This is a genomic window from Enterococcus sp. AZ109 (genome assembly GCF_051714625.1).
GTDB lineage: Bacteria > Bacillota > Bacilli > Lactobacillales > Enterococcaceae > Enterococcus_A.
The window spans coordinates 2836160-2951502 of sequence record NZ_JBIOSF010000001.1 but is presented as its reverse complement, the minus strand read 5'-3'; the positions used below and the strand labels follow the sequence as shown (position 1 = coordinate 2951502).

116 protein-coding genes, 1 tRNA gene and 1 riboswitch (2 of these 118 running past the window's edge) are annotated in these 115343 nt (G+C 40.5%); of the genes, 37 read left to right on the top strand and 80 right to left on the bottom strand.

From position 1 onward, the window contains the following. Positions 1-809, bottom strand: the 5' portion of a protein-coding gene (locus IGI42_RS14530; RefSeq protein ID WP_438716582.1) for a PucR family transcriptional regulator. It extends 754 nt beyond the left edge of the window; the window shows 809 of its 1563 coding nt (coding positions 1-809); the start codon lies at positions 807-809; its stop codon lies off the left edge, out of view. A 320-nt stretch (positions 810-1129) separates the two neighbouring features. On the opposite strand from IGI42_RS14530, the gene IGI42_RS14525 reads away from it, so the two are divergent. From IGI42_RS14525 to IGI42_RS14510, 4 genes are all read left to right on the top strand, one after another. Further along, on the top strand, positions 1130-2554 hold the full coding sequence (locus IGI42_RS14525; RefSeq protein WP_438716581.1) for an amino acid permease: 1425 nt from the start codon (positions 1130-1132) through the stop codon (positions 2552-2554). A 212-nt stretch (positions 2555-2766) separates the two neighbouring features. Next, positions 2767-3885, top strand: a complete 1119-nt coding sequence (locus IGI42_RS14520; RefSeq protein WP_438716580.1) for an RNA-guided endonuclease TnpB family protein — start codon at positions 2767-2769, stop codon at positions 3883-3885. Between the two features lie 279 nt (positions 3886-4164). Then, a complete protein-coding gene (locus tag IGI42_RS14515; protein WP_438717054.1) occupies positions 4165-4866 on the top strand; it encodes a DUF554 domain-containing protein in 702 nt (233 codons plus the stop codon). Between the two features lie 146 nt (positions 4867-5012). After that, the gene (locus IGI42_RS14510) at positions 5013-5648 is read left to right on the top strand and encodes a lysostaphin resistance A-like protein (protein WP_438716579.1); all 636 of its coding nucleotides are present in this window, start codon (positions 5013-5015) and stop codon (positions 5646-5648) included. Between the two features lie 88 nt (positions 5649-5736). Here IGI42_RS14510 and IGI42_RS14505 read toward each other — a convergent pair whose 3' ends face one another. The 9 genes from IGI42_RS14505 to IGI42_RS14465 all read right to left on the bottom strand — a co-directional run bounded on the left by IGI42_RS14505 (position 5737) and on the right by IGI42_RS14465 (position 13505). Continuing rightward, positions 5737-6102 (bottom strand): ACT domain-containing protein, encoded by a 366-nt coding sequence (locus IGI42_RS14505; protein ID WP_438716578.1) that lies wholly within the window; start codon positions 6100-6102, stop codon positions 5737-5739. Continuing rightward, a complete protein-coding gene (locus IGI42_RS14500) occupies positions 6103-6525 on the bottom strand; it encodes a GNAT family N-acetyltransferase (protein ID WP_438716577.1) in 423 nt (140 codons plus the stop codon). A gap of 182 nt (positions 6526-6707) precedes the next feature. Next, on the bottom strand, positions 6708-6974 hold the full coding sequence (locus IGI42_RS14495; protein ID WP_438716576.1) for a hypothetical protein: 267 nt from the start codon (positions 6972-6974) through the stop codon (positions 6708-6710). Between the two features lie 63 nt (positions 6975-7037). Continuing rightward, positions 7038-7616 (bottom strand): TetR/AcrR family transcriptional regulator, encoded by a 579-nt coding sequence (locus IGI42_RS14490; protein WP_438716575.1) that lies wholly within the window; start codon positions 7614-7616, stop codon positions 7038-7040. Positions 7617-7779: 163 nt separating this feature from the next. After that, a complete protein-coding gene (locus IGI42_RS14485; RefSeq protein WP_438716574.1) occupies positions 7780-8157 on the bottom strand; it encodes a hypothetical protein in 378 nt (125 codons plus the stop codon). Between the two features lie 4 nt (positions 8158-8161). Next, positions 8162-8593 (bottom strand): MarR family winged helix-turn-helix transcriptional regulator, encoded by a 432-nt coding sequence (locus IGI42_RS14480; RefSeq protein WP_438716573.1) that lies wholly within the window; start codon positions 8591-8593, stop codon positions 8162-8164. Positions 8594-8740: 147 nt separating this feature from the next. Next, positions 8741-10504: an ABC transporter ATP-binding protein gene (locus IGI42_RS14475; protein WP_438716572.1), complete on the bottom strand. Its 1764-nt coding sequence runs from the start codon at positions 10502-10504 to the stop codon at positions 8741-8743. Further along, positions 10497-12227 (bottom strand): ABC transporter ATP-binding protein, encoded by a 1731-nt coding sequence (locus IGI42_RS14470; protein ID WP_438716571.1) that lies wholly within the window; start codon positions 12225-12227, stop codon positions 10497-10499. The genes IGI42_RS14475 and IGI42_RS14470 overlap by 8 nt, the downstream gene beginning before the upstream one ends. Before the next feature lie 165 nt (positions 12228-12392). Continuing rightward, entirely contained in the window at positions 12393-13505 is a 1113-nt protein-coding gene (locus tag IGI42_RS14465) for an SLC13 family permease (RefSeq protein ID WP_438716570.1), read from the bottom strand. Positions 13506-13671: 166 nt separating this feature from the next. On the opposite strand from IGI42_RS14465, the gene IGI42_RS14460 reads away from it, so the two are divergent. Further along, positions 13672-14004, top strand: a complete 333-nt coding sequence (locus tag IGI42_RS14460) for a hypothetical protein (RefSeq protein WP_438716569.1) — start codon at positions 13672-13674, stop codon at positions 14002-14004. A gap of 57 nt (positions 14005-14061) precedes the next feature. On the opposite strand, the gene IGI42_RS14455 is transcribed toward IGI42_RS14460, so the two are convergent. Then, positions 14062-14445, bottom strand: a complete 384-nt coding sequence (locus IGI42_RS14455) for a VOC family protein (protein ID WP_438717053.1) — start codon at positions 14443-14445, stop codon at positions 14062-14064. A gap of 68 nt (positions 14446-14513) precedes the next feature. Between IGI42_RS14455 and IGI42_RS14450 the strand changes: the two genes are divergently transcribed. After that, on the top strand, positions 14514-15296 hold the full coding sequence (locus IGI42_RS14450; protein WP_438716568.1) for a class I SAM-dependent methyltransferase: 783 nt from the start codon (positions 14514-14516) through the stop codon (positions 15294-15296). A gap of 119 nt (positions 15297-15415) precedes the next feature. On the opposite strand, the gene IGI42_RS14445 is transcribed toward IGI42_RS14450, so the two are convergent. The 3 genes from IGI42_RS14445 to IGI42_RS14435 are packed head-to-tail and all read right to left on the bottom strand — an operon-like array spanning position 15416 to position 17774. Continuing rightward, positions 15416-16096: a Pr6Pr family membrane protein gene (locus IGI42_RS14445; protein WP_438716567.1), complete on the bottom strand. Its 681-nt coding sequence runs from the start codon at positions 16094-16096 to the stop codon at positions 15416-15418. A gap of 20 nt (positions 16097-16116) precedes the next feature. Continuing rightward, complete coding sequence (locus tag IGI42_RS14440; RefSeq protein ID WP_438716566.1) at positions 16117-16968, bottom strand: GRP family sugar transporter; 852 nt, start codon at positions 16966-16968, stop codon at positions 16117-16119. Positions 16969-16988: 20 nt separating this feature from the next. Beyond that, positions 16989-17774 carry a glucose-1-dehydrogenase gene (locus IGI42_RS14435; RefSeq protein WP_438716565.1) on the bottom strand — a complete coding sequence of 262 codons (786 nt, stop codon included), beginning with the start codon at positions 17772-17774 and terminating at the stop codon, positions 16989-16991. A gap of 165 nt (positions 17775-17939) precedes the next feature. On the opposite strand from IGI42_RS14435, the gene pepA reads away from it, so the two are divergent. Both pepA and IGI42_RS14425 read left to right on the top strand, forming a co-directional pair. Next, positions 17940-19010 carry a glutamyl aminopeptidase gene (gene pepA, locus IGI42_RS14430; protein ID WP_438716564.1) on the top strand — a complete coding sequence of 357 codons (1071 nt, stop codon included), beginning with the start codon at positions 17940-17942 and terminating at the stop codon, positions 19008-19010. 24 nt (positions 19011-19034) lie between these two features. Then, positions 19035-19544, top strand: coding sequence for a hypothetical protein (locus IGI42_RS14425; protein WP_438716563.1), 510 nt, complete (start codon positions 19035-19037; stop codon positions 19542-19544). A 17-nt stretch (positions 19545-19561) separates the two neighbouring features. On the opposite strand, the gene IGI42_RS14420 is transcribed toward IGI42_RS14425, so the two are convergent. Next, positions 19562-21904 (bottom strand): ABC transporter ATP-binding protein/permease, encoded by a 2343-nt coding sequence (locus IGI42_RS14420; protein ID WP_438716562.1) that lies wholly within the window; start codon positions 21902-21904, stop codon positions 19562-19564. Between the two features lie 128 nt (positions 21905-22032). Here IGI42_RS14420 and IGI42_RS14415 point away from each other — a divergent pair, with 128 nt between their 5' ends. From IGI42_RS14415 to IGI42_RS14405, 3 genes are all read left to right on the top strand, one after another. Beyond that, complete coding sequence (locus IGI42_RS14415; protein ID WP_438716561.1) at positions 22033-22707, top strand: response regulator transcription factor; 675 nt, start codon at positions 22033-22035, stop codon at positions 22705-22707. Further along, on the top strand, positions 22704-23756 hold the full coding sequence (locus IGI42_RS14410; RefSeq protein WP_438716560.1) for a HAMP domain-containing sensor histidine kinase: 1053 nt from the start codon (positions 22704-22706) through the stop codon (positions 23754-23756). Before IGI42_RS14415 ends, IGI42_RS14410 begins: the two co-directional genes overlap by 4 nt. 69 nt (positions 23757-23825) lie before the next feature. Continuing rightward, positions 23826-24125 carry a hypothetical protein gene (locus IGI42_RS14405; RefSeq protein WP_438716558.1) on the top strand — a complete coding sequence of 100 codons (300 nt, stop codon included), beginning with the start codon at positions 23826-23828 and terminating at the stop codon, positions 24123-24125. 70 nt (positions 24126-24195) lie between these two features. Here the strand turns inward: IGI42_RS14405 and IGI42_RS14400 are convergent, their stop codons facing one another. Together IGI42_RS14400 and IGI42_RS14395 are read right to left on the bottom strand one after the other, a co-directional pair. Beyond that, positions 24196-24513: an AzlD domain-containing protein gene (locus tag IGI42_RS14400; protein ID WP_438716557.1), complete on the bottom strand. Its 318-nt coding sequence runs from the start codon at positions 24511-24513 to the stop codon at positions 24196-24198. Next, positions 24506-25261 carry an AzlC family ABC transporter permease gene (locus tag IGI42_RS14395; protein WP_438716556.1) on the bottom strand — a complete coding sequence of 252 codons (756 nt, stop codon included), beginning with the start codon at positions 25259-25261 and terminating at the stop codon, positions 24506-24508. The genes IGI42_RS14400 and IGI42_RS14395 overlap by 8 nt, the downstream gene beginning before the upstream one ends. A gap of 155 nt (positions 25262-25416) precedes the next feature. On the opposite strand from IGI42_RS14395, the gene IGI42_RS14390 reads away from it, so the two are divergent. Then, positions 25417-26100 (top strand): YoaK family protein, encoded by a 684-nt coding sequence (locus tag IGI42_RS14390; protein ID WP_438716555.1) that lies wholly within the window; start codon positions 25417-25419, stop codon positions 26098-26100. Positions 26101-26223: 123 nt separating this feature from the next. Here IGI42_RS14390 and IGI42_RS14385 read toward each other — a convergent pair whose 3' ends face one another. Both IGI42_RS14385 and IGI42_RS14380 read right to left on the bottom strand, forming a co-directional pair. Next, on the bottom strand, positions 26224-27432 hold the full coding sequence (locus tag IGI42_RS14385; protein ID WP_438716554.1) for an immunoglobulin-like domain-containing protein: 1209 nt from the start codon (positions 27430-27432) through the stop codon (positions 26224-26226). 157 nt (positions 27433-27589) lie between these two features. Next, positions 27590-27856 carry a CD3324 family protein gene (locus IGI42_RS14380; RefSeq protein WP_438716553.1) on the bottom strand — a complete coding sequence of 89 codons (267 nt, stop codon included), beginning with the start codon at positions 27854-27856 and terminating at the stop codon, positions 27590-27592. Positions 27857-28156: 300 nt separating this feature from the next. On the opposite strand from IGI42_RS14380, the gene IGI42_RS14375 reads away from it, so the two are divergent. Continuing rightward, a complete protein-coding gene (locus IGI42_RS14375; RefSeq protein WP_438716552.1) occupies positions 28157-29491 on the top strand; it encodes a hypothetical protein in 1335 nt (444 codons plus the stop codon). 43 nt (positions 29492-29534) lie between these two features. Here the strand turns inward: IGI42_RS14375 and IGI42_RS14370 are convergent, their stop codons facing one another. From IGI42_RS14370 to IGI42_RS14360, 3 genes are all read right to left on the bottom strand, one after another. Continuing rightward, positions 29535-30353, bottom strand: coding sequence for a DUF4097 family beta strand repeat-containing protein (locus IGI42_RS14370; RefSeq protein WP_438716551.1), 819 nt, complete (start codon positions 30351-30353; stop codon positions 29535-29537). 93 nt (positions 30354-30446) lie between these two features. After that, the gene (locus IGI42_RS14365) at positions 30447-31403 is read right to left on the bottom strand and encodes an aromatic acid exporter family protein (RefSeq protein ID WP_438716550.1); all 957 of its coding nucleotides are present in this window, start codon (positions 31401-31403) and stop codon (positions 30447-30449) included. A 68-nt stretch (positions 31404-31471) separates the two neighbouring features. Then, a complete protein-coding gene (locus tag IGI42_RS14360) occupies positions 31472-32833 on the bottom strand; it encodes an FAD-dependent oxidoreductase (protein ID WP_438716549.1) in 1362 nt (453 codons plus the stop codon). A 179-nt stretch (positions 32834-33012) separates the two neighbouring features. Here IGI42_RS14360 and IGI42_RS14355 point away from each other — a divergent pair, with 179 nt between their 5' ends. Further along, positions 33013-33474, top strand: a complete 462-nt coding sequence (locus IGI42_RS14355; RefSeq protein ID WP_438716548.1) for a DUF441 domain-containing protein — start codon at positions 33013-33015, stop codon at positions 33472-33474. A gap of 38 nt (positions 33475-33512) precedes the next feature. On the opposite strand, the gene IGI42_RS14350 is transcribed toward IGI42_RS14355, so the two are convergent. Further along, positions 33513-34034 carry a signal peptidase II gene (locus tag IGI42_RS14350; RefSeq protein ID WP_438716547.1) on the bottom strand — a complete coding sequence of 174 codons (522 nt, stop codon included), beginning with the start codon at positions 34032-34034 and terminating at the stop codon, positions 33513-33515. A gap of 175 nt (positions 34035-34209) precedes the next feature. On the opposite strand from IGI42_RS14350, the gene IGI42_RS14345 reads away from it, so the two are divergent. From IGI42_RS14345 to IGI42_RS14315, 7 genes are all read left to right on the top strand, one after another. Continuing rightward, the gene (locus IGI42_RS14345) at positions 34210-35952 is read left to right on the top strand and encodes an ABC1 kinase family protein (protein ID WP_438716546.1); all 1743 of its coding nucleotides are present in this window, start codon (positions 34210-34212) and stop codon (positions 35950-35952) included. A gap of 126 nt (positions 35953-36078) precedes the next feature. Continuing rightward, positions 36079-36972 carry an SDR family oxidoreductase gene (locus IGI42_RS14340; protein ID WP_438716545.1) on the top strand — a complete coding sequence of 298 codons (894 nt, stop codon included), beginning with the start codon at positions 36079-36081 and terminating at the stop codon, positions 36970-36972. A 189-nt stretch (positions 36973-37161) separates the two neighbouring features. After that, positions 37162-37740: an alkaline shock response membrane anchor protein AmaP gene (gene amaP, locus IGI42_RS14335; protein ID WP_438716544.1), complete on the top strand. Its 579-nt coding sequence runs from the start codon at positions 37162-37164 to the stop codon at positions 37738-37740. A gap of 12 nt (positions 37741-37752) precedes the next feature. Continuing rightward, positions 37753-37941, top strand: coding sequence for a DUF2273 domain-containing protein (locus tag IGI42_RS14330; protein ID WP_438716542.1), 189 nt, complete (start codon positions 37753-37755; stop codon positions 37939-37941). Between the two features lie 12 nt (positions 37942-37953). Then, a complete protein-coding gene (locus IGI42_RS14325) occupies positions 37954-38469 on the top strand; it encodes an Asp23/Gls24 family envelope stress response protein (RefSeq protein ID WP_438716541.1) in 516 nt (171 codons plus the stop codon). Positions 38470-39048: 579 nt separating this feature from the next. Further along, complete coding sequence (locus IGI42_RS14320) at positions 39049-39864, top strand: hypothetical protein (protein WP_438716540.1); 816 nt, start codon at positions 39049-39051, stop codon at positions 39862-39864. After that, positions 39824-40351 carry a hypothetical protein gene (locus IGI42_RS14315; protein ID WP_438716539.1) on the top strand — a complete coding sequence of 176 codons (528 nt, stop codon included), beginning with the start codon at positions 39824-39826 and terminating at the stop codon, positions 40349-40351. Before IGI42_RS14320 ends, IGI42_RS14315 begins: the two co-directional genes overlap by 41 nt. A gap of 304 nt (positions 40352-40655) precedes the next feature. On the opposite strand, the gene IGI42_RS14310 is transcribed toward IGI42_RS14315, so the two are convergent. Further along, on the bottom strand, positions 40656-41639 hold the full coding sequence (locus tag IGI42_RS14310) for a P1 family peptidase (protein ID WP_438716538.1): 984 nt from the start codon (positions 41637-41639) through the stop codon (positions 40656-40658). 199 nt (positions 41640-41838) lie between these two features. Between IGI42_RS14310 and IGI42_RS14305 the strand changes: the two genes are divergently transcribed. Next, on the top strand, positions 41839-42531 hold the full coding sequence (locus tag IGI42_RS14305; RefSeq protein ID WP_438716537.1) for an N-acetylmannosamine-6-phosphate 2-epimerase: 693 nt from the start codon (positions 41839-41841) through the stop codon (positions 42529-42531). A 261-nt stretch (positions 42532-42792) separates the two neighbouring features. On the opposite strand, the gene IGI42_RS14300 is transcribed toward IGI42_RS14305, so the two are convergent. The 3 genes from IGI42_RS14300 to IGI42_RS14290 all read right to left on the bottom strand — a co-directional run bounded on the left by IGI42_RS14300 (position 42793) and on the right by IGI42_RS14290 (position 45455). Next, positions 42793-43344: a helix-turn-helix domain-containing protein gene (locus tag IGI42_RS14300; protein WP_438716536.1), complete on the bottom strand. Its 552-nt coding sequence runs from the start codon at positions 43342-43344 to the stop codon at positions 42793-42795. 81 nt (positions 43345-43425) lie between these two features. Then, positions 43426-44376: a PLP-dependent cysteine synthase family protein gene (locus IGI42_RS14295; protein WP_438716535.1), complete on the bottom strand. Its 951-nt coding sequence runs from the start codon at positions 44374-44376 to the stop codon at positions 43426-43428. A gap of 191 nt (positions 44377-44567) precedes the next feature. Then, complete coding sequence (locus tag IGI42_RS14290; RefSeq protein ID WP_438716534.1) at positions 44568-45455, bottom strand: hypothetical protein; 888 nt, start codon at positions 45453-45455, stop codon at positions 44568-44570. A 979-nt stretch (positions 45456-46434) separates the two neighbouring features. Between IGI42_RS14290 and IGI42_RS14285 the strand changes: the two genes are divergently transcribed. The 3 genes from IGI42_RS14285 (at position 46435) to IGI42_RS14275 (ending at position 48269) form a co-directional block, all read left to right on the top strand. After that, the gene (locus IGI42_RS14285) at positions 46435-46689 is read left to right on the top strand and encodes a hypothetical protein (RefSeq protein WP_438716533.1); all 255 of its coding nucleotides are present in this window, start codon (positions 46435-46437) and stop codon (positions 46687-46689) included. Between the two features lie 601 nt (positions 46690-47290). Then, entirely contained in the window at positions 47291-47674 is a 384-nt protein-coding gene (locus IGI42_RS14280) for a hypothetical protein (RefSeq protein ID WP_438716532.1), read from the top strand. A gap of 52 nt (positions 47675-47726) precedes the next feature. Next, on the top strand, positions 47727-48269 hold the full coding sequence (locus tag IGI42_RS14275; protein WP_438716531.1) for a DUF2922 domain-containing protein: 543 nt from the start codon (positions 47727-47729) through the stop codon (positions 48267-48269). Positions 48270-48408: 139 nt separating this feature from the next. On the opposite strand, the gene IGI42_RS14270 is transcribed toward IGI42_RS14275, so the two are convergent. The 6 genes from IGI42_RS14270 to IGI42_RS14245 all read right to left on the bottom strand — a co-directional run bounded on the left by IGI42_RS14270 (position 48409) and on the right by IGI42_RS14245 (position 55578). Then, positions 48409-49176, bottom strand: coding sequence for an acyl-CoA dehydratase activase (locus IGI42_RS14270; RefSeq protein WP_438716530.1), 768 nt, complete (start codon positions 49174-49176; stop codon positions 48409-48411). Next, positions 49164-50342, bottom strand: coding sequence for a double-cubane-cluster-containing anaerobic reductase (locus IGI42_RS14265; RefSeq protein ID WP_438716529.1), 1179 nt, complete (start codon positions 50340-50342; stop codon positions 49164-49166). Before IGI42_RS14265 ends, IGI42_RS14270 begins: the two co-directional genes overlap by 13 nt. Positions 50343-50360: 18 nt before the next feature. Further along, positions 50361-51731 (bottom strand): cation:dicarboxylate symporter family transporter, encoded by a 1371-nt coding sequence (locus tag IGI42_RS14260; RefSeq protein WP_438716528.1) that lies wholly within the window; start codon positions 51729-51731, stop codon positions 50361-50363. A gap of 1006 nt (positions 51732-52737) precedes the next feature. Then, positions 52738-53742 (bottom strand): nucleoid-associated protein, encoded by a 1005-nt coding sequence (locus IGI42_RS14255; RefSeq protein WP_438716527.1) that lies wholly within the window; start codon positions 53740-53742, stop codon positions 52738-52740. 65 nt (positions 53743-53807) lie between these two features. Continuing rightward, the gene (locus IGI42_RS14250; protein WP_438716526.1) at positions 53808-54482 is read right to left on the bottom strand and encodes an ABC transporter ATP-binding protein; all 675 of its coding nucleotides are present in this window, start codon (positions 54480-54482) and stop codon (positions 53808-53810) included. 1 nt (position 54483) lies between these two features. Continuing rightward, a complete protein-coding gene (locus IGI42_RS14245; RefSeq protein WP_438716525.1) occupies positions 54484-55578 on the bottom strand; it encodes an ABC transporter permease in 1095 nt (364 codons plus the stop codon). A 166-nt stretch (positions 55579-55744) separates the two neighbouring features. Here IGI42_RS14245 and IGI42_RS14240 point away from each other — a divergent pair, with 166 nt between their 5' ends. Next, positions 55745-56338 (top strand): TetR/AcrR family transcriptional regulator, encoded by a 594-nt coding sequence (locus tag IGI42_RS14240; protein WP_438716524.1) that lies wholly within the window; start codon positions 55745-55747, stop codon positions 56336-56338. Positions 56339-56407: 69 nt separating this feature from the next. Here IGI42_RS14240 and IGI42_RS14235 read toward each other — a convergent pair whose 3' ends face one another. The 7 genes from IGI42_RS14235 to IGI42_RS14205 form a co-directional block, all read right to left on the bottom strand. Then, complete coding sequence (locus tag IGI42_RS14235) at positions 56408-57124, bottom strand: MIP/aquaporin family protein (protein ID WP_438716523.1); 717 nt, start codon at positions 57122-57124, stop codon at positions 56408-56410. Then, the gene (glpO, locus tag IGI42_RS14230; RefSeq protein WP_438716522.1) at positions 57124-58956 is read right to left on the bottom strand and encodes a type 1 glycerol-3-phosphate oxidase; all 1833 of its coding nucleotides are present in this window, start codon (positions 58954-58956) and stop codon (positions 57124-57126) included. Before glpO ends, IGI42_RS14235 begins: the two co-directional genes overlap by 1 nt. Positions 58957-58974: 18 nt before the next feature. Continuing rightward, the gene (gene glpK / locus IGI42_RS14225) at positions 58975-60471 is read right to left on the bottom strand and encodes a glycerol kinase GlpK (RefSeq protein ID WP_438716521.1); all 1497 of its coding nucleotides are present in this window, start codon (positions 60469-60471) and stop codon (positions 58975-58977) included. 150 nt (positions 60472-60621) lie between these two features. Beyond that, on the bottom strand, positions 60622-62088 hold the full coding sequence (locus tag IGI42_RS14220; protein WP_438716520.1) for a helix-turn-helix domain-containing protein: 1467 nt from the start codon (positions 62086-62088) through the stop codon (positions 60622-60624). Beyond that, the gene (locus tag IGI42_RS14215; protein WP_438716519.1) at positions 62078-63391 is read right to left on the bottom strand and encodes an FAD-dependent oxidoreductase; all 1314 of its coding nucleotides are present in this window, start codon (positions 63389-63391) and stop codon (positions 62078-62080) included. Before IGI42_RS14215 ends, IGI42_RS14220 begins: the two co-directional genes overlap by 11 nt. Positions 63392-63620: 229 nt before the next feature. Beyond that, the gene (locus IGI42_RS14210; RefSeq protein ID WP_438716518.1) at positions 63621-66287 is read right to left on the bottom strand and encodes an ABC transporter permease; all 2667 of its coding nucleotides are present in this window, start codon (positions 66285-66287) and stop codon (positions 63621-63623) included. A 10-nt stretch (positions 66288-66297) separates the two neighbouring features. Further along, on the bottom strand, positions 66298-66999 hold the full coding sequence (locus tag IGI42_RS14205) for an ABC transporter ATP-binding protein (protein WP_438716517.1): 702 nt from the start codon (positions 66997-66999) through the stop codon (positions 66298-66300). Positions 67000-67149: 150 nt separating this feature from the next. Here IGI42_RS14205 and IGI42_RS14200 point away from each other — a divergent pair, with 150 nt between their 5' ends. After that, complete coding sequence (locus IGI42_RS14200; protein WP_438716516.1) at positions 67150-67698, top strand: TetR/AcrR family transcriptional regulator; 549 nt, start codon at positions 67150-67152, stop codon at positions 67696-67698. Between the two features lie 184 nt (positions 67699-67882). Here IGI42_RS14200 and IGI42_RS14195 read toward each other — a convergent pair whose 3' ends face one another. The 3 genes from IGI42_RS14195 to IGI42_RS14185 form a co-directional block, all read right to left on the bottom strand. Further along, positions 67883-68908: a hypothetical protein gene (locus tag IGI42_RS14195; protein WP_438716514.1), complete on the bottom strand. Its 1026-nt coding sequence runs from the start codon at positions 68906-68908 to the stop codon at positions 67883-67885. Between the two features lie 210 nt (positions 68909-69118). Further along, on the bottom strand, positions 69119-70462 hold the full coding sequence (locus IGI42_RS14190) for a PFL family protein (RefSeq protein WP_438716513.1): 1344 nt from the start codon (positions 70460-70462) through the stop codon (positions 69119-69121). A 35-nt stretch (positions 70463-70497) separates the two neighbouring features. Next, a complete protein-coding gene (locus tag IGI42_RS14185) occupies positions 70498-70767 on the bottom strand; it encodes an ACT domain-containing protein (protein ID WP_438716512.1) in 270 nt (89 codons plus the stop codon). Between the two features lie 180 nt (positions 70768-70947). Here IGI42_RS14185 and nfsA point away from each other — a divergent pair, with 180 nt between their 5' ends. Next, positions 70948-71679: an oxygen-insensitive NADPH nitroreductase gene (gene nfsA / locus IGI42_RS14180; protein WP_438716511.1), complete on the top strand. Its 732-nt coding sequence runs from the start codon at positions 70948-70950 to the stop codon at positions 71677-71679. Positions 71680-71756: 77 nt separating this feature from the next. Here nfsA and IGI42_RS14175 read toward each other — a convergent pair whose 3' ends face one another. The 4 genes from IGI42_RS14175 to IGI42_RS14160 form a co-directional block, all read right to left on the bottom strand. Next, positions 71757-72497, bottom strand: coding sequence for a cyclase family protein (locus IGI42_RS14175; RefSeq protein WP_438716510.1), 741 nt, complete (start codon positions 72495-72497; stop codon positions 71757-71759). Positions 72498-72675: 178 nt separating this feature from the next. After that, positions 72676-73635 carry an NADP-dependent oxidoreductase gene (locus IGI42_RS14170; RefSeq protein WP_438716509.1) on the bottom strand — a complete coding sequence of 320 codons (960 nt, stop codon included), beginning with the start codon at positions 73633-73635 and terminating at the stop codon, positions 72676-72678. 51 nt (positions 73636-73686) lie between these two features. After that, positions 73687-74076 carry a DUF1722 domain-containing protein gene (locus tag IGI42_RS14165; RefSeq protein ID WP_438716508.1) on the bottom strand — a complete coding sequence of 130 codons (390 nt, stop codon included), beginning with the start codon at positions 74074-74076 and terminating at the stop codon, positions 73687-73689. Continuing rightward, on the bottom strand, positions 74073-75032 hold the full coding sequence (locus IGI42_RS14160) for an alpha/beta hydrolase (protein ID WP_438716507.1): 960 nt from the start codon (positions 75030-75032) through the stop codon (positions 74073-74075). Before IGI42_RS14160 ends, IGI42_RS14165 begins: the two co-directional genes overlap by 4 nt. A 169-nt stretch (positions 75033-75201) precedes the next feature. Continuing rightward, positions 75202-75299: riboswitch (THF riboswitch) on the top strand. A 35-nt stretch (positions 75300-75334) separates the two neighbouring features. Between IGI42_RS14160 and IGI42_RS14155 the strand changes: the two genes are divergently transcribed. Beyond that, complete coding sequence (locus IGI42_RS14155; protein WP_438716506.1) at positions 75335-75862, top strand: folate family ECF transporter S component; 528 nt, start codon at positions 75335-75337, stop codon at positions 75860-75862. 65 nt (positions 75863-75927) lie between these two features. Here IGI42_RS14155 and efp read toward each other — a convergent pair whose 3' ends face one another. After that, complete coding sequence (efp, locus tag IGI42_RS14150) at positions 75928-76491, bottom strand: elongation factor P (protein ID WP_438716505.1); 564 nt, start codon at positions 76489-76491, stop codon at positions 75928-75930. A gap of 249 nt (positions 76492-76740) precedes the next feature. On the opposite strand from efp, the gene IGI42_RS14145 reads away from it, so the two are divergent. Further along, positions 76741-79068 (top strand): cation-translocating P-type ATPase, encoded by a 2328-nt coding sequence (locus IGI42_RS14145; RefSeq protein WP_438716504.1) that lies wholly within the window; start codon positions 76741-76743, stop codon positions 79066-79068. Positions 79069-79077: 9 nt separating this feature from the next. Here IGI42_RS14145 and IGI42_RS14140 read toward each other — a convergent pair whose 3' ends face one another. The 3 genes from IGI42_RS14140 to IGI42_RS14130 all read right to left on the bottom strand — a co-directional run bounded on the left by IGI42_RS14140 (position 79078) and on the right by IGI42_RS14130 (position 81331). Beyond that, positions 79078-79707: a YczE/YyaS/YitT family protein gene (locus IGI42_RS14140; RefSeq protein WP_438716503.1), complete on the bottom strand. Its 630-nt coding sequence runs from the start codon at positions 79705-79707 to the stop codon at positions 79078-79080. A gap of 240 nt (positions 79708-79947) precedes the next feature. Next, positions 79948-80439 carry an HD domain-containing protein gene (locus tag IGI42_RS14135; protein ID WP_438716502.1) on the bottom strand — a complete coding sequence of 164 codons (492 nt, stop codon included), beginning with the start codon at positions 80437-80439 and terminating at the stop codon, positions 79948-79950. 127 nt (positions 80440-80566) lie between these two features. Further along, the gene (locus IGI42_RS14130; protein WP_438716501.1) at positions 80567-81331 is read right to left on the bottom strand and encodes a TrmH family RNA methyltransferase; all 765 of its coding nucleotides are present in this window, start codon (positions 81329-81331) and stop codon (positions 80567-80569) included. Between the two features lie 88 nt (positions 81332-81419). Here IGI42_RS14130 and IGI42_RS14125 point away from each other — a divergent pair, with 88 nt between their 5' ends. Together IGI42_RS14125 and yidC are read left to right on the top strand one after the other, a co-directional pair. Further along, positions 81420-81692: an acylphosphatase gene (locus tag IGI42_RS14125; protein ID WP_438716500.1), complete on the top strand. Its 273-nt coding sequence runs from the start codon at positions 81420-81422 to the stop codon at positions 81690-81692. Between the two features lie 105 nt (positions 81693-81797). Continuing rightward, the gene (gene yidC / locus IGI42_RS14120) at positions 81798-82721 is read left to right on the top strand and encodes a membrane protein insertase YidC (RefSeq protein WP_438716499.1); all 924 of its coding nucleotides are present in this window, start codon (positions 81798-81800) and stop codon (positions 82719-82721) included. Positions 82722-82965: 244 nt separating this feature from the next. On the opposite strand, the gene IGI42_RS14115 is transcribed toward yidC, so the two are convergent. From IGI42_RS14115 to IGI42_RS14105, 3 genes are all read right to left on the bottom strand, one after another. Continuing rightward, positions 82966-83388 carry a DUF2000 domain-containing protein gene (locus IGI42_RS14115; RefSeq protein WP_438716498.1) on the bottom strand — a complete coding sequence of 141 codons (423 nt, stop codon included), beginning with the start codon at positions 83386-83388 and terminating at the stop codon, positions 82966-82968. Next, positions 83378-84220 (bottom strand): AraC family transcriptional regulator, encoded by an 843-nt coding sequence (locus IGI42_RS14110; RefSeq protein WP_438716497.1) that lies wholly within the window; start codon positions 84218-84220, stop codon positions 83378-83380. The genes IGI42_RS14115 and IGI42_RS14110 overlap by 11 nt, the downstream gene beginning before the upstream one ends. 137 nt (positions 84221-84357) lie before the next feature. After that, a tRNA-Glu gene (locus IGI42_RS14105) sits at positions 84358-84429 on the bottom strand. A gap of 163 nt (positions 84430-84592) precedes the next feature. Here IGI42_RS14105 and IGI42_RS14100 point away from each other — a divergent pair. The 4 genes from IGI42_RS14100 (at position 84593) to IGI42_RS14085 (ending at position 89012) form a co-directional block, all read left to right on the top strand. Beyond that, positions 84593-85222, top strand: coding sequence for a helix-turn-helix transcriptional regulator (locus tag IGI42_RS14100; RefSeq protein WP_438716496.1), 630 nt, complete (start codon positions 84593-84595; stop codon positions 85220-85222). Between the two features lie 14 nt (positions 85223-85236). Then, positions 85237-86055, top strand: coding sequence for a pyruvate, water dikinase regulatory protein (locus IGI42_RS14095; RefSeq protein WP_438716495.1), 819 nt, complete (start codon positions 85237-85239; stop codon positions 86053-86055). 12 nt (positions 86056-86067) lie between these two features. Then, complete coding sequence (locus IGI42_RS14090; RefSeq protein ID WP_438716494.1) at positions 86068-87993, top strand: fructose-1,6-bisphosphatase; 1926 nt, start codon at positions 86068-86070, stop codon at positions 87991-87993. Between the two features lie 77 nt (positions 87994-88070). Further along, entirely contained in the window at positions 88071-89012 is a 942-nt protein-coding gene (locus IGI42_RS14085; protein ID WP_438716493.1) for an AEC family transporter, read from the top strand. Between the two features lie 47 nt (positions 89013-89059). Here IGI42_RS14085 and glyS read toward each other — a convergent pair whose 3' ends face one another. The 25 genes from glyS to IGI42_RS13960 form a co-directional block, all read right to left on the bottom strand. Next, complete coding sequence (glyS, locus tag IGI42_RS14080) at positions 89060-91138, bottom strand: glycine--tRNA ligase subunit beta (protein WP_438716492.1); 2079 nt, start codon at positions 91136-91138, stop codon at positions 89060-89062. Between the two features lies 1 nt (position 91139). Then, entirely contained in the window at positions 91140-92030 is an 891-nt protein-coding gene (glyQ, locus tag IGI42_RS14075; RefSeq protein ID WP_438716491.1) for a glycine--tRNA ligase subunit alpha, read from the bottom strand. A 280-nt stretch (positions 92031-92310) separates the two neighbouring features. Next, complete coding sequence (locus IGI42_RS14070; RefSeq protein WP_438716490.1) at positions 92311-93135, bottom strand: histidinol-phosphatase HisJ family protein; 825 nt, start codon at positions 93133-93135, stop codon at positions 92311-92313. A gap of 11 nt (positions 93136-93146) precedes the next feature. Continuing rightward, on the bottom strand, positions 93147-93782 hold the full coding sequence (gene hisIE / locus IGI42_RS14065; RefSeq protein WP_438716489.1) for a bifunctional phosphoribosyl-AMP cyclohydrolase/phosphoribosyl-ATP diphosphatase HisIE: 636 nt from the start codon (positions 93780-93782) through the stop codon (positions 93147-93149). A gap of 12 nt (positions 93783-93794) precedes the next feature. Then, positions 93795-94553: an imidazole glycerol phosphate synthase subunit HisF gene (gene hisF, locus IGI42_RS14060; RefSeq protein ID WP_438716488.1), complete on the bottom strand. Its 759-nt coding sequence runs from the start codon at positions 94551-94553 to the stop codon at positions 93795-93797. Then, the gene (gene hisA / locus IGI42_RS14055) at positions 94553-95272 is read right to left on the bottom strand and encodes a 1-(5-phosphoribosyl)-5-[(5-phosphoribosylamino)methylideneamino]imidazole-4-carboxamide isomerase (protein WP_438716487.1); all 720 of its coding nucleotides are present in this window, start codon (positions 95270-95272) and stop codon (positions 94553-94555) included. Before hisA ends, hisF begins: the two co-directional genes overlap by 1 nt. Then, positions 95269-95895, bottom strand: coding sequence for an imidazole glycerol phosphate synthase subunit HisH (gene hisH / locus IGI42_RS14050; RefSeq protein ID WP_438716486.1), 627 nt, complete (start codon positions 95893-95895; stop codon positions 95269-95271). Before hisH ends, hisA begins: the two co-directional genes overlap by 4 nt. Positions 95896-95909: 14 nt before the next feature. Beyond that, complete coding sequence (gene hisB, locus IGI42_RS14045) at positions 95910-96503, bottom strand: imidazoleglycerol-phosphate dehydratase HisB (protein ID WP_438716485.1); 594 nt, start codon at positions 96501-96503, stop codon at positions 95910-95912. A gap of 3 nt (positions 96504-96506) precedes the next feature. Beyond that, positions 96507-97559: a histidinol-phosphate transaminase gene (hisC, locus tag IGI42_RS14040; protein WP_438716484.1), complete on the bottom strand. Its 1053-nt coding sequence runs from the start codon at positions 97557-97559 to the stop codon at positions 96507-96509. Beyond that, positions 97556-98839 (bottom strand): histidinol dehydrogenase, encoded by a 1284-nt coding sequence (hisD, locus tag IGI42_RS14035; RefSeq protein ID WP_438716483.1) that lies wholly within the window; start codon positions 98837-98839, stop codon positions 97556-97558. The genes hisC and hisD overlap by 4 nt, the downstream gene beginning before the upstream one ends. Next, positions 98836-100392: an ATP phosphoribosyltransferase gene (hisG, locus tag IGI42_RS14030; RefSeq protein WP_438716482.1), complete on the bottom strand. Its 1557-nt coding sequence runs from the start codon at positions 100390-100392 to the stop codon at positions 98836-98838. The genes hisD and hisG overlap by 4 nt, the downstream gene beginning before the upstream one ends. A gap of 209 nt (positions 100393-100601) precedes the next feature. Beyond that, positions 100602-101393 carry a DNA repair protein RecO gene (gene recO / locus IGI42_RS14025; RefSeq protein WP_438716481.1) on the bottom strand — a complete coding sequence of 264 codons (792 nt, stop codon included), beginning with the start codon at positions 101391-101393 and terminating at the stop codon, positions 100602-100604. 84 nt (positions 101394-101477) lie between these two features. Continuing rightward, the gene (gene era / locus IGI42_RS14020; RefSeq protein WP_438716480.1) at positions 101478-102377 is read right to left on the bottom strand and encodes a GTPase Era; all 900 of its coding nucleotides are present in this window, start codon (positions 102375-102377) and stop codon (positions 101478-101480) included. Positions 102378-102452: 75 nt separating this feature from the next. Next, positions 102453-102917 carry a diacylglycerol kinase family protein gene (locus IGI42_RS14015; protein WP_438716479.1) on the bottom strand — a complete coding sequence of 155 codons (465 nt, stop codon included), beginning with the start codon at positions 102915-102917 and terminating at the stop codon, positions 102453-102455. Next, entirely contained in the window at positions 102895-103368 is a 474-nt protein-coding gene (gene ybeY / locus IGI42_RS14010; RefSeq protein WP_438716478.1) for an rRNA maturation RNase YbeY, read from the bottom strand. The genes IGI42_RS14015 and ybeY overlap by 23 nt, the downstream gene beginning before the upstream one ends. Continuing rightward, positions 103368-105569 (bottom strand): HD family phosphohydrolase, encoded by a 2202-nt coding sequence (locus IGI42_RS14005; RefSeq protein ID WP_438716477.1) that lies wholly within the window; start codon positions 105567-105569, stop codon positions 103368-103370. Before IGI42_RS14005 ends, ybeY begins: the two co-directional genes overlap by 1 nt. 15 nt (positions 105570-105584) lie before the next feature. Further along, entirely contained in the window at positions 105585-106505 is a 921-nt protein-coding gene (locus tag IGI42_RS14000; RefSeq protein WP_438717052.1) for a PhoH family protein, read from the bottom strand. A gap of 211 nt (positions 106506-106716) precedes the next feature. Next, positions 106717-108576: a BglG family transcription antiterminator gene (locus IGI42_RS13995; protein WP_438716476.1), complete on the bottom strand. Its 1860-nt coding sequence runs from the start codon at positions 108574-108576 to the stop codon at positions 106717-106719. 206 nt (positions 108577-108782) lie between these two features. Then, a complete protein-coding gene (locus IGI42_RS13990; RefSeq protein ID WP_438716475.1) occupies positions 108783-110138 on the bottom strand; it encodes a PTS sugar transporter subunit IIC in 1356 nt (451 codons plus the stop codon). A 6-nt stretch (positions 110139-110144) separates the two neighbouring features. Continuing rightward, positions 110145-110435 (bottom strand): PTS sugar transporter subunit IIB, encoded by a 291-nt coding sequence (locus IGI42_RS13985; RefSeq protein WP_438716474.1) that lies wholly within the window; start codon positions 110433-110435, stop codon positions 110145-110147. Positions 110436-110520: 85 nt separating this feature from the next. Continuing rightward, complete coding sequence (locus IGI42_RS13980; protein ID WP_438716473.1) at positions 110521-111915, bottom strand: glycoside hydrolase family 1 protein; 1395 nt, start codon at positions 111913-111915, stop codon at positions 110521-110523. After that, positions 111908-112243: a PTS lactose/cellobiose transporter subunit IIA gene (locus IGI42_RS13975; RefSeq protein WP_438716472.1), complete on the bottom strand. Its 336-nt coding sequence runs from the start codon at positions 112241-112243 to the stop codon at positions 111908-111910. The genes IGI42_RS13980 and IGI42_RS13975 overlap by 8 nt, the downstream gene beginning before the upstream one ends. Positions 112244-112416: 173 nt before the next feature. Next, entirely contained in the window at positions 112417-112860 is a 444-nt protein-coding gene (locus tag IGI42_RS13970) for a GatB/YqeY domain-containing protein (RefSeq protein WP_438716471.1), read from the bottom strand. A gap of 18 nt (positions 112861-112878) precedes the next feature. Then, entirely contained in the window at positions 112879-113055 is a 177-nt protein-coding gene (gene rpsU, locus IGI42_RS13965; protein WP_002356740.1) for a 30S ribosomal protein S21, read from the bottom strand. Positions 113056-113198: 143 nt separating this feature from the next. Continuing rightward, the gene (locus tag IGI42_RS13960; protein ID WP_438716470.1) at positions 113199-113633 is read right to left on the bottom strand and encodes a Fur family transcriptional regulator; all 435 of its coding nucleotides are present in this window, start codon (positions 113631-113633) and stop codon (positions 113199-113201) included. An 85-nt stretch (positions 113634-113718) separates the two neighbouring features. Between IGI42_RS13960 and IGI42_RS13955 the strand changes: the two genes are divergently transcribed. Beyond that, positions 113719-114579: a pyruvate, water dikinase regulatory protein gene (locus IGI42_RS13955; RefSeq protein WP_438716469.1), complete on the top strand. Its 861-nt coding sequence runs from the start codon at positions 113719-113721 to the stop codon at positions 114577-114579. A gap of 94 nt (positions 114580-114673) precedes the next feature. Here IGI42_RS13955 and IGI42_RS13950 read toward each other — a convergent pair whose 3' ends face one another. After that, on the bottom strand, positions 114674-115343 hold the 3' portion of the coding sequence (locus IGI42_RS13950; protein ID WP_438716468.1) for a homoserine O-succinyltransferase. 248 nt of this gene lie beyond the right edge of the window; 670 of the gene's 918 nt are visible here — the last part of the coding sequence; its start codon lies beyond the right edge, outside the window; the stop codon is at positions 114674-114676.

Sequence of the window (115343 nt, the reverse complement as noted above, 5' to 3'; positions counted from 1 at the left end):
CCCCAAAGATTCAAAGATACTCGTACCAATTCCACCGCTTGTTCACATTCCAATTGGGTTAATAGATTATGCTCACGGATCAAATAAAGATTCAATACGCCATTATCCTTATGATAAATCTCTTTATAATAGAAGGAAAATTCATCTATTTGCTGCTGAAGACCGTCTTCAATCTGATTTTGCTGCACAAAACGCGCCACATCCATCGTAGAATTACGAGGCCATTTGATCTGATTGATGACCTCCCCATCTGCATTGGTCAAAATAATATTGGTCCGCAAAATATCTGATAAAATCTTCAACGTCATCTCAACACTGCGCAAATGCTCCGGCAGCAATGAAGCCTTCTCTAGTACTTCGTTAACAATATTATCAGCAGATTTTTGCTTCAAAATTTCCGACATAATTTCTACGATCGCTTCGTTGTAACGTAGTGATACATTGTTCTTAGGCATTTGAATAATCACAAAGTCCAATTCATCTGCTACCTTGATAACTTCTTGAGATAGCTTGGGAATCACAATCCCTACATAATACAAGATCATACCGATCTCACCGATACTATGAAGATAACGAATCGTATCACACTGCTTCTTCGCATCGTTACGAATACTAAAAAGCGAGGTAATTACTAGCTCCCCTGCGTAATACTCATTTTCCATCGCAATTTTATGATCAAAGAAATCCATATCTGAAACCTCTAAAAAAGAAAGAGAGGTTACTGTGCTGGTTAAACTATTATGACCGGCGATCACTTCCGCTTCTCGCAGTGATGGCAACTGCAATAAATCTTTCAATTTTATTCCCATATTTTTTCACTTCCTCATTAAAAAAAGGGGGGGTAAATTCATTTAGCTTTGGTAGATTAAGACTCTGGCTAAACCATTTTTTAAGTTTCTCCAAAATTCCCCTTTATATCGACAAGGTTACGATAGCAAATTCCGGTTTGCTTGTCTATGGTCCTAGAAAACTATTTCAGCATAATGGTTGACGGAAACTAGGCTTTTATGGCAAGATAAACCGTATTTTAGATTGGAAAGGAAGTTTCTTCAATGCTGAAAGATCAGCGAAATAAGCCGCCATGTAAATACCTGCCAACTTACAGCTAATCATTTGGGAGGTTCTTTTAATGGAAGAAAAGAAAAAATTTATTTCCTGGCCGGTGCTGGCCTTGATGTCATTCGTGACCGTGATCGGTTTTGACGACATTATTTACAATTTTGCCAACCAAGGGATGGGTGTCATTACCTCTTGGATTATTTTACTACTTTTATACGTAATTCCTTATTCTTTGATGGTAGGACAATTAGGTTCGGTCTTTAATCATGAAGGCGGCGGGCTGAGCTCGTGGGTGCGAGGCACTAGCGGTGATCGGCTAGGCTACTTTACCGCCTGGACCTATTGGGCGGCTTCAATTCCTTATGTGGTGGATACTGCCAATGCTGTCGTGGTGGGCGGCGGTTGGCTGATCAACGGCAATGATTCCATGGAGGACACCATGTCCAATTCCATGTTTGCCTTGCTAACCTTTGTCATCTTCTTAGCTTTTATTTTCCTGCAGCGGCATTTTAAAAAATCATTGGAAGTGTTAAGTACCCTTGGCGGCGGTGCAATGTTTGTGCTAGCGGTATTGTTTGTCATCATGACCTTCACTTCGCTGTTTATGCCAAATGGGCATATTGAAACCCAGCCAATGAACTGGCGAACCCTGCTGCCGAAGTTCGATTTACATTATTTAACCACGATCGGTCTGTTGATCTATGCTATCAATGGCGCTGAGCTGGTAGCACCCTTCGTGACTCGTATGAAGAAACCAAACCGGGATTTCCCGCGGGCGATGGTGATGCTGACGGTGATGACGATTTTCTTAACGGTCTTTGGTTCCTTTTCACTTGGCGTCTTCTTCGATGCTCACAACCTGCCGAACAACCTGAAAATGAATGGTTCTTATTATGCTTTTCAACGGTTGGGGGAATTCTATCATTTGGGTAACACCTTGATGTACATTTTTGCGGTAACTCAGATTATTTACATGTGCGCCCTCTTGGCGGTCCTGCTGGATGCCATGACTCGCATGCTGATCTCAGATACCGGCAAGCAGTTTTTACCGAAGAAGCTGACTAAGCTGAATGCCGATGGCTTGCCGATTAACGGTTATATCCTGACGACTGGCTTGAGTGCCTTCATTTTACTGCTGGGAGTTTTCCTGCCGGATATGAACGATATTTTCAACTGGCTGTTGAATCTAAACGGCATCATTTCGCCAGGAGTCACCTGCTGGATCTTTTATGCCTTTATTCGCATTCGCATGGACAGTCGCAAGTTCCAATCAGATTATGTCTTTATCAAAAATGACCGGATGGCGATTTTTGTCGGCTGGTGGTGTCTGATTATTACCGCACTGGCAACTATTTTTGGAATTCTGCCACAGGATGCCGCTTACGGCTCTTCTTTGTTCTGGCACGAATTGATTTTGAATATTGTGGGGATTGTCGTTTTGATCGGGCTGGGCTTTGTGATGCCGGCTTTAGCTAAACAAGAACAGCCAAGCTAAGAGTGGAAATCTTTCCACTCTTTTTTCATAATACCTTTGTTTTCGGATACCCGTGACTTCAGTCAGAGGAGGAGAAAACAATCGACTTGGCCGAAAGTCCCCCCTTTTTCCGAATCCTCCTTTTCTTAAAATTACACAGAACAAATGTTCGTGTTTTTGTGTGCTTTTTCCTCTCATTGTTTTATAATTAAAGGTAAGAGGTGGTGAAATAATTGAATGTACTCACAGCGAAAATCCAACTTTACGTACCCGATGAAAAGGATCAATCAAACTTAATGCAAACTATGACTGCCTATCAGAATGCGTGCAACTGGTTATCCAAACAGGTTTTTCAATCGAAAGTGTTAAAACATTTCCATTTGGACGAACTTTATTATCGAGAATTGCGTGAGCGCTTTTGTTTGAAGGCTCAGATGGCCCAATCCGTCACGAAGACGGTTGTTGCTAGATATAAAACATGTAAATCAAACGGACATGATTGGACTCAAATTGAATTTAAGCAGCCGCAATATGACTTAGTTTGGAACCGAGATTATTCACTGAAAGAATCGTGTTTTTCTGTGAATACCCTAACTGGTCGATTGAAGCTCCGCTTTGAAAAGAAAGGCATGCGCCACTTTTTTGACGGTACTTGGAAATTCGGTACGGCAAAGCTGGTGTACAAGTTCAATAAATGGTTCTTGCATATTTCTATGTCGAAAAAAGACGAATTGCCAGACTTGACTGCTACCACTCAAGTCGTTGGTATAGATCTTGGCATTAACTTCTTAGCCACTACTTATGACGGTGATGGCAAGACGATCTTTTTCAATGGCCGTGAAATCAAGCATCATCGGGGAAAAGCCAAAGCTCTCCGCAAACAATTACAGCAACGGAAAACGCCTAGCAGTCGCAAGAAGATTAAGACCATCGGCTCACGAGAAAACCGTTATGTTACAGATATGAATCATCAAGTAACGAAGGCACTCGTAGAGAATTATCCGAAAGGCACTCTTTTTGTTCTTGAAGACTTATCTAGCGTGAGACAAGCAACTGAAAAAGTTCGTGTGAAACATCATTACGTGACAGTAAGCTGGGCTTTTTACCGATTTCGGAAATTTCTGGAATACAAAGCTGCTTTGAATGGACAACGAGTAGTTGTTGTATCACCGAAGTACACTTCTCAGACCTGCCCAAAATGTGAACACGTTGAAAAAGCAAACCGTGATAAGAAGCATCACCATTTCTGCTGCAAAAAATGCCAGTACCAAAGCAACGATGATCGCATCGGTGCTATGAATCTGTTCCGAAAAGGACTTGATATGATCGAAACAGATGTTCAAGGGGCATGACCTCTTGAACAGGGGCGAAGTCAACCGTCCTGATATTCCATCACTTTAAGGTAGGAGTATTGAGGTAATCAGTATGTTTTCACTACCGGATAGGAATAAGTCTAAAAGGTGTTTAGAGAACTAAACACACTCACTTTTAGTGAGAGACAAGCTCGTGACTTTAGTCGTGAGTTGTTGACGTATTTGTTCCAAAATCTGCCAAGTCATGGTAGTATGATGATTAAAGATTTTAATACGATTCTCACGGAATATTTAGAATCGCTGAAAGGGTGTTGCAGGATGATTTTGTTGGGTTCAATCGTTAACGGATTAGCAATTATTGGAGGCAGCCTTTCCGGCATTGTCCTCAAAAATATGAAGGAACAGACTAAGGATACGGTCACAAAAGGGATTGCGCTGGGAGTTATTGCGCTGGCGATTCAAATGGCGATCCAGGCCAGCTCCTTTATTTTAATTATTATCAGTATTTGTCTCGGCGGTATGATCGGGGAGTTCTTGAAAATCGAAGACGGCATGAACAACATCGGCTTGTATTTGGAGCGGAAATTTGCCCGTGGCAATAGCAATTTCGCGGAAGGCTTCGTAACTGCCACTTTGATTTACTTGATCGGCTCCATGGGAATTATCGGCGCCATTGAAAGCGGCGTGGCCGGCAATCACCAAACGTTGTTCACCAAAGCGGTAATGGATGGTTTCATGTCGATTATGCTGACGGCTTCACTAGGTGTCGGCGTGCTGTTCTCAGCCTTTCCGGTTGTAATTTACCAAGGAGCTATTACCATTTTCGCCAGCTTTATTGTTAAATACCTGCCCCAAGAGCTGCTGGATATTTTGATGCACGAAATCAGTGCTATCGGCGGTTTGATGATTTTGGGAATCGGCTTGAATATTATTAAGCTCACAAAAATTCGAGTCTCAAACTTCCTGCCAAGCATTCTGGTGCTGATTGCCTTTTTGTTTGCGCAGTATTACTTTTTCTAGTATGGGAGGAATCGGTGTTCTGATTCCTCTTTTTATTTCGCGGAAAACTTGAGCATCAAGCAGTAACTGCATAGACGAACGACAATGGATGTGCTATACTTCCCCACATAACGCAAACGAACTCATCAAATTATAAGGAGATTATAATGGGAGAGATCTTATCCAGCATCACAGGCGCAATCGTCAATTTAGTCATTTTTTTACTGATACCAGTTTTATGGTGGTTTTTTAGACATAGAAAAGAGATCGGATTTTTCAAATGGATTGGGCTATACAAGCCGCAGTTGAAAAGTCAGTGGTGGGTGTTGATTATTTTCGCCGCCGTGTATTATTTCTTCTACAGCTTTGATTTTACTCAGCTGATCGACGCCAAATCATTAGAATATCTGGAAAACAGTGCCTCGGTATCCGGCAACGCCTACGCTGGAATGGGCGCAGTCGCTATCGTGCCGGCGCTGATTCAAAACTTTATCGCCAACGGAGTAGCCGAAGAAATTTTATTCAGAGGGTTCCTGTGCAAACGACTTTGCAGCAAATTCGGCACGGTTCCAGGGATCATTTTGCAAGGCGTTTTATTTGCGCTGATGCACAACATACTCTATCTGGTGGCGGGCATGGAGGTTAGTCTTTGGTATCACGTGCTGATGTTTTTCTTTACGACAATGGGTGCCTTGCTTTTAGGCTGGCTGAACGAAAAAATATACAATGGCTCCATTATCCCAAGTATCATCCTGCATGGTGCCGGAAACTTTATCTCTACCATGCTGGTGGCCTTCGGTTAAGCACAAAAAAACTGCAGACAGCCATCCTTTTCAGGAGCTTTGTCTACAGCTAAAGTGTTAGTGACAGAAACTGTCGCTAATGCTTTTTTTACTTCACATCGTATCCAGCAGCTGCCAAGGTATCCATCGCAGCCTTAAACTTGTCCGCCTTCACCAGCACATAATCCGTATTATAGGTGGACAAAGCAAACACACTAATTTCCTTTTCCGCCAAGATTCCAGTGATTTTCGCCAGAATACCAACCAACGCAAAATCCAGAACGCCAGCGATTTTAAAGCCCCGCCAATCGTCTTCTCGTTGAATCGTTTCTGCCGGCACACTGCTAGTAGGTGCAACCACCGAATTTTCCTCATCCGTTACACCTAAAAACAACGGCCGAACACTTAAATCTAACATCGCTAAATCAGCCACTTGAAAGACTGACAATTCTTCTGGCATTACAACTAATTCCATCTATTTTCTCCTTTTAACAAAATAATGTTTGGTGACACCCAGCATCGGAACATCCTCCAGTTGAGCAAACTGCTGATACCCATTTTTCAAATAGAAATCCACTGCCTGAAAATCCTTGGTAGTTAAGGTAATCGTCTGGATACCTTTATCGAAGGCCAATTCCTCCATCGCCTGCAACAAAGCGCTCCCGACTCCACCCTGACGCGCATGATAATCCACCACCAGCATGGATATATGCAAGGTCTGGTACTGATACTTGGCAATAATGCCGCCTAGCAGCTGACCATCCTTTTTGGCACACAAAGCCAACTCTTGTTCACTTTCAGCCAGTACTTCTTCGCCAAAGTGCTGGCGATGCTGTGCGTCAAACAGTTCAGTCAGAAACGGACGCAGCTCTTTTCTATTTGCGGTTTCGATTTGCATAGGTGCCTCCTTTGCGACACATTTATTCTTCTTATTATAAGCTAAGTTAACATTTCTACCAATCGAAATTCTCACGATGCTCGTAATTTATCACCTGTAACGATAATTTACACAGACGATAATCATTTTTTCCGAAACAAAAAAAAGCCATCCTTCTAAGCGAAACAATGGCCCGTAAAATTTTACTTTCTTTTGAAATTTTTCATATTTGATACTATAGTCAAGGCTCCAACCGCCAGACTGCTTAATCCAATGACATTTTTTCCTAAAACCGTCCCAATAAGTCCACCGCACAGCAGCCCTACTCCCAAAGTAGTACCTAGTAATGAAGCAGCTTGCGTTGCTTTAGAAGGGCGCGTCACTCTCGTGGCCGTTTCCAATGATTTTTGAACATTTCCCTTAGATAATTCTTGCGACAGCTCTACAATTTTCTCATTATGTTTTTTCATCTCTTCCTCCATTTTCTTTCAGCAGCGTCAGTCACCTTGACTGACAAAAGTTTTAACGGTTCTTCATTCATAAATCTTGTCAATCACGCTATCAAGCAGTGTAGAAAAAACTTCAAAATGATCATAGCCAATAGTTTCCTTATTAGTCACAATAGAAAGCAAGGCATTGAATATACCAACGGCCTTCTGCTTCTCCATTTTCAACTGAAGCTGAGAATCAAAAAGCTTGTTCATAATAAAATCATCGCTGATTATTCGACTCTTCTGCTTCCATTCCTCCGGCGCTCTGTTTAAGAAGGCGATAAAATCCGGATTGTTTCGCTGTGTAAGAATATTGGTTTTATCGTATTCGAGATAGAGCTTTTTTAGCATCTGACTAATACTTTGTTTAGAAACCTTTTCAGTCATTGTTGCAGCAATCAAACACAATATGCGTTCTTGAATCGTATCCAACACGCTGCAAAACAACCATTCCTTTGAGTCAAAAAATAAGTAAAAGGCCCCTTTTGAAATACCGACCTTCCTGCAAAGTTGATCAATATTCGTTTTCTTGTAACCATAGCTGGCCCAACTTTTTTCACACTCAATAATTAAATTTTGACCTATACGTTTTTTCTCATCCTCAGAAAAACTTCTAGCCATTTACTATCTCTCCTTAAAAAACCTATGACTTAAATTGATTTTACAGTCATAGGTTTATTGTAAAGGGTTCTCCACCAGTTGTCAACGAAATCACAAAGATTTCGTTCTACTATTCAAAAAAGACTCCAGCCCCCGCCAGAGTCTTCCGCATTATCTAAACCTGCTAATTTGCCAAAAAGAAAAGCAAAAAAGCTGCAATCGCAACCAATGCAAAACCAACTGTTTTCCAATATCGATAGTAAAGAGCCTCCAATGCGGCATACCCAGCAAACAGACCCAAACACAAGTTATAGAAACCCTCTGGCAGCCGGCGAAAAGCATAAGCGTAGATTCCTAAAACCAAGAACAATACACCAAAGCCAAGCATGACACTAACCTTCAGACGGATTTGATGATCAGAGACATTTCGCGGCAATTCCTGATGCTGCTTTCTAGCCAAGCTTTCACCATTGTTTTTGACAATATAAGTCAGGTTCGTGAATACTTCCATCGCACCCAGGGCAACGAAAAAAGCTCGGTAAATTTCATTTATCCAGCTCATGGATTCATTTCTCCTCCTTTTCGGTGTTGGAGATAATCTTGTTCAGACAAAAATAAAGCTCTACTATTTGTTTTTCTGTGAGACCGTCCAAGGCAAAACTGTTCACCTCTTGCGCATCCGTCATCACCCGATTTACGACTTTTTCCCCCTCCTCTGTCAGCGACACATTAAAAGCTCGTTTATCCGAAACACTTTTGGTTTTTTGGACCAATTCTTTTTTCTTAATTTTTTCGATGACCGCCCCAGCCGTTGCCTTGTCCGACTTCAAATGCTCAGCGATTGCCACTTGAGTTAACGGTCCCTTTTCTGATAAAAGCTTGAGCACCGCCCATTGCGCAGTTGTAATTCCTTCACTTTTCAGCTTAAAGTTCATGATCGATTTAACACTTCTAGCACTTGTATTCAACAGATATCCTAGCGATTGATTGATATTCATCTATAATCCGCCTCTCTAACCAAATAGTATGTATACATGCTATATTCCTGAATCGTTATTTTGTCAACATCGTTAAGTTTATCGTCCTTGTAATTGCGCAAAAAAAAGACTCTAGCCCCCGCCAGAGTCTCTATTTCTATTTTACTTCTATTTCGCTTCTTCTAACTCCATCGGCTCACCAATCACCCACGTGCGGGCAACCTTCTGCTCGTGAATCATTTGGGCATACCAGCCGCTCATGCTGCACAGCTCCTGATGTGTCCCCTTTTCCAAAATTTCTCCATCGGCTAAAACAATAATTTGATCGGCATTGATAATAGTATTCAAACGATGGGCAATTACTACCACCGTCTTCTGCTCCATCAACCGATCCAGCGCCAAATTGATTTCCTTTTCGTTGTCTGCATCCAAGCTAGAGGTCGATTCATCCAGCAAGACCACCGGTGCATCCTTCAGCAGCGCCCGGGCAATCGAGACCCGTTGTTTTTCGCCGCCACTTAAGGTCGAGCCACCTTCACCTACCATCGTGTCGTAGCCGTTTTCCAGCTGCATGATGAACTCATGACAATTGGCTAAGCGGCTGGCCTGTACCACTTCCTCCATCGAAGCTTGCTGTTTGGCGATACGAATGTTGTTCAAAATCGTATCATTAAATAGGTAGACATCCTGCAAGACACAGGTGATTTCTTCAGTCAGCGCATCAGGACGAACCTCCCGCACATTTTCGCCGCCAATTGAGATGTTTCCTGTTGTGACATCCCAAAAGCGCGAAATTAAGCTGATCACCGTCGATTTACCAGAACCTGAAGGCCCCACTAAAGCCGTTGTTTTGCCATTTTCCACCGTAAAGGACAAGTCCTTCAACACCGGTACATCATTTTCATAGCTAAAGGACACATCGTCGAATTCAATCGTATGATCGCTGCTCTCAAAGCTGTCCTTCGTATAAGGCAACGGCTGAGTTTCAAAAATATGCCGCAAATTATCGGCCGATTTAGCCATGAATTTCAATTCCGGATACAGCATCCCGATTACCATCAGCTGACTAGAGGTAGAAACACTCAGCATCAACACCGCCACATATTGCTGGGGCGAAGTGTTCCCCTGCAGCAGCAAATTGGTTCCCCAGATCAGCGCTACTGGAATCATGAAGGACACAATTGTCGAGAAAATCATCACATAAGGCATCATCGACAATTCCACCCGAATCGAGGATTTTTTTAATTCCACAAAGGAATCATCCAAGCGCTGGAATTTGGTACCAGTTAGTTGATACAAACGGAAGGTTTTGATCCCGTTAATGTATTCTACTACCCGCGAAATCACAGCGTTCATTTTCACCCGATGCTGCGGCGCAATTTTGTTCCCCACGGCGCCGCCTTTAATCATCAAGGGCAAAGCCACCGCAATCATCACTACCATCACTCCAGCAAAACGGAAGTCGATGATTAAGGCACCTGCCATACAAACACAGACACTAAACATGGCCTTTACAAAATCCGTCAGGTTATGAGACAAGACCTGCTCAAAATCAGAAATATCGGTAGAAAAGTAACTGGTCAGCTTGCCGACACTGTTTTGATTGAAATAGCCTGAATTCAAGCTGCGCACATGATCCGCCAAACGCAAGCGCAAATCCGTAGCAATCGCCGAGCTGTTCATTTGCAGTGAGAAGAACACGTATTTAGCTAAAATCGCCCGCAAAATGAAGACCACCACTAAAACCGCCAAGCCTTGGAAAAAGAAGGTCTGAGTAAAACGATCCGACACCAAGTTCACAATCGCCAAAATCATCACTGAGTAAAAAACCATATTGAAGAAGGCATCCAAAATCGATAACAACAAGGGTTTATACAGCAGTTTGATATTGTCGCCAGTGACGTATTTTACATTCCGAATAATACTAATCATGTTGATCCTCCTCTGCATAAATGGCCCAAAGCTTCGCGTACGTTCCCTTGCGCAGCAGCAGCTCCTCGTGAGTGCCCCGTTCAACAATCCGCCCTTGATCAAAGATACAAATTTGATCAGCATGCTTGATGGTATTCAAGCGATGGGCAATCATAATCGTCGTCTTGTTTTGCAGCAGCTCATTTAAAGCCAACTGAATTTTTCGTTCGTTTTCAATATCGGTAAAGCTGGTGGCTTCATCAAAAATAACCAGTGGTGCATTTTTCAGAATTGCCCGAGCAATACAAATCCGCTGCTTCTCACCGCCGGACATCTTGATTCCAGATTCTCCCATCACCGTGTCGTAGCCATCCGGCAGACCCATGATGAAGTCGTGAATTTGCGCCGCTTTCGCTGCCTCATGAATTTCTTCTTCCGTGGCTGTACCTTTCCCAACTGAAATATTCATGCGAATCGTGTCACTCAGCATAAAAGCATCCTGGAAAACAAAGCTCATAGATTCCATTAAGCTAGGCTCATCGAAATCTGAGATCGAATGGCCATTCAAACGAATCTGACCCTTTTGGATATCCCAAAACCTTGGAACCAGCTGTGCCGTTGTCGATTTCCCAGAACCAGACACGCCCACAAAAGCCGTCAGCGTATTTGACGGAATCGTCAAGGATACATCGTGCAAGACTTCATCCTCTTCATAAGAGAAATGAACGTTTTCAAAGACCACTTCCACTTGATCCAAGACTTGATGAGTTTGTCCGAAATGTTGCTGCGGCAGGTCCATAATATCTTTGATTTTTTCCGTTCCCGACAAAATCTGAGTAATAGCAACCATAAAGCCGCTTAAGCTTTTGAAAGAAGAAAGAAACACAATACTCATAATCAAGAAAAACAGATACGTCGGCAAATCGACACTGCCTTGCAGATACATCCAGCCGCCTAATGGGAAGCTGAACAATAGACCCGACTCAATCATGACTAGGAACATACTGTAAGGCCAAGACTGCACCTTGGAGCATTCGGTCCACATTTCATGGTATTCCTCCACCGTATCTGAATACTGTTTGAAGCCTTTAGCTGTCACATTAAAGGATTTCATCACATTCATCCCATTAATAAACTGCATAATGGAAGAATTCAGTTGTGCCACTAACTTTTGGAACCAAGTCATGTAGCGACTGCTAAAACGCATCCCAAAAGCCATAATCCCAAGACCAAGTACGATCGGCAGCAGTAAAAACAAAGCCAAGCCCACATGCAACGTACATAAATAGCCAAACATTAATAACGGTGCTACTAACGCTTTAGCCAAATCAGGTACCTGATGAGCCAACATCTGTTCAATCCGTTCGGTATCCTCAATAATCGTCTTCTTCAATTTCCCTGAAGTCGTTTTAGTGAAAAAACCTAAATTCAACGTCGCAATATGAATACTCATCTGTTTGCGAATTTCGTACAAAGTGTTAAAGGCCCCAATATGCGACAATGACCCGCTAATTAGCATTGCCACAAACTTCACAATAATAGCTATCCCCGCATACATGGCATATTGTCTTGCCAGATCGATATTGGGCTGGTCACCAAATAAAAACATCAACACTCGGTACAACATGACTAATGGTACAAAATCCATAATTCCCGACAGAATACTAAAGATGGCAGAAAACAGCAGCAAAATACTGGATTTCCCAGCCAATTTAAATAAATACCCGACGCTTGCCTTTTCCATACACATTCCTCCAAAAATTCAACTGATAATGATTCTCAATATCAATTGAATTATTACACAGGTTATTTAATAAGTAAAGGAGTTTTTAGTATTTAAATTCAATATTTTTAAAAAAAAAGAAAAAAAGACCTCGAAAATGAGATCTTTTTGCTTGAAACATACTCACTATTTGATCAGGTAAAGTAGGTAGAAAAATAAAAGAAAGGAAACCAAGAAGATTCCATTGATCTTACTGAAGTTCGTTATTAATTCTTTTTTCTCATTCACAAAATAGACTGCAAACACTTTGTAACCAATCAAATTTGCCAAAGAAGCAATCAGTGTCCCCAATCCGCCGATATTTACGCCTAAAACCAGTGCCTGTGCTTCTTGCGTAAAAGGAGCCAACAACAGCGCCGCTGGAACATTACTGATCACTTGACTGATCAAGGCCGAACTAAACAGCACGGAGGTGAAACTGCCCAACATCGCCCGAATCACCGTGACAAAACCAGCCACTTCACCTAAATTACCGACAATAAGAAAAAAGAAGACAAAGGTCCCTAATAAGCGATAGTCAACCTCCTTAAGAGCTGTCCGGTCAGAGAAAAAGGCTGCTAAAACAGCCAGAACCACCGCCACTTGAAAAGGAAACAAATGTAGCACCGACAGGATCATTATTAGCATCGCAGCTACTGGAAGTATTAACATTTTTGTTTCGATCGCCTTGCGCTCTTGTTCCAAGACCTTCAACTGTTTATTGGGAATGAACTGGCAAGCAACCAGTAGTGCCGCAATCGATAGACCGAAAAACGGCAACAGGAGCACTAAGAAATCCCCAAAGCTCATCTGATAAAAAGCAAATAAATAAAGATTTTGTGGATTTCCAAACGGTAGACAGCTGCTTCCTAAATTAGCAGCGATAATAATCAGGGTTGTCCCGATGACCTTCTCTTTAAACTGCGGTGTCTTTTGCACGATCTTCAAAAATACTGGCAGCAAAGTCAATATAGCAATATCGTTAGTCAAAATCATTGAGGAAAAAAACGCCAAGAAAGTCAGGTTACGAATCAGACTGCGATTCGTGCGAGAAACTCGAATCAATTTTTCAGCAAAATAATCCAGCACGCCTAACCTTTCCAAAACCTTGATCACAGCCATTAGACCAAGCAAGGTAAAAATCACGTGAAAATCAATAAAATCTAGCGATAACCGTCCTATTAGACAGGCAATCACCGCCAGCAAGCCAGAAATCGTAAAAAGAAAATCTCTTCTAAAAAAAAGTCTTATATTCGTCATTGGTTCACCTGATAACATTTCGTATTTTTTTCTTCAATTGATTGTACCACTTTCATGGTGCCATAGTTCATTTTTACTGATTAGAAGAGAAAACTAGTAGTTATTCTGTAAGCGCTTTTCAAGATAAGTTATAATGAAGAAAAGCCGAGGAATAAAGGAGGAAATTATGAAAAAAGCAGTTTGGATCTATTCAATCAACGCTTACGGAAATGCTAGCGCTTTTGTCGGCGGCAGCGGGTTTGGCCCTGGGGCGAAAAAATTCCAGGAAAAATTAACGGCTGATTTACTGCCAGAAATTGATCTTCAATTTATCAGCTACGATATAACCAGTAATGAGGTTCCCGAAGCTGATCTGATTATTTACACTCATTTAAGTGAAAAATATCTGAATGACGGAATCAAGGAAAAAGGACTCTCTCTTCCTTTTCAAGATGTCTTTATGGGAAATCTAGAAGATATAAAAGAGGCTATCACCCACTATTTTGCTGCCAACAAATAAAAGCTAGGAAACATTGGAGGATTTTGAAACTCCAGCGTTTTCCTAGCTTTTATTCACTTATTCAGTTATCTCGATCTGATTTCCTTCCAAGGCAACAATCGCACTTTCATAATAACCATCGCCAGTTGTCCGCGGACCTGACAAGACTTGATAGCCATCAGCCAAAAATTGCTTGGTCATAGTGTCCACTTTTTCCTTACTGCCTACACTAAATGCCAAATGAATCAAGCCAGCTTGGTACAACGAAGGCACTCCCTCTTCAACTTCTGGACGCGTCATTAATTCCAACCGAGCCCCATCATCAAAAGTTAAAAAATAAGTTTGCAGGCCAGTTTTAGTATTGTGGTACATATCATTACTCTGAGCCCCAAAATATTTTTCAAAAAACGCCCGCATCTCTTCCAAATCATGGACATACATGGCTACATGTTCTAGTTTCATCCAATTCCCCATTTCTTTTTCTCTTCTGTTACTAATGGTATACTATTGGACAGAAAGAAGGAAGCCTTATGACCAACGAAAATTTACAAGAGCTGGAAGAATTTTGGGATACGTTTGCCCCGGAATATGAAAGCATCCAACAGGAATCGAACTTTCTAATTGCCGAAGCTGTGAAGCAGTTTTTATTGAAGGAAAAAATTCTACCCTGTGCCGCATTTTTAGATTTAGCTGGTGGCAGTGGTCGTTATTTGGCAAGCTTTCAGGATGTCGTAGAGGATTATACTTTTGTGGATATTTCTCAGGAAATGCTGGCAATTGCCCAAACAAAACAGCAGAATCCTAAAGTCCAGTTTATTCATCAAGATCAAGAGAGCTTTTTCCAAACAAACAGCCAATCCTATGATGTAGTATTCACCGCGATGAATCCTGCTTTAATTACTAAAGATGACCTGCTAAAATTCACCACCCAAAGCCATGGATGGTGCTTGATCCTACGATTAGTTGAACAAACTGACAGTCTATTTTCACCCTATGAAGCAGCTAACGAAGATCCGAACTTAATGGAACGCTATCGGCAGTTCTTGGATAAAGCTGGTATCTCTTTTAATACCCAAGATTTTGATTTCTCCTCCAACGAAGAAATCAGCCGTGAATTTTTTGAAAACTACTTCGAGGATGAATATTCACCACAACAACTTAAACAAATGACCAATAAAATCTTTGGACAGAATGACTCACAGACTAATCAGCAAACCATCCGTTATCAACTCATTTATTACCCACTACCCAAAAACCTATCCCTTAAAAAGAAAGGCGGACCCAATAAGCGATCAGACAAAAAAACTATCTAGCCGCTTGCATTATTCGAATAATTTCAATCTACAAACATTAGTTAGCAGAGACTCATTTTGCCATAGCTTTTCGATAAAAAACAGCCTGTAACCAAGAAGGCTGCAGGCTGTTCAACTTATTATATAAGATTTCGTTTCGTAAACGGCTTGAATCCGTTGGTTATCCAAGCAATCAGCTTCATCAAGTAGCCGAATAGGATAAAGATCACCACTAATATCAGTACATTTAGAATCACGCGACCCCAGCCCAGTTGATCAGCATCGATGAAAAAGTAAGGATAGTAACTTCCAAATCCCATAATCGGTCCGCCAATTTGTGCTCGTATGATTGTAAACAGCCAATAAATTAATGGTAAAATCGCCCAAGTCCACGGTTTGATTTTCTTCGTATCGCTGGTATTAGCAAACAAAACCCAGTCAACAAAGACCATGATCGGGGTAAAGGTATGCACCAGAATATCCGATAAGGTGTTCACAGCGTAATCGGATGTATCAGGGATCGTCGGTACTAACACAAAGTTATAGATCAACCCGGTAATTACAATCACTAAGGTCAATGCACCCATCACATTCGGTGAAAAATCTACTGACCAAGCGCGTTTTAGCGACACACTGTCAATCAGACTTTTGATCACTAAGTAAAGATAGGCAAAGAAAATCAATAAATTGCTTAGTACCGTGTAAAATACCAACTGACCGGTTTCAAAACGGCCTTCAAACAGCCCCAACAGTAAGGCAATCCCCCAACCGCATCCGATAACCAATACCAAACGAAAGATATTCTTTATCGTAATATACATCTGCGGTCAACTCCTCCTTTCTATAAGAACGCCGTTGTTACACTTCCTATGACGATTAAAGCTAAGCCAATCAAAGTAAAGCGAAATTCCTTCGGTGTCTTTTTCTCGTTAAGAATGAACATACCGCCTAAAGTAGCAATCACTACATTTAACTGAGTGATTACATAAGCGGTCGCTACGCCATTTCTTTGAGCAGAAAAGATATACGCAAAAGCCGAAATACTAAAGATAATCCCGACAATTGATGCTTTCCAGCTTTTATCACTGGCAAAGGCTTTTGGTTGTTTCAACACCACATAGATCATGGCTGCGATAAATACTCCCAGCATTTGCGGGAAGAAAATCGCGTCTCCTGGTGCGTCAACTAATTTGGGCAAGGCACTGTAAACCCAATACCCTACACTAGTTGTCGCCAGAATAATCAAACCTTTAGTGGTACCACTTTTATTATCCGCATTTTCGGTAACAGCAGTCATCGCTGCCCCAATGATCAGCAGCACAATCGAGCCAAAGCCGATAATTTTCGACGTCGTTCCAGCCCATTCGCCAAAAGCCAGCACCCCGATTAAGGAAGTACCCACTAATTGAATCCCGGTGGAAATCGGCATCGTGCGAGAAACTCCTAACAGGTTAAAGGCCGTGTATTGTCCAGTTTGACCAATCACCCAAAAAGCGCCTGAAGCCAGTGCGATCATAAAGGTGCTAAAAGAAACACTTTGACCAGAAAAAAAGAAATAAACAATAATTCCAACAATTAGTGTACCAATCCCCGTACCTAATATTTCGTTAGTAGGACGACCGCCGATTTTTTTTAAAATCAGCGGCTGAATCCCCCAACCAATTGCCGGAAGTAGCGCAATTAAAATATTCATACTTTACACTCCATTCTACCCTATCCGCGTCCACCTTGGAAGGCTGGATATAAGGTCATACCACCGTCAACAAACAGTGTTACGCCGGTTACATAGCTAGATTCATCTGAAGCTAACCAAGCAGCAGCTGCCGCAACTTCACTAGGTTCACCAATACGTTGCATTGGCACCATGCTGGTGGTTGTTGCTAATTGTTCAGGATCAGCAAATTTCTTAGCATTGATTGGTGTGTTAATGGCACCAGGTCCAATGTTGTTGATGCGGATGTTGCGAGCCGCATATTCCATCGCTACGGTTTCAGAAAACAGTTTTACCCCACCTTTAGATGCTGCATAATGAGCAAATGTAGGCCAAGGGATTTGTTCATGAACGGAAGACATATTGATAATATTGCCTTTTTTGTCATGCTCCAAGAAATAATTCAAGGCCGCTTTCGTTCCTAAAAAGACACCAGTCAAGTTGACTTCAATAACTCTTTCCCAATCTTTTAATGGCAATTCATGGGTTTCGTGTTGGTTTTCCATGCCGGCATTGTTGATCCAGATATCTAGATCGCCAAATTCCTTCACAGCAGTATCAATTAATTTTTGGACACCTTCTTCGTTTCCCACGTCGGCTTGTACTGCTACACCTTTTCCGCCGGCTTCTTCGATAATTTTTACCGCTTCGTTGGCGCCATTTTCATCAGAATGATAGTTAACGACAACATTCATTTGTTCTTGACCGAACCGTTTAGAAATGGCTGTACCAATCCCTTTTGATCCGCCGGTAATCACAGCAACTTTGTTTTTCAAATCTGTATACATAACATTTCCTTCTTTCTTTAAGTGAGAAAAATTATAGGTCCGTTTAACCTTACTTTACTCGTTTTTATTTTTCGTGACCAATAATTGGCTCAGACAGAAGTCAGACCTTACAGAATGATCAAAAAGGATTATAATGATTAAGATAAACGAAAAAGGAGGATTTCTATGCAGGAATCTACGTATAAACGCATCAAAGAATTAACCGAATTACAAGGCACTAGCGGCTTCGAAGACGACATCCGCACCTATATGAAAAAAGAACTCACACCATTAGTCGATGACGTTCAGCAAGACGGTTTAGGTGGCATTTTTGGTCTGAAACAAGCGCCTGAAAACGCACCACGTGTGATGGTGGCTGCTCACATGGATGAAGTCGGCTTTATGTTGACGGAAATTACACCACGAGGATTGTTCAAAGTTGTCCCACTTGGCGGTTGGAATCCCTATGTCGTTTCCGCACAACGTTTTACCTTGAAAACGAAAAAAGGCAATTATCCCTGCATCTCTTCTTCGGTTCCCCCACATTTATTGAGAGGAACTGGCGGACAAGCGCAAGTTAAGATTGAAGACATATTATTTGATGCTGGCTTTGAATCAAAAGACGAGGCATTGGAATACGGCGTGTTGCCTGGGGACACGATTGTGCCTAAAGTAGAAACTATCAAAACTGCCAATGGCAAAAACATTATCAGCAAAGCTTGGGACAACCGCTACGGCTGCACCGTGGTGTTGGAAGCACTTGAAGCTTTGCAAGAGGAAACTTTGGATTACACCTTGATCGCTGGTGCTAATGTACAAGAAGAAGTTGGTTTACGAGGAGCGAAACCCGCTGTCACAAAATTCAAACCAGATTTGTTCTTTGCCGTGGATTGTTCGGCAGCTGATGACTTAACGACTACCAATGGGACATTTGGTCATTTAGGCGAAGGAACACTGTTACGGATTCAAGATCCCGGCATGATTTTACTGCCAAGATTACGGGAATACTTGCTGGATACAGCTGAGACTCACAATATTCCCTACCAATATTTTGTTTCTAAAGGCGGAACTGATGCTGGTGCTGCTCACACGGCTAACGAAGGAATCCCAAGCAGTGTAATTGGTGTATGCGGCCGTTACATTCATACTCACCAAACTATGTTCAGCATCGCTGACTTCGATGCTGCTAGAGAAATGCTGATTCAAGTCTTGAAAGGTCTGGATCAAAGTACGATTAACACAATTATCTATGGGTAAGACCGCATCGAGAGGAGCAAAACTGTGAAGAAAATTATGCTCCAGCCTGCTAGTTCGCAAAAGCGCCCCAGAATCATGGTCTTCGCAGAAGGTACAGTTCTAAAACCAAAATCCTTTTGGCAGCAGTTTTCTCACCGGGCTTATGTTCCCATCGGTCAAGCAGTCCAACTGCTGAGCCGGTGGGAGGCTCAAGGTGCGGATATTATTTATTGCACTTCCCGCAAAGGCAAGCAAGCCGAGAAAATCGCGGAATTACTGCAACAATTTTCCTTTCCAGGAAGCTGTCTGGTTGCTAGAGAAGTCGGCGAGAAATATGCTGATTTGGTTGAAATCTTGAAGCCGGATGTGCTAATTGAGGATGATTGTAAAAGCATTGGCGGTGCGTGGCAAATGTGTATCACAAAGGTGGAGCCTCATCTCAAAGCTGCGATAAAATCCATTGTCGTTCCCGAATTCCAAGGGATTTCTCACCTGCCCGATGATCTGCAAGAACTGCAAACAGTTAAAAACTCCAGCCCCCTCCGAAAAACATAGGGTGCTGGAGTTTTCATTTATTCTGCTCGCAATGCAATTGCGGCATCTTTTTTGGCAGCCATTCTTGCTGGGATGTGTCCACCGATCATGGTTAAGACGGTAGATACTAGAATCAAGATAACGCCATGAACTGGGTTCAGTTGGGCTACATTTTCCAGTTCTGTCATATTATATAAAATATGGTTGATTGGGAAAGTCGCTGCCCAAGCTAAGAGCACCCCTAATGTTCCGGAAGCTAGACCTAAAATGCAGGTTTCCGCATCGAATACCCGGGTAATATCCTTCTTCCGAGCTCCCAAGGCTTTCAAGACTCCGATCTCCTTAGTCCGTTCGATTACAGAAGTATAGGTGATAATCCCGATCATGATCATGCTGGTAACTAATGAAATCCCAGCGAATGCGATCAAGACATAGGTGATAGCATCCATCAAACCACCAGTTAATTCCGTCATGGTCCCGGCTAAATCTTGGTAAATGATCCGGTCTTCTTTAGATTTACCTTGATTGTATTCGTCCAAGTAATCCAAAATGGCTTCTTTGTCTTTGAAGTTGTTTGGATAAATCATAATACTGTAAGGGATGCTGTCACCGCCAAGGTAAGCCAAGGTGCTTTCCTTAGTGCTGTCATCCAATGGCTCGTTAGTCATCACGTTTGTATCACTATTCCGTTGTGCTTGAACAATTGCGGAATCTTGGTTTTCATCCACAATTTGTTGGGTTAATTCATTACTATAGGCGATCCCTGGAGCTAGTAAATTCATGGTCGAATTTTCTTTTACACGTAAAACACCGGAGATATTCATTTCTCGGTTGTTCTCATTATTATAAATGTCATTGTAATCAGTGTTTGGCACGAAATTTCCAGTTGGCAATTCGGTATAGTAATCATTATTATGGATCAGCTTGAAGCTAGTTCCCACGATTTGATCGAAGTCGATCTTATCGCCGTCATTTACGTCAAAGCCTAAATTCTTCAACGAATTGATATTAGTATTATTATTCCCATCAACGATCAAGACAACATCGGTTGCTGATTTAGGATACGCACCATCCAACAAATCATAGTTTTCTTCCAGAAAGCTGCTGTTGCCTTCTTTTAATTGTTTAGGAAAAGAAGACACACCAACACCGGTCATGTTTGCCATTGCATTAGTCATGCCCGCACTAGCACTGTCAGAAGCATCATTGGATAATTTCACTGGTTCCACATTGCCATTGACATCTCTTAACAGGTTCATTCCCACTAAGCGAGTAAAACCGATGTTATTGCTTAGGTTTGGATCAATGTTCTCAATGTAATCCACATATTCTTGATCAATTTTATTAGTGTGTTGCGCCCGATCTTGATCACTGATTTTCGCAGTAACTGTATCGGTATTGGGATATGTGCCATCATCTGTACCTAAAGCATCTTCTTGTCTACCGCTGCGATCTGCCGCTACCTGTGAAATGGTGATTGGAAATTTTGCCATTGTTTCTGATTGGGTCTGATCAATTTGAGCTTGAAAGCCGCTGGATAGTGACAACACAATCCCGATACTGATAATTCCAATACTGGAAGCAAAAGCAGTTAAAAATGTGCGACCTTTTTTAGTACGTAAATTGTTAAAAGATAGTTTCAAAGCCGTCATGAATTTCATTTTAGTACGTTTCAGATTGAATTGATCGGGCTTTGGTCGTTCTTGATGGGGATGAGAATCGTTCATAATGTGTCCATCAGAAAACTGGATAATCCGATCTGCATACTCATCTGCCAAGGCTGGGTTATGGGTAACCATAATCACCAGTTTCTCCTTGGATAATTCTTCAATCAATTTCATAATTTGGATACTGGTTTCGGTATCTAAGGCACCTGTCGGCTCATCGCAAAGTAAGATGTCTGGATCATTGGCTAGCGCCCGAGCAATCGCTACTCGCTGCATTTGTCCTCCAGATAATTGATTGGGCTTTTTGTGCATATGGTCAGCTAAACCTACGCGCCGCAAGGCATCTTCAGCCTTTTGCGTTTTTTCTTCTTTGGGAACGCCACTTAAGGTCATGCCTAATTCTACGTTGTCAATAATCCCCAAATGACTGATTAAGTTATAGCTTTGAAAGACAAAACCAATCGAGTTATTACGGTAAGCATCCCAGTCGGCAGCCTTAAAGGTTTTGGTGGATTTTCCGTTAATGACCATATCACCAGTATCGTAATTATCCAAACCGCCGATGACATTCAGTAAAGTCGTCTTACCTGATCCACTGGCTCCTAGAATTGCGACAAACTCTTGGCGACGAAAAGCCACTGATACTCCATCTAAAGCCTTTGTGGTCGTATCCCCCACGTGGTAATATTTCTTTATATCCTTTAGTTCTAACATGGCTTCATCCCTTTATTTTTTAATTTAACTTAAAATAGCAGAGCTTTGTTAACTCAAAATGAACAACGCTTCACATACAGTTCATAACACATTGCTACTATTATTATGCAAAAAGGAGGCTAAGGCAAATGAATCACTTACTAGTCGTAGAAGATGATGAAAACTTATTATTTCTTTATCAATCTATTTTGGAGCAACAGAATTTCACCGTTTCATTGGCGTCAAATGGCCTAGAAGCTTTAGACATTTTAGATAAGCAACACATTGATTTGTTGATCACTGACATAATGATGCCGGATATGGATGGCTACGAATTGACTCAAGACTTACGGGAGGCTGGCTATCAGCTGCCGATTTTAATGATTACAGCAAAGGATACCTTTCAGGATAAGAAGAAAGGCTTTGGCATTGGGATTGATGACTACATGGTAAAGCCGATTGATCTTAACGAAATGGTTTTGCGAGTAGAAGCTCTCTTACGTCGTGCACAAATTGTTCACAATAAACAATTAACGATTGGTCAAACAACCTTAGATCAAACCAGCTATCAAGTAATCGTTCAAGAGCACGCCGAAACATTACCTCAAAAAGAATTTCTATTGCTATACAAGCTGCTGGCTTATCCGAATAAAATATTTACTCGCCGCCAGTTAATGGACGAAATCTGGGGACTTGATTCCGACAGCGATGAACGAACCATCGATGTACATGTCAAACGGTTGCGACAAAAGTGTCAGGACAATCCTGATTTTTCGATTGAAACGATACGCGGTCTAGGCTATAAGGCGGTGATCCATTCATGAGAAAAAAGATCCATTCTTCCTTATGGGTGTATTTTACCTGTATCATTTTTTTGATTATGGTATTGTTGTTGGCTTTCTTTGTGACTTCAATGATTATTTTGGAGCGCAACGGTCTTTTAAGTGCTCGTCAGGGAGAACGTAGATTTCCTCTATCGATCATCATCTTGCTGAGTTTATTGATTGGCGTAGGCGTTTCAGCCTTTGTCAGTAAACGGATACTTAACCCGATTGCTAATTTGCGGCAAGCAATGAATCAAGTAGCTAAAGGGGATCTGACTGTTCAGTTGAAAGAAACGCAGCAAGTAGATGATGTCCAGCAGCTGTATCATGACTTCAACGTAATGGTAAAGGAATTAAGCAGTATCGAAACGTTGCGCAATGACTTTGTCTCAACTGTTTCCCATGAATTTAAAACACCTGTAGCAACCATTCGCGGCTACGTCCAACTTCTGCAAAATGAACAGCTGAAACCAGAACAGAGGCAAATCTATCTCGAGCGAATGTTAGATGGAACGCAACAACTGTCGCAGCTGACTGAAAATATTTTGCAGCTAACCCAGCTCGAAGCTCAGAGTATTCAATTTGCTAGAGCCTCTTTTCGTCTGGACGAACAAATTCGCGAAGTTATTCTCTTTTTACAGCCAAAATGGGAAAAACAACAGCTTCAATTAAATCTTGATTTAGCCGAAGCGACTTATGAAGGCAATGAAGAACTTTTGTATCATGTATGGCTGAATTTATTGGACAATGCGATTAAGTATAGTCCAGCGAATAGTCAACTAACTGTTTATTTAGTTAACACTGATAGAGGGGTGGAAATTGCCGTTTGCGATGAAGGGATTGGTATGTCTTCAGAGGAAACTCAGCGAATATTTGAAAAATTTTATCAAGCAGATACCAGCCGTAAAACCAAAGGCAATGGTTTAGGATTAGCTTTAGTTAAACAAATCGTACAACTTCATGCTGGTCAGATTAAAGTGGACACACATTCCGGACAAGGCAGCCGTTTTATCATTTATTTACCAAATCCTAGAGATTTTTCAAGATAAAAAGAGCATTTCGTTCACAATTAATTCACGAACATCAGTTATTCTATGTATATGGAAAGGATGATTTAAATGAGTGAGGAAACGAGATCCATTTATTTTATCGAAGAAACGCAAAGTATTGAAGGTGCCTATGTGGAAGTCCGTACTTTATATGTCGCTGACAACGAAGAACAAGCCAAAGAGGCTTATGAAAATATGTTAAAACAAGATCAACGGAAATCATTTGGGCTATTATTAAACGAATATGTTATTAAAGCCGATCAAAGTTACTTTATGCAGCTATTACGAGCATGGAAGAAGCTACCTTCTGAATTTTACCGCAAGATGCAAGTGCTCACTTATCGCCCATTAGCTGAATATCAAGGATAACTGAATACTGAAACGAACGATCTAAGCTCCGTCATTTCAAAGTGGCTTGGATCGTTCGTTTTTTTAGTATTTACAGCAAAGACAATAGGAAAACGGCAGCTAAACCAGTAATTACTGACCAAGCCATCGATCGTGTTTTATAGGCGACGCCCGCTACCAAGAACATCGCAACAACTCGGATATTGCCACCGATTTCAAAATGCTCGTGACTGATAAACACGTCCTTGAAAACCAAAGCCGCAAACAACGAAATGGGCACAAACTTCATCCACTCAGTAAACCATTCGGGAACTCTTCGTTGAGAGAAGTACAACATCGGAATCACGCGGGGAATATATGAGGCCGCAAACAAACTAAGAATCAGCAGCAGTAAATACCTATTACTCATGATGAACCTCCTCACCCCTTACCGGAAAAAAATCGTCGTCCTCGTTCTTAACTTTCGGTTTTCTAAGTTTAGTATCCAACCAATACCCCGTTAAAGAAGCAATCACTGTTGCCAAAATTAACCCAAAGGTATTTTGCAGCAGCAGCATAAAAAATACCGCCAATCCACCAGACAACAAACCAGTTGCTAGCAGCAGCTTATTTTTCACTTGCATCACAAACATGAAGATAAACATCGCTGTTAAGGCAAAGTGAACCAATTCCGTATCTACTTGGATAAAAGAACCAAAGACACTGCCTAACACGGTGCTCACCACCCAAGAAATCTGGGAAAGCCAGTTGACCAAAAGCGCTCGCGTGCGATTCCAAGTAGTATCGGTAGAATATTTCAAATAATTCACTGCATAATTTTCATCATTCATTGATTGGGAGAATACCGCTAGAAAACCGCGATGCTCTTTCTTAAAAAAGTGAGATAAGCTAGAGCCCAACAAAGCATACCGCAATTCCAAAAACAGCACCATCAGGATGATAGAAGTAAACGACGCATGGACGGCTAACAATGAAACGACCAAAAATTGTGCACCACCTGAAAAGACTACTAACGAAAGCAGCGCAGTTAATAGGGGACTAAACCCTACTTGTTGCAGCAACATCCCACAAGCTAAACCAACAGGAATATAACTGAAACAAAGAGGTGTGACGGCACGAAGCGCTTCCTGCCAGTCGGTCCGATTACTTAAAGACATGAGAATCTTTTCCTTCCAAATTCGAGTATAAAAAGCATACCCATTCTAACATACTTATGTAAAAAAGATAGTCAAATAAGCGAGCTTCTCTTGCGTTTTCCATTCATTTTCTGAAATAGTATGTTACCATTGTTGCAGAAAAGAGATGAACTCCTGTGAATTCTAGTTTTCACGAAAATCGATCCGTGGGATTAATTTTAACTTTTATCGGTGGTGCAATGGATAGTTATACCTATATTCGCTATGAGGCCTTTGCTTCAGCCCAGACAGGAAATTTGATTTTAGCTACGATTCAAGCCTTTGATCACCAATGGACTTCGGTGGGTAAAAAGCTGCTATCCACTTTGTTTTTCTTCTTGGGGATTTTACTAGCTAAGTATTTAAATGATTATTTCCGTGCAAAAAAGCTCCACTTTTGGCGATTGTTTCTGCTGTATTTTGAAGCATTGGTCTTTTTCATCATCAGTCTGCCATGGCTCGAACTGCATCCTTCTGTTATTACGATTATTATTGCCTTTACGGCGGCAGTCCAATGGGTAGCCTTTGATAAGATTAATGGCCTGACCTACACCAATCTATTTACTACCGGAAATTTAAAAGGGGTGGCTACTAACTTTTATGACTATCTAAAGACCAAAGACCCTAAATCCAAAGAGCTGTTTTTCCACTTTTTGTGGGTGGTTTTGGCATTTTTAGCTGGAGTGATCGTATCAGTTTTCTTGTACGATTCCTTAGGTCGACAAACAATTCTTTTGGTTTCGGTATTGTTCTTGTATTTGGCATTTACCCAAACGTATCAAGTCTGGCGATTTCATAAAGAAATTTATTCCAACAAATAAGGGCTTCGAGTTTCTTGATGTGATTCTCAAATCAAAAGGCATCCATCGCCCACCTATAGAGGATGGTGATGAATGCCTGAAGCTCTGCTAAATTTATATTTCTTCTGAACCAGCAGTATTTTGCTAATTTGTTACTCCGTGATGCGCAGGAAAACTATCAAATTCCAATTTTTCAAAGGCATAGCCATGTTCTATCCCGTAGTCGATGATTCCTTGCAGCGCATCCGCACTAGTTTGTTTGGTATCATGCATGAGTACGATGTTGTCCGCGCCCTCAATTAAATTGGTCGTCACTCCTTTTAGTGGTTGCTCTGAAGAATTTTGGTTGCCTCCATCACCACTAGAAACGTTCCAATCGAAATACTGGTAGCCTTTTTCCTGCACCTTAACTACTAAACTACTCATAATCCCTGGTGAATACTTAGCACTAATACTATTAGAGCCACCACCTGGGAAACGGATAATTTTCGAATCCTCACCAGTGATTTTTTTAACCCGCTGTGCCACTTTATTCAAATCATTGAAATAATTATCTACCGAAGCGTAAACATTACTGTATTCATGGTCAAAAGTGTGTAACCCAATCGTATGCCCATCGTCATATGCTTGCTTAATTAGTTCATCTGGACCATACCCTGTCACAAAGAATGTTCCTTTGACATGCGCATCCTTCAATATTTTTAGAAATTGTGGCGTAATTGTTTCATTAGGACCATCATCAAAAGTTAAATAGATTCGCTGTTCTACTACATTCACTACTCGAGTCAATTGGTGAACCGCGCCTAACGCATCGGTTACCTTGTAAGTAATTTCATATTTACCTGGGGTATTTGTGTCTACTGTACCTTCTATTTCTAGTTTATCTTGGATATCTGCATCATCGCCACCTTCTACTTGAGCACCCAACTCTTCGTATTTTCGTCCGATGTATAAATTTAATTGTTCTGGACCATTTAAGGTCATTTTAACTGGTGATACACTTTCAGGTTGGACTACCTTTACCTTACGACTTACCTGACTCTTTAATCCAAAATAAGATACCTGATAATTTACTGTATACTCTCCTGCTTTGGTTAAATCCACTGCTCCTGAGGTTTCGTAATTTTCTGGGTCTAATTCTTTACCTGAATTTTTTAATTTGACTCCTGGATCATTAAACTTATCATGAGTGGTTAACTCAAGCGTTTCGTCGCCAATTACCTCCAAATGCGGAAAGTTTAAAAAAAACAACAATTCCAGCACTATAACCAACAGTAACACAATACAAGTTATAAAACGTTCACCCTTGCGTTTTCTTTGCCGGTGTTCTTTGTGATATTCCCTTCGATTCATACCCTAACCCACTATCTCCTTCTTTTTATCTATTGATTATAGTCGAATTCTTTATACATTTTCAATATCATTTGAGAAAGAAATACACTAAAAAGTACATTTTGAAAAAAACTGAGTTATCATTGTAAAAAAATATAGAAAACCGGCTAGCGGTTTTCTATATTTTTTTATATACAATTTTCTTAATAGAATGAGTGGATAGATAATAACTATCTGCCAGCTCTTCAATTGATTTACCAGACTGATATTCTTTGGTAATTTTTTGATTTCTGATGTCCATTTCTTTGCGGAATCCTGAACATTCTCCCCACGCTTTGCGTTTTTCTTTTTGGGCGGGGATATACAGATATTCTCCTTGCAGATATTTTTGTATCTCTACAACTAAGCTCTTTGGTAGCACGACATTCGCATTATGATATTTCATTATGGCTTCCTCCTTGATAAAAATGATCAAGTGGCAAAGCCCGTTTAAGCGACTTGTTTACTCCATGTAGGTGTCGCTTGAACAGACCTTGCATGGAGAGCTACATGTTGGATTCTCATTTTATTCACTTCCATCCTCATCACCGCCTGTATAAATTCCTGTCATTAGTAAATTAATCATACGGAAAAATAAGCGCTTTATCAAGTCACGAATAAAGAATATTACCGAACTATTTAGTATATTGAGCGCTAAGCCTTCACTTGTTACACTTGGTTTATTCAATAAGTGAGGTGCAACAATATGAATCTATTACAAGTACAAGCAGGCTATTCCGAGACCGATATTACACCAGATCGCCCGACTGACACTGAATTAATCGGTTTTAATCGACCAGAAAATCACGCGAAGAGCATCTTACATCCACTCAAAGCCCAAGCGTTAGTTTTTCGATCAGGGAAGTTAACCTGTTGTATCCTGACAGTGGACAGCATCGGGATTACTACAGCTCTCACCGATCAATTACGTGAAAAAATCGCCAATAAGTTGCACTGCTTACGGGAAAACGTGATGGTCTGCTACTCTCATACCCATTCAGCGCCAGACGCAGCAGCGAATCATGGAAACTATTTTCAATCGATTCTTCCCAAAATAATCGCAGCGGTTGAAACGGCCTATGAGACCACATTTCCCATAAAAGCAGCTTGGGGAATTGCGAAAAACACTATTGGAATTAATCGACGTAAAGGCAGTTCCGTTGTAGAACATCGACTTGGCGTCCTAAAAATTTCAAATGCTCTGACAAATAAAACAGAGCTGTTATTACTGCGAGTGACTGCTCATCCCAATGTACTAACTGCCGACAATTATTTGATTTCTTCTGATTATTTTGGTGTAACGAGAAATTTACTTGAAAAAGAATACAGCTGCAAAGTCTTAATGACTCAGGGAGCAGCCGGCAATATACGTTCAAAGTTCCGCCAAAGAAATGCCGATGCATTGGAGGAAGATCCCTTTGAGTTCGAAAAGAAGCTCAGCAAAAAAGTAAAACAAACTTTATTCGAAGAAAGCCTAGCAGCGTTACGCAAAAATGCCGAAGAAATTGCGCGATCAGTCAACGTAATTTGGGACAAATTACAAACGGAAGAAGTTTATCGTTTACGCATGTTTTCTCATACACAAACCTTTTATACTGATGTCCCTACATTGGAAAAAGCACAACTAATCGTAACTGAAGCAGAAAAAGAAGCGGGTATTGCCGGCGGTGACTGGTTCAATGAAGTAAAACGACTGCGTGCAGCAGGCATTATTCGGCAATCGACAACCCGAGAGATCCAATTTTTCGCTTTAAATGATGGTTGCTTATGTGGTGTGCCAGACGAGCCCATGTGTGAAATTGCGATAGCTGTTCGACAGAAAGCCAAAGATAATCTGCTGTTTTTCGGCGGATACACTAATGGGTATGAAGGCTATCTGGCTAATGATCTGGAATATGATCGTGGCGGATACGAAGTCTTATGGTCCAACTTAGTTTACTACAAATTTTACGATCGATTGATGCCTTTTAATCGCGATACTGCTGATGAATTGAGTAGCTTCGTTGCGGATATTTGGCAAAAGGAAAAAGCAAGCCAGTAAAAAAGGCAAGGATTTGCGAAATTCGCTGATCCTTGCCTTTTATTTATTCAGTAAATTCAATCACAATGTCACCATTAGAAGTATCCGCCGAAATCATTTTTTCCCCGGAGCCTTCTGTATTACCAGGAACATTTCTTCCATTAGAAGTATCAGAGTATATCTCGAAATCACTTTGTTTACCAATCACGTTGCCTTTGATATGGCTGTTGCTGCTTTCAACAGATAAGGTATCGGTGACTTTTACCTTATCAAAGGTTACATGACCATTGCTCGTTTCAAGCCAAATGCTATCGCCTTCAAGATTGTCCACATCCATTTTGGCATTAGTGGTAATAAACTCGCCATCGGTGAAGGTCAAGTCTTTCAAAATAATTGCTCCATTGCTTGTTTGAGCATCCAATGTGTCAGTGACCGTTAAGTCGGACAATTTGATTTCCGCATTGGAAGACTCGATATGCGCGAAATCTAAAGACAAATTTTCTACCGAAACATGTCCATTACCAGTTTCTACCATTAATTCTTCTAATTGATCATTAGGCACTTCTACTACTACTTCACCTTGCTTGCCTCCAAAACTTAACCAAGACAATGGAAACCAGTTGTTTTTACGTTCTACTCTAAGTTCATTGCCATCTTCTTCTACGCGGTATTTGTTGTTGCGGGATTCTTTGTATTTAACCGTCGTTTTATTTCCACTGGTTCCGGTAACCGTAATCGGCGTATCACTATCGTCGATTATAATGCTTTCAACGGCCTTTTGTGTTTCAAATGTTTTATTGGTGGTACGATTATGAAAAACCATACTAGACATACTTACTATAGCTAACCCAACTAATATTACCCCTACTGTAATCTTTTTCATTTTGAATTCCTCCTATTTCCTTCTACTTAATAGTAAAGGAAATAGCTGACTTTTGCCTAGGTCATAAGACTGATTTTCCCTCAGACTTCTCGCTTATCTTTTGATGTCTCGGTAAAAACCAGCCTTAATTTCAATGAAGTCCTGGAATAATTGGAACAAATGAAACAGCATTGCTCGATTTTCGAAGGCTTCTCGGTTTTCCGGCAGCTCTTTGACCCGATAACGCTGATAGGTCTCTTCAATTTTTCGCAAAATTTCTTGACCATCATTGCCTTCTGCTAAGGTCTCAGCAGTAAAATTAAACAACTCATGCAATTCTTGTGCTTCACTTTCGGTCGCATTCAACTGAATCAACACTTGCAGCATGTCGGACATATTTTTTACCTGTAAACGACGCATAGCAAAGTACTCAAAGTAGTAGCTGTTAGGCGACCATAAGCGGTTTTCTTCAAACTGAAGCGCTCGTTTTTGTGCTTGTTTGATAAATTGTGCTAACGATTGGCATTCGTCAATCAGCATTTCTTCGCTACTAATCTGGTTAAGAGAATCCGACATTTTTGCGAGCAGCTTTTTCATCATGACTTCTACCACTAGCTGATCTTCTTTGATTTGCTTTTCAGTATTTGGCATGTATAAATTAGCCACCAATGCACAGCCCACACCAATAATCATTAGCAAATATTCATTCAAAATCAACGATGGTGCTAAGCTCGCACTAGCTAAATAATGGGTAATTAGCACTGAGCTGACAGAAATCCCTTCGCCGATATTCATTTGAACCGACAATGGAATAAATAAAAGCAAATATAAACCAAAGGCAAAAGCATTAAAGCCAAAAAGCGAAAAGAACAAGGCAGCGATGGCAGTTGCCAAAGTTAAAGAAACCACCCGATTCCAAGCCGTCTTCGCAGTTGAGCGCTTCGTATTTGTAACACTTAATACGGTAATAATTGCAGCCGCTGTGGCACTTTCCAAGCCCAGCATATTTGCCAGCATCAATGCAATCGGAGCAGCAATCGCTGTTTTAATGGTACGTAATCCGATCTTCATGCGGTCTCCTCCTCTTAAAACTCTCCATAGAAAAAAGGCTACACTATTCAGTGCAGCCTGTAAACCGTTTATGCCTTGTTTTCTTGTTGCAAGGCCTTCAATCCAGCCATTCCTAACAGATTCCAAGGCGTATCGAATTCTGGTTGGAAGAAGAAATCAGCATAAGCTAGTTGTTCAACTGTGAAATGAGTTTGAATCGCAATCGAAATCGCATTGATGTTGGCAGTTAAGTCCTCTTTCGACATGATTTGTGCCCCTAGAATTTCCAGATTCTCTGGATTGTAAACTAGTTTGAACATCATTCGCGTTTTCAAGTTTTGCGGCACAAAGTCCATCAAAGTATCTTGATCCAAGAAAACCGATTTAGTTTTGATTCCTAGCTTGCTTGCCATTTGGTCATTTAGACCAGTTGAGGCAAATTTATAATCAAAAACACGTAAAGCAGAAGATCCTTGAACGCCAGGAAACGGGTATTTCGCTTCTTCTAAGTTGCGAACCGCATATCGACCTTGACGCCGAGCATTGGTGGCCAGTGAAATGTTCACCTTCGTATTGCCAGGGTTGTATTGGATTAACGTTGCATCACCGACTGCAAAGACATCATCTTCGCTGGTGCGCATGTATTCGTCCGTTTTAATCATTCCATTTGGCAATAACTCCACTGCATCCTTCAGCCAGGCAGTATTTGGACGCACGCCGGCAGACATAACTACCATATCGGCTGGGTATTCGCCTTTGTCTGTGACAACTTTGGTTACTTTGCCATTGTCATCGCCGACAAATTCAACAACAGATTCGCCCATTGCCAATTTAATGCCATGATCCACCATTTCGGTTTCTAGAACATCGGTAAATTGTTTATCTAGATAAACCCCTAATGGTCGATCGATGATATCCACTAACGTAACGTTCTTGCCGGCTACTGCGAATGCTTCGGCGGCTTCAATTCCGATATACCCAACACCGATCACAACGACGTTTTCGATAGCTGGATCAACCGACAGCATCTTCAAATCAATCGTATCTTGGCGTCCCCGCATGGTTTTGATGTTTCCTAAGTCTTTTCCTGGAACGGGCAAGATAAAGGGATTGGCTCCGGGACTCAAAATCAATTTGTCGTAGCTCTCGACCCGTGATTCTCCAGTAACGTGGTTCAATACTTCTACTTGGTGTTTGTCAGGCTCTACTTTGGTAATTTCAGTGTTTGTAAACACGCGGACCCCGCGTTGTTCCATCTCTTCAGCCGTCGCATAGCGAATTGAATTCACATCTTTCACGACTCCTTCAAGATACATTTGCGTGCCTCACCCCATAAATGAGATAAAGTCGCCCTTTTCATACCACTGAATTTCTGCGTTAGGTTGCGTCAATAACAATTCTTCCACCGCTTCATAGCCGCCGTGTGAAGATCCTAAAACGATAACCTTCATGATAAATCCCTCCTAAAATTTTTTGTGCACAATCGTACAAAGACAATTTTACGCCATCTTGGACTAAAGTTAGTAAAATATGCCTAGTATTTTAGACCGATTCTCATCTAGCTGGTGATTTGTGGTCGCACTTTGGCACAATTTCTTGTATAGTAGATTCTGTAAAGGAGAGGATTTCTTTGGAAAGCTGGCTATTTCTCGGCATTATTCTATTAGTTGCATTTCTTGCAAAAAACCAAAGCTTACTGATTGCTACTCTGGCGGTATTGGCCTTAAAATTACTGCCACAATCAGACAAAATATTAACTATCTTGAATCAAAAGGGTATTAACTGGGGTGTCACGTTAATTTCCGCTACTATCCTAGTTCCGATTGCCACTGGAGACATCGTCTTAAAGGATTTGTTGGATACTTTGAAATCCCCATTAGGTTGGGTCGCCACGATCTGCGGCGTTTTGGTAGCCATGCTATCTGCTCGCGGAGTTGGACTGATCGCTTCATCCCCGGAAGTAACAGTGGCATTAGTTTTCGGTACCATCATGGGCGTTGTGTTTCTAAAAGGCGTTGCAGCTGGTCCTGTGATTGCAGCAGGCATTACTTATTGTATTATGCAGGCGATTCAGGTGTTTACGACAAAATAAAAACGTTGGTGAGAGTGATTTCTCGCCAACGTTTTTATTTATTTCTTGATAAACGTATAATAACAAAAATGAACGTACTCTTTAGCCGATAATTCGTTACTGTGCCTACAAGCCAACACGATAAAAAGAATTTCTGCTATCGTTAGATAAACGTCTTTTAAATCGAAAATGAAAAAATCCGCTAGTTGGATAAAATCCAAGCTGCCGTTCCAGACAAGTTTATCAATCAGACTACAAAAGCAGCCTGCCAATCCGAATGTCATAATAACCTTTACAGCCGTACTTGTTTGTTTTCTTTTCGTTCGATACAGTAGATAACCAGAAACCAGCAGCCAAATCGTTAGCAAGTTGATTACGATCAATAGGGGCATATTTGATAAAAAACCAATAAAATTACCACCATAGGACAAATTAGCATTTTGTACTGGATAAAATCGTAAAAAGGAACCGAACATATCAAAATGATCTTCTATAAAGAAACCTTTAATCATTAATTTGATTAATTGATCAATAAGAAACAGAATAGTCGCTGGCATGGCAAATCGTTTCAATACGTTCATACTCCACCTCATCTAACGCTCTTTTTGACAGACTTATTATTAGTTTAGCATAGAAAAAGCAACGTTTTAAATAATCTTCTGTTCTATTCACGATCCCTCGCTACCTTTCTTTGTGTCTTCCTCTATTTTCTTGTAAGATAGAAGTAATCAATCACCTCACAAGGAGGGGAAATATATGGTTGGCTCAGGAAGAACCGCGCGGTTAAAGCAGATTATCACCGTTGCCAATAAATATAAAATCGTAAAAAATATTACTCAGCAAACAAACCCGGATCAAGTGCGGGAGGCTTTTGAAGAACTGGGACCTACATTCATTAAAGTCGGTCAAATGATGTCAGTCCGAAACGACATCTTCACCCTTGACTTCACTAAAGAACTGCGAAAACTGCAGGATAATGTGAAAACTGACGACTTTGCTGAAGTGAAGAAGTTGGTAGAAAGCGAACTAGAATTACCCATTGAAGAACTATTTAACAGCTTTGATGAGCAGCCCTTTGCTTCGGCTTCAATTGCCCAAGCCCATCATGCAACGCTGAAAAACGACGAACGGGTTGTGGTCAAAGTGCAACATCCCGGCATTGACAAAGAAATTGAAACCGATCTTTCTTTATTTGAAAAAGCCCTGCCTCTTGCTAGCTGGGTACCGGAAAGCAATGTAGTGGATTTAAAAAACATTCTAAAAGAGATTCGTGAATCCTTATCGAATGAACTGGATTTCCGTAAAGAATTAGAAAATGCCGAGCGTTTCTACGAATTGAACAATAATTGGAAAGAAATTCGTACACCAAAAATGATTGACAGTTACTCCTCCAAAAAAGTGCTGGCGATGGAGTTTATGCCTGGAGACAATCTGAGGGAGCTGGTCAATTCACCTGAAGACGAGATTGCTTACGGTGATACGTCCAATCAAGAACTAAAGGAAACAATCAGTTCATTGTTGATTGATCATTTTATGAAGCAAGTTTTTGAGGATGGCTTTTTCCATGCTGATCCTCATACCGGAAACATGCTGCTGCAATTTATCTCTGAAGATGAGAACGAGCAGGATCAAAATACTAAAGAAGATCGTTATGAAGGAAAATTCGGTCCTTTTCCTTTTTATCTCGATTTGTCAGCGAACGAACCCTTACGACCTTTCCGCCTGAATTTTATTGATTTTGGGATGATGGGGGCCATTACCAAAGAAATGCAGTTAAAAATGAGTAATGTGATTATCGCTATTTATTCTAAGGATACTCAGCGAATCGCAAACTCCGTTCTAGCTATCTGTAAACAAACCGGTCCTTTCTCGGAACAAAAGTTTAACGAAGAGCTGGATGAATTTCTAAAACGTTATTTAAACATGCCTGTCAAAGAGATCGATATTCAAAAAGTATTCTCACAAGTAGTCGTAATTTGTCACAACAACAATCTGCAAATTGATGATTCGATCACCATGCTGATCAAAGCGTTTGGAACTTTGGAGGGCGTTATCGAAGAACTTAATCCGGAGCTTTCATTGTTTGAAGTCATTGCGCCGTTTGCTCAAAAATATTTTATCGAGCAGTTCGATTTAAAAGAAGAATTGCGGCAAACGGGATTGGATTATCTGACGAGTATTAAGGCAATACCGAAGCTGCCCAGTCACTCCCTATCTGTGTTGGATACCTTTATTAAGGGCAAGGCCAAGCTGAATTTAGAGTTAAAAAATCAGGGGATTTTATTAGAACGCGCCGAGGCAATGGTCAATCGGCTGGTAATTGGATTGATCCTTTCGGCTTTAGTAATCGGTTCCTCCCTTTTGGTTCAGACTTCACCCGGTGGAGGAACCTTCATTTCTAATTTAGGCATGTTTGGGTATGGAGCAGCGGCGGTATCAATCTTGTTTTTAGTCGCTGAAAGTTTGTATCGTCGTTATAAAAAATGGCGGGAAAAATAATTTCTTTTGCACGAAGAGGCACCTTGCTCTTCGTGCTTTTTTCGTCTCCTCCAGATGCACAAGCACATTTCTGTGTTATTTTTGAACTTCTCGCTAGACTGAAATGTATGAAGGAGGAATTTACTTATGACAGAACCAGTTTTGAAAGACCCTAGAAAAATGTATCGCCAAGAAGGTTTCGCCAAACAAGATCAAGAGACTCCAGCCCAAGAGGAACACATGCGGGAAAAACCGGATTGTGGCGAAGATAGCTACGAAGGAAATCACAAATTAGAAAATCGTCGAGTCCTAATCACCGGTGCTGACTCAGGAATTGGACGGGCAGCCGCAATTGCTTATGCCCGTGAAGGAGCAGATGTTGCCTTCCAATATTTACCTGGCGAAGATGAAGATGCCAAAGAAGTCGCAAAATACATTGAGGCCGCTGGTCGCAAAGCTGTTCTACTCGCTTATGATTTACGGGATGAATCAGCACCAGCTGAAATTGTTAAACGTGCAGTTGATGAATTAGGTGGCTTAGACACCCTTGTATTGAACTCTGCCCAACAAATTTCATGGCCTTCAATTGAGGAACTACCAATGGAACAGGTTAAAGATACGTATATGGTAAATATTATTTCCATGTTTGCTTTAGTGAAAGAAGCTCTACCTCACTTACCAGCAGGAAGTGCAATTATCACAACAACATCGGTACAAGCCTTTAGTCCAAGTCCCCATCTACTGGATTATGCGACAACTAAATCAGCAATCGCCAACTTTACAGTCGGCTTAGCTCAGCAATTAGCTGAAAAAGGCATTCGCGTAAATGGTGTTGCACCAGGTCCGATCTGGACGCCGCTGCAATTAGACCAAGGTCAGCCAAAGGATGCTTTACCGGAATTTGGTCAGGACTCTTTATTAGAACGAGCAGGTCAACCAGTTGAATTAGCACCTGTTTATGTATTTCTAGCTTCTAATGATGCCAGCTATGTGACGGCCCAAATTTACGGTGTAACCGGCGGCCAACCAATTAACCTATAAAAAGAATTTTTTAAAGAGATGAAGATGGCTGGAAAGCCGTCCTCATCTCTTTTGTTAAGCATAAAACAATTCACAAGTCAATAGCTTTTGAGCAATTGTAAAGCATATCATTTTACTTTGCACCCGGTTTATTTTATCATCGTATTGTAAACAAATTAATTAATCTGACGAAAGTTAAGGAGGGTTGTTATGAACAAGGGTCTAAAGTCTTTGCTAATTATTATCTCACTGATTTTACTATCAGTTTTTCTCTCAATTGTTGTTATTAATTCACATATTGTGAATATTCCAATGCAATTGGGTCCAGCAAGATATTTCACATTGACAAACTATTTCGCCCAAAATTACCTATTCTGGGTTGGTGCAGTATTGGCAATCTTAATGGTTGTGGCGATTTTGGTCATCATCTTTTACCCTAAAACAACTGGAAAATTTACACTTAAGGATAATCACGGAAAACTATCCCTTGATAAGCGCGCCATAGAAGGCTATGTGCGTACTAGTATCAACCAAGGAGATTTCATGAACTCTCCCAAGGTCAGTGTAAAAGCAACAAATAATAAGATAAAAGTTAAGGTCAAAGGGAACTTAAACCGGACCTCTTCTATGATCGGCAAAATGGATCTCTGGGCTACACAAATGCAAGATGAGCTCATGCGTGTGCTTGGTCCTAATGAGAAAGTTTTAGTTGATGTTAAGTATGTAGGCTTCGAGGAAGATCAGAAACGAGAACAACAATCATCATCAGATCAATCACGAGTAAAATAAGGAGGGGAAACAATGCAAGAGTATATTACTAAAGACAAGTTGCCCCTTATTTTCGGGGTGATCGGTTTTATCCTGGCTGTACTGTTTTTCACAGTCGGCTTCTTTAAAACCATCTTATTGATCATTATTACAGGAATCGGTGTCGCTGTCGGAAAATATATGAAAGACAACGGCGTACTAGACAATTATTTAAAAAAATAGGGGGACATTACAATGGAAAACAAAACAACTATGAATACACAAACACCACAAGCAACAAACACTAACGTTCGCGGAGAATTAACTTACGAGGATAAAGTAATCCAAAAAATTATCGGAATTGCTTTGGAAAACATCGACGGCTTATTAACAGTTGATGGCGGCTTCTTCTCAAACATCAAGGACAAAATCGTAAACAGCGATGACGTAACTGCTGGAATCAACACTGAAGTTGGTAAAAAGCAAGTAGCAGTAGATATGGATATTGTTGCTGAATACGGCAAAGATATCGAAAAAATCTACGACCAAATGAAAGAATTGATTATCGAAGAAGTGAAGAAAATGACTCACTTAGACGTAATCGAAGTCAACGTGAACGTTGTTGATATTAAGACTCGTTCTGAATACCAAGACGAAAGCGAAACTGTGCAAGACAAAGTAAGCAATGCTGCTGACTCAACTGGTAAATTTGCTTCACGTCAAACAGACAAAGCTCGTAATGCGATGGAATCAGAACCACGTGTTGAATAATACGCAGTTAAAATGTGTATTGCTTAAATAATAGATAGAAAGCGGTGTAGCTTCGGCTATGCCGTTTTTTATGTTTACCCTGTGTCAAATCGAACGAATGAGCATCACCACATTAACATCGAAGGAAGAGATTCTCTCTTCTTCGGTGTTTTTATTGTGTGGAGTCATTAAGCAAGAAGACACGAGTTCGCATATTTTAGAAGTCGCTAAATTTATAAACGACAGCAGTGAAATGATCTAGCTAGTTCCATTTTCAAGAGATTACCCTCCTTCCCTTTATAATAATCTTCACACTAGTCTTAAATAGTAATATTTGTATCTTTCCCTCCTAGAAGTTGTTTGATAAAATATATGTCTTCTTTGTTTTTACAAATAAGGCGGATAAAATTTTTTAGAAGCTTCAAATTCATGTTCTGTATTTCTAAATACCAGACCTCACTCTTGCATCAAGTCTATTGGAACATTGGCTACGAAAAAAATGTTGAAACATATTCGAGCTGCTCATGATAGAAGAAATAGAACGTACAACCTGCCAGTAAACTCAAGACGCAACTATCATTTATAGAAGGAGTCTATTATATGTATACTATTAAATTTGATAAACAATCTGTCCATACATTGAATAATCTGGATTTAAAGAACATCAAAGTCGATGCCAATGGTCTTTTAATTGATTTTCTTGATATTAAAAACTGGTTTAAGTTGAGTAAGATTATTTATGAAAAAAACCTTTCAGACTTAGTTGATAGTGAAATTGTGTATTACGACACTATTGAAAAATCATTTGCAGAGATGATTTACTCTAAATTCAATGAATATTCTAAATTCAAGACAATTAAGCAAATTTTCTTAGCTGATATAATGAGCGACTGGATAAGCAAGCAGAATATTCGCAAGGCAATAGAAACCCTACACTTCGTTGAACCATTTGAAGAAAGGTTTAATAAACCAGCCTTTTTATTTAATGAGGACGAAACCACCGAAGTAATTCTAGGTTTATATGAAGATCGAAAATTTTTCTCCTTGAGATTCAAGCTAAAGGTTTTAAAAGATTATCAAAATTTCTATCGTAAAGAGTTCAATCTATCGAATAAATCCAATTTTTGGGAAAAATATTATACTCTTAATAGGTTACAAGAACTTTTAAATGAAGACATAAAAAATATCAATATAACCAAAGAGATGCTATTGGATCTGTTTTCAGATATGATGAATCCGCAGCAATCCATTGTACCCCTTTTAGTATTCGAAGGATTAACTTTCAGTAAAAAATATGATCCTGATGAAATAAGAGGTCTATTAAAAACAAATATTGAACCTCACTCTATTTTCGTTCCAGCAGTTACAGATAAAGTTGACAGCCACGGATTCAGAATTAAAATTGATAGAAATTGATGATGAGGTTTACCAAGCTTTATTGAAAACAATGAATACTAAAGACATGTTCTTTATAGGACGTTACGGTTATCTAACTGAAGAGTTGAAAAATACTCCGTTTCTTCTTACTACTGTAGAAAAAAGAAAACAAAGATCAGATGGTAATGAATGGATAAGCAACGATGGATTAAACTCTAGACTCTTAGTATGCAAAGAAAATATGGAAGTAAGACATTCTGAGATTGCCGATTTTAGAACAACGTACATTGCCAACTGTGGCAAAGCGCATTACATAAAGAAATACATGAGCGAAGGGCAAAAAGAAACCGAAGCAATTATTAACACGTTGAAACGATTTGGAGAGTGGAATAGTTGTGGGGATTTAAGTAAAGAGAAAATGAATGCTACAAATAAGATACGAATTTCACGTTTGAGAACCTCTTATCCCTTGTACGATAATGAATACAATGATTTAAAAAGCGTTTTTTTCGGAGAACGGTCGTGATTCAGAGACTCCAGATGAGTTTTTTATTTCTAGAAAATTTAACATTTTAGAAGAAGCATAACTTCTAAAAAAGCATGCTTCAGTCGCCTCAGACAATTTGTAGACCTAGTAGTAAAAAATAGAAGGCGATCTGAGAAGCAGTTATCACTATCTAATAGGATGAGAACACATCGTAGTTGCAGGTATTTAAAATAAATTACTGGTTCTTTCGTCATATATTTTGCCAATTCCTTTATTACCTATCCAATTAAAAGAATGCTACAAATAAACAGCCGTCCCAACTGGCTTAGGACGGCTGAACGTTTCACTCCGAACCTGTGAAATCTTGTGAAGCTTTATCGGCGTAATAATCTTCATAAGAAAGATAACTACCATAAGTCTCGGCCTTTTTCACGCCGTCTAAAATTGCCAACCGCACTGCCTCTACAGTCAAGATTGAAACTGCTTCGAAGGTAGCTTCGATTTGATTAGCGCAAAGAACAAACATCGTATCTCCGTCAAAAGTAGTGTGGGCTGGTCGAACTGCTCGGGCAATCCCATTATGGCTGATATCTGCCAGCTTGTTAACTTTAGCTTTAGGAAAAGTCGCATTAGTCATAACACAGCCGATTACTGTATTACCGGAATACATATCCCGAAGATCCTGATAACGTTCTAAAAAAATAGCTTCTGAACAGCCGATTTGCTCTCCTTTTCTAGCACCCGCTAAAAATTTCTGCTGCTCTTCATCATAAATATCACCCACTGCATTGACTGCCACTACTGCTGAAACAAACAGCTCACCATGTTGAATGGTATGACTGCCTATCCCACCTTTCATAGCATTTTCCAACCCATTGATGTTCCCTACACTTGCGCCGGTTCCAGCGCCATAATTGCCAGCTAAAAAAGGTTCATTGTGATAGGCTGCTTCACAAGCTCGATAGCCAAAGGTGCTGTCAGGTCGTGTGCCTTTATTCCCCATACCAAGGTCAAATAAACTGGCACCACTGACATTAGGTACGATTCCAATCCCTACATCGCGACCAATTTGCTGCCCTTCTAAAAACTTCACCACACCATCACTAGCAGAAAGACCATAGGCACTGCCGCCAGATAAGGTGACCGCATGAACAGCTTTTCGATTGTTTTCTGATTTTAACGCATCGGTGTCTCGGGTATTAGGCGAACCACCTCTGACGCAAACACCGCCAGTTGCACCTGCCTCGGCTATGATTACTGTACAACCGGTCATGGCTTCCTTATCGGTATATTGTCCGATTCTAAAAAATGGATGGATTGCTGTCATTTGTTCCCCCTGCTTTCCTATTTTTCTTTGACTTTCTTTGACTAAATTAGCGTGACTCGCTACGCTAGATTTTCCTACTCACTCTCGATTATACTTTATTATGGGATTTTTTTCATTTGCGATTTACACGCACGAGCACGCATGCTATAGTCTGCTGAAAGAAACAATCGAAAAAACTACATAGGAGGGTATTTATCTAATGGAGAAAACGAAATTTCTTGAGCTGGTTAAAGATGGATTAATTGTCTCCTGCCAAGCATTGCCGGGAGAACCTTTGTACACTGAAGAAGGCGGCATTATGCCTTATCTAGCCTTGGCTGCTGCCGAAGCTGGTGCTGCAGGTATTCGTGCCAACAGTGTGCGTGATATTAAACAAATCAAAGAAAAAGTCGATCTACCTATGATTGGCATCATTAAGCGGGACTATCCCGAAAGCGAGGTTTTCATTACTGCAACGATGAGAGAAATTGATGAATTGATGACCACAGGAGTCGAAGTTATCGCGCTAGACTGCACTTTACGAAAACGACCAGATGGACAAACCATCAATGACTTTATCCGACAAATCCGCGAAAAATATCCCGAGCAGCTGCTAATGGCAGATATTGCTACCTATGAAGAAGCCCAAAACGCCTTTGAAGCCGGCGTTGATTTCATTGGCACTACCTTGAGCGGCTATACCGCAGAAAGTGCTGATAGTGAGGCCCCTAATTTTGAATTGGTTAAAACACTAGTAGCAGCAGGCATGTCAGTCATCGCAGAAGGACAAATCCATACACCAGAACAAGCACGTCAAATGCAAGACCTTGGTGTTGCTGGTATTGTTGTCGGTGGAGCAATTACTCGACCGAAAGAAATAGCTACTCGGTTTATTGAGGCTTTGAAGAAATAGATTGTTTAATAATTGTTAGACACTTATACTTTCTTCACAATCAACATAGACTTAGCTGTGACATAAACCGTCACAGCCACTGAAAACCGCATAATCAATGTAACTGAAGCAGCTCTATCAGAAGTAAGCCGAATAAGTCGAAAATAGTTTACTCATATTTTTGCGATTATTCGGTTTATTTCTCGGAGCTGAACACTTCTGTCACAAGCTCGCTTCTTTAATATATTTTTATTGAATCACTTCTCAGCTCAATCGCTTCTACTACGAATAATGGATTAAAACCGTTAAGCTAAGCAGGCTATCACCAATATTTTTATACTCGTGCTCATCATTTGCCTCAAACTGAATAAAATCACTTGTATTTAATTGAAAAATTTCATCTCCCACACGAATCTCCGCCACACCGCTATTTACAACAATAAACTCTTCGACACCCTGATTGTGAGAGGGAGAGATATGAGATTTCCCAGCTGCTATTTCAGTTAAAAAAAGCTCAAACTTTTTGTTACTACCCGCTTGTACAAGCGAGAAAACGGAATAGTCCTTGTCACTATTGGGTAACGCATCCATTTTCCCACGATTGAGTACCTTTACCTCTTTGTCACGATCAGCAATTAATGCCGAAAAAGGAATTTCTAACCCCTTCGCTAATTTCCAAACCGTATTGATAGTTGGGCTAGATTCGCCACGTTCAATCTGACCAATCATGGTTTTGCTGACGTCAGTTAGTTGACTAAGCTTATCCAAACTAAACCCACGTTCCATCCGAATTTTTTTGATATTTTTTCCAATGACAAGATTTAAGTTATTCATTGATTTAGGCTCCTGTATTTTACTTTTTTATTCACCTTATCTTGCAAGATAATCCTCAAAAAGTCTACTAGAATTCAATTTTTACTCGTATAAATCGGTGCTTAAGTATTTCAACCCTGAGTCATTGATAGTTAGGACAATCGTTTTCCCTTGTTCAGTTGTTTGGAGTAGTTTTACTGCTGCCGCAACATTAGCCCCTGAAGAAAAACCGGCAAAGATTCCCTCTTTTTTAGCTAGCTCTCTAGCGAAATAAGTGGCTTCATCATCACTAATCAAAATGGTGTCGTCAATTAACTGACGATCTACCAAACTTAATTCTCGTAAATAACCTCCGCCTTGAATTTTATGACTTTCATTAATGATTTCCTCATCGGCATAAAATGGTGCCGCAGCGGGTTCCACTAAGTAACAGTTGATTTTAGGATTGTACTTCTTTAAAGCTGTTGCAATACCTGAAAAGGTACCACCAGATCCTGCAAAATCGACAAAAGCATCCACCTTCCCTTCCGTTTGGACCAAAATTTCTGGTCCTGTGTGACGTTCATGAGCGTGCCGATTCCCCGTCAGTTCAAACTGGTCAGAGCGAAAAGCGCCTTTTTCATTCGTAATTCTTTGCGCTTCTTCTTCTACCAGTTGTAGATCCTCACCTGAAACTTGTCTTTTTGGTGATCCGGGAGCTTGATCCACTAAAACCACTTCAGCCCCTAATGCTTTCATCATCTGCGCACGTTCAACAGAGTTGCCTTTCGACATAACTGCGACAAAAGGATACCCCTTAATACCACAAACAATTGCCAGACCCGTTCCCATATTGCCGCTAGTTAGTTCAACCACTGTCTGTCCAGGTGCTAATAAGCCTTGTTCCTCCGCCTCTTCGATAATTTCCAACGCTGGACGGTCCTTTTTACTAAAGCCAGGATTTAAATACTCCAATTTGGCATAAATTTCTCCGTCCAATTCTTTCGTTAAACGCTCCAACTTAACCATCGGTGTATTGCCAATGACCTCCAAAATACTACCAAATACCTTCATCCTGCTACCTCCTTCTTAAAGATTACTACAAAACAAATGTACGTTATATAGAACTAAAAGTCAATATAACGTACAATAAAAGAATATAAACACGTCAGCTTCAGCCCGGTAAATGACTGACAGCGTGGTTGATTAACGGGGCAAGCAATAAGACCAGCAGAATGGGAGCCTTTCTACTGGTCTTATTGTTTTTATTCCATTTGGTCTTTGTATTCTAAAACCTCATAGCTGTTTCTGTCTACCTTATAGTAATTTGATGAAATACCTCCCTCACCTACAAGGGAAATTCTATACGTTGTAGGTAATTTTTCTAACCGATAACAATCTTCGCTCCCCCCTTGCTCCTTAACTGCAGAAATTTCAATAAATGAATACTCATTAGAAACTTCTTGCCAATTATCCGGATACGCGCCTTCAAAATAGGCAGCATTGTTTGGATTGTCCATGGTTTTATTCAGGACTTCAACCGCTTCTTCAGTCGACCACCAGCTGTTGAAATAATAGCGAGTCAACTGGAGTTCATCAGGAAGAGACTTTGAGACTAAAGGAAGCAACTCTAAATAATAATCAAAGGTATCTTTTCCCACATGTATAGTTAGCTGATCACGGGCTCCCTTGTAAGCGTCCCGAGCGTAATCATTAAGCGGGAGATTAAAGCTACTGCCATCCTGATTGATAACGAATTCAGAAGGAAGACTGACATATCCAGTATGGTTTAGTCCATCAACCAGTCCAAAATTCATAATGCTAGCAATTTTACCAAAGGAAACTAAGAGAGACTCATCTTCTGTAACCCAAGAGGAGCTTTTCCCATTTGGAAATAGTAAATGATTCAACGATTCTGGGGTTAATGATACCTCGTCTTCATTACTCACCGGGGCTACATTGTCTGGTTCTTTCGTTGACTCAGTTGTCGTTTCGGTCGCCGAGTTTACTGTTGATTCTGTTGACAATCTAGCAGTTGATTCATTGCGGCTCGATTCAGAGGTGTTTGCGACCGTTTCTTCCTGTCCTTTGGGCGCACACCCACTCAAAATAACACTCATGATACCTACCAATACCCGATACTTTTTCTTCATAGAACCCCTTCTTTCTTTAATCATTGAAAGTAACGAACATAAGAATCAATTCGCTGTTTAACAAGTCCTTATCGTTTTCTTTTCCTTTTTCTTTTTCTTCCGATCGCACTCCCATGATTATTCGTTAGATAATTTTATCATACCTGAAAACTAACTTAGATAAAATAGCGCTTCTAATTAGTAGGAATGGCCGGATGATGATTTCATAAAGTTCCGCTTTTACTAACTTGGCTTTGGCGTGAGCTGAAACATTTAGTTCCCAACAGATAAGAAAAGCTTCGCAAACTCGCTTTCGCTTAATGCTAACAAGGCTGGATTAGGAAGCTGGACACCATTAGTATGGTTTAATCAGTTTTCTAATTGTGAATAACCTATACTTTCCTTACAATTCAAAAAAGATATTTTACTCTTAGTCTGTGTAGAATACTCGTTATTTTTACTAATTTATTAGTCTCTTAGTTACACAGTCGAAGAATCATTATTGACGGGTGGTAAAATTTTAGTTGCCACATTTTTGGGATAGCTTCAAGTATAACTATTTATTCTTAATGTACTTTTCCTATTATTAAAAAATTCTAATCTACAACAGCTAAAATTCTAATCAAAAGCATTCAAAACGGGTTTCTTGCATATTGATGATTAGTAAAATAACGTTTTTTAGTGAATTTTTCATCTATTTCACAAAAAATGCTAACTTGCACAGACCCCCTCTAACTTGCACAATTAGGCTCGCCTAATTTTAAAAAATGTTGATTTAACAGTCTTTTCAAAAATTGGCTGTGCAAATAAGAGGGGGCTTTTGCAAAGTAGCACTACTTGCTTTTTTTTGAAAATCGTATATCTTTTTGGTAGCGGCTGAACAAATCAGAAAACAACCCCACTGACAGAGTTGGAATACTCTCACAAATTAATTAAATGAGAAGGCTTTCTAAACAACGTTATTTTAAATAAACTATTAGAATAGAAAAGGAGCAAAAAAATGGTCAAACGCATAACCAAAATTATGGTAACACTTAAAAACCCTCAAGGAAAAACCAAGAGTCTACTCTTGCATCACCCATATGCTCGTATTGGTCTGACGCAGTCATCATTAGCCTTGATTGAATTGTTTCAAGAACTCACTATATCTCGAGAAGAAAATTATCGTTTGATTAAACTTGATAGCTTTACTCAGTGTTTTGATGCTTATGAACATTCTGTTTTTGAGGACTATATAAAGCCTAAGAATATTTGAGCCTAGCCTCTGCCACTAACCAGTTTTTGCATCACTTGCGCGCAGCTGTGAAAACTGGAGAATATAGATTTTTTATCATCACAACAAGTAACTTGTATTTTTTCAAAAAAATTATTACCTAAACTATGAGAAAGCTGCCCGTTCTGCTTTTCCCAGTTTCTACTTGTAGTGGTTTCTAGCACTATGTTTAACTACAAATATAATCAGTGTGGTCTAGCAGAATGGTATGCGGCTCGAAAATATAACTAATTTTTCAAGAAAATTATTTCCTAAATTATGAGAAAGCTGCCAGTTCTGCTTTTCCCAGTTTCTACTTGTAGTGGTTTCTATCGCTATGTCTAACTACAAATATAATCAGTGTGGTCTAGCAGAATGGTATGCGGCTCGAAAATATGACTAATTTTTTCAAAAAAATTATTTCCTAAATTATGAGAAAGCTGCCAGTTCTGCTTTTCCTAGTTTCTACTTGTAGTGGTTTCTATCGCTATGTCTAACTACAAATATAATCAGTGTGGTCTAGCAGAATGGTATGCGGCTCGAAAATATGACTAATTTTTTCAAAAAAATTATTTCCTAAATTATGAGAAAGCAGGGAGCAAAAATGTCAGAATTACCTTTTACTCACCAACAAATATTCACTTTATCATTGGAAACGATCGAACAACGGATTTCGGAATACTATGACGAAACGCAAAACGGAACAACGACTATTCAACTGTTGCTTGCTTTACGGGTGCGTTATCAGTTAGGAGCAGAGGAATTTGCCTTAGTCCTGCAAGATTTAGTGAAATACTTATTTACCTGCACTAAAGCAACCCGCACAATGAAACGTTTTTTCTACTATTTTGTTGATTACTTTGATGCAGCAGAATGGAAAAAATTGAGTATAAAATTGTTCCCCGTTAGAATTTTTATTGAGAAAGCCAAAACTATTGTCCAAGCACAAATTGCTAAATTCTTACCGAATGAAACAGCTGTACCTTAAAAAAACATTTATTGTCTGTCACTTAAGCAAAAAATTATGAAAGGAGATCATCATGATTAAACTAGTAAGCACCTTTCGCAATAGTGAAGGGAAAAAACATAATTTAACCGTGAAAGATCCGGACATTGAAAAGAATCCCGATGAAATCAAAGAATCCTTAGAGCTGTTAACCCAATTGACGATTTTTGAAAAAGATGGCGTTGGCCTATTCGAAGAAGTGGTCAGTGCCAAATTTGTAGAAACCATTGAAACACCGATTTTTAATCAAGAAGACTTTCTTAGTGATCCGAATCAACCAGTAGTATTCAAGCAGTCGGTGTTAGCGCTCCATTCAAAAGTGCTGGAAAAGGATGCGTCAGAAGAAAAAATTCTTGATCCTACCAGCTTTGAACATTCCATGCAACCTACCAGTACCTACAGTGAACTGCCAGAACTACCTACAGTAACTCTTGATTTGCCCGTTCAAAAAGAACCAGAGGCAGTGCAGTTGGATGATGCCAATTTAGCCATAAAAGCCCCTCCCCCTAATTTCCTAAAAGAACTATTTCGCCGTAAGAAAAACAGGAGACGACGGCAGCAAAGTCCTCCGGATTGATGAATTACAGCAATCCACCTACGTTCCTTGACAATTAAATAAAAAAACTAGCTTGTTGCTAGCAAACTAGTTGACGAAACCGGAGACCGCTAAAAAATCAGCAATCACCCTTTTAAGGCAATCGCTGATTTCTGTTTGGCTATAATTTTCGTTGACCGATTAATGCCGCTCCGATAGCTCCAGCATACTGGGATAATTCGTTAGTGTGCACAGGTGCATGAACGTAAGAAGCTAAGACTTCCGCAAACTGAGTACTGCGCGATAGTCCGCCAGTAAATAGAACTTCTTCCCCCCGTTTTGGTCGCAGCTTGGAGTATTGCCCACTGATCCGCTTAGCAATGGAATGAAGCACCCCGCAGGCAATGTCTTCCCGTTTTTCGCCTTTAGAGATCATGCCAATGACCTCTGATTCAGCAAAGACGGTGCACATGCTGTTGATGGTTACTGGTTTGCCACGTGCAGCGAACTCATCCAGTTTGGTGATGTCTTCACCCAGTGTACGCATCATGACTTCCACAAAACGGCCAGTTCCTGCTGCACAGCGGTCATTCATATTGAATTCTACCACGGTGCCCTTGCCGTTTAGTTGAATCGTTTTACAATCTTGTCCGCCAATGTCGATGACCTGCTTGATGCCGGGCTTTAGGTATTCAGCGCCTTTGCCATGGCAGCTGATTTCGGTAATCGCTAGATCACTATCGATCAATTTCCGACCATAACCGGTAGTAATTAATTTCATTGTGTCTTTGGTCAGCTGATGCTCTTTCGTAAAACGATCCACAATCTCGGCCATCGCCCCCCGGGGATCACCGCCAGTTGGGATCAAGTACTTATCAATCAGCTGGTCGTCTAAGAAAAGAACCCCTTTAGTCGTAGTGGAACCGGAATCCATGCCTAGATAGTACATGCTTTTTCTTCCTCTAACATTTCGATAAAGGCGGTAACTCGAGTATTAATCTGCTCAATATCGGAAGTAGAATAATCGGTTTCTAAATAAAGGTATGGGGTATCCTTCTCTTCGTTTAAATAGCGTTTGATCTTCAAAGATTCCACTGAAAATGGAATACAGTTTTGCAGCACCATATCAATCACACCATCCACTTGATAGTCATCCACCATTTTACTTAACAGGTCTTTGCGTGGTTGGTTATTGGACATGCAGGCACAGCCGATATTGATATACTTATCTACTAAAGCTTGGTATACGTCCTCTGTGTCTTCATCGACTAAGCGTTCCACTGCTTTACTAACGGTACAATTTTCGAAGGCTACAACGATGCCGCCGTTGTCTTCGATGGCTTTAATTACTTTTTCCGTGACTCCGCCCATTGGAGAACCGGTGATCAGAATTCTTGGTTTTTTCGGTAGTACTTTGCCTTCCGCGTATGAAGTCTTCACTTTTTCCGTAGTTTCTTCCAGCATTTGGATTACTTCTTGTTTGTCAAACTTGTATTGAGAACCATACATCACTTGGAAAATTTCGGTACCACTGATTGCTGGCGGATTTAGTTGGCCTAGGCGGTAAAAGTTTTGTTTAGCCTGGCGTTCGTAATTTTTCATCTTAATAGCTTCACGAATTTGTTCCTCAGTGATGGTTACGTCGAAGAAGTCTTCCAGTTTTTCTTTGAAGTTGACTAATTCGCTATACCATAGTTTTTTACTGGCTTCACTGTCACGATTATGAGGCAGGTGCATCAGGTAAGTATCCTTGAACTCCTCCATATATTCGTACATTTTTTTCTTGCCGTCACACGTGGTTTCACCTACTACCAAGTCAGAAAAATAGAAATACGGGCATTTGTCGGTTTTACCAAAACCATAGCTAGACTTGATTAACGGGCATAAATTCCGTGGCAAATCCTCTTCCGCATCTGGAATGGTTTCATCTGAAGTGGAGCACAAGCTGATTTGAATCGCGCCGCTAGCCATTACCAGCTCTTCCGGCATAAAAGTACAATAAACTCCCACAACTGCTTGCCCCTGTTCTTTGAGATTTTTAACAGTTAAAAAACCTTGGCGGCGTGCTTCACCAAATTCATCAAAAACCTCAGGTAACTCTGTGCGTAATTCCATTATTTATATCCCCCTTTTTTATTGTTCGGTACGTAATCTTGATTCCTTAGATTGTCTTAAATCTACTCCGTTAGCTTTGCAGGTTACCATGCTGGCAACTACGCCGCCGTTTAAGTTAACGACTGTCCGACCCATATCTACTAATGGTTCAATAGCGATAAAGACCCCTGCCAAACCGACTGGCAAGCCTAGTGCTGAAAGGGTAATGATAGTAGCTACCGTTCCTCCACCGCCTGTTCCAGCGATTCCAAAAGACGTCATGGCAATCATGAAAGCTGCATAAAATAAAAATTGTGGTGATAACGGATTAATTCCTTGTGTCATCGCTACGATCGCAATAATGATTCCTGGATACAATCCGGCACAGCCGTTCATTCCCATAGATGTCGCAAAAGAAGCACTTAAGCTGGAGATCCCTTTTGGAATACCTAGCTCTTCTTGCATTTCTAAATTCATCGGCATTGAGCCAGCACTAGATGCTGTAATGAAGGCAAAAGATAATACTGGCAAGGCTTTTTTCAAGTAGCGAATTGGTGATACTCCACAAAAAGCCATGATTCCTAATTGAATGCCTAGCATAATCAGCATCGCCACGTAACAAGCTACAAAGAATTGGGCTAGTTTCCAAACAGCCGACAAATCATTATTTACCACTGTTGTCGTCATAATTGTTAAAACAGCGTAAGGTGCAAATGATAGGAATAAGCGCACTACTGACATGATGATTTCATAAATGCTGTCCATTCCGTTTTTGAATAGTAGGGCTTCTTTGGGTTTCTTGTCTTTGATGCGCAAGTAAGCCACACCTAGGAACAAAGCAAAAATGACTACGCCCAAAGTGGCACTCGCCCGTTGTCCAGTCAAATCGTAAAAAGGGTTTGATGGGAAAATAGCAACGATTTTTTGCGGCAAGGACAACGCTTGTTCGCCGCCAGCTACATAGTTTTTCTCAATATCACTGGCCGCACTTAAAGCGGATTGACTGATGTTAAAGGTGCTGCCATCAATGTTAGCAAAATATCCCGTTGCCATTCCAACAATTCCTGCTAAACCGGCTGTGATAATCAATGTTCCTACTACCGAAACACCAATTTTAACAACGTTAGTTTTGATCTCAATTTTAGTGAATGCTAGAATCACACAGACTAAAATTAACGGCATGGCAATCATTTGTAAAAGTTTTACATAGATGCTGCCAAACATCCCTACCCAATCAGAAAATAGTGCGCCTTCTGAGGCCGAAAACAGCTGGTTGAAAATGATGCCGATCACAATCCCCAACACCAAAGCTAAAACGACTCGTTTTGAAAAAGGAACCTTTTTGCTTTTTAAATACATCAATCCATAAATAGACGCAATAATTACAATAAACGATACAGCGATTAACATTTTACACTCTCCTAAAATCATTGTTTAGGAAGCCTAGTCTCGGGTTTTCTCACCAAGATTTCCTCTGACTTTTGAGACACGACAAAAAAACATACGACAAGTGTATGTTTCCTCTGCATATCCTTTTTTATGTGACAAGAATCACATATGGTTGCACACCAAAAAGACACCCATAGGAAAGACTATCGACTTCACTAACTTAGAACCTCTAAGCGTATTGCCTACTCAAAGTCAAAAACGATGAACTCTCATCTTTCCCACCTGCCTTTTCTACACGGAAATCTCATCCAAAGTATATCTAAAAGCGCTATCAAAATCAATGTGAGATGAGGAAATGATGAGAGTGTTCACAAGGGAGCAAGTGGTAAGGAGACTCTTAAAAAAAATGCCGATAACTCGCAAGTCATCGGCATTTTCTCATATTTATCTGGATTTTTCTTTTGGTCTTTCAAAAAAGTGGCGGTACATGGCTTCTCCTCGTCTCCGAGAGTCAAAAAGTGATTGAATATTACTGTAAATCTCTGACTTATCACTGCCGTTGCTGGAACTCACTTTTTCAAAAAACACGAAAAATCAGTACTATTTTCGTACGCTTACCATCCAACTAAACACATCGTGCCTATTTATAGATCAATAATTAGTATATTCACTTCTAACCAAACGTACTGCGAAAAATTGGACTGGCAGCTACCTCACGTTTTTGGAATTGATTTTTCAAAAACCACGAAAAATCAGTCTTATTTTCGTACGCTTACCATCCAACTAAACACATCGTGCCTATTTATAGATCAATAATTAGTATGTTCACTTCTAACCAAAAACATACTGCGAAAAGTTGGACTGGCAGCTACCTCACGTTTTAGGAATTCATTTTTCCAAGACCGCGAAAAATGAATCTGATTCTCGTACGCTTACCATCCAACTAAACACATCGAGCCTATTTATGGATGAATAAATAATATATTCACTTCTAACCAAACGTACTGCGAAAAATTGGACTGGCAACCTATAGGCGGTTGATGACTTCGTCGACGTTTTTAATTGTAACGGAAATGGTTCCGTCGGGGTTATTGACGAATTCGATTAGCTCAGGATTGCGGTAGACATCTAGAGGTACGATTAGTTCAATACCGTTTGAGAGCTTCAGCTTTTGTTTGCCGTATTTCTTTTCAGTGATTTCTCGGACTTCACGCGGCATCGGAGCTTGATCTACGTAGCCTTTTTCCACCACTTCTTCTTGGAAAGCTAACTGTGCAGAGATGTTGTCCTTGAAAACTTTTTCTGCGACTTCTTTGGCATCCAGCTGACCGTTTTCTTCCACTGATTCGTAGACGGCTTCCTTCACATCAGCGATGATGTCGTGTTTGGGACTTTCAAATTTGGCACCGATTTGTTCGGCAACTTTTTTGATGACCTTGACACTTTCTTCTAACGATGGGGAAGGCTCTGCTTCGATTACATCAGTTGAAAAATATAAACGCTTTTCCCCAGAGAAGGGATATTTTTTCTCGATAAGTTCAAAGCTCAAATTGTCCAAATTCACAGTTAAGCCTTCATCCGCCTTCTGGGTTTTTCCAGAAAGAATCGCCCGATGGAGAATCAATTCATTGACTAGCCCAGCGTCATTGGAGTCGACAAGATGGGTATACCCTTCGTGATAATTTACCTTTAGGAAGGCTATATACAGCTGAGTATCTTGTTCGTACAAGGCCACAAATACATCGGCACTAGGCGCTTCTTCGCTTTCCTGATAGGCATTGTACCAGCGTTCCACGATTTTTTCACTGGCAGGTAAAAAATCGTGCTGAGACTGGCGGCTTAATTGAGCGAACTCGGAGTCTTCTGCTAAAATACCGGTTTTGGTTTGGGCAGAGGATAGCTTTTGAATTTTCTTGATTAAATATTCTCGCACGTACTCACGTGTTAAGTCTAATTCCTGCTGGCTATAGATGGGCGTGCCTGTCTCCCGATCAATAATGTGCAGCGCTGCTTTTTTTAAATAAATATCCATGATTTTCCTACTTCCTAATTACTAACTCACTCATCATACACAAGAAATAGGAAACATGGCAAGTTTTATTTTTGCTGAATCAGCACGCCGTCTTCCATGCGGAAAATGCGATCGCTCCACTTGGTCATCCGTTCGTCATGGGTAACCATTACGATAGCTTTATTGCGGCTGTGGGCTTCTTTAGCTAACAACTTCACCACATCAAAAGCATGATCGGAGTCTAAGCTCGCCGTTGGTTCATCAGCTAAAATCAAGCTTGGATCATTGAACAAGGAACGAGCGATTGCCACTCGTTGACGCTCCCCACCAGATAAGGCTTTGGGAAATTGTTCCCGCAGTTCCCAAATATCCAAGGATTTCAATAGTTCTTCAATCTTCTCAGAATTCTTCTGCTTTTCAATCCGTTCGACTAATTCGAATTGTTCCTTCACCTTTAAAAAAGCAATCAAATTGGAGCTTTGCAAAATAAAGCCGATTTCTTTAAAACGAGCCTTGGAACGTTCTTTTTCCCCCATATGGGTAAAGTCTTGCCCGTTGATTTCAAATGATCCCGTGGTGGGCGTTTGTAGTCCGCCGGCAATGGTTAAAAAAGTACTTTTCCCTGAACCGGAAGGACCGATAATGCTGACGAATTCTCCACCATTTACGGTAAAGTTAATTCCTTTTAAAGCAGTTACTTCTGTGTGGCCTTGACCAAATTTTTTGACAATATCTTTCATTACTAGAATTTCGTTGTTCATCCTATTCTCCTCCAATCGCTGTAACAGGATCGACCTTGGTGACTGTGCGAATGGAGAACAAGCCGCCAATCATGGTTACGAGAACCAAGATGACACTGTAGATGCCCCATTCTAGCCAATCAACGCTAAATGGCATCGCATCAGGTAGGACTAAGCTAGTTAGTTCACTGAATAACACGGCTAGTGCTACACCAACAATCCCGACAATCAAAGCTTGTGCTAAAATTGAACGTACCAGATAACCAGTTGATACACCTTGAGCCTTCATCACACCAAATATTGCAGTCTTTTGTAAGGTCATTACATACATGAAAATACCGATAATTGCAGCAACGACCACAAATAAGAAGTAAATCATCGCATCTAGGGTTAATTTTTCAGGCTTGTAGCCAGGCAAGCTTTCCACGAAGTCATCGCTAGTCAACTTTTGCATTTGCTTTTGGCCGTCTTCAGTTGTGATTGAGACTTGACTAGGAGTTTGATCCTTCACTACGACTGCACTAATAGGTTTTTGGGCATCACTAGCAAAAGGCTGTGCGCCGTATTTTAACTCTGTATAACCATCTAAATTCATATACACGACTGGTGCAATCATATAAGTAGAAGCTGGCACGATGCCTACTACCTTAAATTCCTTGCCGCTGCCTAATTTCACCGTTTGGTTCAGTTTGAAACCGTCACTTTCCAAATTTTCACCAATCACAATTTCATTGTCGGCTTCCACTGAACGACCTTCTTTAACCTTTGGTACGATAAAGCTGTCACTGTCAGCACCGAAAATTGAAACATTGGTTTTGTCATTGCTGTTGGTCCGTTCCATTGCCGATGAGAAAATACCCACGGCAGTTTTATCAGTTGCATCCACGCGGTCTGCATCACTACGGGTCAATTGTGAAGCACTGGCAATTTTGTTGCTGTCTTCTGATAAGATCACTGTTTTGGCCTGCCAATCATCCACGGCTTGGCGATTTCCCTGCGCTAGCCCGTTAGCTAGTCCAGATAAAATAAATACAACATAAGCAACTAAAAACATGATGCCGATGATAAGTCCGTAACGTAATTTTGAATAGCGAATCTCTTTCCAAGCTAAATACATATGAGTCATCCTTCCTTTTACTTGTGCTATCTTACTCCCTAAGTGACATAATGTCACTTGATCTGCTCATGTGTTATAATGTACTAAGAAAGCCTGCGCTAACTCGGCCAAACGTGTACATAGATGAACCCTTTAGCAACATCAGTCAAAGACAGGAGGAATCGCTTTGCCTAAATCAACCTTTACGAACCTGCCCACAGAGCGGCAACAGCAGATTCGTGAGCTTTTGTTAACCATCTTTTACGAAAAACCTGTTAGTCAGGTAAAGGTCAGTGAAATTGTCGCTGCTTTAAAAATGTCGCGAGGAATTTTTTATAAATATTTCGAGGATTTGAATGATGCTTATGATTACGTGATTCGTTACTATGCGGGTAAAGTGCACGGTGAGATTATTGAGTATGTGACTCATCACGAAGGCGATTTTTTCAAAGGGATGGAAGAATTTTTGTTATTAGCTGCTAAACTAAAAAAAGACGATATCCGCTATCGCGAAATCGTCCTATTAACTCAAAACAGCTATTTATTTTCTTATCGCAGCGAGGTGTCCCATGGCATGGAACTGTGGCAAGAAATTTTGGAAAAAAATCACTTTACTATTCAATCAGAAGAAGAAAGTATTAGTTTCTTGTATTTTTCCATGAAGCTAGTGATTGATTCGTTAACCGATATGCTGGCAAACAATTGGAATGAAGCTGAACTAATCGCCGATTTTCACTTCAAGAGCCGCTGGCTTACTGAAGGCTTGCGAAACAAACGATAAAAAAGCTGAGCGTCAGGTAGCAAAACCGCAACTAACGGTTCTGCTGTCTGATGCTCGGCTTTTACTTTCCTAGATCATCACTTGATAAACGAATACCGCAATAATACCACCGATAATCGGTCCAACAATCGGTACCCATGAATATGCCCAGTCAGAACTTCCCTTATTGGCAATCGGTAAAATCGCATGTGCAATCCGCGGACCTAAATCCCGTGCTGGGTTGATAGCATAACCGGTAGGTCCACCTAGTGATAGACCAATTGCTAAAATCAACCCACCCACGGCTAACACATTGACACCGCCGGCAAATTCGTTTTGAGTAAAAGCTAACAGACCTAAAACTAAGACAAAGGTACCTAAAATTTCGGTCATTAGGTTAGCGGGATAATTACGAATGGCCGGTGCTGTCGCAAAAGTTCCCAAGATTGCATCCTGATCCTCAGTGACTGCCCAGTGTGGCAGGTACGCCAACCAAATCAGGATTGCCCCAACAATCGCACCCAATAGCTGTGCAATAATGAATGGTACCACTAAACTCGTTTCCAAGTATCCTGTCATTGCCATCGCAATCGTCACGGCTGGGTTCAAGTGAGCTGGCCCCATGAAGCCGGAGATATAGGCAGCCATCGCTACCCCCATCGCCCAACCAAAGGCAATCACAATCCAGCCAGATCCTTGAGCTTTACTTTTATTCAAATTGACCGCCGCACAGACGCCGCTTCCGAGAACAATTAAGATCATTGTGCCAATAAATTCACCAAAAATTGGTACCATATCTCTGGTCATTAGTTGTTCCTCCCCTTCAATTCTGCTAGATCAGACGCTGCAATCACCGCTTCCAATTGTTGGGTGTATTCTTCTTTTGCTTCATCCGTCCATTCTAAATACTCAGCCATTGCATCAATGACTGGTTGTTTCAGCTCATCTAAGGTATCCCGTTCAAACAAGATGTGGTTGGTTCGACGCATTAAATAATCTGAAGGTGCTAAGATCATTTCAGCTTCTAAGGCATAGCGCAGACGCCCAGATTCGCCAACTGACAAACCTTCAAAGGGTTCTTCTTGTGCCAGCTTGAAGACTTCGACAGCATTGGTTCCGTAGAAATCAGCAATATAGCGGGCTTCTTCTTCTGATAGACCAGCTTGAACACCTTCTTCAGCCAATTCTGCAACGTGTTCATCGACTTTTGCCGGATCAAAAGCACCACCGGCTACCGGATAACGCGTCGAATCAATCAATTCGATTTCTTGATTGTATTCCTCTTTTAGTAATTGTTGGATCATTTTCATGGCACCAGCTGCCATCTTGCGGTAATCGGTAATTTTTCCACCTGACAGGGTAATTAAACCGTCTTCTTCTCGTTCCAACGAGCTACCACGGGAAACTTGAGAAGGTGATAATTCTTTTTCTTCACGACTGGTTTCTAAATGATTCAAAACATTTTCCACATCGCCTCGAGAAGCATCATCGGCTTTATATCTAGTAACTACATCAATTACGTCATTGAAACTTTTTTCTGAAATAGAACCATTATCGCCACCATTATAATCAGAACCGGCATTGCCCATTAATAACGGACGTAAGCCTGCCCAGCTAGCTTCAATGTCATCTAAGGTAAGGTTTGCCTCTGGATAACGGTGATTCACAACTTCCAGCAAATAGTCTACGTCTTCTTGTGTGACCTTGGGATCTTCATAATCACCGGTATAATCGGTGTCCGTGGTACCGAAATAAGTTTTATTTTCCCGTGGAAGGGCAAAGACCATCCGACCATCTTGCTTACCTGTGTCAAAGTAAGTGGGTTGCGGCACAGGTAACTTCTCATGATCGACCACTAAATGAACCCCTTTGGTTGGACGCATTTTAGGGACAACTGCTCGTTTAAAGTTCAGGTTGCGGATTTTATCTACCCAAGGACCGCTAGTATTGATTACTAGTTTGGCACGAATTTCGACTGTTTCTCCAGTTAATAGGTCACGGGCTTTAACCCCGACGATTTTGTCTTCTTCGTATAAAAAGCCCACCGCTTTCATTTTGCTGACCATGTAACCACCGTCTGCTGCGGCTTGTTTAATATTTTCAATTACTAAGCGTGCATCATTGTTGCGAAAATCTAAGTAAACACCGGCTCCTTGCAGTCCTTCTTTTTTCAAAAATGGCTCCCGTTTCAAAACTTCCTCTGGATCTAACACGTAATTAGCAAACGGTGTCCCTGTCACCCCTGCCAACTGATCGTATAAATCCATCGCTACTTTAATAGAAAACATATTGTAAGTAGTTGCCCCTTCATCATTATAAATCGGCAAAAGCATTGGATCAGGCTTTGGAATGTGAGGAGCAATCCCTTGGATGACTGCCCGTTCAGTCACCGTATCAGCGACTACTTCTACATCAAAATTTTTCAAATAGCGAATTCCACCGTGAACCAGCTTAGTTGAGCGTGAAGAGGTACCTTCTGCGAAATCCTGCATCTCAATTAGTCCGGTTTTCACTCCTGAAGCGGCCGCCTGTAAGGCTACTCCTGCTCCGGTGATTCCGCCACCAATAATCAGTAAATCCAGTTCTTGTTCCTGCATTGCTTTAACCGTTTCTTTTCTTGTATGAATCGAAAATCCCATGATTGTTTCCGTCCTTTCTTAACTAAATGCTTGCGTCGCTGCTACAGCTTTTTTCCAGCCGTTGTACAACTTGGTGCGTTCTTCTTCCTTCATTTGGCTTTCAAATATTTTCCCTGCTTCATAAATCTCCCGAATTTCATCGGTATCCTTCCAATAACCTACCGCTAAACCAGCTAAGAATGCTGCCCCTAGAGCCGTGGTTTCCAGATTGTATGCCCGTTGGATGGGCGTATCGAGAATGTCTGACTGGAATTGCATTAGGTACTCATTCTTAGCTGCGCCACCATCTACTTTTAAGACCGGAATTTTGATGCCTGTGTCTGCTTGCATCGTGTCAATAACATCACGAGTTTGATAAGCGATGGATTGCAAAGTCGCTTTAATGATATCTTCGCGACTAGTACTGCGAGTTAAGCCGAACATTGAGCCTCGGGCTTCTTGGTCCCAATAAGGTGCCCCTAGGCCCACAAAGGCCGGAACTACATAGACTTCATTATGATTTTTGGATCGTTTAGCAGCCTCTTCAGATTCGCTGGCTTTCTTCATTAACTTTAAGCCATCTCGCAGCCATTGGATGGATGAACCAGCCACGAAAATACTCCCTTCTAACGCATAATAAATCTTGCCATTAATGCCATAGCCAATCGTTGTCAACAAATTATTCTTCGATAGCTGCGGTTTTTCTCCGGTATTCATCACGATAAAAGCCCCAGTACCGTACGTATTTTTCACCATCCCGGGCTCAAAGGCCATCTGACCGAATAAAGCCGCTTGCTGGTCACCGGCCATTCCGCTAATCGCTACTTCTGCGCCAAAGAAATGATACCCCTGCGTATACCCGTAAATTTCCGAGTTTGAGCAGGCCTTTGGCAACATTGAACGGGGAATCTTTAATAAATCCAAAATCTCCTGATCCCAGTCAAGGTCGTGGATATTAAACATCATCGTCCGACTGGCATTGGAATAATCCGTTACATGTGCGCCACCATCCGTTAATTTCCAAGTTAACCAAGTGTCAATCGTGCCGAACAATAACTCACCATTTTCTGCCCGTTCTTGAGCACCTGCTACATGATCTAAAATCCAGCGAATTTTCGTGGCTGAAAAATACGCATCGATAATCAGTCCCGTTTTCTGATGAATAAATTCGCTGTGCCCGGCTTCTTTTAGCCGATTAGCAATCGGCGCTGATTGACGCGATTGCCAGACCACCGCATGATAAATCGGACGCCCCGTATCTTTTTCCCAAATTACGGTTGTTTCCCGCTGGTTGGTAATTCCGATTCCTTCTACTTGATCGGGTTTAATTCCTGATTCGATAAAAGCGCCGGCAATTACTGACTGCACTGAGTTCCAAATTTCGTTGGCATCGTGTTCTACCCAGCCATCCTGTGGAAAATATTGCGTAAACTCCTTTTGCGAGCTGCCAATTTGGCGTCCCTTTCGATCATAAATAATGGCGCGTGAGCTGGTGGTTCCTTGGTCAATTGCCATAATAAAAGTTTCAGTTGTCATCCTATTCTCCTCCTGAGTTCTAAGAAAACGTTTTCTTTACCTGCATTTATCATACAACACTAACACTGATGCAAACTGTCAAAATTCAGCAACTTTCGTGTGATCTCTGAAAGCTATGCGGCTAAAGCTGATAAGAATGCTGTTAATCGATTAGGTTTTTGCTTTTTTCAAACGAGTAATATAGGCTTTGATTTCTTTCAAATCATAAGCTGAAGCATATTCAGAGAGTCGATAAATTATAGGCTGCCCAAGATAATCCAGTGAATGAGATTTAGTGGTGAGAATCATGTCATAGCTGCGATCCTCCTGATAATTCTCAACCTGAACACCTATTATAGGACGCAGTACGCTAACCAGCAGTTGGTAAAAAGGCTCTTTCCACGCATCCGTTAAATCAATCCCAATTTGAACATTGTCCATTAAGTAAAAATCAATCATTGACAGCACCGTCCCATAATTTTGCGGTAAATAGCGCTGCAACGTATCAGTTTCATTGATCGGTTGATTAAGCTGCTTTAACGCTAATTCAGTCAGTTGATCGATTAGCTGACTCAAAGCGGGACCTAATAAGTGCTTTTGCTTGTTTAACATCTGATCTCGCTGGTAGGGTTCGATTTTCCCTTGGAAGAAATACAGTTCATTATGAATACGCGCCAATTGATAGCCAATCTTTTCTTCCATTTGAATCGATAAACGACGCGGACGATAATGCAATAGCAATGTCTCTCGGACATACACATCAACGACTGCAGTAGGTAATTTTTTACTGCGTAATAATTCGAAATGATAGGCAGTCTCTTCATCCAATAATTGGTTAGCAACAAAAAAACTGTAAAACAGCATACTTTCATTTTTCGTCACCTCCAAGGAAGTCCGACTAAAATACAACGTCACCACGTGATCGATTTTTTGATACAAAGCATCCTTCAAATAAGGTTTCATCAACTGCTGGATTTTTTTACTTTGACTTTTTTTTGCTGTTAAACGTTTGCGAGTGACGCCTAGCCAGCAGCAAATTTGTTCAAGCGCTTCTGGTGAGAAACGGGTTTTTAGAACCTGCTCCAAGGCGCGGATAAACTGTTGATTTTCCGGCGTCTGCTGCATAAATTTTGGCAGACGATTCGGTAAAAACCGATACAGCTGACTATAAAAATAGCGGATTTGTCCTTCCTCACCGATCCATTGGCCATTTTTAATTTGCAACCCGAATTCAGCAAGCAATCGGTTCAGTTCTTTGATTTTGCGAAAAACAGACGACTCGCTAATCATAAACGTATTGACTAGCTGTACGATGGTAAATTCTTTGTGATAAAGCAGGTACTCTAAAATTTGAAAGTGGAGGCTTTCACTGGTCAACAACTCTACGACATCCGCTAAGTTGTTTTCTGCTGGTAGTTGCAAAATCAGCTCGCTATTTTCATAAACCAGCTGCAACGGAATATGGGAGACTTGGCAAACATAAACCAAATCTTCTACATATTGTTCAAAGGCGTTGCGGGACAATCCGACAACTTTTCGTAAATCAGCTACCGGTACCTGCCCGCCTTGTACAATCAGCTGCCGTAAAATCTCTAACTGCAGCTGCTCTTTTTTTTCTAATAATTCATCAATTCGCATGACGATCCTCACCTCTTAAAAACAGAGTTTCAGGCAGGTTTAAAGCCGGATGGAAGTATTCTTCGCTTTGTCGAAGAGAGGTTTTCGTCTGCTTTAAACGAATGGCTTCTGCTAATTGATTGATTTTTTCCAGCACGGGAGCGGGGCTCACAATTTGGGCCCCTAACAATTGCTCAGTTTCGTTATCAAAGATCAGTTTCACTCGCTGCTTTTCTGGTGACAGTAAGCTAACCGAAAGCTCCGCCACTTGGCTAGTAATCTTCGTAGGATAAAAAATCCCTTCACTTTCTGTCAGTCCAGTACTGCCAACATAGTAGCCAAACAACTGATTACCCACGGTACGCAACGTTCCTTGATCTTCCTGTTTAGGTCCTGCTAAGTTAACTGCTGCTACTTTTGCTGTACGCAACGCATTGTTAACTAGCGAACTATACATCGACTCACCAGTCGGACGGAAGATCACTTGAACCGCATCACCTACCGCAAATACATTGGTTCGGCTCGTTTGCATCCACTGATCCACCCAAATTGTCCCGTCATCATTTAGCGTTAACGCATTTTCCCAAAGTGAGTTATCCGGTCGAACACTTGTGGCAATCAATACTAAATCAAACTCTTCCTGCTTTTCGGCAGTCGTTAATGTTACCACTTCCTCTGTTTCCACCAGTTCTTCGACAAACGTATTTAGCTGAAGAACAACTCCCTTAGCTTCAACGGCTTTGACTAACGGTTCAGTCATTTCCTCGTCTAAATAACGAAAAAGCAGCTGAGAATTACTTTCAAACAAATGCACCTGTTTGCCGATTATCGCTAAGCCTTCTGCCAGCTCCAAGCCCACTTGACCAGCTCCGATAATGGCAATTTTTGCGACTGTTGGCAGCTGATCTACCAACAACTGTGCTTCACTGCGTGTTTTAAAACGGACAATTCGTGCTTGTGGTTCTTGAGGGTCCTTTAAGCTGTAACGGGAAAACTGTCCCGAACCAGTCGCAACAATCAAACGATCAAAGGGAACGGTTTCATTTGTATCCAATCGTATTTGATTTTCTGCTTCCAGCGCTACCACTTGCTGGTTGCAGCGCACGTCGATCTGATAGTCGTTTCTTAATTCTTCAGCTGTCCGCCAATGCAATTGATCCAAAGCGTTCACTTTCCCTTGCAGAAAAAGAGCTAAACTGCCCGGAATGTACCCAATCTCTGGTTGCTTTTCCAGTAAGACAATCTCCGCTTCTGGGTAGTATTCTCGACTGGTTATCGCCCCTTGAATCCCTGCAAAAGAGCCGCCAATAATTACAATTTTCATCCCTACCATCCCCATTTCTACTTATACAGCTATCATAACATGACAAGAAAAATCTGCTATTCCCAAAAGCTTAATAAACTGACTCCTCTGCTAGTCAGCCATTATTCTAAGCAAATACAAAAAGCGGCTGTGACATAAAACGCCACAGCCACTGAAAACCGCATAATCGGTGTAACTAAAGCAGCTATTTCGGAAATAAGCTGAACACTTCTATCACAACCTCAAGCAATTATTCATTTGATTTTAGTGCATCAATCATATTAATATGCTTCAATTTCACATGTGTTACCGCCATAACAATCAAGGTAAACACAATTGTCAAGCCACCGGAAATAACATACGCTGTCCAGTGAATCACTAGTGGGAAGATGACATTTTCCATAGATGCTTGATGCAGGATAAAAGCAGTCAGCACAATTCCTACACCATAACCTACTACGATTCCCAACAAGGTAAAAATGACATTTTCTCGGAAGATATACATAGTTACTTCCTTATCGAAGAAACCTAGCACTTTAATCGTAGACAGTTCACGAATCCGTTCGGAAACATTGATGTTGGTTAAGTTATATAAAACGATAAAGGCTAACAAGCCAGATAATACCACGAATATCAGCACGATCGCATCCAGATTTGCCATTGAATCCTCTTGGGCTTCAATTTGTTGTGAAACAAACGAGGTGTTCACTACCTGCTCGCTTGCTAACAACTCCTCTGACAATTGATTTTCTTGGTCTTCATTCATTGTTTCGGTGCTGATGAAGTAAGCGTTAGGCTCATAGTCATCTCCGCTGACTTTTTGATAATAATCCTGAGATATATATAGAAAATTCCCTAAATAATTCTCTACAATATGGCTAATTTTCAACTTCAGCGGTCGCTGATCACTATCGTAAACTGTCACCTCATCTCCTTCAGTGAGGGCAAATAATTCCGCCGCTTTCTCGGTAATAGCCGCTCCTTGGTCACCTAAAGTAACCTCTTGCTCATCGGCATTTTTCAAATGCACATAATCTGAAAACGACTGAGCATTTTGCGGTACCATCATATTTAGCTGCTGCGTACCTTGTCCCTTTTGACGGATTTCTACTGCCTCATTGTAGCTTGGTAAAAAGGCAGTTACCTGATCTTCTTGGTCAAAAATAGTTTCCACTATTTGCCGATCCGCTTCAGTATCAGCCTCATCCGACAAAGTAACAATTCCTTGATAAGCAATAATCGGACCAAACTGCTTAGCCGTTACTGAACTCAAAGAATCCTTTAAACCCACTCCAGCAACCATTAAGCCAGCACACCCAGAAATCCCGATAATCGCCATGACCATTCGTGATTTGTAACGTAGTAGATTGCGGTAGCTTACCTTTTGATTAAAGCTTAAGCGAGTCCACAAAGGTTTGATATATTCCAAGAAAATTCGTTTACCTGGTTTCGGTGCTTTTGGCTGCAGTAATTGCGCTGGTTTTTCTCGCAAATCCTTCATTAACACTAATAATGCCGAACCAAGACTCGCTAACACAAATGCAATCGCCGCTTGAATAATCGGCCGAGCTAAATAATAAATATACACCTGTTCGAAATTGTAGCGCTCACTAGACAGGACAAAGATAATCCGGGGCAAAGCTTCAGTCCCGATCACACTACCTAAAACAATCCCAATGGTTGCCGCAGACAAGGCATAAATGAAATACTTTTTCGAAATTTCAAATTTGCTATAGCCTAAAGCTTTCAAGGTACCAATCTCCCGTCGATTTTCTTCCACCATTCGAGTCATCGTGGTAAAAGTAATCAAGGCAGCAATGAAGAAAAAGAAAACTGGAAAGACATTGGCAATCGCCGCAATCCGCTCCGACAAATCGCCATACTCTTGAAAGCCCGGATTGTCCGAGCGGCGATGGAAGGAATAGCTAGGCTCTTTTAGTTCCGCCAACGTCTGCTCCTGTTGAGCGATTTCTGCTTGGGCGTCGGTCAGCTGCTGGCGGTTTTGATTAAGTTCCTGTTGGACTGCCACTAATTGTGCTTGCTGCTCTGCTGGTAATCGGGCAGCAAAGGCTTGTTGCTGCTGAAGCTGACTTTCGGCCTGATCTAATGCGGCTAAACCATCAGCAACTTTAGTTTTCTCTGGCTCTAGCTGTTCATCGGCATCTTGGCGAATCTCTGCCAGACGTTCCTGTGGGCGATTAGCAAACAGTTCCTCTGCTGCCTCACGATTTTCCTCCATTACATCATCGTAAGCACTGCCATAAGTTTCCAGTCCACGTGTATTAGCAAAGGTCAAATACAAAATGCTATAAACATCTGAGGTAAACTGTTCTTTGGGAACATAAGCAAAATAGTTTACCCGGCCATTTCCAACATTGGATAAGCCTCGTTCACTGGTACCAATAAACATTGGCGAGTTCACAAAGCCGACAATTTCATAGCGTTCATCGGCTAGTTGATCCGAATCCTTAATTTCGTAAGTATCTCCTATTTCATAGCCCATATTTTCTGCCTGACTATCTAACACCAGCTCTTGATCTGTTTCCGGCAAACGACCTTTAGTAACAATCAGCTGATTTTGTTCCTGTTTAGGGTCATAAGAAAAAACCTGTACGACCTCATTTTTATCGGGATCGGCATAAAAGAATTGATACCCTGCTTCGACTTCGCTATCAGACAGTTTTTCCGCCTGTGAAAGATCGGCATCAGTCAGACCGCCCGTTGAGACTACTTGCAAATCAGATAAGTTATGCTCATCAACATACTGGCTAGCAGAAGAGTTCAAAATCGGACCGGTTGCCTTAATTCCTACAAACAACATTGTTCCTAGTAAAATAATTAAAATGATCGCAATAAAGCGGCCTTTAGAATAAGCGATTTCTCGCAGACTAGCTTTTAAATAGGTTTTATTTTTCATTCACCGTCACCTACCACGTAATCTCGTCAATCGAGATCGGCTGTTCATTGACCTCCACCGAACGAACCTTGGCATCATTAATACGAATCACTCGATCAGCCATGGGTGCCAAAGCCGAATTATGTGTGATAATCAGAACGGTATTTCCTTGTACTCGACTTGCATTTTGTAAGAGCTTCAAGATCTGTTTACCAGTCTCAAAGTCCAGCGCACCTGTTGGTTCATCACATAACAGCAGCTTAGGATTTTTAGCTAAGGCTCGAGCAATCGACACTCGTTGCTGCTCCCCTCCAGATAGTTGAGCGGGAAAATTATTTAAACGATGATCCAAGCCCACCTGTTTCAGTACTGCTTCTGGATCTAAAGCCTTTGGCGATACTTCAGTGGCTAATTCAACATTTTCTTTTGTAGTTAGATTGGGAACCAAATTATAAAACTGAAAGACAAAACCGACATCTTCTCTACGATAAGCCGTTAGCTGTTTGTCGTTAAACTGGGCAATATCAGTTCCGTCGATTAATACTTTCCCTTCGTCGGCTGCATCCATGCCACCTAGAATATTCAACACTGTTGATTTCCCGGCGCCACTAGGACCTAAAATCACTGCTAGTTCCCCTTTTTTTATGCTAAAAGAAAGATCGTCATTGGCAGTAATCACTGATTCTCCCATTTTATAGTGTTTCGATACATGCTGCACTTCTACATAGTTCACTTTATGACCTCCATTAATTGAACAAGTGTTGCTTTTTTAGTCTGTTGTTAGTATACTAGGCGACATTAAAAAGAACAAGAAACAAAACTGAAAAGGCTGTTATAAAACCAACAGTTTCCTCAAAATTGTTGATAGAAAGAAGGAGCGCTCATGGTGGGCATTGCCAATAACCGACGAACAATTTACACTAAAAAGATGATTCGACAAGCATTTTTAGCATTGCTTTCACAAAAAGAACTGGAAAAAATCACGGTTAAAGAAATTACGGAAGCCGCTGATATTAACCGAGGAACCTTTTATAAATATTACAAGGACACCTTCGATTTGCTGCAAAAAATCGAAGAAGAAGTAATGAATGATTTGTTGGCGGATATTCAATTAAACAGTCAACCGATGGATACTTGGTTAACAACTTTGTTAGAAAAAATCAAAAACCGGCCGGAAATTCGTATTTTAGTATTAGGTAATACTAAGAGCAATTTTTTATCCCCGCTGCTCGAACAAATCAAACCCGAAGCGTTTCAACAATTTTCCCAATACTTTCCGACTGCTACTCAAACCGAGATGGAGCTTTACTTGTCTTACTTTGTGGAGGGTTCAGTCGGCTTAATTATCCGTTGGTTGAAAGATTTTGAAGAGTTGAATGCTCACGAAGTTAGTAAGCTCTTATTGAATGTTTTCCGGACAGAAATATACTAAAAAGACTTCGCTTTCGTAAAAAAAGTGGCTTTGACATAAAACGTCACAGCCACTGAGAACCGCATAATCGGTGTAACTGAAACAGCTCTTTCGGTAATGAGCCGAATAATCGCAAAAATATTAGAAGCTATTTTCGGATTATTCCTCGGAGCTGAACACTTCTGTCACATTCTCATTTTATGCGTTAATTGGTTAATAATTCGTTTAATTTAGCGCGCGCATCACTGTCATTAGAGATCGCAAAAATCTTCGTTGGTCCATAGTTTCCTTTTGTTCCATCATCATTTAATTCGCCGAACACCCCGCCGAGCTGCTCTTCTTTATCAGGAATGAAGATGTACTCATAGACTTGGCCATTGTCACCTAGCAAGTAGATGTGAACCGGCTTAGAACGATCTAAGTTGATATAGTAGTTTTCTGCTGTACTGCTGTTTTCTGCCTTTTGATCCAAGCCGATTGTCCCGTCCAATGAAGTGTAAAAAACACAACCGCCGACACTGTGAATGTCAAAAGCATCTGCACCAGGATGACCATTATCCTGCATCTGAACATCACCATCAATCGTCTGAGCATACCAATCCCCTATTCCGGCTGCCCCGTGGGTGAAGTAACGACTAGAAATAGCCATTCCCCCTAATTCAGCTCGCGGGATTGCCCACGCTAAAAAGTCTTGATTGATTCTTGAATGATCCGCTTCCGTTAAGGTTTGACGTCCAATTTTCGACTCTCCTTGTTCGTCGTTTGTGGAATCCCCGAGACTAGTGCTTGATGCAGTTTTTGAATTATTAGTACGTTCCTCTTGCTGAATGTCCTCAGCTTCCCATTGCTCCTGCTGCTTTTGACGCGCAAGTTGATATACGTCTTCTAACTCATTATGGACGATCACTTCTTTACTTTTTCGCAAATCCGAGGGACCCAGCCGTTCGATAACTTCTTTATAGCTTTCATCATTCATCAATTTGTTAACGGCTATCAATACGTTAACTCCAGCTTTATCATCCTCGATTGGCTGTTTGTTTTGCTTAGTATCCACGCTCAGTGCTTTGTCATACTCCACAATAGCTGCTGAGTAATCCTGTTCCTTAACTAGCTTTTCTGCTTGCGTTACATAAGTTTCAAAGGTTTGATTTTCACCTGTACCTGTTGATCGTACTGTGCACCCTGCCAGTAGAAATAAGACACTAACAATAATCCCCATCACTCGTTTCATTCAAACCGCCTCCTGCTTTATTTTCTCAAAAACGGGAAAAGAAGACAACCACTTTAGATACCTGTCATTATGTTTAGATAAACGACGAATAAAGTTCTAAACGTACACCGACATAATCCTGCTTTATTATCTAATTATAACCGTATCCGTTTGATTGCCTCATTTTGCTCAAAAAAAGAAAGCCGCAACGGGCCTTCTTCATTTTTGCTATTAGTTTTTAAAAGAATGAATCGGTGCGGGAATCCGTCCACCGCGAGCAATAAAATCAGTCGAAGCCGCAGCGTTCACCTTCATAACTGGTGCTCGACCTAGCAATCCGCCAAATTCAACGGTATCGCCAATCTTACTACCTGCTGCCGGAATAATTCGGACAGCGGTTGTTTTATGGTTGATTACCCCAATCGCTGCTTCATCAGCAATCATCGCTGAAATGCTAGCTGCCGGAGTATCACCAGGGATGGCAATCATGTCCAGACCAACTGAACAAATTGCGGTCATCGCTTCTAATTTTTCGATGTTTAGTGAGCCGTTGTTCACCGCATCAATCATACCCGCATCTTCAGAAACTGGGATGAATGCACCTGATAAACCGCCGACATGGTTACATGCCATTACGCCACCCTTTTTAACTGCATCGTTTAGCAGTGCCAAAGCAGCTGTTGTTCCATGAGTACCAACTGTTTCCAAGCCCATTTCTTCTAATACGTGAGCTACAGAATCCCCCACCGCTGGAGTAGGTGCCAATGATAGATCCACGATCCCGAAAGGAACGTCCAAACGTTCTGAAGCTGCCCGACCAACTAATTGACCCATTCGAGTGATTTTGAAGGCTGTTTGCTTCACCACTTCTGCTACCACATCAAAAGGTTCCCCTTTGACTTTTTCTAACGCCCGTTTCACCACACCCGGTCCGCTGACACCGACATTGATGATACAATCGGCTTCACCAACACCGTGGAAAGCACCGGCCATGAATGGGTTATCTTCAACTGCGTTAGCAAACACCACTAATTTGGCACAGCCAAGATCAGAAGCTGCAGCAGTTTCTTTAATGATTTCACCCATGTGTTTGATTGCGTCCATATTGATTCCTGCTTTAGTAGAACCAATATTAACAGAAGAACAAACAAAATCGGTTTCTGCTAAAGCTTGTGGAATCGAATCAATTAAAATTCGGTCCCCTTTTTGATAGCCTTTTTCCACCAACGCTGAAAATCCGCCGATAAAATCAACGCCAACTTCTTTAGCCGCTTTGTCTAACGTTTTGGCATACTTCACATAATCTGTATCATCGCTAGCAGCACCAATAATCGCAATTGGAGTCACCGAAATTCGTTTATTAATAATCGGAATACCATACTCAGATGCAATGGCTTCACCGACTTTTACTAAGTTTTTCGCTTTTGTTGTAATTTTTTGATAGATTTTTTCGCAGGCTTTATCACTGTCGCTGTCGATACAATCCAACAACGAAATCCCCATCGTAATGGTCCGAATGTCAAGATTTTCTTCTTCGATCATTCGAATGGTTTCTAGTATTTGATTGGTTTCCATGTAGCCCCTCCTGTTTTCATTGAAAAAGAATTTTCCTATAACTTGTGCATTGCGTCAAAGATTTCTTGATTTTGAACGCTAATTTTCACGCCTAGTTCTTTACCTAACTGATTCAACTCTTCGCGAATGTTGTCAAACTCTTTATTCGTATTGGCTAAATCAGTTAGCATCATCATAGTAAAATAATCATCCATGATCGTTTGAGATACATCTAAAATATTCACTTCAAGCTCAGCCAGTTTTTGACTAACACCTGCAATAATTCCAACTTTGTCTTTTCCAATTACGGTTACGATGCCGCGCATAGTAAATCCCCTCCAAATTGATTTTTTTCATTATAGCATAATCTTTAGACGTACATGAGGGATTCATGAATCTTTTTTCATTCTATTTGCAAAAACGTTCGCCTTTTTATTTTCAAACCAGACGCTAGCTTTTTGACGACAGCTCTTTTATTATAGAAGAAAAGGAACGGAGGTACCAACATGGATTTATTAAAACAATTATTAAGCCATACTTCAGTTCGCAAATTTTCCCATGATAAACTGTCACCTAGGATAAAAGATCAACTGCTTTGTGCCGCCCAAAGTGGCAGCAGCTCCAACTTTGTCCAAGCCTATTCAATCATTGAAGTAACCGATCCACAAAAACTAGCAGCCATTGAAACCGTGGCTAACGGTTTTGGTTACATCAAGGATGCCGGAGCTTTTTACGTTTTCGTGGCCGACTTGAATAAGCATGCCCAAATTTTAACCCAGCACCAGCAATCGTTAGAAGCACTGAAAAACGAAGAATCCTTTATTGTTTCAGTTGTAGATACAACCATTGCCGCACAAACAATGGCGGTTTATGCCGAGTCGATCGGTTTAGGCATTTGCTACATTGGCGGTATCCGCAACGACTTATTTAAAATGGCTGAATTGCTTGAACTACCAGAATATACTTTCCCATTATTTGGCATGTCTGTAGGCTATCCAGGCAAGAAAAATGAGGTCAAACCACGCCTGCCGTTAGAAGACGTCCATCAGACGAATTGCTATCAATCGTTAAGCGCTGAAAAGATTGCCGCTTATGATCAATTAATGGAAGACTATTATGCTGGACGCTCCGCTAATGCTGGCGATGCCGACTGGTCCAGAAAAATGTTGGCTCATTTCCATGAACCGCGTCGCACCCACACAACTGAATTTCTAAAAAAACAAGGCTTTGAATTTTAATCCTTGTTTTTCCAGCAGTTTGAGAGTAAGAAAAGGAGAAATTGTCTATCTGACAAGTTCTCCTTTTTAAAATCTGATTATTCCGGCACAATCGCAAAAGCGCGAATGGTAAATCCCGGTGCCCCTTTAATTTTAGGTACTCCCAAGAAAATAGCGCCCCCAGTTGCAGGTATGTCGGTTAAATTGGTTAAGACTTCTACTTGAAATTTATTTTGTGATAACCAATACAGCTCACCAATTAACCCATTATTTTTCGTGCAATCCATTGCCGTATCTGTATCTAGGGTTTCATGCCCAATTGCTGTCACGTTGCGCTTTTCATGTAAAAACTTCAAAGCTTCTAAAGACCAGCCCGGCGTATGTGCTTGGCCTGCTTCATCCAGATTATAGTATGCTTGGTGATCGTGCCAGTGTTTCGACCAGCCACTAGCAAAAGCCACGAAGCTGCCTGCCGGAATTTCTCCATGTTGTTTTTCAAAGGCTTCGATGTCTTCAACTGACAAACAATAATCAGGATTTTCAGCCACTTCTGATTCCTTGTGAATAACGACTAAAGGTAAAATGAACTGCTGCATATCCAGTTCTTCTAAATGATCCATGCCCGCCGCAAAATGAACTGGCGCATCAATATGGGTACCATACTGAGTAACGACATGGTATTCTTTGGCATAGAACCCGTCTGCTTCTAACGTACATAATGTTTCTTCACTCAAGGGTCTAAATGATTGAAAATAAGGAATTTCTGCTGAAACGGTATGTGTTAAATCAATCCATTTTTGCTGCTGTAAAAAGGCGATACTTTCTGTAATCTTACTCATGCTACAACCTCCATTAAACCTTTATTTTAAACATACCAACAAAAAGACAGACGTGTCAACAACACTTTGCTAGTATCAAAATAAACAATGTATAGATTGTCAAAATCAGACAAAAATAGCCCTGCAGAAAAAAATCTCGTGAAGAGTGATCCTTTCTACAGGGCCTGTGTATTAAGTTTTATTTGTTGCTCTCTTTATTTTTCAAAACGATTTTTCCTTTGGCATGATGGGTTTCACTCAATTGATGAGCATCCTTCACACCCTCAGCAGTTAATGGGAAAGTTTCGCCAACAATACTTTTAAGCTGGCCGCTTTCCAGCCAATCAGCCATTTTTTGTAATTGACTGCCATCAGGATTCAGCCAAATACTTTTTGCCAATAAAATATTGAATTCCTTAGCCAATTCCAAGTTAGGTTCACCGACAATTGAAATCAAACGACCGGTTTCTGGTTTCAACACGCGGAAACTTTTATCCTGAATCTCACCGCCCATCGTATCAAAAACTAGATCGATTCCTGATAATACTTCCGAAAAATCAGTGGATCGGTAATCAATGACTTGATCGGCTCCTAATCCTTCCAACCAGTCACGATTTTTTTCGCTGGCCGTAGTAAAAACTTGTGCACCCAAGTTTTTAGCTAACTGAATCGCATACATACCAACTCCGCCAGCACCCGCGTGGATCAAGACCTTTTCCCCTGCTTTTAGATGTCCATGAATGAACAGTGCTTGATAAGCTGTTAAGCCTGCTAATGGAACGGCCGCTGCTTCTTCAAAGGAAATCGCTTCTGGTTTTTTCGCTAATAAATGGTCGTCTACGATGGTGTAATCCGCATATGTCCCAAAACGCGTCGTTTCTGGTCGTGCAAAGACTTTGTCGCCTACTTGCCAATCAGTTACCATTGCACCCACTTCAGCAATTTCGCCAGCCACATCCCAACCTAAAATAATCGGAAAATCCCAAGGCATCATCTGACTCAAATAGCCTTCTCTTAATTTCCAGTCAATCGGGTTCACTGAAGTAGCATGAACCTTGACTAAGACTTGTTTTTCATCTAGCTCTGGCAGTTCCACCATATCTTGTATTAATTGATCGGCTCCGCCGTATTGATTTATGACAATTGCTCTTGTTTTCATAAGTAAATCCCTCCGTCGCTTTATTATAGGAGGTTTTGACTAAACTTGAAACTAATCTGTTTGCTGGTTTGATTCCTTAAATAATTCCGACTCACTAAGGTAAGCATCGGGATATTTATCATTCAGATACCTTAAATAAGGTAAGGCTTCATCGTTAGTCTCACTGAGTTGGGTCAACTTTGTATAGAAGACTGCTCGTTCTTCCTTCGTTACCGCTTTTTTGAAATATCCCCAGATATGTTCATAGGCATTGCGCATGGCTTTTGGATTTGGCGGCAGTTGTTGAACGAGCTTCAAGGTTTCATAAAATTGTCGTTCCTTTTCTTCACTCCACTGATTGCCAGAAAATAAGGCCCGCAATGCTAAATACTCTTTTTGAGATCGTGCCATTACGTAATATTTCCAGCTAGCCCATTGCTTTTGTGCTTCCTGCAAATTCAATTTCCCACCTGCTTTGCAAAATAGTGTTCACAAGCATACCGATAATTCTCAACAAAAAAGTCAAAGGCATCTTGCGCAATTTGTGTATTGGGGTTTACTTGAGAAAATCCATGATAAGCCCCTTGAAACACTTTAAAAGCTACCGGAATGCCAACTGCTTCTAAATTTTTCACATACTGACAGGTTTCATCATAAAAAGGTTCGATATCTCCTACATAGGTGCAAGCTGGCGGCAGCCCACTGTAGTCTGTTGCTCGAGCAGGGGCAGCATAGCTTGGCACATCTGCGATCTCATCTAAGTAGAGATTCCAGGCAATCCGATTCGCTCGCGTATTCCACACAGGTGCTTGATTGTCCTTGGCAGAGTCGGTAATCATTCGGTCATCCAGCATCGGATAAAGTGGCATCTGATAGGCTAGCTGAACTTCCTGCTTATCCCGCGCCAACAGCGTTACTGCTACAGTCAGACCACCACCGGCACTGTTACCACCCACCATCAGCTGATCCAAGCGACAACCATAAGCTTCACCTTGTTCTTTCAACCACTTTAAGGCTAAATAGCTGTCCTCTAAAGCTGCTGGGTATGGAGCATCGACGCTGCGGCGATAATCCGGTGCCACGATGGTACACGGTCGGGTAGCCATTAAAGCTTCATAGGTTCGCTCATCCATTTCAGGAATCCCCATAGAATAGCCGCCTCCATGAAGCCACAAGATACCTGGCGTATTTTTTGTGGGCTCCTTGCTTCGATAAATACACAGCCGTAGTTGACTGCCATCAGTTCGTGGAATAAATCTTTCCTCAAAATGCAGTTGGTTGCTCTTTACTCGACCACCACGCGTACGGTATAAAAATTTATTTGCTAGCTTGGATAAATTTTTGCTGTATACAAGCGGAAATAGTTTAAATAGTAGATTCCCTTTTAATTCAGGGGCAATTTCTTTTGAATTTGCCATGTAATCACCTCACACTAAGCGTAGCATAAGTGAATTAGGAACAACAGCTTAAAGAAATGAAGAAGTTCATTTGAAACTCTCTTCACAATTACTTGAAAAGTAAGCACTGCTTAATTGCACTTGTCTATGATATATGATACGATTTAGCGGGGTTTTCCCCAAAAATAAAATCAGAGTAGAGAATAAAGCGTTAAGTGCCGGGAGGATGGGATGTTGCCTACTGGACGAAAGACTTCGGTCTGCGGTTTTATTTTCGCATTCGCTGCATGAAGATGTAGCAGCTCTTAAAGGAGATGCTAGAAATGAAGAAAAAATTAGATGCTAGAAGCATCACCACCATGGCGTTGTTGATTGCTATGATGGTCACCCTGTCTCGTGTACTAGGCATTGAGACTCAGTTTTTAAAGGTGAGTTTCACCTTTGTCCCTGAGATTATCATGGGCATGATCTTTGGTCCCTTTTGGACAGGCATAGGAATGGTCGTTGCGGATTTTGTCGGTATGGCACTTTTGCCCAAAGCACCGTATTTTATCGGCTTTACCCTAAATGCCTTTATCACTGGAACAATTTACGGCTTTTTCTTTTACAAAAAAGAAATCACCTGGAAGAATTCGATTCAATCCGTCCTAGTGATTACTGTTTTAATTAATCTGATATTGACACCTTTGTGGCTATCCGTCATGTACAATGTTCCGTTAGACAGCTGGATTATTTGGGCGCCACGCTTAATTAAAGCCGTTATCTGGGTACCTGTTCAAAGCATCCTTACTTATTTTTTAGGTAGTGTTTTGCCCTACAAACGTTGGGTTGCCCATTTTAATACACATTAAATAAAAAACTTATAAATACAAAAAGATCAGCCATTCATATCCCAAATGGCTGATCTTTTTTATGCTTATTTACCTGCGCGTTTTGCATAGGTACCTTCTTGAGTATTGATTTCCAAAAGTTCACCTGCTTCAACAAAGTCAGGAACATTAACTACTAAGCCAGTTTCCATCGTTGCTGGTTTACCAGAACCTGTTACAGTTGCACCTTTGATTGATGGTTGTGTTTCAACTACACGTAGGACAACTGATGTTGGTAAAGTTACACCAATCACTTCAGAACCATAAAATTGAATTTTTACTTCCATGTTTTCCAACAAGTATTTCATTTCTTGCTCGATTGAAGGAATTGGTAATTCGTATTGTTCGTAAGTTTCTAAGTCCATGAAGATTGCCATGTCATCTTGGCTGTACAAGTATTGTACTGGTTTATTTTCCATCATGGCTTTTTCAAATTTTTCGTCCGGACGCAAAGTTGTATCGTAAGTTGCTCCAGTACGAACATCGCGCAATTTCATACGCATAACTGTATTTCCTTTACCAGGCTTGTGATGGCTGGCTTCTAGTACTTTAATTAATTTGCCGTCTTGAATAAATGTCATGCCGGCACGTAAATCACTTGCTGAGATCATTAAAAAACACTCCTTCTAGTATAATTACACCTTGTTCATTGTAGCAAATATGGGGCATACTTACTAGATAAAAATGCGTTTTCTTTTTTTAAGAAGCCTTTAAACCTGCGAATACGAAAAATAGTCTCCAGTAATTTCCTTTAAAATTTTCATAAAAAAACGATCGTCGTCAAACAATTTTCCGATTTAAAATTTATTTTGTGCTATCGTGGTTTCTGTATAAGATTTTGAAGGAAAGCAGGAACGAATTTGAAGCAAACAGGTTTAACTGAAACAGAGGTGCAGCAACGTAAAGAACAAGGACTGCAAAATAATTACGAAGAAAATGCTACAAAATCCACCAAGGCAATACTTTACGATAATATCGTAACCCTTTTTAATTTTCTTAACTTGATTATCGGTATCTGTCTCTTTTTAGTAGGCGCTTATACTAATATGTTTTATTTAGCTATTATTTTAGTGAATATTCTAATTGGGATTTATCAGGAGATTCACGCCCGAAACTTGGTCCAAAAACTGTCAATCGTCAATCAGCAAAAGGTTAAAGTAATTCGTGAAGGCCGCCAGCAATCCATTATCTCCACAGAATTGGTGATGGATGATATTGTGATCGTCCACGCGGGTGAACAGATTGCTTCGGATATGACGGTTCTCTCAGGTTTTGCTGAAGTCAACGAAGCGATGCTTACAGGTGAGTCAGATTTAATTAGTAAAACGACCGATTCTCAGTTATTATCTGGCAGCTTTTTAACCAGTGGCGAAGTAGTAGCCAAGGTTGTTCACGTAGGAGCAGAAAATTACGCAACTAAACTAGCTAGTGAAGCTAAAGTCCACAAGCCCTTAAACTCAGAACTTGTGCGAGCTATTCGGAAAGTTTCTAAATTCACCAGCTTCATCATTATTCCTTTTGGTATTTTATTATTTTTGGAAGCTTTCTTCTTCCGTTCTAGTGGGATCAAGACATCGGTGGTCGTCTCTGCTGCTGCTGTTCTTGGCATGCTGCCAAAAGGATTAGTCCTGTTAATTAGTATTGCTTTAACAACCGGTGTAACAAAGCTGGCAAAAAAACGAATTTTAGTCCAAGATATGTATTCTATTGAAACTTTAGCCCACGTGGATACCTTATGCTTAGATAAAACTGGGACCATCACTGAAGGAAATATGCGGGTAACAGCGGTTCATCCCTTGACTGCTGATGCCAATCTATTAGCCTTAGTTGGCAGCTACTTGGCACAAAGTACCGATAACAATGTCACCATGCAGGCGCTGCGGGATTATTTTCCAGAGGCACATCGGTACCAAAGTTTGGACACTTTGCCATTTTCTTCTGATCGAAAATGGGGTGCAATGGCCTTGGCTGACTTCGGTGTCCTCTACCTAGGTGCGCCAGAAAAACTATTATCTGCTAACCAGTTGCCTAAGGAAGTTGCCTTAGCTCAGGAAAAGGGGCTGCGGGTGCTACTCTTAGCTACGGCTGCAGGTGTTACTATACCAGAAGAAAAGGGCGAATTGACACCCTTAGCAGTAATTGAAATTGAGGATATTATTCGTCGAAATGCCGAAAAAACTTTAGCCTATTTATATAATGAAGGTGTTGACCTAAAAGTAATCTCAGGCGACAACCCAGTAACCGTTTCTAATATCGCACGCCGCGCCGGTCTGCCAAATTACGAACGTTACATTGACTTGGCGACCTGTGAAACCGATGAAGAAGTGATGACTGCCGCTCAGCAGTATACCGTGTTTGGTCGAGTAGCTCCTCATCAGAAAAAATTGCTGGTTCAATCTTTGAAAAACGAAGGCCGAACAGTTGCGATGACTGGTGATGGTGTCAATGATATATTGGCTCTTCGTGAAGCGGATGTCAGCATTGCCATGGCTGATGGCGACGATGCTACCCGTCAAGTTGCCAATCTAGTATTGTTGGACTCTGATTTTACTTCATTGCCGGAAGTTGTCTTTGAAGGACGTCGCGTAGTAAATAATGTGACTAAGGTATCCGGAATCTTCTTTATTAAGACGATTTATTCCTTTATCTTGTCGGTCATTTGCTTAATAACTGCTACAGCTTTCCCCTTTATTCCAATTCAAATTACTTTAATTGATTTAGCAATTGAAGGATATCCATCCTTCTTCTTATCTTTTGAAGGAAACAATAATCGCATCAAGGGTAAATTCCTGCCAACTGCTTTACGAGCAGCAGCACCGAACGCTTTATTAGTAGTTATCAATGTATTGGTAATTTCCGGTCTTGCCCGCAGTTATAATTGGGATCAAATGGATACTACTACGTTAATGTACTACTTATTAATTGGGATCAGTTGTTTGGCAGTAGTCAAAGCTTGCTTGCCTTTGAATCCATTGCGGACCTTCTTGATTGTAACTACCATTGGCGGTATTTATGTTGCAGCTATACTGTTTCATTCCATTTTAGAAATTAACCTGTTGCATGCGGGATCTTTTGCAATATTTATTGGCATGATGATCTTTAATGCCCTTGGTTACATTTTCTTAACTAAGACGCTGCCTCCGCAGCCCATGCACAAAAAACAAGCTGACGCAAAATTCTTTCACTAGAATTTTGCATCAGCTTTTTTCATTGACTCGTCTTGTTCGAAACAACCTAAGCTTAGGCAATTGATTCAAAGTCAGCTCCAGAGAAGGTCCCAGCAGCAGCAATACAATCAATGTGCCCCATCCAACTGTTCCACCTAATAAATAACCGATCAAAAAGAAGCTGCCATCTAAAATAATTCGTGCTATTTTCACCGATACCTTCAACACCCGCTGCAAAACGATCATCAAGCTTTCATAAGCAGCCGAGCCAGCGTTGGTTAGTAAATAAATTCCTGTTCCGAAACCAAAAATAATCGTTCCCACTAAAATTGACGGGTATTCTAAAAATTTTGGAATACTGTGCAGTAATCCTGCTGATTCAATCAAGTTCAAACATATCCCCACGCCAAAACTATTAATAATGCTGCCCATTCCGATCATCTTACGATCATAAAAGAAAATGATGACTAACACAATGGCATTAAAAAGCATACTCAACGTACCAAAACGTAACGGAACATGCTGCATCAATCCTAATACTAACGTACTAATTGCATCCGCGCCTAACCCGCTTACTACAATCAAACGAATACCTAATGCCGCAATAAACGTCCCGATGACAGCTAACGTAAACTGTTTTACTAAATGTTCTTTTCCCATCAATTTTATCTTCCTCACTTATCTGCCTAAAAAACTATGTAAAATAACCGACCCCACACACTCCATCAAGTGTATCCGTTTCCATAGATAATAGTCAACTATTAAACCTTGTTTTAAATCAGAAAGTCTTCGTAAAATTGTTTAACGTTGGAGTGTTAAACTGGTTTGAGAAACCAAGTATCATTTTCATTGCTGCAATAAGCTTAATAATTACGAAAAAAAAGAGCCGAATCGGCTCTTTTAGATTGCTTCTCTTTTAAAACGCTTTTTGTAGTTATTTACTCGGGCAGTAAATGGTGCAGCTGCCTCTTTAATTGCGCAATATTTGTCAACCATTGTGACAATATAACCTTCTTTGTAACGTGGAGGCGTGATCGTCGCACCCCACATGTGCTTGATGATGATATCACGTTCTAGAGCAGATAACTCGGTAATCTTCTCAGCATTTTTAACAGCAATGCGTGGATGCATATAAGCATGAGAACCTTCATCAAACTTCGTTGTATGCCAATCATAGTAAAACAAATCGTGTAACAGGCCCGCACGAGCAGTTGCTCTAGCATTACCATTCAAACGTTTTGCAATTTTATAGCTATTATAAGAAACACTGATTGAGTGTTCCAAGCGTGTCGAATTCATGTGTTGGATGTAATTTGCCAATTTTTGTACTTCTTCGGTAGCTAGCAGGTCTTCGATGTAGGACATGTACTCTTTATCGTCTTGCCAATTCATATGATGCAAAGCCCCTTTTCTTTCATATCTGTATCGTAGTATATCACGCTTTCATGCAAGAATATAGGGAATTACTCAGCACTTACCCAACTTTAAAGGAACCTTAATAAGCGCAATCATTTCTTCACTATTCCTTTACCATCTTAAACATTAGGACACCAGCAGCCACAGCTACGTTCAAAGATTCGGCTTTCCCTTTAATTGGAATATACAAATTATGATCAGTCATTGCTAGTAATTCTGGCCGTATTCCTTGTCCTTCATTTCCCATGATTAGGGCAAAACTATCCTCTGCCTCGACCTTCCGATAATTTTTCGCCTGCTCATCTAAAGCCGTTCCATAAACTGGGATACCCTGTGTTTGCAGCTGTGGAATCAATTCCTCTAATTTTCCAGAGACAACAGTCAAATGAAAGTGGCTTCCTTGTGTGCTACGCAAAGTTTTCGGATTATATAAATCCACCGTTCCTTCTCCTAACACAACGCCGCTAAAACCAGCCGCATCGGCTGTGCGGATCATCGTTCCTACATTTCCCGGATCTTGAACTTGGTCTAAAAGCAGCCACGCACCTTTGTATTGATCGATTGTTTGATCAGACATTCTTACCACTGCAACAATTCCCTGAGGAGCTGGTTGGTCAACTAGTGTCTTCAAGATTTCGTCACTCACTAAATAATACGCTGGAAAATGCTCCTCCAGCCAATCCGACCATTCCCTTTGCCCTCGTTGATTCACGAAAATTTCTTGAATATCCGTCCCAGCATTAACTGCCTCTTGGACTAAATGAAAGCCTTCCAGCAAGTAGGTTCCGGTTTGCGTTCGGTATTTTTTTTGCTGCAGCTTTTTCGTTTCTTTAATTAATGGATTTTTGATTGATTGAATTTCCTTCACTATGCGTCACCTCTTTGGCATTATAGCACGCGTTTTCTTGTCTCAGCCACAAAAACTCGTTATGATAGTAAAAAAGGAGGAATTGATCATGAAAATGCATATTAATGTATCCGGACGTGTTCAAGGTGTCGGGTTTCGTTACACTACTCAGCTTTTAGCGCAAGAAATCGGCATCACCGGTACAGTTAAAAATGAAGACAACGGCAGTGTTACCATTGAAGCTATCGGAACTGCAGAGCAAATGACTGAATTTTTAGATAAGATCAAACAGCCGCCAAATTCATTTGCTCGTGTAGATCACTTAGAAAAGTATGAGGACGATTCAATCCAAGACCGCAAGAAATTTCAGGTAATCTATTAAGAATGACTTGCATCCATCGGCTTTTTTTGAAATTCAATTGAAAAGGGTTGCGATCTTTAGTATAGTATTTCCTGTGTGAAATTTAATTAGCAGAGGAAGAATTAAATGAATAAAATGAAAAATTGGCTTTTAGGAACGGGTCTCCTGGGTCTTGTGGTATTTTTATCTGGTTGTGTTCGCATGGGCAGCGACGGCAAGCCGGATACAACGGGAATTGTTTACCGTTTCTTAGTCGTTCCGTTAGAAGGCTTCTTAGAATGGATGGTTCAAAGCTTTGATTGGTCCTACGGTTTAGCGATTATTGTCTTAACAATTATCGTTCGTCTGATTATCATGCCTTTAGGAATTCATCAATCAAAGAAATCATTGATCCAAACTGAAAAAATGCAGGCCATCAAGCCTCAAGTAGATGCAGCGCAAGCGAAGATGAAAGAAGCAGCAACTCCAGAAGAACAGATGGAAGCGCAAAGAGAAATGTCAGCTGTGTACAAAGAGAACAATGTCAGCATGATGGGCGGTATCGGCTGTCTGCCGCTATTGATCCAAATGCCAATCTTCTCAGCTTTGTATTATACCGCTCGTTTTTCAACTGGTATTCAAGGCTCCACCTTCTTGGGAATTGACCTGGCAAGTCCAAGCTATGTTCTAGTAGTGGTTGTAGGGATTGCGTACTTTTTACAAAGCTACATTTCGTTAATTGGTATTCCTGAAGAGCAAAAGAAAACCATGCGCAGTATGATGATCGCTTCACCATTAATGATTGTCTTCATGACCTTCAGTTCACCAGCTGGTGTCGGTCTGTACTGGGTTGTCGGAGGTATCTTCAGTTGTATCCAAACATTTATTACCAATGTTGTGATGCGACCTAGAATCAAAGCCAAAATTAAAGAAGAATTAGCGAAGAACCCGCCAAAACAAGTGGTTACTCCTCGCACCATGAAAAAAGCCGAACCGGTGAAACCAAAAGCGGTCAACCAACCTAAAAACTCCAAGGGTGGACGCAATGCCGGCAAGCAAAAACGTAAATAATTATACCGAAACCTAGCCTAGTAGCTAGGTTTTTTTATTTAATCAAGGTTGTGGGATGGTGAACTACTTATACATTTTGGCATGCAAAAGTGTGGCTGTGACGTTTTTTGTCACAGCCACTAAAAAACGCATAATCGGTATAACTGAAGCAGCTCTTTCGGAAATAAGAGGAATAATCGCAAAAATATAAGAAGCTATTTTCGGCTTATTTCTCGGAGCTGGACACTTCTGTCCCAACCTCTGGCTATCTCAATAACGGCAAACTGCCGGTTAGTTGATTGACTTGTTTCTTGGGGCCGAAAAAAGTTAAGCCGAAATACTGCAACGCTGACTCCGGAATTTCCTTCATCTTTTCAATGTATTCTTCATAGGTTTTGCAACTTTGTGCTGCATCAAAAAAATCCACAACCGTGACTTTTTCAAATTTAGGTTCTTTCAAACGCCCCTTCAGCTCTCGCAAAAATCCGCCATTGCCTTTTAAGATCGGAATGGGAAACTCAATAATTCCTTGATGTTCATAACCTGTTTGATCAATTACATTTTGACCAACCACTTCTGGAAACAACTTTCCAATAGTCACTCCCATAACTGCTGTGCTGTTAGCGATAATTCCTAAAGGCATGTGCTCATCTACTACCATGACACACTTCAATTCTTCATTTTTCATACTGTTCCTCGTTTTCCTTCATTTTTAAAAAGACAGATTGGTACTGACTAGGTGTTAAACCGATTAAACGATTAAAATAATTAGTAAAATGACTTTGATCGTAAAAACCGGTTTGCTGGGCAGCTGTTACTAAACTCTCACCTTGTTCCAACAATTTTTTAGCTTTGTCGATCCGCAAGGTTTCTAAATAGCGATAAGGTGTAATTCCTTTGTAACGGGTGAAATTTCTTACCAGTGAATGCTTGTTTAGATGAGCGATTTCACTTAGCTGATCCAAGGTGATCTTCTCACTATAATGCTTCTCCAAATAAGTACAAACCATTTCTACCTCTTGCTTAGCAAAGGGAATCGTTACTTGATTCATCGCTGTAAAATTCTGCAATAATTCCTCCATTAAAAGATAGAACAGCGCTTCTTTTTCACCTTCATGCTCTTCTTGCATCACCAATTGATGAACCTTGGTAAATGCATCTACACAACTGATCTGATGTTGAACTGGCTTTAGAAAATACGGCAGTTCCTCCTCTACACCAATCTCCAGCATAATCTGCCGCATTTTTTCCTGTTGAATATTAAAGCAACGATAGGTTAAACGACTAGCAGAAATTCCCTCACAGCTATGCTTATCATAGGGATTGAAAGTCATCAGATCGCCTGGCTCGACGACATATTCTTGTTGATTCACCACTAAATGCCGGTCTCCCACCTCGATTAGACCAATTACGTAATAATCGTGAAAATGATTGGGGAAATTCTGAGAAACACCAGTAAACACGTAAGCTTCTATTCCTAGCTTTTGGTCATAGCTAATCACCTTTTTCGCCTGTGCCATGAAACAGCCTCCTGTCTTTTCCATAGTATATAAAAAGTATACGTTAGACTGCTTGGAAAATATTGACTTTTTTACTGCAAAAAAGAGGCTGCCTTCCCCAGTTAAAAAACACCGAAAAGGCAACCTTCTATTATTGATAACCTGTACGGGATTTGAACCCGTGATTCCGCGCTGAGAACGCGGCGTCTTGACCCCTTGACCAACAGGCTATTTAGCACTATGAGTATAACGCTTATATGATTATCCGTAAAAGATTTCGTCCTGACCGTCAAAAATAAATATGCGTTTATTTATTCATTTATGTTGTTTATATAGCAAATAGGTGTATAATATTTGATGTACGATTGAATCACAGCACTATAGGAGGAACTTATGAAGCTATCAGAACGGCAAGAGAAAATCATTGCAATTGTCAAAAAAGACCAGCCGTTAAGCGGAGAAAAGATTGCCGATCACTTAGGTATTTCCCATGCCACCTTGCGCACAGATCTTTCTTTTTTAACCATGGCAGGCATGCTGGAAGCTAGCCCGAAAGTTGGGTATACCTATACCGGAGTTGGTATTGAACAATTTCTATTTGATAAAATATTTTCAGTAAAAGTTGGAGATATTATGTTGCAACCACTACTAACACCTCAGGATACATCAATCCATGACGCAATTACCAATATGTTCATGTATGATGTCGGTTCCATTTATGTAACAGACAAGCAGCAGCACTTAATCGGTTTATTATCTCGCAAAGATTTGTTGCGGGCTGCTCTAAACAGTAACCTGCAAGGCACGCCTGTCGCCGTAGTAATGACCCGCGCACCGCATATTCGCACCTGCACGAAAGACTTCACTGTTTTAGAAGCAGGAGCAGTGCTATTAGATTACCAAGTAGATTCTCTACCAGTTGTCAGCGATGAAGATCCAAAAAAAGTCATCGGTAAAATTACTAAGTCACGCATTTTCAACTACATTATGCAGCAAGCTAAACAAACTGAAACTAATCGATAGGAGCGTATTAAATAATGAAAAAAAGTGTCCCATTGTACATGATCTCTGATGCTGTCGGAGAAACCTCTCTTAAACTAGTTAACGCTGTCGCCGCCCAATTTCCCACAGTTGAATTTGACATGTCCTACCGATTTCCCTTCATGAAAAACGAAGAGGAACTAAAAGGGATTTTAAGCGATGCGTTAAAAGACGGTGCTGTGGTTGTAACTACATTGGTTAGCAGTAATTTAACCGAAATTGTGGCAGATTTCAGCAAACGGACCGGCTTACAGTATATCGATTTAATGTGTCCCTTCATGGAAATTATCCACCAAAAAACCGGTGTTTCCCCCTTGCAAGAAGCTGGTACTGTCCACAAATTGAACCAAGAGTATTTCAACCGGGTAGCAGCGATTGAATTTGCGGTTAAGTTTGACGATGGGAAAGATCCTAAAGGCTTTTTAGAGGCAGATATTGTCTTATTAGGCATCTCACGCACTTCAAAAACACCATTAAGTATGTATTTAGCCAACAATCGATACAAAGTTGCCAATTTACCTTTGATTCCAGAAGTACCACTGCCTGAACAAATTAAACAAGTGCCAAAAGAAAAGCTAGTTGGTCTAATTATTGAACCCGAAACCCAACAAAAAATTCGAACCAGCCGTTTGCATTCATTAGGCTTACAAGAAAACTCACGATACGCTGATATTGCACGGATCAAAGATGAACTAAAGTACGCTAACGAAGTCTTCAATGACTTAGGTGCTTTCGTTCTTGACGTTACAAATAAATCCATTGAAGAAGCAGCTACCTTGATTGCCGAACATATGGATAGCCACACACCACTTTAATTGGAGGAATTTATGCTGTCAACCCGTGATAAATATTACAAAATGCTGGAAAAAGAATTCAATACCAAAGAAGCAATCTTGACTGAATTAATCAATCTTGAAGCGATCATGCACTTGCCAAAAGGGACAGAATTATACGTCAGCGATATTCACGGTGAGTATGATGCCTTCAACCACATCCTGCGCACTGGAGCCGGAAATATTAAAGAAAAGATCAGTGATCTATTTCAAGATCGCTTAACCACACATGAAAAGGATAAGCTGACAATTTTAGTAGCTTATCCTCGCGAAGCATTAGCTAGTGAACACTTTTTTGATCACAAGGATTATTCCTGGTATCGCAAAAAAATCCGCCAATTACTAGAGTTATTGAGTTATTCAGCAACCAAATATACGCGTTCAAAAGTAAGAAAGGCGTTGCCAAAACAATATGCCTACATAATCGAAGAACTAATGTACACGGATACAAATTATCGCGATAAAGCAAATTATTTTGATCAAGTCATGTCCCACCTTTTGGAGTTGGAACAAGGAGACCCATTCATCATTGCTTTGTGTTACAGCATTCAGCGCCTAGTGTTGGACCATTTACATGTAGTTGGCGACATCTACGATCGGGGACCAGCAGCTGATAAGATTATGGACCGTTTGTGCCAACAACCTTCTGTCGATGTCCAATGGGGCAACCACGACATTTTATGGATGGGTGCTTATGGCGGTTCGCGTGCCTGTTTAATGACTTTATTGAGAATTGCGGCTCGTTACAACTATCTTTATGAAATTGAACATGCTTATGCTTTGAACTTACGACCGCTATTTATGTATGCGGAGGAGCATTATCAGAAAAATCCTTTTTTCACTCCTAAAGAGAAAAACTGTAGTTCAGACTATTCCATCGAAAGCCTAGATACGATGGAAAAAGTACATCAGGCACTATCGATTTTACAATTTAAATTAGAAGGCCAGCTAATCAAACGCCACCCTGAGTTTGAGATGGAGGACCGCTTATTATTCGATCAAATCGATTTGCAGGCCAATACAATCGATTTAAACGGCGAAACCTATCCGTTACAGGGAAGTTGCTTCCAAACGCTGCAGAAGGACCCTTATGCTCTCACAGAGCAAGAATACTATGTGGTAGACATGCTGATGGATTCTTTCCAACAATCTACTAAGATGCAGGAACATATGAACTTTCTCTTGGACAAAGGTTCCATGTACTTGGTCTATAATCAGCACCTTTTATTCCACGGATGTATCCCGCTGGATGAAGCCGGAAATTTTTTACCGTTAAAGGTAAACGATCAATCCTACGAAGGAAAGAAGCTGCTGGAATTTTTCGAAGAACACATCCGCTTAGGTTGCACTAATCAGAAAAAAGATAATGCCCATGCTGACTGGATTTGGTATTGCTGGAGCGGGAAAATTTCGCCACAATTTGGCAAAAGTGCCATGACTACTTTTGAGCGTTACTTTGTTGCCGATAAGAAAACCCACGTGGAAGTGAAGAACAGCTATTACTCTTTCCGGGACAAGCAAGAAATTTGTGAGATGATTTTAGAAGAATTCGGTTTATATTCTCCAGCTTCGCGTATCATTAATGGGCATACGCCAGTTAAAGTTAAAGGCGGAGAATCTCCGATTAAAGGTGAAGGCATGCTGTTCGTTATAGATGGCGGACTTTCTAAAGCTTATCAAAAAACCACCGGTATTGCTGGCTACTCTTTATTGAATAATTCTTATGGGTTTCAATTAGTGACTCACGAACCTTTCACCTCAGTGGAGAACTTGCTGGAAAAACAAGCCGACCAAACTTCTCTGAAAAAAGTCATTGATCAAGAACTTACGCGTATCTTAATTAAAGACACCACGGTCGGTTTAAGTATTGAAGAGCAGATTGAAAACTTAACAGGCCTACTGCAATATCAAAAAAACTGAGAAAATTTTCAAGCCTCTTTCCAATTCTGCTTGTTGGAAGAGGCTTTTTTCGGTATAGTTGAAACGAGGTGTTTTTGATGCTATCTGCGTATATCAATATATTTTTAATTTTCGCTTTGATGTTTATGGGCTACTTTCTAACCTATAAGCAATGGTTCACAAACCAGGTTGGTGATGTCTTTTCCAAGCTGGTACTGCAAATCGCCCTCCCTTGTAACATGTTTTTAAATATTACTAAAAACTTTTCTCGGGAAGAATTTTTGCAATTATTCAGTGGAATGATTATTCCATTAATTTCTATGCTGCTGACCTTTGCTATCAGTTATTTCTATGTGAAGCTATTTAAGATTTCTGAAGGACGCCGCGGCGCATTTGCTACCATGTTTACCTGTTCCAATACTATTTTTATCGGGCTGCCCATTAACTTAGCGATCTTTGGTGAAAAATCGGTCCCATATGTGCTACTGTATTACATTGTAAATACAACTTTGTTTTGGACTTTGGGGATTTACTTAATTGCTAAAGATCATCCGCAAATCGAACAGGCAACGGTTCATTTTCACCCGTTGCAAGTGTTGAAGAAAATCTTTTCACCCGCTTTATTAGGTTTTCTAATCGGTATTGGTTGGGTCTTGCTGAGCTTGCCTATGCCAGACGAGGCTGCTACCTTTTTTTCTTATTTAGGAAATCTGACCACGCCATTATCCATGTTCGTTATCGGGATTATTGTTTACAATGTTGGGATTAAGAATCTTAAATTGAACAAGGATATCGTAGGGGTACTAGTAGGACGCTATATATTATCACCGTTGATTGTCTGGCTATTGGGTCAATGGATTCATGTACCGGAATTGATGTTGTCGGTGTTCATCATCCAGGCTGCTATGCCGGTGCAAAACTCAGTGCCAATCTTAGCTCGTTCATATGGCGGGGATCAAGAATACGCCGCTTCTTCACTAGGTTACTCGGTACTTTTGTATCTAGCTTATATCCCACTCCTGTTGAAACTAATTTTATAATGTAAAAACTCCTTCAGACTACTTGGGCCTGGAGGAGTTATTTTTTGCTATTTGGTAATAATCTTGTCGATACTTGCTAAAGCTTCAGCCATGTCGGCTATTTGCGCCAATTGGGTTAGGCGATTGTTGCGGACCTTCTCATCTTCCGCCATAACCATCGTTTCGTTAAAGTAACGTTCGATAACCGGACGCAGATTTGCCAGCATTTGATAGTTTTCAGCCATTGACTGCTCCCCAAACTGATCGCGAGCAGATTTAACAGCAGCAAACAATTCTTTTTCGCTGTCATTTTCAAACAACGTTGGATCAACATTTTGACTGACTGCTTCTGGAGTGACTTTCTTCGCTAAGTTAATTACGCGAGTTAAAGCTTCCATTGATTCTTTGAAATCGCCGTCTTTGGCATGTTGACCAAAAATACGCGCTGCTTCAAAGATTTGGGTTAAATCATCTTGTTTTGAAGCCAAGACGGCATCAATCAAGTCATGACGAATATTTTGCAGTTGCAGGCGTTGGCGTAAACGTCCTTTGAAGAAGTCCACCAAGGCTTGCTGATCTTGATTAAAATGAATACCAAAGCTAGCTTCATCGGCATTAATCGCTTCAGAAATTACTCGTTGTACTTTGTGGAACGGGAAGCTCCAGCCTTTGTTTTCAATAATACGAACAATTCCGTAAGTCTGACGACGGAGTGCATACGGATCATTTGATCCACTAGGAATCATTTCCATTGCGAAGAAGGCTAGTATGCTGTCCATCTTATCAGCAACAGCTAAGACCGCACCAACGGTTGATTCAGGCAAATCACCTTCTGCCGAAATTGGCATGTAATGTTCGCGAACTGCTTGAGCTACTGCAGGGTTTTCCCCTTGTAATAGCGCATATTTTTCACCCATAATTCCTTGCAATTCAGGAAATTCGCCCACCATATTAGTCACTAAATCGAATTTGTAAATTTCAGAAGCTCGCTGCAAATCCACTAACTCTTCATCACTTAAACCAACTTGCTTCCCAATTAATTGGCTGATTTTGCCCACTCGTTGCATTTTTTCGTAGATACTGCCGATTTTTTCATGGAAGGTAACATTTTTCAGCTTTTCGACACACGCATCAATCGATAACTTCTTGTCCTCTTCATAGAAAAAGTCGGCATCTTCCAAACGAGCGGTTAAAACTTTTTGGTTTCCTTTGATCACGTTATCCAGCTTCACATTATTTCCGTTTCGCACAGAAATGAAATGTGGCAATAACATACCTGCTTGGTTACGTACGTCAAAGTAGCGTTGGTGTTCCTTCATGGAAGTTACTAGTACTTCTTCTGGTACAGATAAGAAACGTTCTTCGTAGTCGCCCACAAAAGCGGTTGGGTATTCGACTAAATTCGTTACTTCCTCCAATAAGTCCGCATCCAAGTCAATTTGCCATTTGTTTTCTTCGGCTAATTGATTGATTTGGTCGATAATCATTTGTTGACGTTCCACGCCACTAGCAATGACAAATTGTTCTTTTAATTTTTCTTCGTATTCTTTTGGCTCATTGATTACTGGATTGTCTCCCAAGAAACGATGTCCACGGCTTTCCCGACCTGTTTTCACATCTAGAATTTCAAAAGGAATCACTTCGTCATCTAATAAAGCGACAATCCAGTGAATTGGGCGAATGTACTCAAAAGTGGTGCTGCCCCAGTGCATCGTTACTGGGAAGGTCATGCTAGTGATCACTTTGTCCAATTGAGTCAGCACTTCTTTGCTTTCTTTACCGTGGATATATTTCGTCACATACACATATTCCACGCCGTTAAGCTCACGGAAAGTAATCGCATCAGTACTCAATCCTTGTCCACGAACAAAGCCTTCAGCCGCTTTGCTCCAGTTACCCTCAGCATCCTGAGCAATTTTCTTCGCTGGCCCTTTGACTTCTTCTTGAACATCCTCTTGACGATCTGGAATATTTGTTACTCGAATGCCTAGACGTCTTGGCGTAGAGAAGCTTTCTACTGAATCGTAGGTTAAGCTGTTTTCTTCTAAAAATTTAACTACTCGTTCTTCTAATTGCTTGCTGCTAGGCCAAACCACATGGGCAGGCATTTCTTCCAAGCCAATTTCCAGTAATAGATCTTTTGCCATCTTATTTGCCCTCCTCTTGGTTTAACAGTGGGAATCCTAATTTTTCCCGTTCAGCAACAAAGATTTTTGCAACCGCCCGTGCCATGTTCCGGATACGTGCTAAGTAACCAGCCCGTTCAGTAACAGAAACTGCTCCCCGGGCATCCAATAAGTTAAAGGTGTGGCTACATTTTAAAATGTAATCATATGCTGGATGCACTAGATTTTCGTCAATACAACGTTGGGCTTCTTTTTCAAATTTATCAAAGTTTTCCAACAGCATGTTTTGGTCACTGACTTCAAAAGAATATTTTGAATGCTCAAACTCAGGTTGTTTGAAGATTTCCCCATATTTTACTTCATTAGACCATTGCAGATCATATACACTTTCCACTTCTTGAATGTAAGAAGCTAAGCGTTCCAAGCCATAAGTCAATTCTGCAGTTACAGGATGACAAGGTAAACCACCAACTTGTTGGAAATACGTAAATTGGGTAATTTCCATTCCATCTAGCCAAACTTCCCAACCTAATCCTGCGCAGCCCATGGATGGGTTTTCCCAGTTGTCTTCTACAAAACGAATATCATGTTCCAAAGGATCGATACCTAATAAACGCAGGCTATCTAAGTAAAGCTCTTGAATATTTTCCGGCGATGGCTTCATAACCACTTGAAATTGATGATGTTGATACAAACGGTTGGGATTTTCTCCGTATCGACCATCCGCTGGACGACGTGACGGTTCCACATACGCTGCCCGCCAAGGCTCAGGTCCAATCGCTCTCAAGAACGTGTAAGGACTCATCGTGCCGGCCCCTTTTTCCGTGTCGTAGGCTTGCATCAGCATACAGCCATTTTCGGACCAAAATTTTTGCAATGTCAAAATGATATCTTGCATGGATCGTTTACTCATTTGTTTTCCTCCTTGATTTTTCTAAAGCATGAAAAAAGTCCCTATGTCTGCAATAGACATAGGGACGTATTAACGCGGTTCCACCCTACTTCCAAGTAAAGAACTTGGCAGCTTTAAACTACTGTGCTCACAAACGCCTGCGAAGATTCATGTCATATCCGGCTTCCACTAACCCAGACTCGCTTAATTGAGGGATGAATTTCTTTTTTTGCTCAACGCACCTATTCAACTTGCTACTATAATAGCGACTTTACCCCTGTTTTGTCAAATCGTAATTGACTTAAAAGGGAATTTTTTGAAACTTGCCGTCTTTCAATTGAACCGTAGAGGTAAATCCTAATGACTCTAAGAGTTCTTTGGTTTCTTTGAAATGATAATTTAAGGTCGTTGCTTCATGACTATCACTGGTAATAATCACTGGACACTCCCGTAATTGTAGCTGCTGTAATAAGAAGCAGTCAGGATAAGGCTGCGTGCGCCAGTTGCGGGAGATAGCGCCTGTATTCACTTCAACTAGTCCATCGTAAGTCTGAACCACATCAATCACATCATCCAACGCCTGCAAAGCAATTTTTTGGTAAGCACTGCTCGTATCGTCCAACCAATGTGCCTTTTCATTAAACTTGGTGATCAAATCAAAATGCCCGACAATTTTGGGCTGGTGCTCCTTAATATGAGTCACTACCGTGTTGTAATAATCCTGCACCATCCGCAGCTTATCACCACCATACCATTCCTGCAACGTCTGCATCAGACTCTCAGGACTTTCATCCACTGAACGATAAACACCAGCCCGCGGTGGGAAATAGTGCACCGAACCGACAAAATAGTCATAACCTTCATGAGGTTGCGGGCTATAATAATCCCATTCCAACCCTAAGCTGATCGTCAAATAATCCTTAAACTGCTCTTGTAGTCCGTGAACCTCTTTTTGATACCCGACTTCGTCTGATACCCCAGGACAAGAAGGATCAAATGGTGCCGAGGAATGACCCGTAAAGCCAATATCTGTAAAGCCGATTTGAATTGCCGCCTCAGCTACAGCTAGCAATGAATCCTTGCCATCACACCATGTGCTGTGGGTATGCGCGTTTGAATAGAACATTAAACTTCCCCCTATTTTAACGTTTCTTGCTTCACCTTATGATCAACGACATGCCGTTTGGACAATTCCTGTTGCACTTCTTCCACCGTGATCCCCATCTCTACTAATAAAACCAGCATATGATAGGTTAAATCTGCTGCTTCAAAAATGGTTTCCTGGCGATCAGCTTTCATTGCACCGATCACCACCTCGGTAGATTCTTCACCGATTTTCTTCAAAATCTTTTCTAAGCCTTTTTCAAATAAGTAGCTAGTATAACTGCCTTCTTTAGGTTCGGTTTTACGTCCCTTGATTAATTGATACAAATCAGCTAGCTGCACCTGTTCCTTGGTCTCATCACCAAAAAGTATTTCAGTAAAGCAGCTTTCGGTACCAGTATGACAGGCTGGACCATCTTTTTGGACTTTCGCCACTAACGCATCCTGATCACAATCAGCCGTTAAAGAGACTAAGTGCTGATAATTCCCACTGGTTTCTCCTTTACGCCATAATTCTTGGCGGCTACGAGAATAAAAAGTCATCAAGCGATCCTTCAAGGTTAGTTCCAAACTTTCTTGGTTCATATAAGCTAAAGTTAAGACTTGATCGGTTTGCGCATCCTGAACAATTACCGGAATTAATCCTTGTTTATCAAATTTCAGTTCCATTTGTTTCCTCCTCTAGACAATCCGCATTGGAATTGCTTTTTCTGCTAATTGACGTTTTAAATCAGGAATTTTCACTTCGCCATAATGAAAAATCGAAGCTGCTAACCCTGCTTCAATATTAGGCAGTTGGAATAAATGATAGAAATCTTCACTATTGCCAGCACCACCAGAAGCTACGATTGGTAATGAGGTAATTTCACTGACCGCTTTTAGCAGCGGCAAATCAAAGCCTTGCTTCACCCCATCAGTATCCATACTGTTGATGACCAGCTCACCAGCACCTAATGCTTCGCCTTTTTTAATCCATTCTAAAGCATCTAGCCCCGTATCTTCCCGGCCGCCCTTAGCAAAAACGCGCCACTGTTCGCCAACTTTGCGAATATCAATCGAAAGAACCACACATTGACTACCGTAACGCTTGGCACCATCTTCAATTAGCTGAGGATTCCGCAAAGCACCAGAATTCACACTAACTTTATCCGCACCACAATTTAAAACACGTTCGAAATCTGATACTTCATTAATTCCACCACCGACCGTTAGTGGAATAAATACCTCAGAAGCCACCGCTTCTAAAATATCGGTAAACAATCCACGATCCTCAGCCGAAGCAGTAATATCGTAAAAGACCAATTCATCCGCACCTTGTTCGTTGTAAAAGCGTGCTAGAGTAACTGGATCATTCACGTCTTTCAATCCCGCAAAGTTCACGCCCTTGACCACTCGACCATCCCGCACATCTAAACAAGGAATAATTCGTTTTGCAAGCATTAACTTTCCTCCTTGCCAGCTGCTAGTACGTCTTCTAATTTCAAGCTGCCGTTGTACAAAGATTTACCGACGATGGCTCCACCGATATTTATCGCTTTTAATTGCTCAATATCTGCTAAACTAGCCACACCGCCAGAAGCCACAATCTCTACCTCTAATTGATTCAATTTTTGATACAAAGGAATATTGATGCCTTGTCCAGTACCATCCCGAGAAATTTCGGTAAAGATAATGGTCTTAGCTCCCCAGCTTTTCAACTGCTGACAAAATTCAAAGGCATCGGTTTCGGTTTTTTCCAGCCAACCTTCGACTGCTACCATGCCATCTTTAGCATCGACACCGATGGCAATTTGTTCCCCGTACTTTGCTAGCATTTCCTTAGTAAACTCAGGATCTTTTTGAGCAATTGTACCCAAAATTACCCGATTAACACCAGCGTCTAAGCAATGCTGAATCGTTGCTTCATCGCGAATGCCGCCGCCAACTTCGACAAACAGGTTGGTTTGCTCGGCAATTTGCTTAGCAATTTCAAAATAATGCAACCTACCTGCTTTGGCACCATCTAAATCAACCAAATGCAGATACTCAGCACCCGCATCCTCAAATGATTTAGCAAAAGCTACTGGATCGTCACCAAATATTTCTTGTTGATCATAATCGCCTTGATACAAACGGACTACTTTTTGATCTAATAAATCGATTGCTGGAAAGATTTTCATTTTCCCACCTCCGCAAATGCTTTGAGAATCTTCAAGCCGACATCGCCGCTTTTTTCTGGATGAAATTGGGTACCCATGACATTATTTTTCTGAACGATGCCCGGAACCTGCACTCCATAATCACTGACTGCTACTAAGGACTCCTCACAATCGGCTGCATAAAAGCTGTGGACATAGTATACGTAATCTCCCTGTTGAATATCACGAACCAATGGACATTCGTCAGTTAATACCTCTAGTTCATTCCAGCCAATTTGTGGTACCTTCAAATCAATTTTTTTATTTTGAAAAGCTTCTGTCATAGAAACAATTTTGCCTGGAATCAGACCTAAGCCATTGTAACTGCCAAACTCTTCGCTGGTTTCAAACAACAGCTGCATTCCTAAACAAATCCCCAAAAAAGGCTTGCCGCTGGCCGCCAGCTTTTGAATTGGCACAACCAAATCCAGCTGTTCCAATTTTTCAATCGCATCGCCAAAAGCACCTACTCCTGGCAAAATAATTTGATCCGCTTCTTCTAGAATATTTAAATCTCGAGTAACGATACTTTTTTCACCAATATATTCTAACGAACGGGCTAGGCTGAATAAATTGCCGACACCATAATCTATAATTGCTATCATTCATCTCGCCCTTTCTAGACAATTGTTCCTTTAGTTGAAGGAATTTCATCAGGAGCTGCTTCGTTAATCATAACAGCTTCACCTAATGCTCGACCAAAGCCTTTAAAACAAGCTTCTACAATATGATGACTATTTTTTCCAGCAATTTGATGCAAATGAATCGTTGCTCCTAATTCACGAGCAAAGGCAATAAAGAACTCTTCCACTAACTCTGTATCAAATTGTTGACCAATCTTTTCAGTTGGAATATCCAGTTCAACCACCGCCATACCGCGACCACTTATATCTAAGGCAGTAATTACTAATGCTTCATCCATTGGCAGCATCATACTGCCATAACGTTTAATTCCCCGTCGTTCACCTAACGCTTCAGAAAAAGCTCGACCAATTGCAATCCCTACATCTTCTGTTGTATGGTGTGCATCTACTTCTATATCTCCATCACAAACTAAGTTCAAATCAAAGCGCCCATGCCGAGTAAACAGCTCAAGCATGTGATCCAAAAAGCCAACACCGGTTTTAATTTTTTGTTGGCCAGTCCCGTCGATTTCTAATTGCAATTGAATTTTTGTTTCGGTCGTGTCGCGCGTTACTTCTGCTTTTCTCATGAGTTAGCTCCTTTTCAAAATTTGGTCCAAGACTTCTATTAATCGTTCCATTTGTTCTTTTGTCCCAATGGAAATTCGCAAATAATCTTTGATACGCGGTTGGTTAAACCAGCGGACCAATATTTGTTGCCTGCGTAATGCTTCAAATAATTCTTCACCTGCAATAGCAGGATGTTTAGCAAACAAGAAATTGCAATAACTGTCGGTCATTTCAAACCCACGTCGTTTTAATTCTTGCTTACTCCATTCCCGAACAGCCATAGTTTCACTGATGCAATCGTCTACATAAGCTTGTTCTGCTAGTACAGCTGCTCCTGCTGCTTGAGTCATCGCGTTGATGTTATAAGGATTCACACTGTATTTTATGCGGTTTAGATTTTCAATCAATTGACTATTTCCCACCGCATAGCCTAAACGAGCTCCCGCTAACTGACGAGACTTAGAAAAAGTTCCAACAACTAGTAAATTATCAAATTGATCAATGTAAGAAACCATTGATTTCCCGCCAAAATCGATATACGCTTCATCCACCACCAGCAAACGATCCGGATGCTTAGTTAAAAAGTCGCAAATCGTTTCACAAGAAAGTAGCAAGCCTGTCGGTGCATTCGGATTAGCAATGATCACCGTGCCAGCTAACTCATCATAATCGGCTAAATCTAAAGAAAAATCTTCCTTTAAAGGAACAACATTCGCTTTCGCTTGATACATATCACAATAAATACTATAAAAACCATAAGTTACATCAGGGAAAGACATCCCTTTTTCCGTAAAGGCTTGAAAAACAAAGGATAGGATTTCATCACTACCATTTCCCAAGATCACTTGATCTCCTTGAACACCCAACTGCTTAGCCAAGGGCTCTATTACAATACGAGCCGCTGTATCTGAATAACGGTTCAAGGTATGAGCGGCTTCCTTAACTGCTTCCATAACTGATGGTGCTGGTTCATAGGGGCTCTCATTGGTATTCAACTTGATGAAATTATTTTCCTTCGGTTGCTCTCCCGGAGTATAGGGCACTAACTGGGCGTATTTTGAGTGTAAGAAATTCATTTGTCTTCCCCCTTCAAACGAATAGCCATGGAACGAGCATGTCCATCTAAGTGTTCCGTTTTAGCAAACAACTCGACAGATGGTCCAGCTTCCTCCAATGCTTCTGGCGTATAATAAAGATAGCTGCTTTTCTTTACATAATCATCAACTGATAGCGGTGAATAAAAACGCGCCGTGCCTTCTGTTGGCAATGTATGGTTTGGTCCTGCAAAGTAATCACCTAATACTTCAGGCGTATAGTGACCTAAAAAGACACTTCCGGCATTCTTCACTTTTCCTAATAGAGCAAACGGTTGATCCACTGCTAATTCTAAATGTTCAGGCGCAACTTGATTGGCTAACTCAATGGCTTCATCCAAATCCTGTGCTAGAATCAATTTCCCATTATTGTCTAAAGACTGCTGTGCGATTGCCTGTCTTGGCAAGTCAGCTAGCTGCTTGTCGACCGCTTGAGCTACCTCATCAATCATCGTTTCTGAAGTGGTCACTAAGATCGCCTGTGCCAATGGATCATGTTCGGCTTGAGCGATTAAATCTGCCGCCAACCATTCTGGATCGGCACTATCATCAGCCACGATCAATACATCACTTGGCCCGGCAATCATATCGATATCGACTAATCCGTAAACCATTCGTTTAGCCGTTGCAACATAGATATTTCCAGGTCCGACAATTTTATCAACCGCTGGAATCGTTTCCGTTCCATACGCTAATGCGGCAACGCCTTGTGCCCCACCTACTTGATAAATTTCATCGACACCGGCTATTTGAGCAGCCGCCAAGATCGCTGGCGCTAGTTTTCCTTCTTTACTAGGTGGAGTAATCATGACAATTCGTTTCACTCCAGCAATTTTAGCCGGTAAGACATCCATTAGTACTGTACTTGGATAAGCGGCAGTTCCGCCAGGCACGTAGACTCCCACAGTATCCAAAGGTATAATACGCTGTCCCATAACGACACCTTGTTCTGAAGTCGAAACAAACCCCTGACGTATTTGTTTTTCATGGAAGGCAGTAATATTTTCTTTCGCTTGTTCTAAAACAGCCAATAATTCCTTTGAAATTTCGCTTGTACTTGCAGCAATATCTGCTGCTGGCACACGTAAATCTGCTAAATCAACGCCATCGATATCTTTCGTTAACTGCTTAACCGCTTGGTCTCCACCCGTTTTAACTTTTTTTAAAATTCCAGCTACTGTTTCTGATACATCCACTGATTCAGACATTTTACGGGCTAAAATTTCTTTGTTGCTGTGTTTTACTGTCGAAAAGATTTTCAAATTTCCTGCCTCACTTTCTCAATAACCTCTTGAATTCGTGCTTGTTTGAAACGCCAAGTTGCATGATTGATAATCAAGCGGGCTGATGACGGTGCGATATCTTGGATCACCTTCAAATCATTCTCTTTTAAGGTGGTTCCTGTTTCAACGATATCAACAATGACATCTGATAAGTCTAACAACGGCGCCAATTCAATCGAACCATGTAAACCAATCAACTCAATCGATCGTCCAATACCGTCATAATAATCCCGCGTTATATTGGAATATTTAGTCGATACTCGTAACGGACGACTTTCATCTTCAACAAAATCATTGCAAGCAGCTACTGCGATTTTGCATTCGCCCATCTTCAGATCCAAAAATTCAATGACGTGAGCAGAATTTTCCATCAAAATATCTTTACCAACTACGCCAATATCTGCAGCCCCATGTTCGACATAAATCGCAACATCACTAGGTTTCACTAAAAAGAAGCGCAATTTCTTTTCTTCATCTACAAAAATCAATTTGCGATTGTCTTCAAAAACCCCTTCGCTGGCAATCCCCGCTTTAGTGAATAACTGATAAACCGTATCTCCCATGCGACCCTTTGGTAATGCAATATTTAGATACTCGGATTCCTTCGGTGCCGTTTTTTCTCCAAGGTGATTAAGCTTCATTCCAAAACCAATCGCACCTTGACTTTTTCCTTGTCGCTTCAGCAATAGATCGTAACGTCCACCATGTAATATTGTTTCCTTAGAGGCTTTAATAAATCCTTGGAACAATAATCCACTATAATAATCCGCATCATTCATGATTGAAAAGTCTAATCGCAAACGAATTAAAGATGATAATTCTGGATCGGATGTCAGCTTGTCATGCAATTCCTTTAGTTCATCTAAAGCCGCTTGTGCTTTAGGCAATGTCGATAATAGACGGCGAGCCTTTTCATAAAATTGCTCAAATTTACCAGAGAGACGCAATAATTTCCCAAGATTTTCACTTTCTTCTACTGGCAAGTTGTATTTCGTCGTTAGCTCATCCATTGCATGGGAACTCTTATGTTGTAAGGCCTTTATAACTTGTGGTCGCTCTTCGATAGGAAATTGTTCGCAAATCGCATTGATAATTCCCATATGGGACAAGTCCAATGTCCCTTCGCCAACTAACGCCAGACTCTTCCAAGCTAAACGTAATACTTCCAATTCGTCTTCTTGACTAATATTATCAATAATCTCTACACCAACTTGGCGTATTTTCTGATATTCGCCTTCTTGGCGATCCTGACGATAAACATCTTCCACATAATAGACCTTGCGACGTTCGCCAGAAGGTGTATTTTTGACAATTGAAATGGTCACATCTGGCTTCAGTGCCATCGTTCTGCCATCGTTTCCGGTAAAAGTAATAATTGTACTATCTTTAAAAAAATTTCGCTGTTGCTGATAGCCTTCAAACTCTTCAAAACTATTTAACTGGTATAGATGAAAATGATGCTCCTGGTACAACCTTCTTATTTGTAATTCGATTTGTTCCTCTGGACGCAACACATCCCAAAGCTCCTTCATCTATACCACTCCTTCTCAATATGAAATTCTAATAAGTTTATGTTTAAAGTATATTAATCATTCTATCATTAAAGGTCAAGAAAAACTGGATAATTTCTAAACAAAACAGGGATTTTTCTTGAAAAAATCTGAAAAGGATGATCCTAATTAGTTCCAGCCAATCTATCATAAAAAAATCTGTACCACCTTCTTAAAAAAGGTAGTACAGATTAGTTGGTATCACTATTCTTATCTTCCGGTTTCAGCATATTTTGCCATTCACCCATTTGATCGATGAACCGTTTGCTCTTTAAATGCAGCCCAACATATTCTTCGTATAATTGATCTATCGTTTTACGAATCGCTTGCTTGGTTTCCGATTTCAAATTTACGCTACTGATTTTGTCGTAAGAAATGGTCGAGAACATACGAATAAAATAAATTGCTCGAGCTTCAGCATGATAGCGATGTTGATCCAAGTGCCAGTGATCTTGACACAAAATACCACTATACTTCGACGAAAAATCAAATGCACCTGTTGTTTTTCCACAGACACTACAGGCGCGCCAATTTAGGGCAACACCAAAACGTTGCATAATCTGCATTTCAAAAATATTGAGGATTGTTTCCCCGTCATATCCTTGATCCATCAGTTCTAAGGCCTGCTTAGTAAAGCCGTACAAGGCCGGATCATACACATGGTCGTCAATCGCCGCATCCACCAACCCCAAAATATAAGAAGCATAGGCATTTAGAAAAATGTCTTCCTGTAGTTTACGAAAGGGTCGAACATCTTTGGCACTGTTTAAAAAAGACAGACCATCTCCCTTCAAGTTGCCAATATAAACGGCTTCAGTAAAAGGCATAATTGCTGTGCGTAACGGATTATTGGGACGATGAATTCCTTTGGCAAAAAACATCACTTTGCCTGCCGATTCAGTAAAGATCTTGATTAATTTGTCTTTCTCCTTGTAATCACGGCTAAAAAGGATCATTCCTCTTGTCTCACCTACTTGCGCCACAAACTCACCTCCGCTTTCTTTCTATTATATCTACTTACAAAGAATAGAGGCAAAGCAACAGCTCCGCCTCTATTCTGCTGCTATTTAATAGTCATCGTTGCGATAGCCATAATCTTGTAAATACGTCTTCTTATCGCGCCAGTCCTTTTGAACTTTTACCCACAGTTCAAGAAATACCTTGTCCCCTAATAAGCGTTCAATATCTTTGCGTGCTTGTGTACCGACAGTTTTCAGCATTTTTCCGCCTTTGCCGATAACAATACCTTTTTGGCTAGTGCGTTCAACGATAATCGTTGCTTGGATATGCACCTTATCGTTTTCATCTCGCTTCATTGAGTCAGTTACCACTGCCACTGAATGTGGTACTTCATCCCGAGTTAATTGCAGCAGCTTCTCACGAATCAATTCAGAAACAATAAAGTATTCCGGATGATCAGTAACTTGATCTTCTGGGAAGTACTGTGGTCCTTCTGGCATTTGCTCCACTAGGATGTCCATCATATGCTCCACATTATTACCTTCCGTTGCTGAAATCGGAATAATTTCCTTAAACTCCATGACTTGACGGTAGTCATCAATAATTGAGAACAACTCATCAGGATGGATTTTATCGATTTTATTAATTAGCAAGTAAACAGGTACTTTTTGATTCTTCAAGCGCTCTAGAATGAAGTTATCGCCAGGTCCGCGTTTTTGGTCGGCACTAATCATGAACATAATCGCATCGACTTCTCGCAGTGCACTGTAAGCCGCTTCTACCATGTAATCTCCTAAGCGATGTTTTGGTTTATGAATCCCTGGTGTATCAATAAATACTAATTGCGCTTCGTCCGTGGTGTAGACGCCTTGGATCTTGTTACGGGTTGTCTGTGCCTTATCACTCATGATAGCGATCTTTTGTCCCACAATACGGTTAAGCAGCGTGGATTTTCCAACATTCGGGCGACCAACAATCGCAACAAATCCAGATTTATGTTCTGTCATATGTTTAATTCCTTTCTTAAAAAAGCTGGGCGAACGTAGACAGCCAAAAAGCTCGTTCGTCCAGCGAAATAATGTTTAATTAGTAAGCAACGAAAAAAATTCAAGAAGTTTCGGTAAGAAAATAATCAGACCGACAATTATGGCAAAAAGCGACGTCATCAATACAGCTCCAGCTGCCATGTCTTTAATTTTTTTTCCAATCGGGTGAAAATGGTGGTCGGTACACATATCGACTACATTTTCAAATACTGTGTTAATGATCTCGACAATCCAAACCAAAAAGACGGCAAGAAAAATCCATAGCCATTCCAAACGATTTAGGCGAAAAACCACTCCGGCTAACATCGCAAGCCCACCCAAACAGACATGCTTGCGCATGTTGCGTTCTTCTTCAAACACGGTCTGGATTCCTTTAAGAGCGAATTCCAAAGAAGTGATAAAATCTTTGTTTTTTTTCGTGTTCTCTTCTTTTTTTATATCTTTTACTTTGACGGCTTTTTCAACTACTTTTTCAGTCTTATCTTTTGAGTCCATAGGCATCCAAAATCTCTTTCTGTAGTCCGAACATTTCCTTTTCTTCCTCGGCTGTCATATGATCATAGCCATTGATGTGTAAAAAGCCATGTACTGCTAAAAAACCTAATTCACGGTCAAAACTGTGTCCGTATTCATCAGCCTGTTCCGCTGCTCGTTCAGTCGAGATCATGATATCGCCCAGATTACGTGGCATTACCAGCTCTTCATCAAAAATAATAGGCACTTCACCTTCGCCATCTTCTTCTAATGCAAAGCTGATGACATCTGTTGGTGCATCTTTCCCTCGGTAATCACGATTAATGACTTGAATACCCTTATTGTCCATGAAAGTTACCGACATTTCTGTGTCCTCAGGTATTTTTAAATAATCAGCTGCAAATTGCAGCAACTCGTCAATTTCAGTGATTTTATCTTGAGAAACTTCACTTGTTTCATCAATAAAGGTAATGTCCACTACCGTTCGCCTCTTTCTTGCTCTTCTTTCATCTTCTCTGCTTCGGATTTCATTTTCGGATATTTGATCCGTGAATGGAAAGTTGAACTCAAACTGCTGACCAACGATTTTTCAACAATGCGAATCTCTTTTAATGTCAAGCCGGAATCATCCAGTTGACCGTCAGAAATACGTTCTTCAATCAGACCATGTACAAAGCTGCTAATCTTATCAATTGAAGGGTGATCCATCGCTCGCACGGCTGCTTCACAGCTATCAGCAATACTGACTACTCCCGCTTCACGTGTTTGTGGTTTTGGTCCAGGATAGCGGAATTCTTCTTCGGTGATTTCTGAATTACGTTCCTTTGCCTTCACGTAAAAATATTTCATTAGTGTCGTACCATGGTGTTGATAACAAATATCAATCACCATTTGCGGCATTTTGTATTCTTCTAAAATTTTAGCACCTTCAATCACATGACCAAAAATGATTTGTTTACTATCCTCTGGCAAAAGGAAATTATGGGGATTCTCAGCGCCAGGGGGTAAGTTTTCCACGAAGAAATTCGCATGACGGATTTTACCAATATCATGATAATAGCAGGCTACCCGGGTCAGTAAAGAACGACCACCAATTTCAGCCACTGCGTTTGCACTTAAGTTAGCCACCATCATAGAATGATGATAAGTTCCAGGTGCTTCTTCTAACAATTGCTTCAATAATGGATGGTTGGGATTACTTAATTCATTTAAAGTAATCACACCACTATCTGTCACTAATAGCTCAATATAAGGCTGCAAACCGGTTCCCAGTAAAAAGGAAAGAAAGGCTCCGGCCACCGCACAAATCAAGGTTCCCCAAGTAGTACTGTTAGTAAACGACAGTCCTTGATAAATATTCAAGATGATCGCCCAAATAAATGGGAAAACAACAATCCACAGCAGTGCTTGTTTTGCTTGATCTGACACGCGCTTTTGTTTCACCATAATAGCTAAAACGCCAGAAAATAGGTAGGTCATCAAAATGATCGTCAGCATATTAGTACCGATAGAATCATAATAAACAAACAAAGCAAAAATCGTTTGGAAAATCGCTGCTAAACTACCAGAACGCCGATTAACAAAAACAGTCAGTAATAATGGAACAAACGCCGCTGGAAAGAACAAGGCCAAATTATTGTTGCTAGTACTTTGGAAAATTTGCAAGAATTTCATCACCAGCACGCCGAACAGCATAGAAGTAGAATAGAACAAAATGAACCGTACTCTCTGAAATTCCACTTCAAATTGTCGACTATAAAACCATAGAACAAATCCTTGTAACACCGTGGATAAAATCATAGCAATTAATGGAAAAGTTGATCCGCCCGAACTAGTTAAACCTAAAAGTTTCAGCTTATTAAAAGCATTGGCATCAATTTGGCTGCCCTCACGAACAATAACTTCCCCTTGATAAATCATTACTGGTTGGACAGAACTTTCGGCTTGTTCTCGTAAATCTTCCGTTCGCTTCTCATTGAGAATGTCATTGACGACAATTCCATCATTCAGCAAATATTGAATCACTTGATTTTGATTATCACTTAAGCCGAATTCACTGATTTGATCCATCGCTTGTTGTTTGTAGTCTTCTAAATCACTTTCTCGAATACGTTTACTCATCTGTTCATCATTCAGTTTTAGTGCTGCATTTTCAACTTGATCCAGTTGCTGGCTATTTAGTTGAACTACCTGACGGAAAAAATCTTCCGGCAGCTGCTGATAGAAACTAACTGTATCCTGATCAATGCTTTCAAAATTCCTTTTTACGGCAGCCACCCGTTCTTCCACAGTTGGCTGAGGAATCGTTTCGCCTTCTTTGGCTTGTGATACTTTCGTTTGATAAGCTTTATCACTATCACTATTGGTTTTTTGAACCAAGTCAATCAATTGACTGATGCGATCGTGCTGCGTCCCAGCCAGTTCTGACTGATAGGTATATTCTGGAGTGACAGCTTCCGCAGCCAGTTGTCGTTTTTGCTGCGTTTCAGCACTATTTTCTACCGTTTTATTTGCACGGATGCTTTCAGCAGCTACTTGACCTTCTCGATAGTCCACACGTTTTTGACGTACGCTGGTAAACATCGTAGCAATCAAAAGAATTGCAAAAAAGATCAAAGTTAGCGGAATAAAACGCGAACCAAGTTTTTTTCGCAAGTTATTGATTGGTTGATTCAGCATGTTGTTTCCTCCAATCTACTCCTCAGACTGACGTAGATTCTCTTTCTCATAGGCTTCAATAATTTCAGAAACCACTGGATGTCGGACAACATCAGCAGATTCAAATCTTACAAAACGAATACGTTTAATGTTCCGCAGTGTTCGTTCAGCGTGCATTAATCCGCTTAATTGACCTTTTGGTAAATCGATTTGACTGGTGTCACCGTTAACTACCATTTTAGAATTAAATCCCAAACGAGTCAAAAACATCTTCATCTGAGCAATTGTCGTATTTTGCGCTTCATCTAAAATGACAAAAGCATCATCTAATGTTCGACCTCTCATATACGCCAATGGGGCAATTTCAATCACACCACGATCTAACAGACGATTCGTATGTTCAACTCCAAAAATTTGATGCAAGGCATCATACATTGGACGCAAGTAAGGATCAACTTTTTCTTTCAAATCACCTGGCAAAAATCCCAAGCTTTCACCAGCTTCTACCGCTGGACGCGTTAAAATGATCCGTTGTACTTCGCCCTTTTTCAAGGCAGCAATGGCCATAACAATGGCTAGATACGTTTTACCCGTACCAGCAGGACCCACGCCAAAAACTACATCGGATTTGCGAATAGCAGAAATATACCGGCTTTGCCCGATATTTTTAGGTCGAATGGGTTTGCCATTGCGATCCTTTAACAACTCTTCTTCATACATCATCACAAATTCATCTAAATGATTGTCTTTGGCTAAGCGAAGAGCAGTCATCACATCTGGTGTTGCCACTTTTATACCACGATCTATCAGCATCTGCAATGCTCGAATTACATCCGCCACTAATTTGGTTTCTTCTTTTTCTCCAATAATTTGGATGGTTTCACCACGTGTATTAATTGTTGTTGCGGTATTATCTTCTAAAAACTTGATATGTTTGTCATGGGAACCTAACAACATACTAATGTCATCTTTGGCGTTAAGTTTTATTTCCAACGACTCAAAATCGTTTTTTGTCAAAAATACTTCATCCCCTTATTTTAATCATTCACCCTATCATACCACACTCTAAATAAAAGAAAAATTGCAAGAGATTTTTGCTTAAGAAAGAACTAAAAAGACGGTATTTTAGCAAGGATCTGATAGATCCTCAATAAAATTACCGTCTTTTTTATTTTTCCTGGCAGATTGCCAAAAATTCTTCAAAATTTGTTTGCTTAGCTAGACGCTTTACACGAGCTGGCTCATTTAAGATCATCACAAGCTCTTCAAAAAGCTGTTCAAACGAATTGTCCCGTTCTCCTTTAAGAGCTAGCAGCAACACTAGTTTCACTTTTTTGTCCTGCCATTGGATGGGCTTATCAAAAGAACAGATAGCCACTGCATTTTTCTTTGCCTCCCGTTTAATGGCATGGGGAATTGCATAATAGTTGCCAAAAGCTGTACTGGACAGCGATTCTCGTTCCAAGACTTTGTCTACATAATCTGCTTCACAATAGCCTTTGTCATATAACTGTTGGCAAAGAAAGCTAATTACTTCTTCAGGTGATTTTTGAGACTGCTGCGGGAAAAAGAGTTCCGCCTCCAAAAATTTATTTAGAACGGAGGGGGTTTGGCTTTCTTCGACAAAAATCTGGGTAATTTCTGCTAGATCCTTCTCCGTTAAAAAGGATTGATAATGGTAAATCGGAATACTTGTCTCTAGGTGCAGTGATTCACTAGTTAAAATTAGATCCTTATCCTTAACCAATTTATCGTTGACATCAAACACAGATTTGGCAACCGACATTTCGATCTCAAAGTCTTTGATTCGATTAAGATAAGCCCGCACCATTCGTTGATTTCCTACCCCATAAGGTGAAACCAGTAGAACCTGCTTTTTCTTTTGACTACGAATATTTTCTAAAGCAGACAAAAAGTGCAAGGATAAATAAGCAATTTCATCTTCTGGAAACTGAATATTTAAGGTATTTTGTAAATAAGCAGAGGCGTAAACGCTGACGTTGTATACGAAAGGAAACTTACTCTTAATTTCTTCCAATAAAGGATTGGTTAAATATTGGTGATTGATTGCCCGTTTATATAAGGCTGAAACATGTGTCAACAAGTAATCAACAATTTTTTCATCCTGCGTGAAATCTAAATAAAAAATCCCTGTGACACTCTCCAACAAACTCGCTATAGTTTCTTTTAACTGAAGCTCCTCCAGACTTTCACTGGAAATAATTGCTCCTGAATATAATCGATAGATATAAGGAAGCTCTTCTTCAGGAATGTTCACCTGAAATTCCTTCTCCAATAGCTCCGCTAGCTGTCTAGTAAGCCGCCGACTTTCTGGCTCTTCCATTACTGGCCTAGTTGTGTTCAAAAAACTCGCTTTGCTGACTCGTTCCAACAATACCGCAATATGCAAAATAAAAGAAATCGTCGAAAAATCATTGATTGAAAATTCTTCCTGCTGATGGTAGCGAATAACTATTTGCGAAAGCTTACCTAGATCGATTTGACCAAAATAACCAGAATATTTTTCTAAGCTTAATTTATTCGCTTCAATTTCCTGATTTAAAAACAAAGTAAATACCCTGCGTTTTTCAGCTTCTTCTCCATCAATGAATAAGCGATTGTTCTTTCTTTGAATAATCAATGACTGATCCTGTCGAGAAATCAAATCATTTAATTCCTTAATAATCCGATTCAAGGCTGACTCACTAATAAAAAAGTCATCCGCCAATTCGTAAAAGTCACAGCTTTCTTGATCGATGATCTGCACTAACAATTCAAAATGAAGATTCGAACGTTCAATCGTTTTTTCTTTTTTCAGCAATGAGATAGTGTCTGGATTCAAATAAAACCCAGCCCCTGCTTTTGATAAAATGACTGTCTGTTCTGCCTGTCCATTTAATTGTTGAATGTCATTACGAACCGTTTTGGTAGATACTCCAAGCTCTTTTGATAACTGCTGGGCTGTAAGAGGGAGATTGCTAAAGGACAATTTCTCTATGATCTGTTCTTGTCGTTGAGAAATTTGCATTGTGTTTCATCCTCCTGAAGGCTTTTTGGCATCCTAGATTATATCATAATAGTGGCTGTGACGTTTTATGTCACAGCCACTGAAAACCGCATAATCGGTGTAACTGAAGCAGCTCTTTCAGAAATAAACCGCATAATCAGTCTAATTGAAGCAGCGATTTTCGGCTTATTTCTCGAAGTCGGACACTTCTGTCAAAACCTCAAGTACTAAGCAGTTGTTGTATCGTTTGGCACATCCACTGATGAATCACGTAGTTCCGCTACTTGTTCTTCTTCGGATTCTTTTTCCAATGCGACCAAATTCTTTTCATAAACTTTAAAGAATGGGTAGTAAATGACCCCGTCTAAGACAATTAATGCAAAAACAAGAACCAGTGCTCGCCAATCCATGGTGGATAAAAATGCTCCGATTGGTGCTGGCATTTGCCAAGAAAAGACAGCGAAAGTTTTTCCGACGAGTCCAACTGACATACATAAGTACGTTACAATTCCGTTGAATACCGAAGTGAAGATAAACGGCACAAAGAAAATTGGATTTAGCATTAATGGGGTACCAAAAATCATTGGTTCTGAAATTCCGAAAATTGAAGGTAAGAATCCGACCTTTCCGACAGTACTTAGCTGTTTGGATTTCGAACGCATCATTAGGAAAGCCAGAGCTAAAACAGAACCTGACCCACCGATGATAACAAAATATGTCCAAAACGGTGTTGTGAAAATGTTGCTTAAATCTGCACCTGCCATTTTTTCAGCGGCATTAATGGACAAGTTACCATCACGAATTGGACCTAAGATACCTGCTAAGGCTGCATCGTGGATACCAAAAAACCAAAACAGATGAATCAAGAAGATACTCAAAATAGTAAATGGCAAGCTATCAGCTGCTTTAAAGCTTGGTGCCATAATATTGTACAAGAATTGTACAGCCGTCGTATCAAATGCATGGAAAATAATAAAGATGATTGAGAAGAAACTCATCAAAATTAATCCCGGTACAAGAGACGCAAAGGTTTCTGACAAGGATGCCGGTACACTATCGGGCATCGAAATGCGACCAATATTTTTCTTCCGCATCCAATGATAACCTTCAACCGTTACAATCGAAACAAATAATGCCAGCAAAATCCCGCGTCCGTCAAGGAAACCAATCTCAACTTCTTTACCATCCCAGCCTAATTTTAACGGTGTCAGTACCAGCATTAAAAAGCCGACCACTGAGAACATTAACGGGCGTAAAACATCTTCTTTATAATGACGGCATAAAAAGTAAGTAACACCGATACAGATGAATAATGACATGGCACTCAACGTGATTCCACTAATCCAGTTCAAAATCATACTGTTCTCTTCGGCAAAATTTGCCCACGCAAGTAAGAATCCATTAGTAGTATTTTCAGTAACGGGTGCTGCAGTCAAAATAATTGGAATTGAACCAAACAAGGTAATCGGCAGCATGGACATAAACGCATCTCGGGTTGCTTTCAAATGCCGTTGTTGACTTAATTTGTTAGCTAACGGCGATATATATTGATCCATTTTTTCACTTAAACTACTAAATCCCATAGCTGATTAACCCCCAATCAATTTTTTGATATCTTCGTAAACACCTTTACCATCCATAATGCCATATTTCATTGGTGAGATTGCTTCAACCGGCACATCCACTGCAGCCTCGATTTGGGGTTTTAAAAAGCGGATTTGTGGACCAATTAAGACTAAATCTACCCCTTCAAGAAAGTCTTTATATTCAGATTCACTATAAGCATTTACCTCTAATGTATTATTAGAAGCTGCTTCGATTTTCTTCGCTAACATACCTGTAGACATTCCAGCATTACATACTAACATTACTTTTTTCATTGTAGATTTCCCCTTTTTAGTTTTCTTTGCCACCTGCTTCCTGAACTATTCAAGAAGCTGATGACAAGATTTCATTTTTCACTGCTTAATCAAATTCTCTTCTTTGAATTTTTTCTCCATTGCTTTCGATGATATCTTTAAACCAGTAATATGAAGCTTTAGGTGTACGTTTTTGTTCTTTTTCAAAATCAACAGCAACTAATCCATAACGTTTTTCGACACCATTTTTCCAAGAATATAAGTCGAATGATGCCCAAGCATAGTACCCGCGAATATCTGCACCAGCATCCATCGCATTCATAATGGCATTGATGTGATCATTCATGAAAGAGATACGGTAATCGTCATTTACTTGATCTACTGTTACGTCTTCACGAACTCCTACTCCATTTTCTGTCACATAGATCGGCAAGTGATAGCGATCCCAAGCTTCAATCAAACCATCCTGTAACCCTTTTGGATAAATTTCGGTATCCCATTCGGTGGTTTCGTTGTTTGGATCTTTTACTTGCTCAAACCACCCTTTAATTAAAACTTTCGATTCACCTTTTTTACCAGAATGATTGAAGGAAAGCTGTGTTTCACCGCCAGTATAAGGTTTCACTAAAGTTCTCGAGTAGTAGTTCAAGCCGATGAAGTCAACGGTATTTTCTTTAATTACTTTCAATTCATCTGCCTTCATAAAACTCACATCGTAATCCTTGGCTAATACAGAAATTAAGTCAATCGGAAATTCCCCTAAAGCAGCTGTGTCTAAAATCCAGTTGTTGCAGTAGTTATCCGCATAACGCATCGCAATTCTTGTTTCGATTGAATCGTCTACGCCATTAACTGGTGTATAACTGTGAACAATACCGATTTGACCTTTGTATCCACCTTCTCTAAAAGCTTTCACGCCCAGTGCACTTGCGTACATTACATTGTAAGCCGCAATCATCGTTTTCTGTGGGTCTTGGAAGCCTGGAGGATAGTTGCCGATCATGTACCCATTAGCAACAAACCATTTCGGTTCATTAAAGGTTGTCCAATTAATAATTTTATCTCCGAAAGCTTCATAGCAGACCTTTGCATAGTGTTCAAAAGCTGTACAGACCTCATGATTTAACCAGCCACCAGTCTCTTCCCAATATTGTGGTAAATCCCAATGGTATAATGTAACAAAAGGTTCGATATCATATTTTTTGCAAGTATCTAAAATTTGGTGGTAGAAGTCGAGCCCTTTTTGATTAACATCGCCTTCTTTATTTTTAATGATCCGTGGCCAAGCAAGCGAGAATCGATAAGAAGTTTGACCGCCTTCTGCCATCATGCGAATATCTTCTTCATAGCGATGATAGTGATCGCTGGCGATATCGCCATTTTCCAGATCGTTTTCATGCAGATAAACATCCCACATTGATGGAACTTTTTCATCTGCATCCCAAGCACCTTCACATTGATAAGAGGCTGTTGCCCCACCCCATAAAAAGTTTTTATCCATTGATAGTCTCCTTCCATTTGTATAATTCCCCAAACTCAGCAATCATATCTACAGCAATATCTGTTGATGTTAAGTGGCCTTCTGCGTGAACCAATAATAAATCTACATCTTGCATCCGATCTTCTGAAGAAAGTTTTCTAAGCATTTCTGCGTGTGCGCGATGCGCTAATTTCATTTCACTTTTTGCTGTTGCATATTTTTCATCAAATGTTTCGAAATCTCCTTGTTTAACAGCGAGCAGGGCTTCGTAAGCGTCACTTTTCGCATTGCCTGCGTGTAAGATGATAGCCATTGACTCCATCTCCGTTCCAACTCTGACTTCTTCCATTTATAAGTTCCTCCTCCTTCTTTCTGATATAACTATAAAACGTTTTCACATTAAGTTAAATTTTTTATTTTCCACTTTAATGTGGAAATCGAATAATTGTGATTTAAAAATGTGAAAAACTTGTTTAGGAACAAAAAAAACCATCGAGGAGAACTCCTCGATGGTAAGAATTTTTATTGTAGCAACTCTTTCACAATAGCATTGACTTGATTACCGTCCGCCTTACCTTTGACTTGCGGCATCACAACACCCATTACTTTACCAAATTCCTTTGGCGAAGTTGCTCCAGTTTTGGCAATTGCTTCACTTACAATGGTACGAATTTCATCTTCTGAAAGTTGTGCCGGTAAGTAGTTTTCTACAATTGCGATTTCTTTTTTGACTTTGTCCGCTAAATCAGTTCGATCAGCTTTTTCAAACTCTGTCAAAGAATCACGACGCTGTTTCATCTCACGAGATAAAACGGTCAATTCTTCTTCAATTGATAAATCTTGACCTGTTTTGATTTGTTCATTTTGAACAGCGGCTTTAAGCATTCGGATCACTTGTAAAGACTCTTTGTCTTTACTGCGCATCGCTTGCTTCATGTCTTCGTTTAGCCGAGTAAGCAGTGACATCAAATCACTCCATTCACACTAGAATTTTTTGCGTTTTCTAGCTGCTTCTGATTTTTTCTTACGTTTCACACTTGGCTTTTCATAAAATTCGCGTTTGCGAGATTCTTGCAGAGTCCCCGCTTTTGAAACGGAACGTTTGAAGCGACGAAGAGCATCGTCAAGAGATTCATTTTTACGAACCACTGTTTTTGACATATAAATTCCCTCCCTCCGAGCTTAAAAAGTAACCGTTTTTGTTATTGAAATGTTCTCTCAAAAACAAGACCGTCCATAAGTCATTATATCGAATGGATAATAGCGAGTCAAGGTACTAAAGAAGTTTTATTTTCTTCACTTTTTCAGACAAACATTTTACAATCTGAACAACGCCCATATAGCTCGAAACGATGTCCATCAATTTGACAATCATCCAGTTGTTCTTTGAAGAAATCCATCGGACACATATGGATTTCTTTTGTTTTTCCACAAACCGTACAAATAAAATGATGATGATGACCAAAGTCTTCACTACAGCTAAAGCGGAACTTCATTTCCCCTTGATAGTCGGTTTCTTCGACAATACCGATTTCACAAAATTCTCTTAAATTTCGATAAACTGTATCGTAACTAAGTCCCGGAAAGCGTTCATTTAAATGTTCATATATTTCTTTTGCAGCGACATAGCGGTTTTTTTTAATTAGATAATCCAATAACGATTCTCTTTTTTTAGTATATTTAAAGCCATTCTCTTTTACTTTTACTAATGCTTTTTCTAATAAAGTTGGTTGTGACACTCTATTTTTCCTCCTGTTTAAACCGTAATGATTCTGAATAAAATTATGGTATAATAAATTATCTTAAAATACAAGGGAGATTCATATGGAAAACGAAAATCAAAACGATCTTGTCACAATCTTTATCATTTCTGATTCAGCAGGTGAAACAGCTTCTAAATTGGCACAAGCTTCCATGGCGCAGTATCCCACTGTAGAATTTTGCCTATTTCGTCGAACGTTTATCAGTTCATCAGAATTATTATTAAAAGCCTTGAAGGACGCCAAGAACGAAAATGCTATGATCATTCATACACTGATTGACCCTAAACTGTCAAAAATAGCGGAAGAGTTTTGTGAACATGCTGGGCTGTTCCACATGGATTTATTAAATCCAGTAGTCAATGAAATCCAACGACGGGCTAATTTAGCGCCTACTTTTGAGCCTGGTGCGCTGCATCATTTAAACGATAACTATTTCAAACGGATCAAAGCCTTGGAATTTGCAGTTAAATACGATGACGGTAAAGATGCACGAGGATTTTTGGAAGCGGATATTGTGTTGCTAGGTGTCTCTAGAACATCTAAGACACCGTTGAGCCTTTTTCTGGCGAACAAGAACTTAAAGGTAGCGAACCTGCCATTGATTCCGCAAGCTCATATCCCAAAGCAATTATTTCAGATCGACCCCAAAAAAATTGTTGGTTTGACTAATGACCCAGAAGTACTTATCAGCATTCGTAAAGAACGTATGCGTGCATATGGTCTTAATCCTGAAACAGCTTATTCCGATCGAGACAAAATTCAGGCAGAATTAGATTTTGCTAATGACTTGTATCAAAAACTAGGCTGTTACGTAGTAAATGTGGCGAACTACTCAATCGAAGAAACTGCTGCAAAAATTATGACAGCTTTGGATTTAGAAGACCATAGTTATTTCTTTATGCAAGACGCTGACGAAGAATAGAAAAAAGCGACCTAGGTTTAAGAAACTGTAGCGACCCCCAAAAGTTAGACCAAAAATCTAACTTTTGGGGGTCGCTACAAACCTAAGTCGCTTTTTAGATTGTTTGGATTTCTACGATTTTTTCCAACTCATACGGTGTAGTTTGATAAACATCATTGATCCAATTATGAAAGAAAAGATAGGCATGGGCGCGCCAGCGATTCGTTACTTTTTCTTCAGTAGATAAATAATAATTTTCTGGCTTTTGTGTATCTAATCCTTTGTCTAGGTCACGCAGGTATTCTCCTTCTAATGTGCCGGAGTCATACTCAAAGTGTCCTAGTAAGAAGACATTATGTCCGTCCTCAGAAAGCAATATAGTAGCCGCCTCTTGCTCATCGCGGGCAATAACTTCAAGTGTACTAGCTGCAACTTGCGCTTCATCAATACCAGTATAGCGAGATTGCGGCATCCAAAAGACATCATCAAATCCACGAAACAAACGATGTTTTGTCAACAATTTTTGAGAAAAAATGCCAAATAGTTTTTCTTCGTACATAACTTTGTCGACTCCGTAATGGTAGTACATACCTGCTTGGGCGCCCCAGCAGATATGGATCACCGAAGTTACATGGGTTTTGCTCCAAGTCATAATCGCTGTTAACTCTTCCCAGTAATCTACTTCTTCAAAAGGCATCTTTTCGATAGGGGCACCAGTAATAATCAACCCGTCGTAACAAGTATCTTTAATTGAAGAAAATTCTAGATAATATTTCTCCAAATGC

Coding starts and splice junctions, on each gene's coding strand:
- IGI42_RS14525 (WP_438716581.1), top strand. CDS start 1,130: ATGGAAGAAAAGAAAAAATTTATTTCCTGGCCGGTGCTGGCCTTGATG.
- IGI42_RS14515 (WP_438717054.1), top strand. CDS start 4,165: ATGATTTTGTTGGGTTCAATCGTTAACGGATTAGCAATTATTGGAGGC.
- IGI42_RS14510 (WP_438716579.1), top strand. CDS start 5,013: ATGGGAGAGATCTTATCCAGCATCACAGGCGCAATCGTCAATTTAGTC.
- IGI42_RS14505 (WP_438716578.1), bottom strand. CDS start 6,102: ATGGAATTAGTTGTAATGCCAGAAGAATTGTCAGTCTTTCAAGTGGCT.
- IGI42_RS14500 (WP_438716577.1), bottom strand. CDS start 6,525: ATGCAAATCGAAACCGCAAATAGAAAAGAGCTGCGTCCGTTTCTGACT.
- IGI42_RS14495 (WP_438716576.1), bottom strand. CDS start 6,974: ATGAAAAAACATAATGAGAAAATTGTAGAGCTGTCGCAAGAATTATCT.
- IGI42_RS14490 (WP_438716575.1), bottom strand. CDS start 7,616: ATGGCTAGAAGTTTTTCTGAGGATGAGAAAAAACGTATAGGTCAAAAT.
- IGI42_RS14485 (WP_438716574.1), bottom strand. CDS start 8,157: ATGAGCTGGATAAATGAAATTTACCGAGCTTTTTTCGTTGCCCTGGGT.
- IGI42_RS14480 (WP_438716573.1), bottom strand. CDS start 8,593: ATGAATATCAATCAATCGCTAGGATATCTGTTGAATACAAGTGCTAGA.
- IGI42_RS14475 (WP_438716572.1), bottom strand. CDS start 10,504: ATGATTAGTATTATTCGGAATGTAAAATACGTCACTGGCGACAATATC.
- IGI42_RS14470 (WP_438716571.1), bottom strand. CDS start 12,227: ATGGAAAAGGCAAGCGTCGGGTATTTATTTAAATTGGCTGGGAAATCC.
- IGI42_RS14465 (WP_438716570.1), bottom strand. CDS start 13,505: ATGACGAATATAAGACTTTTTTTTAGAAGAGATTTTCTTTTTACGATT.
- IGI42_RS14460 (WP_438716569.1), top strand. CDS start 13,672: ATGAAAAAAGCAGTTTGGATCTATTCAATCAACGCTTACGGAAATGCT.
- IGI42_RS14455 (WP_438717053.1), bottom strand. CDS start 14,445: ATGAAACTAGAACATGTAGCCATGTATGTCCATGATTTGGAAGAGATG.
- IGI42_RS14450 (WP_438716568.1), top strand. CDS start 14,514: ATGACCAACGAAAATTTACAAGAGCTGGAAGAATTTTGGGATACGTTT.
- IGI42_RS14445 (WP_438716567.1), bottom strand. CDS start 16,096: ATGTATATTACGATAAAGAATATCTTTCGTTTGGTATTGGTTATCGGA.
- IGI42_RS14440 (WP_438716566.1), bottom strand. CDS start 16,968: ATGAATATTTTAATTGCGCTACTTCCGGCAATTGGTTGGGGGATTCAG.
- IGI42_RS14435 (WP_438716565.1), bottom strand. CDS start 17,774: ATGTATACAGATTTGAAAAACAAAGTTGCTGTGATTACCGGCGGATCA.
- pepA (WP_438716564.1), top strand. CDS start 17,940: ATGCAGGAATCTACGTATAAACGCATCAAAGAATTAACCGAATTACAA.
- IGI42_RS14420 (WP_438716562.1), bottom strand. CDS start 21,904: ATGTTAGAACTAAAGGATATAAAGAAATATTACCACGTGGGGGATACG.
- IGI42_RS14415 (WP_438716561.1), top strand. CDS start 22,033: ATGAATCACTTACTAGTCGTAGAAGATGATGAAAACTTATTATTTCTT.
- IGI42_RS14410 (WP_438716560.1), top strand. CDS start 22,704: ATGAGAAAAAAGATCCATTCTTCCTTATGGGTGTATTTTACCTGTATC.
- IGI42_RS14405 (WP_438716558.1), top strand. CDS start 23,826: ATGAGTGAGGAAACGAGATCCATTTATTTTATCGAAGAAACGCAAAGT.
- IGI42_RS14400 (WP_438716557.1), bottom strand. CDS start 24,513: ATGAGTAATAGGTATTTACTGCTGCTGATTCTTAGTTTGTTTGCGGCC.
- IGI42_RS14395 (WP_438716556.1), bottom strand. CDS start 25,261: ATGTCTTTAAGTAATCGGACCGACTGGCAGGAAGCGCTTCGTGCCGTC.
- IGI42_RS14385 (WP_438716554.1), bottom strand. CDS start 27,432: ATGAATCGAAGGGAATATCACAAAGAACACCGGCAAAGAAAACGCAAG.
- IGI42_RS14380 (WP_438716553.1), bottom strand. CDS start 27,856: ATGAAATATCATAATGCGAATGTCGTGCTACCAAAGAGCTTAGTTGTA.
- IGI42_RS14375 (WP_438716552.1), top strand. CDS start 28,157: ATGAATCTATTACAAGTACAAGCAGGCTATTCCGAGACCGATATTACA.
- IGI42_RS14370 (WP_438716551.1), bottom strand. CDS start 30,353: ATGAAAAAGATTACAGTAGGGGTAATATTAGTTGGGTTAGCTATAGTA.
- IGI42_RS14365 (WP_438716550.1), bottom strand. CDS start 31,403: ATGAAGATCGGATTACGTACCATTAAAACAGCGATTGCTGCTCCGATT.
- IGI42_RS14350 (WP_438716547.1), bottom strand. CDS start 34,034: ATGAACGTATTGAAACGATTTGCCATGCCAGCGACTATTCTGTTTCTT.
- IGI42_RS14345 (WP_438716546.1), top strand. CDS start 34,210: ATGGTTGGCTCAGGAAGAACCGCGCGGTTAAAGCAGATTATCACCGTT.
- IGI42_RS14340 (WP_438716545.1), top strand. CDS start 36,079: ATGACAGAACCAGTTTTGAAAGACCCTAGAAAAATGTATCGCCAAGAA.
- amaP (WP_438716544.1), top strand. CDS start 37,162: ATGAACAAGGGTCTAAAGTCTTTGCTAATTATTATCTCACTGATTTTA.
- IGI42_RS14330 (WP_438716542.1), top strand. CDS start 37,753: ATGCAAGAGTATATTACTAAAGACAAGTTGCCCCTTATTTTCGGGGTG.
- IGI42_RS14325 (WP_438716541.1), top strand. CDS start 37,954: ATGGAAAACAAAACAACTATGAATACACAAACACCACAAGCAACAAAC.
- IGI42_RS14320 (WP_438716540.1), top strand. CDS start 39,049: ATGTATACTATTAAATTTGATAAACAATCTGTCCATACATTGAATAAT.
- IGI42_RS14310 (WP_438716538.1), bottom strand. CDS start 41,639: ATGACAGCAATCCATCCATTTTTTAGAATCGGACAATATACCGATAAG.
- IGI42_RS14305 (WP_438716537.1), top strand. CDS start 41,839: ATGGAGAAAACGAAATTTCTTGAGCTGGTTAAAGATGGATTAATTGTC.
- IGI42_RS14300 (WP_438716536.1), bottom strand. CDS start 43,344: ATGAATAACTTAAATCTTGTCATTGGAAAAAATATCAAAAAAATTCGG.
- IGI42_RS14295 (WP_438716535.1), bottom strand. CDS start 44,376: ATGAAGGTATTTGGTAGTATTTTGGAGGTCATTGGCAATACACCGATG.
- IGI42_RS14290 (WP_438716534.1), bottom strand. CDS start 45,455: ATGAAGAAAAAGTATCGGGTATTGGTAGGTATCATGAGTGTTATTTTG.
- IGI42_RS14285 (WP_438716533.1), top strand. CDS start 46,435: ATGGTCAAACGCATAACCAAAATTATGGTAACACTTAAAAACCCTCAA.
- IGI42_RS14280 (WP_438716532.1), top strand. CDS start 47,291: ATGTCAGAATTACCTTTTACTCACCAACAAATATTCACTTTATCATTG.
- IGI42_RS14275 (WP_438716531.1), top strand. CDS start 47,727: ATGATTAAACTAGTAAGCACCTTTCGCAATAGTGAAGGGAAAAAACAT.
- IGI42_RS14270 (WP_438716530.1), bottom strand. CDS start 49,176: ATGTACTATCTAGGCATGGATTCCGGTTCCACTACGACTAAAGGGGTT.
- IGI42_RS14265 (WP_438716529.1), bottom strand. CDS start 50,342: ATGGAATTACGCACAGAGTTACCTGAGGTTTTTGATGAATTTGGTGAA.
- IGI42_RS14260 (WP_438716528.1), bottom strand. CDS start 51,731: ATGTTAATCGCTGTATCGTTTATTGTAATTATTGCGTCTATTTATGGA.
- IGI42_RS14255 (WP_438716527.1), bottom strand. CDS start 53,742: ATGGATATTTATTTAAAAAAAGCAGCGCTGCACATTATTGATCGGGAG.
- IGI42_RS14250 (WP_438716526.1), bottom strand. CDS start 54,482: ATGAACAACGAAATTCTAGTAATGAAAGATATTGTCAAAAAATTTGGT.
- IGI42_RS14245 (WP_438716525.1), bottom strand. CDS start 55,578: ATGTATTTAGCTTGGAAAGAGATTCGCTATTCAAAATTACGTTACGGA.
- IGI42_RS14235 (WP_438716523.1), bottom strand. CDS start 57,124: ATGACCAGAGATATGGTACCAATTTTTGGTGAATTTATTGGCACAATG.
- glpO (WP_438716522.1), bottom strand. CDS start 58,956: ATGGGATTTTCGATTCATACAAGAAAAGAAACGGTTAAAGCAATGCAG.
- glpK (WP_438716521.1), bottom strand. CDS start 60,471: ATGACAACTGAAACTTTTATTATGGCAATTGACCAAGGAACCACCAGC.
- IGI42_RS14220 (WP_438716520.1), bottom strand. CDS start 62,088: ATGCGAATTGATGAATTATTAGAAAAAAAAGAGCAGCTGCAGTTAGAG.
- IGI42_RS14215 (WP_438716519.1), bottom strand. CDS start 63,391: ATGAAAATTGTAATTATTGGCGGCTCTTTTGCAGGGATTCAAGGGGCG.
- IGI42_RS14210 (WP_438716518.1), bottom strand. CDS start 66,287: ATGAAAAATAAAACCTATTTAAAAGCTAGTCTGCGAGAAATCGCTTAT.
- IGI42_RS14200 (WP_438716516.1), top strand. CDS start 67,150: ATGGTGGGCATTGCCAATAACCGACGAACAATTTACACTAAAAAGATG.
- IGI42_RS14195 (WP_438716514.1), bottom strand. CDS start 68,908: ATGAAACGAGTGATGGGGATTATTGTTAGTGTCTTATTTCTACTGGCA.
- IGI42_RS14190 (WP_438716513.1), bottom strand. CDS start 70,462: ATGGAAACCAATCAAATACTAGAAACCATTCGAATGATCGAAGAAGAA.
- IGI42_RS14185 (WP_438716512.1), bottom strand. CDS start 70,767: ATGCGCGGCATCGTAACCGTAATTGGAAAAGACAAAGTTGGAATTATT.
- nfsA (WP_438716511.1), top strand. CDS start 70,948: ATGGATTTATTAAAACAATTATTAAGCCATACTTCAGTTCGCAAATTT.
- IGI42_RS14175 (WP_438716510.1), bottom strand. CDS start 72,497: ATGAGTAAGATTACAGAAAGTATCGCCTTTTTACAGCAGCAAAAATGG.
- IGI42_RS14170 (WP_438716509.1), bottom strand. CDS start 73,635: ATGAAAACAAGAGCAATTGTCATAAATCAATACGGCGGAGCCGATCAA.
- IGI42_RS14160 (WP_438716507.1), bottom strand. CDS start 75,032: ATGGCAAATTCAAAAGAAATTGCCCCTGAATTAAAAGGGAATCTACTA.
- IGI42_RS14155 (WP_438716506.1), top strand. CDS start 75,335: ATGAAGAAAAAATTAGATGCTAGAAGCATCACCACCATGGCGTTGTTG.
- efp (WP_438716505.1), bottom strand. CDS start 76,491: ATGATCTCAGCAAGTGATTTACGTGCCGGCATGACATTTATTCAAGAC.
- IGI42_RS14140 (WP_438716503.1), bottom strand. CDS start 79,707: ATGGGAAAAGAACATTTAGTAAAACAGTTTACGTTAGCTGTCATCGGG.
- IGI42_RS14135 (WP_438716502.1), bottom strand. CDS start 80,439: ATGAATTGGCAAGACGATAAAGAGTACATGTCCTACATCGAAGACCTG.
- IGI42_RS14125 (WP_438716500.1), top strand. CDS start 81,420: ATGAAAATGCATATTAATGTATCCGGACGTGTTCAAGGTGTCGGGTTT.
- yidC (WP_438716499.1), top strand. CDS start 81,798: ATGAATAAAATGAAAAATTGGCTTTTAGGAACGGGTCTCCTGGGTCTT.
- IGI42_RS14115 (WP_438716498.1), bottom strand. CDS start 83,388: ATGAAAAATGAAGAATTGAAGTGTGTCATGGTAGTAGATGAGCACATG.
- IGI42_RS14110 (WP_438716497.1), bottom strand. CDS start 84,220: ATGGCACAGGCGAAAAAGGTGATTAGCTATGACCAAAAGCTAGGAATA.
- IGI42_RS14100 (WP_438716496.1), top strand. CDS start 84,593: ATGAAGCTATCAGAACGGCAAGAGAAAATCATTGCAATTGTCAAAAAA.
- IGI42_RS14095 (WP_438716495.1), top strand. CDS start 85,237: ATGAAAAAAAGTGTCCCATTGTACATGATCTCTGATGCTGTCGGAGAA.
- IGI42_RS14090 (WP_438716494.1), top strand. CDS start 86,068: ATGCTGTCAACCCGTGATAAATATTACAAAATGCTGGAAAAAGAATTC.
- IGI42_RS14085 (WP_438716493.1), top strand. CDS start 88,071: ATGCTATCTGCGTATATCAATATATTTTTAATTTTCGCTTTGATGTTT.
- glyS (WP_438716492.1), bottom strand. CDS start 91,138: ATGGCAAAAGATCTATTACTGGAAATTGGCTTGGAAGAAATGCCTGCC.
- glyQ (WP_438716491.1), bottom strand. CDS start 92,030: ATGAGTAAACGATCCATGCAAGATATCATTTTGACATTGCAAAAATTT.
- IGI42_RS14070 (WP_438716490.1), bottom strand. CDS start 93,135: ATGTTCTATTCAAACGCGCATACCCACAGCACATGGTGTGATGGCAAG.
- hisIE (WP_438716489.1), bottom strand. CDS start 93,782: ATGGAACTGAAATTTGATAAACAAGGATTAATTCCGGTAATTGTTCAG.
- hisF (WP_438716488.1), bottom strand. CDS start 94,553: ATGCTTGCAAAACGAATTATTCCTTGTTTAGATGTGCGGGATGGTCGA.
- hisA (WP_438716487.1), bottom strand. CDS start 95,272: ATGAAAATCTTTCCAGCAATCGATTTATTAGATCAAAAAGTAGTCCGT.
- hisH (WP_438716486.1), bottom strand. CDS start 95,895: ATGATAGCAATTATAGATTATGGTGTCGGCAATTTATTCAGCCTAGCC.
- hisB (WP_438716485.1), bottom strand. CDS start 96,503: ATGAGAAAAGCAGAAGTAACGCGCGACACGACCGAAACAAAAATTCAA.
- hisC (WP_438716484.1), bottom strand. CDS start 97,559: ATGAATTTCTTACACTCAAAATACGCCCAGTTAGTGCCCTATACTCCG.
- hisG (WP_438716482.1), bottom strand. CDS start 100,392: ATGAAGGAGCTTTGGGATGTGTTGCGTCCAGAGGAACAAATCGAATTA.
- era (WP_438716480.1), bottom strand. CDS start 102,377: ATGACAGAACATAAATCTGGATTTGTTGCGATTGTTGGTCGCCCGAAT.
- IGI42_RS14015 (WP_438716479.1), bottom strand. CDS start 102,917: ATGCCTATGGACTCAAAAGATAAGACTGAAAAAGTAGTTGAAAAAGCC.
- IGI42_RS14005 (WP_438716477.1), bottom strand. CDS start 105,569: ATGCTGAATCAACCAATCAATAACTTGCGAAAAAAACTTGGTTCGCGT.
- IGI42_RS14000 (WP_438717052.1), bottom strand. CDS start 106,505: ATGTTGTTAGGTTCCCATGACAAACATATCAAGTTTTTAGAAGATAAT.
- IGI42_RS13995 (WP_438716476.1), bottom strand. CDS start 108,576: ATGCAAATTTCTCAACGACAAGAACAGATCATAGAGAAATTGTCCTTT.
- IGI42_RS13990 (WP_438716475.1), bottom strand. CDS start 110,138: ATGGGATTTAGTAGTTTAAGTGAAAAAATGGATCAATATATATCGCCG.
- IGI42_RS13985 (WP_438716474.1), bottom strand. CDS start 110,435: ATGAAAAAAGTAATGTTAGTATGTAATGCTGGAATGTCTACAGGTATG.
- IGI42_RS13980 (WP_438716473.1), bottom strand. CDS start 111,915: ATGGATAAAAACTTTTTATGGGGTGGGGCAACAGCCTCTTATCAATGT.
- IGI42_RS13975 (WP_438716472.1), bottom strand. CDS start 112,243: ATGGAAGAAGTCAGAGTTGGAACGGAGATGGAGTCAATGGCTATCATC.
- IGI42_RS13970 (WP_438716471.1), bottom strand. CDS start 112,860: ATGTCACTGCTTACTCGGCTAAACGAAGACATGAAGCAAGCGATGCGC.
- rpsU (WP_002356740.1), bottom strand. CDS start 113,055: ATGTCAAAAACAGTGGTTCGTAAAAATGAATCTCTTGACGATGCTCTT.
- IGI42_RS13955 (WP_438716469.1), top strand. CDS start 113,719: ATGGAAAACGAAAATCAAAACGATCTTGTCACAATCTTTATCATTTCT.